Below are 86,384 nucleotides of genomic sequence, written 5' to 3' on the forward strand. Positions count from 1 at the left end.
GCAGCAGGCGAAGGTGGCTTCGTCGATGCTCAGCACATCGTCGTCTTCCTTGCTGCGCTCCAGGGCCAGCACGCAGGTGTCGTAGATGTCGGCGTCGTGCTTTTTCAGCTCTTCGAGGAAGCGGCTGGCACGGAACAGGAACATGCCGCTGTTCCAGAAGTAGCCGCCGGCGGCGACGAATTCGGCGGCGCGCTTCTCGTCAGGCTTCTCGACGAACTGGGCGACCCGCGCCACGCCTTCGGGCAGCAGCGCGTCCTGGCTGGAACGGATGTAGCCGTAGCCGGTTTCCGGCTTGCTGGCCGGTACGCCGAACAGCACCATCTCACCGCGCTCGGCGGCCACGGTGGCCAGGGCCAGGGCGCGTTGCAGGGCTTTCTGGTCATCGATCACGTGGTCGGCGGGCAGCACCAGCATCAGCTCGTCGCGGCCTTCGTTGACCAGTTTCATGGCGGTCATGGCCACGGCCGGCGCGGTATTTCGGCCAAACGGTTCCATCAGGATGGCCTGGGTTTCGAGCTGCAGCGCGGCGAGCTGCTCCTGGACGATGAACTTGTGGTCTTTGTTGCACACCACGATGGGTGCATCCATGCCTTCGAACACCAGGCGCTCCAGGGTTTGCTGGAACAGCGTGTGCTCACCGGTCAGGGCCAGGAACTGCTTGGGGAACTGCTTGCGCGACAGAGGCCACAGACGGGAACCGCTACCACCAGAAAGAATTACCGGGATCATCATGTTTCTCCAATAAGGTCGTTAAAAGGGCAGGGGATCAGTTAGTGGACACTGGGCGAGTGACCCAGACCGGCGACAGATTGCTGCCGGAGCCAGTGACGTACAGCACGGCAGCTTCGCCGCGCTCCAGGGCGACCGGTTTCAGGTCGCCGACTTTCTTGTCGCCTTCGAACAGGGCCAGGTTGACCTTGACCGGATTGATCTCGCGCTCGCCACGGCCCTTGGCGGCCACCGACTGGACCACTTCGGTCTTGCCGTCGGCGGTTTTCAGGGTCAGGGCCTGGTCAGTCAGGTTCTGCACGCGCACCAGGGCTTTCTGCTTGTTCTTGAACGGTGGTTCTTCGATCAGTTGCGGATTGGCGCCGTTGTTGTTGACCAGGGTGTAGTACTTGTCTGCCGCCAGCTTGACCGGGACGCTCTTGCCGCCGACCTGGGCGGTGTAGTCACCCCCTGGCAGGAAGCTGAAGTCGCTGCTGGCCTGGGCGCCGACCTGCTTGATCTGGGTGTTGCCGACGCTGGCGGCGGCGGGGGCGCTGGCAGCGTTGTACAGGCGCACGAAGGTCGAGCCTTTCGGTGCGGTCGGGCCGTACAGCGCGGCGTCGGCACCGGCGAAGGCCTGCAGGGAGGCGAGAGACAGGCCGGCCGCGAGGGTGAGGGCTTTGGCAATGGAAGTCTTGGTAGTCATGTGCGTGTTCCTCTCTATCTATCAGTGGTCCGTCCGGGTGGACGACAAGGCCAGGTTTTCTTCGGATTTACGGGAGTTCTTCAGCTGCGCGATCCACTGCGGATCGAAGCTGCTGAGGTCGTTCTTCATTGGCAGATAACGCTCGGGGAATTCCCACACCACCACTTGTGGCGCGGCGTTCTTGAAGGCATCGCTTTGCAGGTACTTGAGCATCGGCAGCAGCGGCCCGTGGCCGTCTTCGGCGTAGTTGGCGACGTCGCTGTGCAGGGCCTGCTGCAGCGCGCCGAGGAAGTTCCAGTGCGGGTTGGCGCTGTAGCTGGTGCCCACCAGGGCGACCGGGATCTGTCTGTCGGCGAACAGGGCGTCGCCGGCATCAGCCTGAGCCTCGGCGGGTCGGGTCGTGCGTTGCTGCAGGTTGTCCGGGCTCGGCAACAGGTTGCTGAACAGCGGGTCGAGCGGCAGGAAGTTGGTCAGGTCGCCTTTGTACGGCGCGGTGTCGCCGGCTTCGGTGATGAAGGTCTGCGGATCGCCGTTGAGCAGGCTCTGGCGGCTGACCGCCTCGGCCAGGGCCTGGGCGGCGACTTCGGCACCCATCGGTGTCCAGTGGGTGTCGGTGCGCAGGAACACCTGGCCGCGGGCCTTGGCCTGCTCCATCGCTGCCTGCAGGTCCGGGGCGAACACGTTGGCCTGGCGGACCTGGGCATGGAACTGGTTGTACAGGTCGTCATGCAGGCTGGCTGGCTGCTCCTTGCCCAGGTATTCCGAGTAGATACGCGCCTTGGCCGGCACGATCGCCAGCACCAGCTGGCTGCCGTGCTGCTGCAGGGTGTCGCGCACGCCCCGGATCAGCGCCAGGTTTTCCTGCATCAGTTGTTCGGCACCGGCCGTGGGCTTGAACTCTTCATCGCTGAACAGCCACTGGTCGCGGCCCAGCACCACGCCGGGGCGGCCTTCGTTGAACAGCTTGAAGTCCAGCGCGGCCCAGAGGTTGGTGCCCAGGCGCTTGATCGGGAACTGCTCGTCGTAGTGGGTCTCGGCGGCCTTGGCCAGCTTGCCGTTGAGCAGGGTCATCTGCTCGGTGCGCTGGAAGCTTTGCAGGCCACCGGTGGACCACACGCCCATGCCCACCAGCAGGCCGAGGAACGACAGGGAGTAAGTGATGCGTAATGTCCGGGTCATGGTCATCAACCTCAGAACTGGAAGTAGAGGAACGGCGAGTAGCTCTGCGCCGAAAGCTTGAGGATCGAGGCTGCGAACAGCATCAGGATCAGGGCGCGCGACATGACGCGCGTCCAGTCCAGGCCGAGCGAGCCGTCGGCATTGACTTGCACCGGGGTGGCCTTGGCCGTCGGCTTGGCGTTGCGGTAGAAGTCACGCAGGCCGAAGAACGCCAGGGTGAGGTAGGCGATGACCAGCGTCGCCACCTGCAGCCCGGTGAGCTGGGCGCGGTTGAGCTCCGACAGCTGCCATTCGCCGAAGCTGAACATAGCGCCATACATGCGGCCGGCCACGGCCAGGTTTTCGGCGCGGAAGATCACCCAGCCGACCACCACCAGCAGGAAGGTGAACGCCCACTTGACCGGGTTGAAACGCTGCGGGTTGGTGTCGAGGCCCAGCGTCCGCTCGATCGCCAGCCACATGCCGTGCCAGGCGCCCCAGATGATGTAGGTGAAGTTGGCACCGTGCCACAGGCCGCCCAGCAGCATGGTCAGGAACAGGTTGCGGTAGGTGTTGAAGGTGCCTTTGCGGTTGCCGCCCAGGGTGATGTACAGGTAGTCGCGCAGCCAGGTCGACAGGCTGATGTGCCAGCGGCGCCAGAACTCGGTGATCGACTGGCTGATGTACGGCTGCTTGAAGTTCTCCATGAAGCGGAAGCCCATCATCAGGCCCAGGCCGATGGCCATGTCGCTGTAGCCGGAGAAGTCGAAGTACAGCTGCGCGGTGTAGGCCAGGGCGCCCAGCCAGGCATCGCCCGTGGTCGGGTTCTGCAGGGCGAAGCAATGGTCGGCCACCACCGCCAGGGTGTCGGCGATGAACACTTTCTTGATGAAGCCCTGCATGAAGCGGGTGCAGCCTTCGGAGAACTTGTCCAGGGTGTGGGTGCGGTTGTTGAACTGGTCGACCAGGTCCTTGAAACGCAGCACAGGGCCGGCGATCAGGTGCGGGAAGATCGCCACGAATGCGGCGAAGTCGATCAGGTTACGGGTGGCCGGGGTGTCGCCGCGGTACACGTCGATGATGTAGCTGATCGACTCGAAGATGTAGAACGAGATACCGATTGGCAACAGCACGTGGGTCAGGATGAACGGCTCCAGGCCAAACGAGCTGACGATCGCGTTGAGGCTGTCGACGCCGAAGTTGGCGTACTTGAAGTAGCCGAGGATCGCCAGGTCGACGCCCACGCCGATCAGCAGCCAGCGCTGGGCCGGCTTGGTGCGCACGCCGGCGGCGCCGACTTTCAGGCCGATCCAGTAGTTCCACAGGGTCACCCCGGCGAACAGGGCGAGGAAGTCCACCCGCCACCAGGCGTAGAAGATGTAGCTGGCGACCAGCAGCAGCAGGTTCCGATAGCGTTGCCCGCTCAGGTAGTACAAGCCGAGGAAGATCGGCAAGAACAGGAACAGGAACACGTTGGACGAGAAGACCATCCCGGTTCTCCTTATTGTTCACAGCATCCGGGGCAAAGCGCCCCCCAAACCCCCCAGCGCAAAAACCGGAGAGCACCTCGTGTTCCTGTAGGAGCTGGCTTGCCGGCGATGCAAGGCGACAGCCTTGCTCATCGGTAGTCGGGGCCGCTTTGCGGCCCATCGCCGGCAAGCCGGCTCCCACAGGGTTTTGCGTTACTTCTTGGTTTCCGCGCTCGGGTCGTAGACCCGGGTCAGGTTGCCACCCAGCCTGAAGCTGTCGAACGGCTGCATGCCGCGCTTGCGCTGCAGGGTGTCGGCATTGCATGAATAGAGCGTGCAGTACGGCTCCATCCAGGCGTACTTGCTGTCGATCTTCAGGTCCTTCATGTCCTGCTTCTCGCCATTGCGAGTCTTGAACGCGCTCGGGTCCCTGGACCCGGCCAGCACGCGCTGAGCCAGGCGCTGCAGCGCGTTGTCGTTCTCGCCGCGCACATCCACGCCGTTGGCCTGGGCGAAGCTGGCGATCATCGCCAGCGGCGGCAGGGCGTAGTTGTGGTAGGCCAATGCGCGCTGCTTGCGCTTGAGCTCGTTGGGCAAAAAGCCCTGGTCGTCGACCTGGTTGGCGCCGACCTTGTATTCCTTCACCGACCAGTCGAACAGGTCGCGCCGGTCAGTGGCCACGGCGGTGGCCATCACCGACCAGGCCGCCCAGTAGCTGTGGTTGTTGATCTTCTCCAGCGGCAGGTTGCTCCAGTCGCGCACGGTCTGCTCGGCGAGGCGGGCGAACCACTTCTCGATCAGCTCGGCTTCGGCCTGGTGCGCGGCCAGCGGCTGCGAGTTCGAGAACTTCAGGCGCAACCACGAGCCGCTCATGCTGCCCAGCGCCCATTTGCGCATCGACTTGCCGGTGTGGTTGTAGTCGCTGGACATCAGCGCATCGGCACGCGCCCAGGTACCCAGCCAGGTCAGGGTGCAGTCGAGCTGCGCCGGGCGGCCGTCGCGCATGTACTGGTTGACCATCTTGGCCACGCCGCGCTCCAGGGTGGTGATGTCCTTGGTGGAGTCGCGGAAGGCTGCTTCGGAGTCCAGGTTCAGGGTGGCCCGCGCCTTGTCCGAGCCTTCGTACTTGCTGCGAAACTGCAGCGCGCCGGTGTAGGGCTTGGGCGCCGCTTCGCAGCGGAAGTTGCCGTCGCGGGTCTTGAGCTTCTCGATGCCCTCGTAGTAACCCTGGGGCGGCACCAGCGCGGCATGCGCGGCACCACCGAACATCGCCAGGGCGAGCAGGGCTGGGCTGAAGGTTCGCTTGAATGCAGTCATGGTCGCCTCACTGGCCGGCCTGCGCGGTTTGCGCGGGCACGGCGAAGTTGTTGCGTTTGCAGAGCTTGGCCTCGACCTTCTGGGTGCCTTTTTCCGGACCTTGGATCTCGAAGGCCAGCAGGTTCTGGCTGGCCCAGTCCTCGTCCTCGCGCATCTGGAAGACGAAGCGGCCGTCGGTGTCGGAGGTTTCCGGTTTTTCCAGCTTGATGTCCTCGTGGCGGCCGTTGAGGTACCAGAGGGTTGCCTGCAGCACCTTCACCGAAGGGTCTTCGAACTTGACGTCCATCTGCAGGTTGCGGTTGATCAGGTCCTTGATCACGCCGCCCTTGCCGTTGACCATCAGCTCGTTCTTGCCGGGTTTGAGCGTGGCGCTGGCGCTCATCAGCGCCGGGCGTGCATCGCAGCCGTCATCGAGCAGGCCGAGGATCTGCCGCCAGATGGTTTCCTGGTCCAGGCGATACAGCGGCGAGAACTCCCAGACGAGGATCTTCGGCGGGTTGTTCTGGAACTCCTCGCTGCCCAGGTACTGGATCATCGAGCCTTCCAGGCCACCGCCGGGGAAGGCGACGTTGAGCACGTCGGCGCCGATGTACTGTTCGAGGAAGCCCGAGAAGTTGTAGTTCTTGCCGCTGTGGCTGGTGCCGACCAGGGTGATCTGGGCGTTGCCGCCGTCACCGAACAGGTCGTCGCCGCCGCCGCTCGAACCTTTCGGTTCGGTGGCGAACTGGTCCATGTACTGCACCGCGTAGCTGGTGCCGCAGAGCTGGCCGGCGACGTTGTGCAGGGTGCCGGTCTTGCCCATGCGGCCAGATTTGTGGGTTTCGAATTCCTTGCGCGGGATGCCTTCGAAGGCCGGCATCTTGTGCACGGTATCGGCCACGATCTTCGCCGCGCGTTCGGCGCCATAAGGCGTCCAGTGCTGGTCGCCACGGAAGTAGAAGTCCTTGCCCTGGTCGGCGGCGGCCAGTTGCTCGTTGGTCAGCGGCGACAGGTCGGGCACGTTGTAGCCCATGCTGGCGAAGCGCTTGAGCATGGCCTTGTAGTTGCCCAGGGCCTTCTGGTAGTCGAAGGCGGCTTTCTCGGCGGGCTCAAGCATGTTGCGGTTCACCAGGCCACGGGTCGGCTGGTAGACCACGACCAGTTCCACGCCGCGCTTCTTGAACGCGTCATGCACCTGCTGCAGGCGCTTGTAGCCGGCCGCGGTGGTGTTGAACTCGGTGCGCAGGTCTTCGCGGGTACGGAACAGCCAGTCGCCCTTGGCCTGCACCAGCGTGGTGAAGTTCTGCTGGTAGCGGGTGGTGTAGCGGCTGGCGTCATGCGCCTCGGGGCACAGCTGGCAGCAAGGCTCGGCAGTAAAGGTCGGTGCCTTCACTTCGTCGGCGCGCACGCCCTGGCTGATGGCCAGGAGGGCGGCGGACAGGCCCAGCAGTTTCATCAAGTGTGGGGTCATGGTCTGGGCTTCCTTAATCGATCATTTCGGTCTGGCGTTCGACCGGGTCGATCAGCACGGCCTTCTGCTGGCGCACCAGCAGGTCGAGGATTTCGTCCTGGCGCTCGCCGAGGATGCCGTTGAGGCTGATGCCGTTGGACTTGCGCGGGGCGAGCATGGAGACCTTGTACAACTCCACCGAAAGCGGCGAGTCGATCGACAGGGGGCCGGAACCGTTGGCCGCCAGTTCGCCGCCGACCACGATCAGCGACACCTTGGTGTCGAACGGGTCGAGGTCGATGTCGCGGTCGGTGTCGGACAGGTCCTTGATGTGCCCGTACACCCCGACCAGGCCGTTGGCCATGGCGACGTTTTCGTACAGGCGGATGTTCACGCTGTTGCGCACGCGGATGCCGTGGCGACGGTTGTTGATCAGCTTGTTGCCCCAGATCAGGTTGTCGCCGCTTTCGTACAGGGTGATGCCGTCGGTGTGGTTGCGGTAGATCTCGTTGTAGGCGATCAGGTTGTTGACGCTGTTACGGTCGATCACCACGCCCGAGAGCTTGTTGTCATAGCTCTTGTTGTTGATGATCCAGCTGTCGTTGACCTCACGCGAGACGATGATCCCGTGCTTCTTCTTGGTGCCGTAAACGGTGTTGCCGGCGATGATCAGACGGTGCGAACGGTCGTGCGGGTCGATGCCATAGACGATGTTGTCGCGGTAGGTGTTGTCCTTGACCACGAAGTCCTGAGTCTCGTAGCAATAGAAGCCGTACCACATGTCGCTGAATTCCGAGCCGATGATCCAGCCGGTGGGCTCCGCGCGGCCCATGCGCTTGGACATGTTCGGCGTGTATTGCGAGATGCTCACGCCATACGACTTGGACTTGGCGTAGCCGAAGCTGGCCATCTTGGTATTGACGATGTAGGTCTCGGTGCCGCCCCACGACAGCAGGAACGGACGGAACTCGGTGGGCGAGCGGAACGTGGCGGGGCCGTTGTCCTTCTCGCGCCAGCCCGTCACCTGGGTGTCGCTGACGAACAGCTTGCCGTCGTTGACCAGGAATGCGCCGCGGTCCTGGGAAAGGCGCAGCTGCTTGACCTTGCCGTCGATTTCCAGGATGCCCTTCTGCCCGACCACGATCGGCAGGCGTGCCAGGTAAACGCCCGGCTCGACCTCGCTGAGGTACTGCTTGGGCACCTGTTTGCTCAGTTGCACCAGGTCGACATGGCCATCATCGACGAAGATCGCCTGGGGGATGCCGTGCTGGCGCTGCACCCACTCGGCCGCCTTGTTGTCACCGCCGATGAATTCCTTGAGCGACTCTTCCTGCAGCATGCGCCGCACGCTGACCTTGCCCTTGTGGCGACGGTCGATCTTTTTCTGCACGGCCTCGGCTGTATAGCCGCTGAGGTCGGGCAGTTTCGGCGGGTCCATGTGCAGCGGCTCGGTCGGCGCGCTGGACACGGTGTAGGTCTTGGCCTGCTGCAGCTCCTTGGCGATCACCGCAGGTTCTGCGGCGACGGCCAGGCTGCTTGCCAGCAACAGGGCGCTGGCCAGGAGGCTGTGACGTAAGTGCGGGTGAAGGTTCATTGCAGGTCCTCTCCCGGCCTCAGAAGTGCCAGATCACGTCGACGAAGGCGCGGTGCATGTACGAGTCCGTTTCCTTGCCATAGGCATCGCCCGGCTTGAACACACCGGCGCGCAGGCGCACCAGTGCGGACGGCTCGTCGATGGCCTGGCTCATGGAGGCCGGCAGCAGGCCTTGCTTGAAGTACTTGGTCACGACCACGTCCATTTCCTGGCCGAGGTCTTTCTCGCCGTCGACCAGCGGGCGGCTGACGCCGTTGTCGTTGACGGCCGCGTTGATGCCGCTGGAGCCGATGTTCTGCGAGCCATCGACACGCCAGAACTTGTGGTAGATGAAGCTGGCGTCGTAGTCGTCGCGCAGCTGCCAGGAGGCGAACAGGGTGGCCGCCTGCAGGTTGCCCAGCTCGCCACGGAAGGCTTCGCCGAAGCGGTGTACGCGCGAGCGGGTACCGGTGAAGTTGGAGCGGTTGCTCTCAAGGCCGGTCTGCTCGAAGTTGTTCGAGCCGTCGTCGCCACCGCCGCCGCTGCCGCGGGCGTAGGCCGCGCCGACCTGCCATTGCGGGTCCAGGCGCAGGCGGATGCCGAGGTCGGTGGCCCAGGCGTTGACGTCGCCGCTCTGCTTGCCGGTGGCCACTTGCTGGTCGCCTACCTGCTGGCTGCTGAGGGTGTCGCGATCGCCGGTCAGCCAGGTGACGCTGCCCCAGTAGTTGACGGTGTGGTCGTTGCGCCAGTTGTAGGCGTCGCTGTTGGCCTCAAGGCCCAGCCAGGTGAGGTCGCCGGTGCGGGTCTTGTCCAGCGCGTCGATGGTCTCGCCAGGGTTCTTCAGGCTGCCGCTGTCATGGGTGTGGTGGGCACGCACGCCGACCCAGTGACCGGGTGTCCACTGCGTGGCGACGTTGCCGTACACATGCGTGCGGTCCTTGTCTTCCGGGGCCAGCTCGGTGAGGTCGGTGCGGTATTCGCTGAAGCGCTGGGCGACGCCCAGGTCGGCCTTGAGCAGGGTGGTGTCGAAGGTCCAGTTCAGTGCTTCGATGTTGGTGTCGCGCCACATGCCGTCGTCGCTGCGCAGGCGCTGGCGGCCCAGGCGCAGTTGCTCGCCGGGGTAGGCGGTGAGGCCGCTGTAGCCGACCCAGAATTCACGCATGGCCAGGTAGCTCTTGTCGGGCTTGCGGCTGTCGTCGCCGGTGTCGGTGGTGCTGCCGTCGTCGTTCTGGCGCAGGGTGTCGGTTTCGATGGTGTCGGTGGCGGCGACGGCCTGGCCCATGGCATAGGCGCTCCAGTTGCCGCGCTCGCCGTACACCCACGGGCGCAGGTCCAGGCCCAGGCCGTTGACGTCGCCACCGGGGCGGGTGCCCAGGTCACGGTCGTCTTCCGACTGGCCGGTGATTTTCACGTCCAGGCCGAAGTTCTTCTGGGCCGTCATGTCGGCCAGGGTCGGGCAGGACCACAGCAGGGCGAAGCTCAGGCCGATGCCAGCTTTCACAAAGGGATTGAGCGTCATAGCGAGTCCTCACCGTCTACTTCTTTTTCGTCGTCTTGCAGGGCTTCGAGGGCCAGGGTGCTGTTGCCACCCTGGACCGTGCTGCCGCGTGCCTGCTTCTCTTGCTCCAGCAGGCGTTGGGCCTGGCTGCGCTGGTCAGGCGTGAGCTGCTGGTCGAGCTGCTGCAGCAGTTCGGTGGATTGCGGCGTCGGGTTGACCTGGGACAGCTGGGCGAACACCCAGGCATTGCCCGGTTGCGGGCGGATGCCATGGCCTTCGCTGAACAGCTGCGCCAGGGCGTAGTCGGCGCTGTTCTGGCCGCCGCGGGCGGCGCTGAGCAGGTGGTCGACGGCCTTCTGCGGTTCGACTTCGCCCAGGTAGCCTCGGCGGTACAGCTGGCCGAGGTAGTAGTGGGCGCTGACTTCACCGGCATCGGCGGCGGCCTGCAGGTGTTGCTCGGCTTTTTCGGCATCGGCCGGCAGCGTCTTGCCTTCGTAGTACAGGCGGCCCAGCAGCAGCTCGGCGCGCGGTTGTTCGGCCGCGCGGCCCTTGTCGATGTAGGCCATCAGCTGGTCGGTGTCGCCCAGCTCGGGGAAGTCGTAGACCAGTTGCGCCAGGCTGACCCAGGAGGCCGGGTTGGCCGGGGCGACCTGTTCGAGCAGGTCCTTGGCGGATTTTTCGTCGGTCTGGCCGAGGCTGCGGTCGGCCAGCACGCGGGCGACGCTGTCGACCCGGGTGGCCGGCACCGCGCCACGGGCATAGGCGGCCTTGAGCTGGCCGAGCAGGGCAGCTTGCTGGTCGGCTTGTGCGCGCTTCTGGTACACGGTGGCCAACTCGACGTAGCAGATGTCGGTGGTGGCGAGCGCGGCCTTGCAGATCTGCTCGACTTCACCCAGGTGCTGGTCGTAGGTGCCCTGGGTGCGGTACAGCAGCACCTGGGCCAGGCCCGCTTCCGGGTTGCCGGCGGCGCGCCACTGGTCGATCTGCTGCTGGGCGTTGATGTTGGGGAAGCTCTGCGGGTAGGTCAGGTAGAGCATCGCCAGCGGGATCAGGGTGTTGCCTTCGCCCTGGCGGGCAGCGGCCTTGAGCAGCTTTTCGGCTTCTTCGCGTTCGGCCTGGCTGCTGTCGGGCTTGGCCACCAGCAGGCGGCCAAGGCGTGCCTGGGCCCGCGGCGAAGTTGCCGCCGCAGCGCGGTAGGTGGCTTCGGCTTCCTTGAGCTGCGACGGGTCGCGGGTGGCCACCTTGATGTCGGCCAGGCCCACTTGCGCTTCGCTGTAACCGAGGTCGGCCAGGGCCTTGTAGTTGCGCTCGGCCAGCGCGGTGTCGCCGCGCTTGAGGGCTTCGTTGGCCAGGCGCTGGTCGGGCAGGCCGGCACAGCCGGCCAGGGCGATTGCCATGGCCAGGCTACAGATGCCAAGGCTTACGCCGGCAATGTGGGAGCCGGCTTGCCGGCGATTGGCCGTCGCAGCCGACACATCTGCCGGGCGAGTGCTGCGCACTCGATCGCTGGCAAGCCAGCTCCTACAGGTACCGAGTTGTCTGCTAGTCATCGACTTGTCCTCTTACAGCCCACGGGCCACGGCTTTATCGATCAGCCAGTTGAGGGAGGGGCCACGGTCGCTGTTGACCGAAGCCGGGCGCCCGGCAAGTTCAGCGGGCAAGCCGCTGTCTGGCTTGATCTGAACGCGAATGTCGGACGCCAGGTTTTCGCTGTTGAGGCTGGTGCTGCTGACGATCTGGCCGGTACGCACTTCGTCTTCGCCGGCGACCTGGAAGTTGACCCGGGTACCTGGCTTGACCTCGTCGAACTGGCGGTAGCTGAAGCGCGCTTCGACCATCGGTGTGGTGGTGCGTGGCACCAGCTGGAAGATCGGCTGGCCCTTGGCGGCGTACTGGCCGTCGTCCACCAGCTGGCGGGCAACCACACAGTCGCAGGGGCTGGTGAGGGTGCCGGAAAGCTGCTTGCCGAACAGTTCCTCGACCTTGGTCGGCTCCAGCTGCGAGTCGTCCAGGTGGCCTTTGAGCATGTCCAGCATGCTGGTGCTGAAGCTGGCCAGCGGCGCGCCCTTGACCACCTGGCCACCGCTCTCGACCAGGCTGCTCACGGTGCCGTCGCGCGGCATGGTGATGGTGGTGGTCGGCACGGCGACCACACCGGCTTCGGCGTGGCTGACGAAGTACATGCCGTACAGCGACTTGGCGACGAAGCCGAAGGCGGCGACACCGACCACGAACACGCCGAGGGTCACGGTCACGGCCTTGAGCCGGCCGAAGGCGGACAGCCCGGAGCCGCCGTCCTTCTGCTTGCGCGCCTTGGTGAAGTTGTCGCGCTGCAGGGTGCTGAGCACATCGCCGATGCTGATCAGTTCACCCGACAGGTGGCTGGTGATGATATGGCGCAGGGTGGCGATGTCGCGCGGTTCGAGGTTCTGGAACTGCGCACCGGTACGACCGCTGTCGCTGATGTAGGAGCGCACCTGGAACTCGATATCCATCGACAGCCCGAGGTTGTCGACCACGAACTGCAGGCGCCCGCGCAGTACGTCGCCCACCGACAGCACCTTCTTGGTGTGGAAGCTCAGGCCACCGGCGGACAGGTCGTCGACCTTCACATCGTGGGCTTGGCGTTCATTGTCCAAAAAGCGCAGCTTGGCCGGGATGCGCACTCGGGCGTGTTGGCGCTGGGCTTCGGACTCATGCACGACATTGACGTTCACGGCGGTATTCATGGTGGTTTGTTCCTGTTAGATCCGATCCGGGTTGGGCTCACACGACCATGAACAGCACAGCAACGAAGATGCTGGCAGCCGAGAAGGTCATGGTCCGCGAGGACCAGGTGTTGAACCATTGTTGAAAGCTGGCGAGGTCGCGCTTGAGGGCAGTCGGCTGGCGGGTCCAGGACTGCTTGTCGAGACGGAAGAACACGTAGATCTTCATCAGCGCGCCGACGATCTGGTTGTAATAGAGAATCAGCGGGTAGGCGGGGCCGACGTTGTGGCCCGAGCACAGCAGCATGATGGTCAGGATCAGGCGGGTGATGCCGATCCACAGCAGGTACACCAGCAGGTACGCCATGCCGAACTTGAGGCTGGCGATCACCGCCACGGTCAGGCCCAGCAGGCTGGTCCACATCGACACGCGCTGGTCGAACAGCACGATGCTGGTGAACGCCCCCAGGCGGCCTACACCCAGGCCCAGCGCGCGGGAGTTCTGCCGCAGGTTGTTGCCGTACCAGCGGTACATCAGCTTGCGGCTGGCCTTGAGGAAGCTTTTTTCCGGCGGGTGCTCGACCGTGTTGATGGCCGCGTCCGGCACGTAGAAGGTGTCGTAGCCAAGACGCATCAGGCTGAACCAGCTGGACTTGTCGTCACCGGTGAGGAACTTGAAGCGGCCCAGGCGCCAGTGCATCAGCGAGTCGCTTTCGACGTCGGCGATGAACTCGGGGTTGGTTACTACGCTGGCGCGGAACATCGACATGCGACCGGTCATGGTCAGCACGCGCTTGCTCAGTGCCATCGAGCACATGTTGATGTGGCGCTGGGCGAAGCGCAGCTTGTGCCACTCGCTCATGATGTAGCCACCGCGCACTTCGCAGAATTCGTTGGTGGTCAGGCCGCCGACGTTGGGGAACAGCTTGAACCACGGCACGGTCTTGCGTACCACGCCTTCGCCGAGCACGGTGTCACCGTCGATCACCGCTACAACGGCGTTTTCGTCCGGGAGCATCCGCGAGATGGCGCGGAAACCGTAAGCCAGACCGTCGCGCTTGCCGGTGCCGGCGATGCGCACGATGTCCAGTTTGACGTGGGCGGGCGGGTTGTACTTGGCCCACAGGCTTTTCACCAGCAGTTCATCGGACATCTCCACCAGCGAGCAGACCACGGTGGTGGGGTAGCCGCAGTCGATCGCCTCGCGAATCACCGAGCTGTATACCTGGGCGGTGGTCAGGGCTTCGATACGGAAGCTGGTGACCATCAGGTAGACGTGCGAGGGCGCTGCGGCGTCGCCCATTTTCTGCACCTTGCGGCGCAGGTAGGGGTAGACGCCGTAGAGGAAGATCATGCCGCGAATGAAATGGGTGGCGCCCATGGAATAGCGCCAGATGCCGACTGCGCCGACCAGGAAGATGAAGTGCTTCGACTGCGAGTCGAAGATATCGGCCGGCAGGGCCAGGGCGATCAACATGAGCAGGCTCATGTAGAGCAGCCAACCGGCGCACTGCAACAGCACTGTCTGGAGCCTTTGCATGTTCAGCATCCGTGGAGAATTCTTGTGAAGAAAAGGGCGACGCAGTGGGGAGGCTGCGTCGCCCGGCCGAGGGCTTACCAGCAGATGCCTTCGGTACGGCTGGTCGGACAGGTCGGTTTGCCCATGAAGCCAACCAGGTCGATCACTTGCTTGCCGGCCGGCGCTTGCTCTGCAAGGGCGCGGAACTGCTCGTCACGGTTGCCCAGGACGATGATGTCGGCGTTGTCGATGACCTTCTGGAAGTTGGCGTTGAGCAGCGAGGACACGTGAGGGATCTTCGACTCGATGTACTCTTTGTTCGCCCCGTGAACGCGGGCGTACTCGACGTTCTCGTCGTAGATGTCCAGTTGGTAGCCCTTGCCGATCAGGCGCTCGGCCAGTTCCACCAGCGGGCTTTCACGCAGGTCGTCGGTGCCGGCCTTGAAGCTCAGGCCGAGCAGGGCGACCTTGCGCTTGTCGTGGGCTTCGATCAGCTCGAAGGCGTTCTGCACCTGGGACTCGTTGCTGAGCATCAGCGAGTCGAGCAGCGGGGCCCGCACGTCGAGGCTGGCAGCGCGGTAGGTGAGGGCGCGTACGTCCTTGGGCAGGCACGAGCCACCGAAGGCGAAGCCTGGGCGCATGTAGTACTGCGACAGGTTCAGCACTTTGTCCTGGCAGACCACGTCCATCACGTCGCGACCATCGACACCGACGGCCTTGGCGATGTTGCCGATTTCGTTGGCGAAGGTGACCTTGGTGGCGTGCCAGACGTTGCAGGTGTACTTGATCATCTCGGCCACTTCGATCGGCTTGCGGATGACCGGCGCGTCGAGTTCTTCGTACAGGCTCTGCAGCACGTCGCCGCTGGCGCTGTCCAGTTCGCCGATAACGGTCATCGGTGGGTGGTCGTAGTCCTTGATCGCGGTGCTTTCACGCAGGAACTCAGGGTTGACCGCGACGCCGAAGTCGACACCGGCCTTTTTGCCCGAGCAGTCTTCGAGAATCGGGATGACCACGTTCTTGACGGTGCCAGGCAGCACGGTGCTGCGCACCACGATGGTGTGGCGGCGGGTGGTGTCACGCAGCACGTAGCCGATTTCGCGGCACACTGCCTCGATGTATTCCAGGCCCAGGTCGCCGTTCTTCTTGCTCGGGGTACCCACGCAGATCATCGACACGTCGCTGGCGCGGATGGCCTCGGCGAAGTCGGTGGTGCCACGCAGGCGGCCGTTGGCGATGCCTTGTTGCAGCAGTGCTTCCAGGCCAGGTTCGACGATGGGCGACTTGCCCTGATTGATCAGGTCGATCTTGGTGCTGGACACGTCCACACCGATCACGTCATGGCCTCGCGCCGTCAGGCAGCCTGCACAGACTGCACCCACATAACCCAAACCAAAGATGCTGATACGCATCGCTATCACCTCATGTGTTTATCACGCCAGCTCCTGTTGAAAGAGCCGGACTGGGTTGATTAACAGCAGTTTTAAGGCGCACGGATCCATGGCGAATGCACACTTCGCCGAGCGCAGGCATGAATAAGTCCGGAGCGCACAAAGTTGTGCACTCAAAGTTGGCAGTAAAAGGCCAGTAATTAAAAGGCGTGCCCTGTAATGCAGCCGTCTTTATTGCAATGCGCTACTTGGCGCGTTGCTGTGCTTGTTTTTTCAAGTGGATAAATCCTTTGAAATCAACCACTAGGACGATTTTGTAAGGGGCGCGTCTCTCCTCCATGGACAGGGCTTTCCGGGTAATCCCTTGCGCCTGTCGAAGTGCTCGGGGTGGGCAGTGAATTACTGCCGGTAGTCATCTGTAAGTCATCTCTCACACCCAGGGGCATGAAATTCGTTACGGCACTATGAGCGATAGGCCGCAGGAGAAGTTCCAGGCGGCGTTGTGCCTGCATGAAAGATTTCTAAATATTTTTTCAGTGGCAAATACTTTCACTTTGATAGCACAGGCGGGGTTCACCCCTGTATATAAAGGGCGAGATTGAAGGGGGATGTTTTTATGCCAGCATGGAAAAAATATTTTCAAAATTCGTCAAAAAATTACGAACGGTCTTATGGCGTTTGGCGATAAAGGGAGGGTGGTGGTTTTTTGGCGTCATGAACATGACGTGGCGTCGGTTTGGTTTTCGCCCTATTGCAGGGCGAGGAGGTGCTCGTGACCGCTCCTACAGATGATCGCGCAGGAACACCAGGTGATCAGGCTTGGACTGCTCGGCACTGTAGAAGTAGCCCTGCACATCGAACTGCTTGAGCTGCTCCGGATCGCCGATGCGCTCCTGAATGACGAAACGGCTCATCATCCCGCGAGCTTTCTTGGCGTAGAAACTGATGATCTTGTACTGTCCGTTCTTCAAGTCCTTGAAGTCGACGTTGATCACCCGACCCTTGAGGGCGCTGCGTTTCACCGCGCTGAAGTATTCATTGCTGGCCAGGTTCAACAGCAGGTCATCGCCCTGGTCGGCCAGTGCCTGGTTCAACCATTCGCTGATGCGCGTGCCCCAGAAGGCGTAAAGGTCCTTGCCACGGGCGTTGGCCAGCTTGGTGCCCATCTCGAGGCGATAGGGCTGCATCAGGTCGAGCGGACGCAGCAGGCCGTACAGGCCCGAGAGCATGCGCAGATGCGCCTGGGCGTAGCTGAAGTCGGCGTCGCTGAGGGTCTCGGCATCAAGCCCGGTATACACGTCGCCCTTGAACGCCAGCAGCGCCTGCTTGGCATTGGCCGGGGTGAAATCCGGTGTCCAGCTGCCGAAGCGCGCAGCGTTCAGGCCGGCGAGCTTGTCGGACAGGTGCATCAGTTCGCTGATCTGTGCCGGCGACAGTTCGCGCAGCTGCTGGATCAGTACCTGCGAGTCATCCAGGTATTGCGGCAAGGTGAAGCGGTCGGTGACCGGCTTGGTGTCGTAGTCGAGGGTCTTGGCGGGGGAAATCACCGTCAGCATCGGGTCGGCTCCTGGAATCGTTGCCGGGGATTCTACGGACTGGGACCGGCCACGCCAAACTATGGCGACAATAGACACAGACCATCGGCAAAGCAGGCGCTATAGTGCGCGTTTTCGCTGTCACGGAGAGACCGATCGTGCGCATTGCCGGTGCCTTGCTGGCCTCGCTGTTGAGCCTGGCCGCCCAGGCCGCCCCCATTCCCCCGGCCAGCCTGGACCGCAGCCTGTGGCCCGAGCAACTGGACAGCCCGGCGCTGTTCGACGTTGCCTCGCGTGCCGAGATCCTGTCCTTCGCCCGGGTGCTGCATGAAAGCGAACTGCTCGACGACGGCACACTGGCCGCACGCCTGGGGCTGCGGCAGATCAACCTGCAGAAGATTCGTGCGGTGCGCGCGCGGATGTGGCAGCGCTTGTGGCAAAGTTATCAACAGGCCCAGCGCAGTTGCACGGAGGATGCCTCGTTCTGCTATCCCGTGCAGTCCATGGCGGAGTTGCGCACTCAAGCGGCCACGTTCGCTACAGATGTAGGCACGTTCTATACCGGATGGATCGAGCCGAGCCACCAGTTCCATGTGCGTTACCTGGATGAACAGCTGCGCAAGGCAGCCCTGTTGCCGCAGACGAGCAGCGAGGTGGAGCGCCTGTCCAGCCGTGAGCGAAGTGGCGATGAACTGAACGACCGCATGTTCCTGCTGACCTTCGTCGGCGGGCCTGGCCCCGAAGGGGGTAGCACGGATGGGCTGGCTGACTACCTGCGCAAACAGAAAATGCAGGGCACCTTCTTTATATTGGGCAACCGCTTGCAGCAGCGTCGTGATACCGGTGCGGCTGGCTCCCTTGGCCAGCTCTACCAGGGACAATGCGTGGGCATTCAGGGCTGGGAGTATCGTTCCCATGCGCAGTGGAACGGCTGGCAAGACTCGATCAAGCGCGCCCAGGCACGCGTCCAGGCCGACCTGGCGGATCAGTATGTGCCGCTGTTCCGCCCGCCCTACGGCCAGCGTCGTGCCGATGGCGAAGCCTTCATGGCCAGCCAGCAGTTGCGCGTTTCGTTATGGGACATCGATGCCCAGGACGACACGGCGCTCACCGCCGAGGCCTCGGCCCAGCGGGTGGTGACCTTGATGTTGCTGTGGCGCAAGGGCGTGATCCAGTTCCATGACACCCTGCCCAAGGCGCAAAGTGCAGTGGACTGGCTGCTGCACAATACGGCGCAGAGCGGCATTGGCTGGGAAGATTGCCGAGAATACGGCGATCAGAAGTAGTGGGTCTGAACTCTGACTGTAGTCCTGTCTGCCGCCACCGCCAAGGCCTGTTCGTCATTCGGAAAAATAAACTTCACCGGTACGTAAAAAAGCTTTTTTCGGTCATCGTTTTTGCGGTATGAAGAAAGCAGACAGCCGATTCCTGCAGCACAGGTGGCGTCATCCAGGCCCACCTTGCCAGGTTCACTTCCCGCCCGTAGCAACGCGGATACGGGAGGACCGGCAGTCACTCTGCGGCGTAACAGAAAGCGCCGTGTGGCTTCGACATAAGGTGACCGAGTATGGATGACCAAGGACGCAACCCTTCCTCCAGCAAGCCAATCCTCTATGTGCTCGATACCAACGTCCTGATTCACGACCCCAACGCATTGCTCAACTTCGAGGAGCACCACGTCGCCATACCGATGACGGTGCTGGAGGAACTCGACAAGCTCAAGACCGGGAAACAGACCATCGCCGCCGAATGTCGCCAGGCCATTCGCCTGATCGACCAGACCCTCGGTGACGCTTCGCCCAGCGATGTCGAGCAGGGCGTGCCGATCCAGCGTGGCAAGAGCGGGCCCAAGGGTTACCTGTCGATCCTGATGAGCCCGCGCAACGAACCCAGCAAGCTGCTGCCGGAAAACCTCAACGACAACATCATCATCAACACCCTGCTCGAAGTACGTAGCCGGCGCGCCGACCTGGACGTGGTGCTGGTTACCAAAGACATCAACATGCGCCTGAAGGCCCGCGCCTGCGGGATCGCGGCCGAGGACTACAGCACCGACCAGCTGGTCGATGACGTTTCCTTGCTGTCCAAGGGTTACCACTCGGTCACCGGCTCGTTCTGGGACCGGGTCAGCAAGGTCGATACCCGCCAGGAGCGCGGCCGCACCTGGCATCGGGTGCAAATGATCGACAACCTGCCGGCCGTGCACGTCAACGAGTTCATCATCGACGAGCAGGGTTTCGTCGGCTGGATCAAGGGCATCCGCAACGACGAACTGCTATTGCTCGACCTGCACCAGGAGCCGCTGCTGCACCAGGAAGCCTGGGGCCTCAAGCCACGGGACATCCATCAAAGCCTGGCGCTGTTCGCGCTGCTCGACCCGGATATCCACCTGGTCAACCTGACCGGCCCCGCCGGTTCCGGCAAGACCATCCTAGCACTGGCCGCGGCCATCGAGCAGACCATGGTCAGCAAGCGCTACCGGCGCATCATCGCCACCCGCAGCGTGCAGGGGCTGGACCAGGAGATCGGCTTCCTGCCGGGTACCGAGGCGGAGAAGATGGAGCCTTGGCTGGGCGCCATCACCGACAACCTCGAAGCCTTGCACATGGATGACGAAAGCACCCACGGCAGCGTCGAGTACATCCTCGAAAGGGTGCCGCTGCAGTTCAAGTCGCTGAACTACATTCGCGGTCGCAGCTTCCAGCAGAGCCTGATCCTGATCGACGAGTGCCAGAACCTGACCCCACACCAGATCAAAACCATCATCACCCGTGCCGGTTCTGGTTCCAAGGTGGTCTGCCTGGGCAACCTGGCGCAGATCGATACCCCTTACCTGTCCGCGACCAGCTCGGGCCTGACCTACCTGACCGAGCGCTTCAAGGACTTCCCCCATGGCGTGCACCTCACCCTGCAAGGGGTGCCACGCTCGGTCCTGGCCGAGTACGCCGAGTCGCATCTGTAACCCCATCCGCCGGGCGGTGCGCCGCCCGGCCCTATCGCCGCGGTTCGTCGCCACGACAAGCCAGCTCCCACAGGTACCCCACAGTTCTCAAGAATTGTGGGGTACCTGTGGGAGCTGGCTTGCCAGCGATAAGGCCAGTCCTGCCGACACATTCCGCTGCTCAAACCTGACCCACAGGTTTAAACTCTGAGTTCCCTTCACAGGAGCAGAGCAGTGCTGACACATCTTGATTCCCAGGGGCGCGCCAACATGGTCGACGTCACTGAAAAGGCCGTGACCGCGCGCGAGGCGATTGCCGAGGCGCGCGTGCGGATGTTGCCGCAGACCTTGCAGATGATCGTCGAGGGCGAGCATCCCAAGGGCGATGTGTTCGCCGTGGCGCGCATCGCCGGCATCCAGGCGGCGAAGAAGACCAGCGACCTGATTCCGCTGTGCCACCCGCTGATGCTGACCAGCGTCAAGGTCGAGCTGAGCGCCGAAGGCGAGGACGTGGTGCACATCGTCGCGCGCTGCAAGCTGGCCGGGCAGACGGGCGTTGAGATGGAAGCCCTGACCGCCGCCAGCGTCGCCGCGCTGACGATCTACGACATGTGCAAGGCCGTGGACAAGGGCATGGTCATCGAGCAAGTGCGCCTTTTGGAGAAGCTCGGCGGCAAGAGCGGCCACTACAAGGTGGAGGCGTGATGAAGGTCAAGGTGATGTATTTCGCCCGTTATCGGGAGCTGCTGGGCCTTGATGCCGAGCGTCTGGAAGGGGACTTCAAGGTGCTCGACGATGTGCGTCAGGCGCTGGTGGCCAAGGGCGGGCAGTACGCGGTGCTGGCCGAGCAGAACCTGATGTGTGCGCGCAACGAAGAGCTGTGCAGGCTTGATGAAGCGTTGGAAGAGTGCGATGAAGTGGCGTTCTTTCCACCGGTGACGGGAGGCTGAACATGTCGGTACGTGTGCAGGAAGGGGCGTTCGACCCCGGTGCCGAGGTCAACGCCATGCACGATGCCAATGTCGGCGTCGGCGCGGTGGTCGGCTTCGTTGGTTACGTGCGTGATTTCAATGATGGCCGGGACGTGGCGGGGATGTTCCTCGAACATTACCCAGGCATGACCGAGAAGGCCCTGGCCAAGATCGTGGTCGAGGCCGAGCAGCGCTGGCCGTTGCTCAAAGTCGAGGTGTTGCACCGTATCGGTGCGCTGGAGCCGGGCGAGCCGATCGTCTTCGTCGGCGTTGCCAGTGCCCATCGGCAGGCGGCGTTTGATGCCTGCAACTTTGTCATGGATTACCTGAAGACCCGGGCGCCGTTCTGGAAGAAGGAGAATACCCAGGAAGGGCCGCGCTGGGTGGAAGGGAAGCAGAGTGACCAGGATGCGGCGCAGCGCTGGTAGGTCAGATGGGGATGGCCGGGGCTTTGCCCCGGATCGCCGGCAAGCCGGCTCCCACAGGTACTGCACCGTTCTCCAAGCCAGTGGCGATCCTGTGGGAGCCGGCTTGCCGGCGATTGGGCTGCAAAGCAGCCCCAATTTCAATGATGCTTGCGCGGCACCGGTTTCAATAGCTCATCCGGCGGCATCTCACACTTGATCTTGCGCCCCAGCAGCTCCTCGATTGCCGGCAACTGGTAGGAATCATCCTCACCGGCAAAGCTGATCGACACACCACTGCTGCCCGCACGGCCCGTACGGCCAATGCGGTGCACGTAGTCATCCGGGTCTTCCGGCAGGGTGAAGTTGATCACATGGCTGATGCCATCGATGTGAATCCCGCGCCCCGCCACGTCAGTGGCCACCAGCACGGTGATACGGCCTTCGCGGAAGCTCTCCAGGGTACGGATGCGCTTGTGCTGCGGCACGTCGCCAGACAATTGCGCGGCATTGATGCCATCGCGTACCAGCTTCTCTTCGATGCGCCGCACTTCGTCCTTGCGGTTGGCGAATACCATCACCCGCTCCCACTTGTTCTGGGTCACCAGGTTGTACAGCAGCTTGTACTTGTCGCTGCCGGCCACCGCGTAGACGTGCTGTTCGACGGTTTCGCTGGCGACGTTTTCCGGTTCGATCTCGACGATCGCCGGGTTGGTGGTCCACTGCTTGGCTAGGTTCATCACGTCTTCGGTGAACGTAGCGGAGAACAGCAGGGTCTGGCGTTCGCTCTTCGGCGGGGTCTGGCGGATGATCTGCCGTACCTGGGGGATGAAGCCCATGTCGAGCATACGATCGGCTTCGTCCAGCACCATCACCTCGACCATGTCCAAGTGCACTTCACCGCGCTGGTTGAAGTCCAGCAGACGGCCCGGAGTAGCCACCAGGATGTCGCAATGGCGGGCTTCCAGGGCCTTGAGCTGCTTGTCGAAGTCCATGCCGCCGACGAAGCTCATGACGTTCAGGCCGGTGTATTTGGTCAGGGCGACGGCGTCCTTGGCGATCTGCACCACCAGCTCGCGGGTCGGGGCGATGATCAGCGCGCGCGGTTCGCCCATGAAGCGTTCCTTGGGCGGCGGCGTCTGCTGCAACTGCGAGATGATCGAAATGAGGAACGCGGCAGTCTTGCCGGTGCCGGTCTGGGCGCGGCCGATGGCGTCCTGGCCACGCAGGGTATAACCCAGCACCTGGGCCTGGATCGGCGTGCAGTACGGGAAACCGAGGTCGTGGATGGCGTGCATCAGCTCGTTGGAGAGCTTGAAGTCATGGAAGCGGGTCTTGCCTTCCTGCGGCTCGACCACGAAGTCTTCCGGCTTCCACAAGCTGGCTTGAGGTTTGGGCTTGCGTTCGCGGCGCGGTTTGTCCTTGGCCGGTTTCTCGGCGGCCGGTGCGGTAGCGGGCGTTTCGGCCGGGACGCTGCTGGGCGTGCCGTGGGGAGCCTTGTGCTGCGGCTCGGGCTGAGTCTCGGGTGCCGCGACGGGGGCCGGCGGCGTGACGCTGGCAGCAGGAGCGACGGCCTGGGGCGCGGCGTCTCCCTTGCCGAATATTTTCTTGAGTGCCTTGAGCACGATCGTCTCGTCAACTGGTTAAGGAATGTACGCCCGGCAGTGTAAAGCAAGAACCGGGCGCGGCGTAGCGGAATACTCCCACAACTACAGGCGAGCCTTGCTTATTGCAACTGCTTGCTCAACCAGTCGTGGATATCGCTCAGTTCCTCGACGGCCACTTCATGTTCCATCGGGTACTCGTGCCAGCGGGCGGCGACGCCCCAGGTGTTCAGGTATTCGAAGGCGGTACGGCCCATGGCCGGGATCACCACAGAGTCGTGCACACCATGCAGGCACAGGGCCGGGGTGCGCTGCTGGCAGGCGCTCAGCTGGTGGCTGTCGGTGAAGGTCGGGGCGTAGGTGGACAGGGCGATCACCCCGCCCAGCGCTTCCTGCCACCTTATATAGGCGGTGTGCAGCACCACGGCGCCGCCCTGGGAGAACCCCGCCAGGAAGATCCGCGACAAACTGATGCCCTTGGCCTGTTCCGCCTTGATCAGGTCGATCACCTGGTCGGCCGAGGCTTCGAGCTGCACTTCGTCGATGGCACGGGCCGGGGTCATGGCCTTGATGTCGTACCAGCTGGGCATGGCGTAGCCGCCGTTGATGGTCACCGGGCGGGTCGGTGCCTGGGGCATGACGAAACGTGTGCTGAGCAGGCGCTCCTGCATGAATTCGGCAACGGGTAGGAAGTCGTAACGGTCGGCACCCAGGCCGTGCAACCAGATCACACAGGCGTCTGCGGTTTTCTGCGGTTCGAGAATGAGCGGGTGGGTCATGACTGCTCCGAAAGTGTGCGTGCTTTGTTGTTAAGTGCGTAAAAAAGAGGCGCAGGAATTAATTGTCGGAAAAAGAATGTCGCAACGATACAAGTTTCACTACTTGACGATTGCTTAATCGCTCCAGCCTTCGAGTGTGGTACGCGCTTTGCTACGAAACCATTTGATACGAAGGGGCAAACCCAGACGGTAACACCCTTTGTACGCGAAGGCTGTCATAGAACGGCCCATTGCGCCAATTGACCCAATAACAAGCCAACTCGGGTCGGATGCGCCTCAAAAGGGTGCGGTGCAATTCCGGCTCGGTACAACAAGAGCGATTTGGAGGTTGTGAATGAAGATGCTGAAAACCACCCTGGCAGTCCTGACCGCTGCCGCCGCGCTGGGCGCCGTGAGCACTGCCCAGGCCGGCGCCACGCTCGATGCGGTAAAGAAGAAGGGCTTCGTCCAGTGTGGCGTGAGCGACGGTCTTCCAGGCTTCTCGGTACCTGATGCGCAGGGCAAGATCGTCGGTATCGACGCCGACGTCTGCCGCGCCGTGGCCGCCGCCGTGTTCGGCGACGCCAGCAAGGTCAAGTTCAGCCAGCTCAATGCCAAGGAGCGCTTCACCGCCTTGCAGTCCGGCGAAGTCGACGTGCTGTCGCGCAACACCACCTGGACCAGCTCGCGCGATGCCGGCATGGGCCTGGTGTTCGCCGGCGTCACCTACTATGACGGCGTTGGCTTCCTGGTCAACAAGAAGCTCGGCGTGTCCAGCGCCAAAGAACTGGATGGCGCGACCATCTGCATCCAGGCAGGTACCACCACCGAACTGAACGTGTCGGACTTCTTCCGCGCCAATGGCCTGAAATACACCCCGATCACCTTCGACACCTCCGACGAAAGCGCCAAGTCGCTGGAATCTGGCCGTTGCGACGTGCTGACCTCGGACAAGTCGCAACTGTTCGCCCAGCGCTCCAAGCTGGCCGCGCCGACCGACTACGTGGTGCTGCCGGAAACCATCTCCAAGGAACCGCTGGGCCCGGTGGTGCGCAAGGGCGACGAGGAGTGGTTCAGCATCGTCAAGTGGACCCTGTTCGCCATGCTCAACGCCGAAGAGGCGGGCATCACCACGAAGAACGTCGAGGCTGAGGCCAAGTCCACCAAGAACCCTGACGTGGCCCGCTTGCTCGGCGCGGATGGCGAGTACGGCAAGGACCTCAAGCTGCCCAAAGACTGGGTAGTGCAGATCGTCAAGCAAGTCGGCAACTATGGCGAAGTGTTCGAGAAGAACCTGGGCCAGAGCACTGACCTGAAGATCGACCGTGGCATGAACGCCCTGTGGAACAACGGCGGCATCCAGTACGCGCCACCTGTGCGCTGATGGCTGCACCCTGCGGCGGCATCCCGCCGCCGCAGGCTGTTCGAATCCCTACTGTCCGGGGCACTTCATGCAAAATCGAATCGGCGCACAAAAGGGGCTTACCCTGAGCGATCCACGTGTGCGCGCGTGGCTGTTCCAGATTCTCACGATCATCTTCGTGGTGGGTCTGGGCTGGTACCTGTTCCACAACACCCAAACCAACCTGCAACACCGGGGCATCACCTCCGGTTTCGACTTCCTCGAGCGCAGTGCCGGCTTTGGTATTGCCCAGCATCTGATCCCCTATGTGGAGTCCGACAGCTATGCGCGGGTGTTCGTCATCGGCCTGCTCAATACCCTGCTGGTCACCTTCATCGGCGTCATCCTGGCGACCGTTCTGGGCTTCATCATCGGTGTGGCGCGGTTGTCACCAAACTGGATGATCAACAAGCTGGCGACGGTCTATGTAGAGACATTCCGTAACATTCCGCCGCTGCTGCAGATCCTGTTCTGGTATTTCGCCGTGTTCCTGACCCTGCCAGGGCCACGGGGCAGCATCAATATCGACGACACCTTCTTTATCAGCAACCGTGGCCTGAACATGCCGGGCGCCTCCATGGCCGAAGGCTTCTGGCCGTTCGTGGTGGCACTGGCGCTGGCACTGGTGGCCATAGCGGCGATGCTGCGCTTTGCCAACAAGCGCTTCAACGAAACGGGCGAACCCTTCCACAAGTTCTGGGTGGGCCTGGCGCTGTTGCTGGTCATTCCAGGTGCCTGCGTGCTGGTGTTCGGCAGCCCGCTGTACTGGGAAGTACCGCAACTGAAGGGCTTCAACTTCGTCGGCGGTTGGGTGCTGATTCCCGAGTTGCTGGCGCTGACCTTGGCGCTGACCATCTACACCGCAGCGTTCATCGCTGAAATCGTGCGTTCCGGTATCCGTTCGGTCAGCCATGGCCAGACCGAAGCCGCCCGTTCGCTTGGCCTGCGCGAGGGCCCGACGCTGCGCAAGGTGATCATCCCCCAAGCCCTGCGGGTGATCATTCCGCCACTGACCAGCCAATACCTGAACCTGGCGAAGAACTCATCGCTGGCCGCCGGTATCGGCTACCCGGAGATGGTCTCGCTGTTCGCCGGTACCGTGCTCAACCAGACCGGCCAGGCCATCGAGGTGATCGCCATCACCATGAGTGTCTATCTCGCCATCAGCATCAGCATTTCGCTGCTGATGAACTGGTACAACAAGCGCATTGCGCTGATCGAGCGGTGAGGATACGCCCGTGAATGCTCATGTTTTCAAACCTGACATGCCGCCACCGGTGAAAACCGTGGGCGCGCTCGCATGGATGCGGGCCAACCTGTTCTCCAGCTGGCTCAACACCCTGCTGACGCTGTTCGCTTTGTACCTGGTGTGGCTGATCGTGCCGCCACTGGTGCAATGGGCGTTCATCGACGCCAACTGGGTGGGGACTTCCCGCGCCGATTGCACCAAGGAAGGCGCCTGCTGGGTGTTCGTCCAGCAGCGCTTCGGCCAGTTCATGTACGGCTACTACCCGACCGAGTTGCGCTGGCGCGTGGACCTGACCGTGTGGCTGGCGGTGCTGGGTGCCGCGCCGCTGTTCATCAAGCGTTTCCCGCGTAAGGTCGCGTATGGCCTGGGCTTCCTGGTGCTGTACCCGATCCTGGCCTACACCTTGCTGCACGGGGGCTACCTGGGGCTGGACACAGTCCCTACCAGCCAGTGGGGCGGGCTGATGCTGACCCTGGTGATCGCCACCGTGGGCATCGTCGGCGCCTTGCCGCTGGGTATCCTGCTGGCCCTGGGACGGCGCTCGCGCATGCCGGCGGTGAAGGTGGTCTGCGTGACCTTCATCGAGTTCTGGCGCGGTGTGCCGCTGATCACCGTGCTGTTCATGTCGTCGGTGATGCTGCCGTTGTTCCTGCCCGAAGGCATGAGCTTCGACAAACTGCTGCGGGCGATGATCGGCGTGATCCTGTTCCAGTCGGCCTATATAGCCGAGGTGGTACGCGGCGGCCTGCAGGCCATTCCCAAGGGCCAGTACGAAGCGGCCGCGGCCATGGGCCTGGGCTACTGGCGCTCGATGGGCCTGGTGATTCTGCCGCAGGCGCTCAAGCTGGTGATCCCCGGCATCGTCAACACCTTCATCGCCCTGTTCAAGGACACCAGCCTTGTGATCATCATCGGCCTGTTCGACCTGCTCAACAGCGTCAAGCAAGCCGCTGCCGACCCCGCCTGGCTGGGCATGGCCACCGAGGGCTACGTGTTCGCCGCCCTGGTGTTCTGGATTTTCTGTTTCGGTATGTCCCGCTACTCCATGCACCTGGAGCGCAAGCTGGACACTGGCCACAAGCGTTAGGAGTTTCGAAATGAGTGAAGCGATCAAGCAGCCTGCCGGCCCCGAAGGGATCATCCAGATGCAGGGTGTGAACAAATGGTACGGCCAGTTCCATGTGCTCAAGGACATCAACCTGAACGTGCGTCAGGGCGAGCGTATCGTGTTGTGCGGGCCGTCCGGCTCGGGCAAGTCCACCACCATCCGTTGCCTCAACCGTCTGGAGGAGCACCAGCAGGGGCGCATCGTGGTCGACGGCGTGGAGCTGACCAACGACCTCAAGCAGATCGAGGCGATCCGCCGCGAGGTCGGCATGGTATTCCAGCATTTCAACCTGTTCCCGCACCTGACTATCCTCGAAAACTGCACCTTGGCGCCCATGTGGGTGCGCAAGATGCCCCGGCGCAAGGCCGAGGAAATCGCCATGCATTACCTGGAGCGGGTTCGCATTCCGGAGCAGGCGCTCAAGTATCCGGGGCAGTTGTCCGGTGGTCAGCAGCAGCGCGTGGCCATTGCGCGGGCGCTGTGCATGAAGCCGAAGATCATGCTGTTCGATGAGCCGACCTCGGCGCTCGACCCGGAAATGGTCAAGGAAGTGCTGGACACCATGGTCGGCCTGGCCGAGGACGGCATGACCATGCTCTGCGTGACCCACGAGATGGGCTTTGCCCGTACGGTGGCGAACCGGGTGATCTTCATGGACAAGGGGGAGATCGTGGAGCAGGCGGCGCCGGATGATTTCTTCGACCGGCCGCGTAGTGATCGGACCAAGTTGTTCCTTAGTCAGATCCTGCATTGATGCTGTTGGGGCCGCTTTGCGGCCTTTTCGCGACACAAGGCCGCTCCTACAGAGGAACGCAATTCCTGTAGGAGCGGCCTTGTGTCGCGAAAGGGCTGCAAAGCAGCCCCAGATTTCAATCCTTACTTCTCTTCCTGAGTCGTAGCAGGAGCAGGCGGCGGCCGCAGCCCCACCTCGGCCACCAGCTTCAACTGCTGCCCATTGCGCATCACCTCGATGGTGATCTTCTCGTTAGGCTTGATCCGCGCCACCTGGTTCATCGACTTGCGCCCATCCCCGGCGGGCTCGCCGTTGATGCTCAGGATCACGTCACCCAGCTGCAACCCCGCTTTCTGCGCCGGCCCGTCGCGGAAAATCCCCGCCACCACGATGCCCGGGCGCCCTTGCATGCCGAACGACTCGGCCAGCTCCTGGCTCAGCGGCTGCACCTCGATGCCCAACCAGCCTCGGATCACCTGGCCGTGCTCGACGATCGACTTCATTACCTCCAGCGCCAGCTTCACCGGAATGGCGAAACCAATACCCTGGGAGCCACCGGACTTGGAGAAGATCGCGGTGTTGATGCCCACCAGGTTGCCGTTGGCATCCACCAGCGCACCGCCGGAGTTACCCGGGTTGATCGCAGCGTCGGTCTGGATGAAGTCTTCGTAGTTGTTCAGGCCCAGCTGGTTGCGGCCCGTGGCGCTGATGATGCCCATGGTCACGGTCTGGCCAACACCGAAGGGGTTGCCGATGGCCAAGGTCACGTCGCCGATATGAATGCTGTCGGAGCGGCCAATGGTGATGGCGGGCAGGTTCTTCAGGTCGATCTTCAGCACCGCGAGGTCGGTCTCGGGGTCGCTGCCGATCACCCGGGCCAGGGTTTCGCGGCCATCCTTGAGCGCCACCACGATCTGGTCGGCACCGCTGGTGACGTGGTTGTTGGTCAGCAGGTAGCCCTCGGGGCTCATGATCACCGCCGAGCCCAGGCTCGACTCCCAGCGCCGCTGCTTGGGCAGGTTGTCACCGAAGAAACGGCGGAACTGCGGGTCTTCGAACAGCGGGTGGGCGCTCTTGTTGACCACCTTGGTGGTGTACAGGTTGACCACCGCCGGCGCGGCCAGGGTCACGGCGTCGGCATAGGACACCGGTCCTTGCATGATCTTCGTGGTCTGCGGCGCCTGTTGCAGGTTGACGTCCTGGCTGGGCAGACCGACCCACTGCGGGAAACGCTGGATGATCAGCATGGCGATCAATATGCCGGTAAGCAGGGGCCAGCCAAAATAACGCAAAGCCTTGAACATGAACGAAATCCTGGAAAGAGCGGGGCGAGTGGTCGCGCGATGGGGCACGAACGCGCGCGATCATACACCGGTTCCCCCGATGCCGGCGACGGCCCATAATGGCGGGCATTATACGGGCGTTGTGTCCGAGAAAAGCGCAGATTTCGAGGAGATTTTCATGGCTGTCGCTCTGAACACCCTGGTCGAGGAAGCCGAGCGCTACCTGGGCAGTGCGAAGATCCACGATTATTGCCCCAATGGCCTGCAAGTCGAAGGCCGTCCGCAGGTCAGCCGTATCGTCAGCGGCGTCACCGCCAGCCAGGCGTTGCTGGATGCCGCGGTCGAGGCCGAGGCGGACCTGGTGCTGGTGCACCATGGGTACTTCTGGAAGGGCGAGAACCCGTGCATCACCGGGATCAGGCAGCGCCGCCTGAAGACTCTGCTGAAGAACGATATCAGCCTGCTGGCCTTCCACCTGCCGTTGGATGTGCACCCGGAGGTGGGCAACAACGTGCAACTGGCGCGGCAGCTGGACATCACCGTCGAAGGGCCGCTGGACCCGGAAAACCCCAAGGTGGTGGGGCTGGTCGGCTCGCTGGCCGAGCCGATGACCGCGCGTGACTTCGCCCGTCGCGTGCAGGAGGTGATGGGGCGCGAGCCGTTGCTGGTCGAAGGCGACCAGGTGATCCGTCGGGTCGGCTGGTGCACCGGGGGCGGGCAGGGGTACATCGACACGGCGATCGCGGCTGGGGTAGACCTGTACCTCACGGGTGAAGCGTCCGAGCAGACTTATCACAGTGCTCGCGAGAACGGCGTCAGCTTCATTGCGGCCGGGCACCATGCTACCGAGCGCTATGGCGTGCAGGCGCTGGGCGACTACCTGGCGCGGCGGTTTGCCCTGGAGCATCTGTTCATCGATTGCCCTAATCCGATCTGACCGTAAGGGCCTCATCGCCGGCAAGCCGGCTCCCACAGAGTCCCCACAAGCCTTGAAACCAGTGGTGTCCCTGTGGGAGCCGGCTTGCCGGCGATGAGGCCGCAACGCCAAACCCCCAGTCATATCGTTAGACTTTTTCGATCTAGTCCGCCTCCTAAATAGAATCAGCTGCTGTGATAAAGTGGCTCGCTCGAACACGGCCCGCAGGCCGTCCATAAGATCGTTTTTCGTGAGTAGCCATGGTCGACAAACTGACGCACTTGAAACAGCTGGAGGCGGAGAGCATCCACATCATCCGCGAGGTGGCCGCCGAGTTCGACAACCCGGTGATGCTGTACTCGATCGGCAAGGACTCCGCCGTGATGCTGCACCTGGCGCGCAAGGCCTTCTTCCCGGGCAAGCTGCCGTTCCCGGTGATGCACGTCGACACCCAGTGGAAATTCCAGGAGATGTACAGCTTCCGCGACAAGATGGTCGAGGAAATGGGCCTGGAGTTGATCACCCACGTCAACCCCGAGGGTGTGGCGCAGGGCATCAACCCGTTCACCCATGGCAGCTCCAAACACACCGACATCATGAAGACCCAGGGCCTCAAGCAGGCGCTGGACAAGCATGGTTTCGACGCCGCCTTCGGTGGTGCGCGCCGCGACGAAGAGAAGTCGCGGGCCAAGGAGCGGGTCTACTCGTTCCGTGACAGCAAGCACCGCTGGGACCCGAAGAACCAGCGTCCCGAGCTGTGGAACGTGTACAACGGCAAGGTCAACAAGGGCGAGTCGATCCGCGTGTTCCCGCTGTCCAACTGGACCGAGCTGGACATCTGGCAGTACATCTACCTCGAAGGCATTCCGATCGTGCCGCTGTACTTCGCCGCCGAGCGTGAAGTGATCGAGAAGAACGGCACCCTGATCATGATCGACGACGAGCGCATCCTCGAGCACCTCTCCGAGGAAGAAAAGGCGCGCATCGTCAAGAAAAAGGTGCGTTTCCGTACCCTCGGCTGCTACCCGCTGACGGGCGCTGTCGAGTCGGAAGCCGAAACGCTGACCGACATCATTCAGGAAATGCTCCTGACGCGCACTTCCGAGCGCCAGGGCCGAGTCATCGACCACGATGGCGCCGGTTCCATGGAAGACAAGAAACGTCAGGGCTACTTCTAATTTTCAGGGTTACTCCATGTCGCACCAATCCGATTTGATCAGCGAAGACATCCTCGCTTATCTGGCTCAGCACGAGCGTAAAGAACTGCTGCGTTTCCTCACCTGCGGCAACGTGGATGACGGCAAGAGCACCCTGATCGGGCGCCTGCTGCACGATTCGAAGATGATCTACGAGGACCACCTCGAGGCCATCACCCGCGACTCGAAGAAGTCCGGCACCACCGGCGAGGAAGTCGACCTGGCGCTGCTGGTCGACGGCCTGCAGGCCGAGCGTGAGCAGGGCATCACCATCGATGTGGCCTACCGCTACTTCTCGACCGCCAAGCGCAAGTTCATCATCGCCGACACCCCGGGCCACGAGCAGTACACCCGCAACATGGCTACCGGCGCCTCGACCTGCGACCTGGCGATCATCCTGGTCGATGCCCGCTACGGCGTGCAGACCCAGACCCGCCGGCACAGCTACATCGCCTCCTTGCTGGGCATCAAGCACATCGTCGTTGCGGTCAACAAGATGGACCTCAAGGGCTTCGACGAGCAGGTCTTCGAGTCGATCAAGGCTGACTACCTGAAGTTCGCCGAGGCCATCGACCTCAAGCCGTCGAGCCTGCACTTCGTGCCGATGTCGGCGCTCAAGGGCGACAACGTGGTCAACCGCAGCGAGCGTTCGCCGTGGTACACCGGCCCTGCACTGATGGAAATCCTGGAAACCGTCGAAGTGTCGGCCGACCGCAACGTCACCGACCTGCGTTTCCCGGTGCAGTACGTCAACCGCCCGAACCTGAACTTCCGCGGCTTCGCCGGCACCATCGCCAGCGGCGTAGTGCACAAGGGTGACGATATCGTGGTGCTGCCGTCGGGCAAGAGCAGCCGGGTCAAGTCCATCGTCACCTACGAAGGTGAGCTGGAAAACGCCGGCCCAGGCCAGGCCGTGACCCTGACCATGGAAGACGAGATCGACATCTCCCGTGGCGACCTGCTGGTGCATGCCGACAACGTCCCACCGGTGACCGACCAGTTCGACGCCATGCTGGTGTGGATGGCCGAAGAGCCGATGCTGCCGGGCAAGAAATACGACATCAAGCGCGCCACCAGCTACGTGCCGGGCTCGATTGCCAGCATCACCCACAAGGTCGATGTGAACACCCTGGAGCAGGGCGCTGCCAGCGCACTGCAGCTGAACGAGATCGGCCGCGTCAAGGTTGCCCTGGACGCCTCGATCGCCCTGGACGGCTATGACAGCAACCGCACCACCGGTGCGTTCATCGTCATTGACCGCCTGACCAACGGCACCGTCGGTGCCGGCATGATCATCGCCCCGCCCGTATTGCCGCATGGCAGCACCGGCCAGCATGGCAAACTGGCCCACGTGGCCACCGAAGAACGCGCCCTGCGCTTCGGCCAGCAGCCGGCCACCGTGCTGTTCAGCGGCCTGTCTGGCGCCGGCAAGAGCACCCTGGCCTACGCCGTGGAACGCAAGCTGTTCGACATGGGCCGTGCGGTCTATGTGCTCGATGGCCAGAACCTGCGTCATGACCTGAACAAGGGCCTGCCGCAGGACCGCGCTGGCCGCACCGAGAACTGGCGCCGCGCCGCCCATGTGGCGCGCCAGTTCAACGAAGCCGGCCTGCTGACCCTGGCTGCCTTCGTGGCCCCGGATGCCGAAGGCCGCGAGCAGGCCAAGGCACTGATCGGCAAGGAGCGTCTGGTGACTGTTTATGTCCAGGCTTCCCCGCTGGCCTGCCGTGAGCGTGACCCACAGGGCCTGTACGCCGCCGCTGGCGACAACATCCCGGGCGAAAGCTTCCCGTTCGATGTGCCGCTGGATGCTGATCTGGTGATCGATACTCAGAACACCAGTGTCGAGGAAGGCGTGAAGCAGGTGCTGGATGTGCTGCGTCAGCGTGGCGCGATCTAAGCGCTGGTGCTGCATGAAAAACCCCGCTTCGGCGGGGTTTTTTGTGGGTGCTCGTCGCGATGTTTTTGCGTTCATGAGATCGAGCGCCGCCACAAATCCCAATACAGCCACCAAGCGCTAAGTTGACGAATAGACAGATTGACAAGTTGACATGATTTTTGGCTCGGTCTAGCCTGTCCACAGAGGGGCGATTCAGGCCCTGAGGAGTAACCATGACGACCGTTGCACGCAACGCTATCCACCCGCCTATCGCCCGACTCGAGGCCGCCAAAGCTGCACTTCGCGAGCGCTTTGAGGAGCATCTTGCCCGTGCATCCGAAGCGGTCGTGCTCAAGGCGGTGGAGCTTGCGGACGAAAAGGCGTTCGCTGCACTTGCCAAGGTAGACGTCGACTCAAAGCGCAGTGTCGCAACGCGCAACCAGGAAGCCATGGCCAGGATGAAGGCGCGCGCATTCGAGCGTGTCGCCAGCCGTTGCGAGTTGCTGGACGCTAAAGCGGCATACGAAATACTGGGGATAACGAAACAGGCACTGAGCCAGAAAACCAAGGCTGGAAAACTGCTGGCTTACACCAATAACGGTACTCGCCGAAAATTCTACCCAGCGTTTCAATTTGCAGACAACAAGCCAAAGGCGGTTGTGGCAAGCCTGATCCAGGCACTCGATGTGGACCCAGCCGATACCGAGGCCATGAATTTTCTCGTGCAGCATCTGGTCGGCAAGATGGACTATGCCGACCCTGGTGAGCCCAGCAATGAAAAGCCGCGTTTCGAGTTGCTGGACGACAGCGAAGCCCTTGAAATCATCAAGCGTGATTATGTGAATGCCTTGGAAGCAGGGCAGTAACAAACGGGCCTCACGGTAGGCCCGGTTGTGTGTACTTATTCCAGCTATTCCAGCGGTACGCCTAGGCTATCCAGAAACTCCACAGCCGTTTCCCCATTCGGCAGTACAACCTCCATTATCAGCCGATGGCGTACAGCTTTGACTTGGGTTGGGCGGCCTTCGAACAAAACCAGATTGCAGCCATTCATGGAGCCGGTCACGGTATAGACCGCTGACTGATAAAGTAGCCCGTCAATTTCACCCCGATGCATGCACGCCTGACTGAATTCCTGGGTAAGTGCATATCCCTGCCTGCCTTGCCCCTTCGCCTGCACGATATCTCGTACTTTGTGATGGGTGGCCCGGTTCGCCAGCGCGGCCACGTCCACCACATACAACTTACGAACAGCACTGAGTTGATGCAGCGAGGATTGTTCAAGCTGCGAGAGACGCACGGGTTGATCATCGACACCTTGGCCGGGTTGGAAAGTCTCGGCCACGGCTACTTCCTCGGTAAAGCCGAGATAGTAGACGCCGACCTGTTTGGCAGGATCGGCGTAACGGGTATCGGAATCAGCTCGGTAGTTGACCGGGTTGTCATCGTACCGAGACGGTTGAACGCGGTACAGATCCGTGCCAGCGGAGATCTGCCGCACCAGATCAGGGTATTTTTCCAGCGTTTTCAGCACTGAGCCGGTTACATCGTTATCGTGCTGCGTGACTTTGCTGCTCATGAAGTCTCTCCAGCCGTTCGCGCTGATGCGTGGAGAAGCTGCCAAGAGGAGGTGTGAGCGACCTAGCTCTTCTTGGGTTCGAGGGATTTGAAGTGCTGGTCGTAGTCACTTTGTCTTTCGCACCCTTGTTTGTAAGGGTCCATGTCACAGCCGAATTTCAGGTCTTGTTGGTTAGGCAAAAGAAAGAATTTGCCATCGGCGCAGCCGGATAGAAGCAGTACTAACACCAGTAGAGTTTTTTTCATCACACATCCTTGAACAGGGGCATTCCCTTCGACTTTCGCCAGGCCATGATACGTGCGGTCACCTGCTCCGCGCAGCCTTCCTGCGGATTCCGTGGGTAATAGATCAGGTCCGATCTATCAGGATGCTCAACCATTTCAATGAAGTGCTCCAGCAAGCGATCTTGCCAGGCCGAGGTGCCAGCGGCTCTTAACAATTCTTCCACGGCGGCGTTGAATTCGGCGTAGGTGTAGTCAGCCAGGCTGCGCTTTTTGCTGATCACCAGGTCACCTCCGATGACAGTGCGTAATGCAGGGCGCTCATCATCCGCAGGTTGTCCGATTCGTACATCGCGCCACCGAATTCAGGCGAGTCGAGGTGGCAGATCTGGTAAGAGCGCAGGCCTCTCGCGGTTTCTGCGAATGGCGCGCGCAGTGGCCAGCCTTTCTTGATGCGGTTGAGTTGGGAACCTATGAATTGCTGCGAGTAGACAGGGTCTTCGGCGATTGTCATCCAGAAGGCTTGGGAAAAATCATCGAAATTGTCGAAGGTCTGCTTGGCCGTTTTCTTTGCAATGTGGTCTGGGAGGTAGACAGCCATGTCAGCGTACTCTCTTGAGGGGGTACTGAGATCATCACTTTGGTTGATTGGAATTAAAATATCCGCCGTGCCGATTTGGAGGTGAGGCTTTTTTTACCAGCTTGTAGGAATATTCCTCGACAATGTTGATTTCGTTTACACCTGCTCAGGCTGCCGAGCCGAGCCGAGCCGAGCCGAGCCGAGCCGAGCCGAGCTGTAACGCCCAGTCCGCTTTGAGTTTTTCGCTCTCCGATTTCAGGTCGTTGGTTTCGTCGTTGGGTGATAAATGGGGATTGTCTTGCTGTTTAGATATGCGTTTCTGTTACTGGGATTATTCGTTTTTCCTTAACTGCCTTGTAGGAAAAACTTGAGTAGATTTCCTTAACTCCCGGTAACCGCTGCAGCACCTCACGGGTAAACTCCCCGAACGATTCAAGATCTCTTGCCAGAATTTCCAATAAGAAGTCATAACGTCCTGAAATATTGTGGCAGGCCACGATCTCGGGGATTTCCATCAGTCGCCGCTCAAACGCCAATGCCATGTCCTTGGTATGCGAATCCATCATGATGCTGACAAACGCAGTCACTCCAAACCCCAGCGATTTGGGCGAAAGAATCGCCTGATAACCGGTGATGTAGCCATTGTCTTCAAGCAACTTGACCCGTCGCCAGCAAGGCGAGGTCGTCAGCGCAACCTGGTCGGCGAGTTCTGAAACAGTCAGGCGGGCGTTGTCCTGCAGGGCGGCGAGCAGGGCACGGTCGGTGCGGTCGAGACTGGTAGGCATGGTTTGCCCTCCTGGTGGGCTTTTTATTGTTTTTGTTCCAATACACCCTCGAATGCGTGGGCAAATTTGGAAAAAATCAGGCAGCACGGAGGCATAAGCTTAGAACAAACCATCAGAGGCTGTTGCCATGCGCGACTCCCATAACAACACCGGTTTTTCCACCCGAGCCATCCACTATGGCTACGACCCGCTGTCCCACGGTGGTGCGCTGGTTCCGCCGGTTTACCAGACCGCAACCTATGCTTTTCCGACGGTTGAATATGGCGCAGCGTGCTTTGCCGGGGAGGAGGGTGGGCATTTCTACAGCCGTATCTCCAACCCGACCCTGGCGCTGCTGGAGCAGCGCATGGCGTCCCTTGAAGGCGGTGAGGCCGGGTTGGCCCTGGCGTCGGGCATGGGCGCCATCACCTCGACCTTGTGGACCTTGCTACGGCCCGGTGATGAGTTGATCGTCGGCACCACACTGTATGGCTGCACCTTCGCCTTCCTGCACCATGGTATCGGCGAATTCGGCGTGAAAATCCGCCATGTCGACCTGAACGACAGCAAAGCGCTCAAGGCGGCAATCACCCGCAAGACCCGGATGATCTACTTCGAAACCCCGGCAAACCCCAACATGCAGCTGGTCGACATCGCAGCGGTAGCCGAAGCGGCGCGTGGGCATGACATTCACATCGTGGTGGATAACACCTACTGCACACCCTACCTGCAACGGCCGCTGGAGCAGGGCGCCGATCTGGTGGTGCATTCGGCCACCAAGTACCTCAGCGGCCACGGTGATATCACTGCGGGGTTGGTGATCGGGCGACGGGCGCTAATTGACCGTATCCGACTGGAAGGCCTCAAGGACCTGACCGGCGCCGTGTTGTCGCCGCACGATGCCTCGCTGTTGATGCGGGGTATCAAGACCCTGGCTCTGCGCATGGATCGCCATTGTGCCAATGCCCAGCAAGTAGCGGAGTACCTGGCGCGCCAGCCGCAGGTCGAGTTGATTCACTATCCGGGGCTGCCGACGTTCGGCCAGTATGCGTTGGCCCAACGGCAGATGCGTTTGCCGGGCGGGATGATCGCGTTTGAACTCAAAGGCGGCATCGAGGCCGGTCGGCGATTCATGAATGCGCTGCAGCTCTTCGCCCGGGCGGTGAGCCTGGGGGATGCCGAATCGCTGGCGCAGCATCCGGCGAGCATGACCCATTCGAGCTATACCCCTGAAGAGCGCGCGCACCATGGGATATCGGAGGGGTTGGTGCGGTTGTCGGTAGGCTTGGAGGACGTGGAGGATCTGCTGGCGGATGTCGAGCAGGCGTTGAAGGCTTGTAGCTGATTTGTCTGCGCAGGCCCTATCGCCGGCAAGCCGGCTCCCACAGTGTCCGCGTCGCTGCAAAAACCTGTGGGAGCCGGCTTGCCGGCGATGAGGGCGGTGAAATCCACACAAGAAAAAGGCCTCTTTCGAGGCCTTGTTCATTTCAGCGAATCAACGCTTGAGCCCGTAGCTCTCATCGAGCATGCCCGGCGAGTTCGGTGTTTTCGGCGCATAGTCGCGCGGCACTTCGGCGGTGTCGCGTGGCGGCGTCAGGCGGTCACGTGGGCCCTGGGCCGATTCGGAGTGCAGGGCCGCCAGCAGGCGCTGACGGGTCACTTCATCCAGGGCCAGGCTGTTGGCGCCTTCGGCCAGGTGATCCTGCACATCCTGATAGCTCTGGGTCAGTTTCTTGACCAGCACGGCGGTGCTGTTGAAATGGGTGACCACTTCGTTCTGGTAGCTATCGAAGCGCTTCTGAATGTCATCCAGTTGACGCTGGGTGCTGCTGGGCGCGGCGTTGGGCAGCAGGCGCGCCACGACGAAGCCGATGGCGACGCCAATGACCAGGGCCAGGGTTGGCAACAACCAAACAAGGAGCGAGAGTTCCACGAGTCCTTCCTCTATAAACGGCTTTGCTTTACGTTAACGGCTCAGACCTGCGCTGTATACCGCGAGCGATCGCAAATCAGAACAGAATTCCACACCTAGACGAATCGACCCCCTTCGAGGTCACGGAGTAGTGCCTTGCTTGTCCGCGAAACCCCCTTGTTCATCGATGGCCCCCAAGGCCAGCTGGAAGCCTTGTACCTGGACGTGGCCGACGCCCGCGGTGCGGTGCTGATCTGCCACCCGAACCCGGTCCAGGGCGGCACCATGCTCAACAAGGTGGTCTCGACCCTGCAGCGCACCGCGCGTGATGCCGGTTATGTGACCTTGCGTTTCAACTACCGCGGTGTCGGCCAGAGTGCCGGCAGCCATGACATGGGCGCTGGCGAAGTGGCCGATGCCGAAGCCGCTGCCGCCTGGCTGCGCGAGCAACACCCGCAGTTGCCGCTGGTGCTGATGGGGTTCTCGTTCGGTGGTTTCGTCGCCACCAGCCTGGCCGGGCGTTTGGAAGGTGCCGGTGCGTCGCTGCAGCATCTGTTCATGATCGCCCCGGCGGTGATGCGCCTGACCGCCGAATTCCCGCTGCCGCAGCACTGCCCGATCACCGTGGTCCAGCCTGACGCCGACGAAGTCGTGGCGCCGCAGCTGGTTTACGAATGGTCCGACACCCTGTCGCGTCCCCATGAGCTGCTGAAAGTGGCAGAATGCGGACACTTCTTCCATGGCAAGCTGACCGATCTGAAAGATCTGCTGCTGCCGCGCCTTTCGAATTGAGCCAAGCCTGAATAAGCGAACACCCATGACCACGCGCATTCTCACTGGTATCACCACCACCGGCACGCCACACCTGGGCAACTACGCGGGCGCCATCCGCCCGGCGATCGTCGCCAGCCAGCAACCCGGTGTCGACTCGTTCTACTTCCTGGCCGACTACCACGCCCTGATCAAGTGCGATGACCCGCTGCGCATCCAGCGCTCGCGCCTGGAAATCGCGGCCACCTGGCTGGCCGGTGGCCTGGACCCTGCGAAGGTGACCTTCTACCGCCAGTCCGATATCCCCGAGATCCCCGAGCTGACCTGGCTGCTGACCTGCGTGGCCGCCAAGGGCCTGCTCAACCGCGCCCACGCCTACAAGGCCTCGGTGGACAAGAACGTCGAGAACGGCGAAGACCCGGATGCCGGCGTGACCATGGGCCTGTTCAGCTACCCGGTGCTGATGGCTGCAGACATCCTGATGTTCAACGCCAACAAGGTGCCGGTTGGCCGTGACCAGATTCAGCACGTGGAAATGGCGCGCGACATCGGTCAGCGCTTCAACCACCTGTTCGGCCAGGGCAAGGACTTCTTCGCCCTGCCGGAAGCGGTGATCGAGGAGAGCGTGGCGACCTTGCCGGGCCTGGACGGTCGCAAGATGTCCAAGAGCTACGACAACACCATCCCGCTGTTCACCAGCGCCAAGGACATGAAGGACGCCATTTCGCGCATCGTTACCGACTCGCGCGCCCCCGGCGAAGCCAAGGACCCGGACAACGCACACCTGTTCACCCTGTTCCAGGCGTTTTCCACGCCAGCCCAGTGCGCCGAGTTCCGTGACGAACTGCTGCAAGGTCTGGGTTGGGGTGAAGCCAAGCAGCGCCTGTTCCAGTTGCTCGATGGCCAGCTGGCCGAGAAGCGCGAGCACTATCACCAGCTGATTTCGCGCCCGGCAGACCTGGAAGACATTCTGCTGGTCGGCGCCGCCAAGGCCCGCAAGATCGCTACGCCGTTCCTCGAGCAGCTGCGCGAGGCCGTTGGCCTGCGTTCGTTCCGCAGCAACGTGCAGGCCGGCACCGAAGTGAAGAAGAAAGCCGCCAAGAGCGCGCGCTTCGTCAGCTTCCGTGACGAGGACGGCAGCTTCCGCTTCCGCCTGCTGGCCGCCGACGGCGAGCAACTGCTGCTGTCGCGCAGCTTCGCCGACGGCAAGAGCGCCGGCGCCGTGAGCAAGCAGCTGCAGCAAGGTGGTGACGCCGATGTGCGCGTCGAAGGCTTGGGCTTCAGCCTGTGGCTGGACGGCGAGCAGGTTGCCGAAGGGCCGCAGTTCGAGGGCGCCGACGCCCGTGATGCAGCGATCGCGAGCCTGCGTGAGGCGCTTCAACCGCAACAAGACTGAGTGTGGGAGCGGGCTTGCCCCGCGAACACCCTTGAGGCCGATGCCATGCAGCGGATTACTGCCTTCAATGAGGCATATTGACGCAAGTCGCATTGCCATTAAGCGGGCCTGTCGCTACAGTGACGGCCCGTTTTTTGTTGCCTCGCTAACGAAATCATGACGCCCCTAGAACGATACCAAGCAGATCTGAAACGTCCCGACTTCTTCCATGATGCGGCGCAGGAAACTGCAGTGCGTCACCTGCAGCGTCTGTACGACGACCTGGTCGCTGCGCAGAACAACAAGCCGGGCGTGTTCGGCAAGCTGTTCGGCAAGAAGGAGCTGACGCCGGTCAAGGGCCTGTACTTCTGGGGTGGGGTGGGCCGCGGCAAGACCTACCTGGTCGATACGTTCTTCGAGGCGCTGCCGTTCAAGCAGAAGATGCGCACGCACTTCCACCGCTTCATGAAGCGCGTCCATGAGGAGATGAAGACCCTCAAGGGCGAGAAGAACCCGCTGACCATCATCGCCAAGCGCTTCAGCGAAGAGGCCAAGGTCATCTGCTTCGACGAGTTCTTCGTTTCCGACATCACCGATGCCATGATCCTCGGCACCCTGATGGAAGAGCTGTTCAAGAACGGCGTTTCGCTGGTGGCGACCTCCAACATCGTCCCGGACGGCCTGTACAAGGACGGCCTGCAGCGTGCGCGCTTCCTGCCGGCCATCGCCATGATCAAGCAGTTCACCGACGTGGTGAACGTCGACAGCGGCGTCGACTACCGTCTGCGCCACCTGGAACAGGCCGAGCTGTTCCACTTCCCGCTCAATGAAGCGGCCGAGCAGAGCATGCGCGCGAGCTTCAAGGCGCTGACTCCGGAGTGCACGCAGGCGGTCGACAACGACGTGCTGATGATCGAGAACCGCCCGATCCACGCCCTGCGTACCTGTGACGACGTTGCCTGGTTCGACTTCCGCGCCCTGTGCGACGGGCCGCGCAGCCAGAACGACTACATCGAGCTGGGCAAGATCTTCCACGCCGTGCTGCTGAGCAACGTCGAGCAGATGAGCGTCACTACCGACGACATCGCCCGCCGCTTCATCAACATGGTGGACGAGTTCTACGACCGCAACGTCAAGCTGATCATTTCGGCTGAGGTAGAGCTGAAGGACTTGTACACCGGCGGGCGGCTGGCCTTCGAATTCCAGCGCACCCTGAGCCGGTTGCTGGAAATGCAGTCCCACGAGTTCCTGTCGCGCGCGCACAAGCCGTAAGCCATTGGGGCCGCTTTGCGGCCCATCGCCGGCAAGCCGGCTCCCACAGGATCGGCGGCGTGCCATCTTCTAAAAGCTGACGCGGTTCATGTGGGAGCCGGCTTGCCGGCGATGGGCTGCAAAGCAGCCCCAAGCCCTTCAGGCCTCTTGCATGAACTGCTGCCGATACTGATTCGGCGACAACTCCGTATGTTGGCGGAACAACCGCGCAAAGAAGCTGGCATCGTCATAGCCCACTTCATAGCTGATGGTCTTGATGCTCTTGCGCGTGCTCGACAGCAGCCCCTTGGCCGTCTCGATACGCAACCGCTGCAGGTAATGCAATGGCTTGTCACCCGTGGCCCCCTGGAAGCGGCGCATGAAGTTGCGGATGCTCATGCCATGGTTGCGGGCCACGTCCTCGAAGCGGAACTTGTCGGCGAAGTGTTCTTCCAGCCAGTGCTGAATCTGCAGGATGATCAGGTCCTGGTGCAGCTTCTGCCCGCCAAAGCCCATGCGCCCCGGAGTGTAGTTGCGCTGAACCTCGTAGAGGATGTCACGGGACACGGCGCGGGCCACGTTGGCCCCACAGAAACGCTCGATCAGGTAGATGTACAGGTCGCAGGCCGAAGTGGTGCCGCCGGCGCAATACAGGTTGTCGGCATCGGTGAGGTGCTTGTCCTGGTTCAGCCGGATCTTCGGGAAGCGCTCGGCGAAGCTGGCGAAGAAACGCCAGTAGGTGGTCGCCTCCTTGCCGTCGAGCAGTCCCGCTTCGGCCAGCCAGAATACCCCGCTGGCCTCGGCGCACAGCACCGCGCCTTGCGCATGTTGCTTGCGCAGCCATGGCAGTACCTGGGGGTAGCGTTGCAACAGGGTGTCGAAGTCTTCCCAGAAGGCCGGGAGAATGATCACGTCGGCATCGTCGAGGCCGCCGTCGACCGGTAACTGCACGTTGCTGAAGCTATCCACCGGCAGGCCGTCCGGGCTCACCAGGCTGATGTCGAACATGGGCTGCAGGCCCAGGCCCAGCTGTTTGCTGTAGCGCAGGCTGGCGAGGTGGAAGAAATCCTTGGCCTGCATAAGGGTTGAAGCAAACACCTTGTCAATGGCCAGGATGCTGACGCGCCGCAGCGACGCCGGGGGTTGGGTAAACATCATTGTCATTGTTCTTATAGGGTAGAGTGGTCAATCACCGGCTGGATCGTCTTATTTTTTGGCGATTGTGTCTACCCCGCAACATTCGGCGCGAGCCTTGAACGTTGCGGCGTACCTGTGGGAGCCGGCTTGCCGGCGATGAGGCCGGGGCAGGCAAGCGCCGGAGAGCCTGTTCGGGCCCCATCGCCGGCAAGCCGGCTCCCACAGGGATAGCGCAAGCTCCTAGCGTGTGGGAGCGGCCTTGCCCCGCGAAGAGTTCACTTCAGGGCGCCGGGTTCGGCTGTTCCTGATGAGCCGCCTCGATCGCCGCCAGCAGCTCGTCGCTCAGGTTCAGCTCCAGGCTCTTGAGGTTGCTCTGCAGTTGCACCAGGTCGGTCGCGCCAATGATGTTGCTGGTCACGAACGGCTGCCGCGTCACGAACGCCAGGGCCATTTGCGCCGGGTCCAGTCCATGGTCGCGAGCGAGCTGCACGTAGCGGCTGCAGGCCGCCACGGTCTGCGGGTTGGAATAACGGGCAAAGCGGGTGAACAGGGTCAGGCGTGCGGTCGCCGGGCGGGCGCCGTTTTCGTACTTGCCCGACAGCATGCCGAACGCCAGTGGCGAATAGGCCAGCAGGCCGCACTGCTCGCGAATCGCCACTTCCGCCAGACCCACCTCGAAGCTGCGGTTGAGCAGGTTGTACGGGTTCTGGATCGATACCGCCCGCGGCCAGCCGCGGCTTTCTGCCAGCTGCAGGAACTTCATGGTGCCCCAAGGCGTTTCGTTGGACAGGCCGATGTGGCGGATCTTGCCCGCACGCACCTGCTCGTCGAGCACTTCGAGGGTCTCTTCCAGGGGCGTGAACAGGTCGTTGGCCAGGTGCTGGTAGCCCAGCTTGCCGAAGAAGTTGGTGCTGCGCTCCGGCCAGTGCAACTGGTACAGGTCGATGCGGTCGGTGTGCAGGCGCTTGAGGCTCTCGTCCAGTGCGGCGACGATGTGCGCGCGGTTGTGCTTGAGCTGGCCGTCGCGGATATGGCTGATGCCGTTGCCAGGACCTGCGACCTTGCTGGCGAGGATCCAGTCGTCGCGGTCGCCCTGCTGGCGGAACCAGTTGCCAATGATGCGCTCGGTGGCGGCATAGGTCTCCGGGCGGGGCGGTACCGGGTACATTTCGGCGGTGTCGATGAAGTTGATGCCGCTGGCCTTGGCCATTGCGATCTGGGCAAAGGCCTCGGCCTGGTCGTTCTGCTCGCCCCAGGTCATGGTGCCCAGGCACAGGGCGCTGACATCCAGGTCGGTACGGCCGAGCTTGCGGTATTCCATCGGGAAGGCACTCCTTGGGCAAAGAAGCCCATAAAAGCAGGTTGAAATTTTTCGTGCAATCTGGATAATTCGGCCCCTCTCCGTGTGGAGGAAGTGATGCACCACCACGCAGGAAGAACCCCGTCGAACATTGGCGTGCCCGACCCGAGCCCCCAATAGCGTCTGTGTTCGGCTGCGCGCTTGCCCTTGGCAAGGTGTGCACTATCCAGTAAGATTCGCCGTCTATTTTTCGCTGGGCGGCCTCTGAGGCTTTAGAGAATGAAAACTTTTACTGCTAAACCGGAAACAGTAAAGCGCGAGTGGTTCGTAGTCGACGCCGCTGGTCAGACCCTGGGTCGTCTGGCTACCGAAATCGCTAGCCGTCTGCGTGGCAAACACAAACCAGAATACACCCCTCACGTTGACACCGGCGACTACATCGTCGTCATCAACGCCGAGCAGATCCGTGTGACTGGCGCCAAGTCTTCCGACAAGATGTACTACTCCCACTCCGGCTTCCCAGGTGGCATCAAGGAAATCAACTTCGAGAAGTTGATCGCCAAAGCCCCTGAGCGTGTTATCGAAACCGCGGTCAAAGGCATGCTGCCGAAGAACCCGCTGGGTCGCGACATGTACCGTAAGCTGAAAGTGTACGCGGGTGCTGCTCACCCACACACTGCTCAGCAGCCTCAAGAACTGAAGATCTAACGGGATAGTTCATTATGTCGGCGACTCAAAATTACGGCACTGGCCGTCGCAAGACCGCAACCGCTCGCGTTTTCCTGCGTCCGGGTACTGGTAACATCTCCATCAACAACCGTTCTCTGGACGTGTTCTTCGGTCGCGAAACCGCTCGCATGGTTGTTCGTCAGCCGCTGGAGCTGACCGAGACCGTTGAGAAGTTCGACATCTACGTCACCGTTTCCGGTGGTGGTGTCAGCGGTCAAGCCGGTGCGATCCGTCACGGTATCACCCGCGCTCTGATGGAATACGACGAAACCCTGCGTGGCGCTCTGCGTCGTGCTGGCTACGTCACCCGCGACGCTCGTGAAGTTGAGCGTAAGAAAGTGGGTCTGCGTAAAGCGCGTAAGCGTCCTCAGTACTCCAAGCGTTAATACCGCTTCGGCAGTCGAAAAAAGCCCGGTTCTTTGGAACCGGGCTTTTTTTATGTCTTGAACTAACCTGTCAGCATGTCCGTGGCGACTTGGCGCATAGACGCAGATCAAGCAAAGCGAGGGTTACAGCCTGCAGTGGGGGTAATCACCTTGTCAGTGTGTGGTTTTGTTTCTTACCATGGCGACCAAATTTTAGTGCCACAGACATTACCTAAGTACAGGCCTGATCCAACAGGCCAAAGCAAGCTGATGGGAGAGGACTGAATGAGCAATGACGGCGTCAACGCAGGCCGGCGCCGCTTCCTCGTAGCCGCGACATCCGTGGTCGGGGCAGCGGGGGCAGTGGGGGCTGCGGTACCGTTCGTGGGGTCATGGTTTCCCAGTGCCAAGGCGAAAGCGGCCGGGGCACCGGTGAAGGTCAATATTGCCAAGGTCGAACCTGGACAGCAGATGGTCGCCGAGTGGCGCGGTCAGCCGGTGTTCATCGTACGGCGAACGGAAGAGATCCTCGGAAACCTCAAGAAAATCACCGGGGAATTGTCCGACCCGGAGTCGAAGGCTTCGGTACAGCCGGCGTATGTCGATCCCCAGGTGCGATCGATCAAGCCGGAAATCCTGATTCTCGTTGGCCTGTGTACCCACCTCGGTTGCTCGCCGACATTCCGTCCGGAGGTCGCGCCCGCGGACCTTGGTCCCAAATGGGTGGGCGGCTATTTCTGCCCGTGCCATGGCTCCCATTACGACCTGGCTGGCCGGGTCTACAAGTCGCAGCCAGCACCTCTCAACCTGCCAGTGCCGCCGCACTCTTACGAGTCGGATGACCTCGTCGTCATCGGCGTCGACCAGGAGAAAGCATGATGAGCAAGTTCATGGACTGGATTGACGCTCGCTTCCCCGCCACCAAGATGTGGGAAGACCACCTGAGCAAGTATTACGCGCCCAAGAACTTCAACTTCCTGTATTTCTTCGGCTCCCTGGCCTTGCTGGTGCTGGTCAACCAGATCGTCACCGGCGTGTGGCTGACCATGAGCTTCACGCCCTCGGCGGAAGAGGCCTTCGCCTCGGTCGAGTACATCATGCGTGACGTGGAGTACGGCTGGATCCTGCGTTACCTGCACTCCACAGGTGCCTCGGCGTTCTTCATCGTGGTCTACCTGCACATGTTCCGCGGGCTGCTCTACGGCTCCTACCAGAAGCCTCGCGAGCTGGTCTGGCTGTTCGGCATGCTGATCTACCTGGCGTTGATGGCCGAGGCGTTCATGGGCTATCTGCTGCCGTGGGGCCAGATGTCGTACTGGGGTGCCCAGGTGATCATCTCGCTGTTCGGTGCCATTCCGGTGATCGGCGGTGACCTGACCCAGTGGATCCGCGGTGACTACCTGATCTCGGGCATTACCCTGAACCGCTTCTTCGCCCTGCATGTGGTGGCCCTGCCGATCGTGATTCTCGGCCTGGTGGTCCTGCACATCCTCGCGCTGCACGAAGTGGGTTCGAACAACCCCGATGGCGTCGACATCAAGAAGAAAAAGGACGAGAACGGCATTCCGCTGGACGGCATTCCGTTCCACCCGTACTACACTGTGAAAGACATCGTCGGCGTGGTGGTGTTCCTCTTCGTGTTCTGCGCCGTGGTGTTCTTCTTCCCGGAAATGGGCGGTTACTTCCTGGAAAAACCCAACTTCGAGCAGGCGAACGCGTTCAAGACGCCTGAGCATATTGCGCCGGTCTGGTACTTCACCCCGTTCTACGCGATCTTGCGCGCGGTACCCGACAAGTTGTTCGGTGTCATCGCCATGGGTGCCGCAATCGCCGTGCTGTTCGTCCTGCCCTGGCTCGACCGTAGCCCCGTGCGCTCGATGCGCTACAAGGGCTGGATCAGCAAGGTCTTCCTGCTGGTGTTCTGTGTGGCCTTCGTGATCCTGGGCGTGCTCGGCGTGCTGGCACCGACACCAGGGCGTACCTTGCTGTCGCAGGTGTGCACGGTGCTGTACTTCGCCTACTTCCTGCTGATGCCGTTCTACACAAGGCTCGAGAAGACCAAACCGGTTCCGGAAAGGGTGACTGGCTGATGAAAAAGTTGATTGCAGTATTTTTGCTGGCAGTGATGCCTGCCTTTTCCTTCGCTGCCGAACATGGCCTGGAGCTGGACAAGGTCGATATCGACCTGACTGACAAGGCGGCCATGCAGGATGGCGCGCGGACCTTCGCCAACTATTGCATGGGCTGCCACAGCGCCAAGTTCCAGCGTTACGAGCGTGTGGCCGACGACCTGGGTATCCCCCATGAGTTGATGCTGGAAAAGCTGGTGTTCACCGGTGCCAAGATCGGTGACCACATGAACATCGGCATGAAGCCGAACGATGCCAAGACCTGGTTCGGTGCCGCGCCGCCTGACCTGACCCTGGTGGCTCGCGTACGGGGTACCGACTGGCTGTACACCTACCTGCGCAGCTTCTACGAGGACAAGTCGCGGCCGTACGGGGTGAACAACAAGGTGTTCCCGAACGTCGGCATGCCCAACGTGCTGGTCGGCCTGCAAGGCAACCAGGTGATTGGTTGCAAGCAAGTGCAGACGGAGGTCGATGGCAAGAAGCAATTCGACCCATTGACGGGCAGTCCGCTTACCCACGAAGCCTGTGACCAGCTGACCATCACGCCGAAATCCGGTACCCTGACCACCGAGCAGTTCGACGAGAAGGTCAAGAACCTGGTGACCTTCCTGGCCTATTCGGCCAACCCGGTCAAACTGGAAAGTCAGCGCATTGGTACTTATGTGTTGCTGTACCTGGCTTTCTTCTTCGTGTTCGCCTACTTGCTCAAGCGCGAATACTGGAAGGACGTGCATTGATCACGCAGTAGTTTCTGGTTGTTGAACGCGCCCGGGGCGGCCTGGCAATTCTGCTAGGTCGCCCCGGGCGCGTTTTCATTTACAGTTTCACGAGTATCCCTTGCGAGGAGGCGCTACATGGGCGCAACCAACCGGTTAGCCTGCTACTCCGGCCCTGCCGATCATTATTCTCATCGAGTCCGCCTGGTGCTCGCCGAGAAGGGCGTCAGCGTGCAGGTCATCGACGTCGATCTCGCCCGTCTTCCGCCGAAGCTGGTGGAGGTCAACCCTTACGGCAGTGTGCCGACGCTGGTCGATCGTGACCTGGCGTTGTATGAATCGACCGTGGTGATGGAATACCTCGAGGAGCGTTACCCGCATCCGCCTCTGTTGCCGGTGTACCCCGTTGCACGGGGCAACAGCCGCTTGCTGATGCATCGCATCCAACGCGACTGGTGTGCTTTGGCTGATACCCTACTCGACGCCCGCAGCAGCGATGCTGCCCGTGTCGAAGCGCGCAAGGCGCTGCGCGAAAGTCTGACCGGGGTTTCACCCTTGTTCGGCGAATTCGCCTGCTTCATGAGCGATGAGCAAAGCCTGGTCGATTGTTGTCTACTGCCCATACTCTGGCGTTTGCCGGTCATGGGTATCGAATTGCCGCGGCAAGCCAAGCCGCTGCTGGAATACATGGAGCGACAGTTCGCCCGCGAGCCATTCCAGGCGAGCTTGTCCTCCGTAGAACGTGAAATGCGCAAGCTTTAAGGAGCCGTTGATGAACTCCAGTCGCCCCTACCTGGTTCGAGCGCTGTACGAGTGGATCGTCGACAACGATTGCACCCCCCATATGCTGGTCAATGCCGAATACCCGGCTGTCCAGGTGCCGCAAGGCTTCGCCAGTGACGGCCAGATCGTCCTGAACATTTCCCCCAGTGCCGTGCGCAACCTGCACATGGACAACGAGGCCGTGAGCTTCGAGGGGCGCTTCAGTGGCGTGGCCCATTCGTTGTTCGTGCCGGTCGAGGCCATTCTCGGGATTTACGCCCGTGAAAATGGCCAAGGCATGGTCTTCGAGTTGGAGCCGCCGCTAATGGATGGCGACGAACTGGAAGATGAAGGTGTCGAGCCTGATGACGATGGTCCGCCAGAAGGGGGTGGGCAGCCACCGCGACCGACTGGTCGGCCAAGCCTGAAGGTGGTCAAGTAACAAAAAAGGCGATCCATGTGGATCGCCTTTTTCATGCGCGCCTGGAATTACAGGTCGCTGATGGTGCGCACCTGGTCTTTGTTGATGCGGGTGCGTTTGCCGTCGAGCTGTTGGAACTCGTAGAAGCCTGTGGACTTCTGAAATTTCGGCGCGTCGGTAGACTGGAACTCACGCCCGTCGTTGAGGGTGATCAGGCTAGGGGTGGAGCAGCCAGTCAGCGTGGCGAAGGCGCCAATCAGCAGGGTAGGCAGCAGAAGCTTTTTCATGCGGTGTTTCCTGGATTTCTGAAAGGTGAGGCTTTGTGCTTGTTCATGCTGGCCTCATCGCCGGCAAGCCGGCTCCCACAGGTTGTCCACAGTCGTTGAAATTGTGGGACTGCTGTGGGAGCCGGCTTGCCGGCGATGAGGCCGGAGCAGGCAACGGAATCAGTCGATGTACTCGAACAGCTTGACGATCTTCTGCACCCCGGACACGCCCTGTACCACGGCAGTCGCCGAGTTGGCCTCCTGCTGGGTCACCAGGCCGAGCAGGTAGACGATACCGTTCTCGGTAATGACCTTGATGCGCGAGCTGGGCACGCTATTGTCGCCCAGCATCTGCGTCTTGATCTTGGTGGTCAGCCAGGCGTCGTTGTTGCGTGCCAGGATGGAGGAGGGGGGCATCACTTGCAGTTCGTTGTGGACTTTCTTGACCCGTTGTACCTGGCTGGCGGTCTGCTCGGCCAGGCTCTTGAGGTCAGCGCGCGGGGTTTGCCCGGCGAGCAGCACGATACCGTTGTAGCTGCTGACGACGATGTGCGAACCCCTGTCCAGGTCAGGGCTGGCTTTGGCAATGTTGACCTCCGCCTTGGTTTCGATCATCGAATCGTCGATCTTGCTACCGATGGTGCGTGTGCCGCGATCGTCCTCGATCGGCGAATTGCGGGCCGAGTTCAGTACCGAGCTGCAGCCGGTAACGCTCAGGCACAGGGTCAGGGCCATCAGGCCGAGGCGCTTGGGGATCATTCTTCACTCCCGAACAGTTGGCTGTCGATCAGATCGCACAGGCAATGGATCGCCAGCAGGTGGACTTCTTGAATACGCGCAGTGACTGTCGAAGGTACGCGGATCTCCACGTCCTCGGGCAGCAGCAGCGAGGCCATGCCGCCACCGTCTCGCCCAGTCAATGCTACGACAATCATTTCTCGATCATGTGCCGCCTGGATCGCTTGAATCACGTTGGCGGAGTTGCCGCTGGTCGAAATGGCCAGCAGTACGTCGCCGGGCTGGCCCAGGGCGCGGATCTGCTTGGAAAAGATTTCGTTGTAGCTGTAGTCGTTGGCGATGGAGGTGAGCGTCGAGCTGTCGGTGGTCAAGGCAATGGCCGGCAGGCTCGGGCGCTCGCGCTCGAAGCGGTTGAGCAACTCCGAAGAGAAGTGTTGGGCATCGCCAGCCGAGCCGCCGTTGCCGCAGGCGAGCATCTTGCCCTCGTTGAGCAGCGCATTGACCATGACCAGGCTGGCCTGCTCGATGTGCGGTGCCAGGATGTCCATTGCCTGTTGCTTGGTGTCGATGCTGGCCTGGAACAGCCGGCGAATTCGGGATTGCATGTCCATCTGGTGACCTTAAGTGGGGCGGTGGCCTTTGCTACGCGCAACAGGGACCAGCCCGCGAAACATAGAGCAAGAAAATTGGAGTGGGTTCAGCATTCGAAGGCGTTTTTCAGCCATTGAAACGGTAGGCCTGCATGATGGCTTCCCTGCAGGGCGACAACGTCAAAACGGCAAGGGTGATTGGCCCAGCGGGACTCCTTCTGCAGGAACGCGCTGGCGGCAAGCACCAGTCGTTTCTGCTTGCGCCCGTCGATACTGCCGAGGGCGCCGCCAAAGCCCGCATGCAACCGGTAGCGGACTTCGACGAATACTACTGTATCGGCGTCGAGCATGACCAGATCAAGCTCGCCACCTTTGCATCGCCAATTGCGCGTCAGCAGTTGCAGGCCTTGCCCTTGAAGGTGTTCAAGGGCTTGCTGTTCGGCGGCCTGGCCGGCGCTGGTCGATGAGGCGTCTGGCATCAGCGGGCGGTGTCCGGCAGGCGCTTGACCTGGCCACCCGAGAACTCGGCCCATGGCAGCTGGCGTTCGATGCGCTGGTTGGCATTCATGCTCAGGTTGCCGGAGAGGCCTTGTACGCGGTTGTCCGGCAATGCCTTCAGTTGGCCCAGGCGTGGTGCCAGGCTGTAGGCATCGACACCCATGGCGTACAGACGCCCCAGGCTGCCGGCGGCTTGCGGCCATTGCTGAACCACTTGCTGGCGCAGGCTGTTGCTGGTGTCGAGCAGCCAGGGGGTTTCGCAGAAGCGGATGCCGTTCATGTCGTTGTACTGGTTCACGTCACCGCTGGCGCTGTACAGGTTCGAGGTGGCGTAGACCGGCACATCGCCGGCGTACTGGAAATTCAGGGTTGGCTTGATCTGCTGTGCCTGTTGCGGGGTCGAGGCCAGGAAGATGAAGTCGATATCCTGGCGACGCGACGGCTGTGCGGCGATGCTGCCGCCAACGGTGCTCTGCAGGCTCTGCGCGCGGCTTTCGCTCTGGCGCAGCTGGAACAGGTTGGCGATCTGCTGGGCCAGGGCTACCGGCTGCGCAATGCGCTCGGCGGCAATGATGGTGCCGCCGTGGCCTTCCCAGTCCTGGCGGAAGGCGGCCAGTACACGGTCACCCCATTCGCCGCTGGGTACCAGTGCCACTGCGCGAACCATGCCATCGGCGCGGGCGCGACGGGACACTTCGCGGGCTTCGTCCTCGGCAGCGAGGCCGAACTGGAACAGCTGAGGCGGGGCCTTCTGGCCGGCGTCGGCATAGTTCAGGGCGAGGGTGGTGATAGGCAGTTGCGCATTGGCGGCGAGTTTTTTCACCAGCGGCTTTTCCAGTGGCCCGACCACCAGTTGCACGCCGTCGGCCTGGGCCTGACGGTAGAAGTCGTCGATCGAGCCGATGCGCGAGCTGTCGTAGACCTGCACGGCCGGTGCCTGTTGGCCAGCCTGCTGGGCCTGGAAGTGCGCAGCCATGAAGCCGTCACGCAGGGCACGGGCAACCCCGGCCAGCGGGCCTTCCTGGGGCAGCAGCAGGCCGATTTTGGTCAGTGGCTGGCTCGCCAGCTCCTTGAGTTTGGTCAGGGCCAATGGCAGCTGCATGGCGGCCGGGTGCTCCGGGTGCTGCTTGCGCCAGGTGTCGATGGCGGCCTGTTGCTGCTCCAGTGTACCGGCGCTTTTCACGGCCAGGGCCAGGCTGGTCCAACCTGCGAGAGTTTCGTTGCCGGTAGGCTGCTGCAGTTGTTCCGCAGGCAGCGAGGCGACCAGCGCCCAGATCGCATCATTGTTGGCGCTGGCGGCCTGGCCGCTGAGCAGCGGGGTCAGCAGCACGCGCTGCTGGGCGGCGGCCAGTGTCTGGCCATTGGCTTCCAGCGCAGCGGCTTGCACGCTGTAGGTGCGCACTTGCTGTGCTTCCGGCAGTTCGGTGATGTGCTGCAGGCTAGGGTGCGACAGTGCAGTCAGGGCTGCCTTGGGCTGGTTGCGGCTCATCGCCAGCTCGGCGCCGAGGGTGGCGGCGAAGATTTGCTGGGCGGGCTTGAGCGTGTCCATCGGCACTTGCTCGAGAATGCGTGCGGCGCGCGGGTAGTCCTTCTGCTTGTAGGCCAGGTCGGCAGCGCTCAGGCGCAGCAGGGCGGCGTCTTCCGCAGACTTGCTGGTGGCCGCTTTTTCGAGCAGTTGCTCGATGCTGGCATCCGGCGTGCGTGGCAGTTCGCCCAGGCTGGATGAGGGCGAGCTGGCGCAGGCTGCCAGCAGGGCGGCGAGGCAGAGGGCTGTGAACAGCCGCAGGCAAGCGATCATGTAAAGGTCCTGTTACTCGATCAAGTTGGCCGGCAATTGTACCCAAGCGCTGGCCCGGGCGCGATGTTGCTGTATGCCGAACCTTCACTATAGGTGCCTCGGGGCAGGTCGTCGGCGAAGTTCTTTGCGCCCTGTTGCCGGCGCTCGGGCTACAATGGCGCCTTTGATCCGAAAGGCAGGTGTACGCAGTGACTGATGTGGCAGGGGCTTCGAAATCCACCGTGGGGACGCTGTATGTGGTCGCTACCCCCATCGGCAACCTTGACGACATGAGCGCCAGGGCATTGAAAGTGCTGGCCGATGTCGCCTTGATCGCCGCCGAGGACACCCGGCACTCGATCCGCCTGCTGCAGCATTTCGGTATCGAGACGCCCTTGGCGGCCTGCCACGAGCATAACGAGCGCGACGAGGGCGGGCGCTTCATCGGCAAGTTGCTTGCGGGTGAAGATGTGGCGCTGGTCTCCGACGCCGGCACGCCGCTGATCTCCGACCCAGGCTATCACCTGGTGCGCCAGGCCCGTGCAGCCGGCGTCAAGGTGGTGCCGGTGCCAGGTGCCTGCGCGCTGATCGCCGCGCTGTCCGCTGCGGGCATGCCTTCGGACCGCTTCATCTTCGAGGGCTTCCTGCCGGCCAAGGCCGCCGGCCGTCGTGCGCGCCTGGAGCAGGTAAAGGAGGAGCCGCGCACCTTGATCTTCTACGAGGCGCCTCATCGTATCCTCGAGTGCCTCGAAGACATGGAGCAGGTGTTCGGTGCTGAGCGTCCGGCACTGCTTGCCCGTGAACTGACCAAGACCTTCGAGACCCTCAAGGGGCTGCCGCTGGGTGAGCTGCGTGCATTCGTCGCAGGCGACAGCAACCAGCAGCGTGGTGAGTGCGTGGTACTGGTCGGTGGCTGGAGTGCGCCGGAGGGCGAAGAGGGGATCAGCACTGAAGCGCAACGTGTGCTGGACTTGCTGCTGGCGGAGTTGCCGCTCAAGCGCGCGGCTGCGCTGGCAGCTGAAATTACCGGGGTGCGCAAGAACCTGTTGTATCAATTGGCCTTGGAAAAGCAGAAAGCCCAGTAGTGGCTATTTGATATAATTTACGCTATAGCTTGTTCTTGTGCCCGCCTGCCGTTAATCTTGGCGGCGGAGAGTCGATCGGACAGTCGCTGCCTTCTTTTGTTCCGCAAAGGAAGGGGGAGGAAAGTCCGGGCTCCATAGGGCAGAGTGCCAGGTAACGCCTGGGAGGCGCGAGCCTACGGAAAGTGCCACAGAAAATAACCGCCTAAGCACTTCGGTGCCGGTAAGGGTGAAAAGGTGCGGTAAGAGCGCACCGCACGACTGGCAACAGTTCGTGGCTAGGTAAACCCCACTCGGAGCAAGACCAAATAGGGTTCCATTAGGCGTGGCCCGCGTCGGAACCGGGTAGGTTGCTAGAGGCGTCCAGTGATGGCCGTCGTAGAGGAATGACTGTCCTCGACAAAACCCGGCTTACAGATCGACTCTCCACCTTTCCCTCCTGCTCAATCGGTAGCAGATCTCTCTTGGTAAGACCAAAAAAATCTTACTCTTGATAAATCACTTTAACTTCGAACGGTATTCGTTTGAGTGGGTTTGATTTTTCACGTTTTTTTCTTCCCCTGATACTCCTTCCCTCTTGCTCAATTGCGCTAAATCTCGGTCCTGTAAGGGTTTTCCTTATGAACGTGCCTTGACGGTGCCGCGGGCGGATTCCTATAGTGTGCGCAAGTGGCAGAAAGTGGGATGAAGTGGGTTTTCTGGCACAAAAAAGCTAACATTGTGGGGAATCGCAGCCGTGTTCCGCGGAGCCAACGCCGTCAGCCTCGATGCAAAGGGCCGTCTCGCAATGCCGAGTCGGTACCGCGACGAGCTCGATTCGCGTTGCAATGGTCAGCTGATCGTGACCATTGACGCCGTTGATCCCTGCTTGTGTGTCTATCCCCTCGATGAGTGGGAACAGATTGAAGCCAAGTTGCGTGCCTTGCCGTCGTTGCGTGAGGAAAACCGCCGCCTGCAGCGTTTGCTGATCGGTAATGCGGTTGACCTGGAGCTCGATGGCAGTGGTCGTTTCCTGGTACCGCCCCGTCTGCGTGAGCACGCCAAGCTGGACAAGAAGGCGATGCTGGTGGGGCAGCTGAACAAATTCCAGCTGTGGGATGAGGATGCCTGGAACCTGGTTTCGGCAGCCGACCTTGCAGCTATCCAACAACCGGGCGCCGTGCCCGACGATTTGCGTGACCTGATCCTGTGACTATAGATAGCGGCTTCAACCACATTACCGTCCTGCTCGACGAAGCTGTCGAGGCATTGGCCCTGCGCGCCGACGGTTGCTATCTGGACGGCACCTTCGGGCGTGGCGGACATAGCCGCCTGATCCTCAGCAAGCTCGGGCCGCAAGGTCGGCTGCTGGGCTTCGACAAGGATCCTCAAGCGATTGCCACCGGGCAAGCGCTGGCGGCCGAAGACGGCCGCTTTGTCATTGTGCAGCGCAGCTTTGCCGAGCTGGGCGCCGAAGTGGCCGAGCGCGGCCTGGAGGGCAAGGTCAGCGGTATCCTGCTCGACCTGGGGGTTTCCTCGCCACAGCTGGACGACCCCGAGCGCGGTTTCAGCTTCCTCAATGACGGTCCGCTGGACATGCGCATGAACCCTGATCAGGGCATCAGCGCCGCCGAATTCATTGCCACCGCGCCTGTGGAAGAAATCGCCCGCGTATTCAAGGAATACGGTGAAGAGCGTTTTGCCGGGCGCATGGCGCGTGCCGTGGTCGAGCGTCGCGAAAAGCAGCCGTTCACCCGTACCGCCGACCTGGCCGAAGTGCTCAAGGTTGCCAACCCGGCCTGGGAAAAGGGCAAGAACCCCGCTACCCGCGCCTTCCAGGGGCTGCGCATCCACGTCAACAACGAACTGGGTGACCTCGAAACCGGCCTTGAGGCGGCGCTCGATGCCCTGGAAGTCGGCGGCCGCCTCGCGGTCATCAGCTTCCACTCGCTTGAAGACCGCATCGTCAAGCTGTTCATGCGCAAGCTGGTCAAGGGCGAGGCCGATAACCTGCCGCGCAACCTGCCCGTGCAGCACAAGGTCTTCGAGCCGAAGATCCGTCTGATCGGCAAGGCGCAGTTCGCCTCCGAGGCAGAGCTCAAAGCCAACCCGCGGTCGCGCAGCGCCGTCATGCGGGTGGCGGAGAAGCTTCGGTGAGCCGGCTATTTGCCAAACCTTTGCCAGGCGGAAGCTTCCTGATGCTTCTGCTGTTTGTTGCTGTGCTCGTTTCGGCCATCGCTGTGTCCTACAGCGCGCATTGGAATCGCCAGCTGCTCAATACCCTTTACGGTGAGTTGAGCGAGCGTGACAAGGCCCAGGCCGAGTGGGGTCGCCTGATTCTCGAACAAAGCACCTGGACCGCCGCCAGCCGTATCGAGAGCCTGGCCTCCGAGCAGCTGCAGATGCGCGTACCGGCAGCGGACGAAGTGCGGATGGTGGCGCCATGATGAAGCTCGAAGGCGCACTCTACCCGTGGCGCTTCCGTGTCGTGATCGGCTTGCTGGCCCTGATGGTCGGTGCCATCGCCTGGCGCATCATCGACTTGCAGGTGGTCGACCGCGATTTCCTCAAGGGTCAGGGTGATGCTCGCAGCCTGCGCCACATTCCGATACCGGCGCACCGTGGCCTGGTCACCGATCGCAACGGTGAGCCCCTGGCCGTCAGTACCCCGGTCACTACCCTGTGGGCCAACCCCAAGGAGATGCAGGCGTCCAAGGAGCGCTGGCCGCAGCTGGCCGCCGCCCTCGGGCAGAACGCCCAGCAACTGACCGAGCGCCTGACGCAGCAGGCCAGCAAGGAGTTCATCTACCTGGTCCGCGGCCTGACCCCGGAGCAGGGCCAGCATGTGCTCGACCTGAAAGTGCCTGGCGTATACGGCCTGGAAGAATTCCGCCGCTTCTACCCGGCCGGTGATGTCACCGCACACATGGTCGGGTTCACCGACCTCGACGACCACGGTCGTGAAGGGGTGGAGCTCGCCTACGACGAATGGCTGGCCGGGGTGCCCGGCAAGCGGCAAGTGATCAAGGACCGGCGTGGCCGGCTGATCAAGGACATCCAGGTAACCAAGAACGCCAAGGCCGGTAAGACCTTGGCGTTGTCCATCGACCTGCGCCTGCAATACCTGGCCACCCGCGAGCTGCGCAACGCCATCGCCGAACAGGATGCCAAAGCCGGCAGCCTGGTGATCATGGACGTCAAGACCGGTGAAGTGCTGGCCATGGTCAACCAGCCGACCTACAACCCGAACAACCGTCGCAGCATGTTCCCGGCGGCCATGCGCAACCGGGCCATCATCGACGTGTTCGAGCCGGGCTCCACGGTCAAGCCGATCACCATGAGTGCCGCCCTGCAGAGCGGGCGCTGGAAACCCACCGACAAGGTCGAGGTGTACCCCGGCACCCTGCAGATCGGCCGCTACACCATCAGGGACGTGTCCAGGAGCGAAGGCCCGATCCTCGATCTGACCGGCATTCTGATCAACTCCAGTAACGTAGGCATGAGCAAGATCGCCTTCGATATCGGTGGCGAGGCCATCTACCGGGTCATGTCCCAGGTCGGTCTGGGTCAATACACAGGTCTGGGCTTCCCGGGCGAGCGCGTTGGTAACCTGCCCAACCACCGGGAATGGCGCAAGGCTGAAACCGCGACCCTGTCCTACGGCTACGGTGTATCGGTTACCGCCCTGCAGCTGGTGCACGCCTACGCGGCGCTGGCCAATGACGGCAAGATGGTGCCGCTGTCGATCCTCAAGGTCGACAAAGCACCAGAGGCTGTGCAGGCGATCCCCAAGGAAACTGCCGAAACCGTGCAGAGCATGCTGCAGCAGGTGATCGAAGCGCCGCGCGGTGTATTCCGCGCCCAGGTGCCGTTCTATCACGTGGCTGGCAAGTCCGGTACCGCGCGTAAAGCCACCGTCGGATCCAAGGGCTACACCGAAAACGCCTACCGCTCGCTGTTCGCCGGCTTCGGTCCGATGAGCGACCCGCGCTACGCCATCGTCGTGGTCATCGACGAGCCGAGCAAGGGCGGTTACTTCGGTGGCCTGGTCTCGGCGCCGGTGTTCAGCAAGGTCATGTCGGGCACCCTGCGCCTGATGAACGTGCCGCCAGACAACCTGCCGCCGGCAACCGGGCAGCAACAAGTGAATGCAGTACCCGCCAAGGGAGGGCGTGGATGATGACAATGCCATTGAGCAAGCTTTTCGCCCACGCCAGCCGTGATCCCTTGATCCGCGAACTGACTCTGGATAGCCGCGCCGTGCGGCCGGGTGACCTGTTCCTGGCCGTGCCGGGGGCCAAGGTCGATGGCCGTGACCATATCGTTGACGCCCTGGCCTGTGGTGCAGCAGCCGTTGCCTACGAAGAGCAGGGCGCCAGCGTGCTGCCCATCACGGATGCGCCGCTGATTCCGGTCAAGGGGCTGATCTCGCAACTTTCCAGAATTGCCGGCAGTTTTTATGGTGAGCCGAGCCGCCAGCTGAACCTGGTCGGCGTGACCGGCACCAACGGCAAGACCAGCGTCACCCAGCTGGTGGCGCAGGCGCTCGACGCGCTTGGCCAGCGTTGCGGCCTGATCGGCACCCTGGGAACGGGCTTCTATGGCGAGCTGCAGAGCGGCCGCTTGACCACGCCTGACCCCATTGCGGTGCAGTCGACCCTGTACGACCTGAAAAAGGGTGGCGCCAAGGCCGTCGCCATGGAGGTTTCGTCCCATGCCCTGGAGCAAGGGCGCGTCGCCGCGCTGGAATTCGATATCGCGGTGATGACCAACCTGTCCCGCGACCACCTCGACTACCACGGCAGCATGGAGGCCTATGCGGCCGCCAAGGCGAAGCTGTTTGCCTGGCCGAGCCTGCGCTGCCAGGTGGTCAATCTTGATGACGAATTCGGTCGCCGCCTGGCCGAAGACTTTGCTCGTCGTCCAAGTGCCGATCATGTCGAGACCCGGCTGCTCAGCTACAGCCTGGAAAACCCGGACGCTTCCTTGTATTGCCGTGAAGCCAGCTTCGATGACGATGGCGTGCGCGCCGTCCTCGTTACCGCCCAGGGTGAGCGCACCTTGCGCAGCCAGCTGCTAGGCCGCTTCAACCTGAGCAACATGCTCGCAGCCGTGGCAACGCTGCTGGCCCTGGATTATTCGCTGGATGAGATCCTCAAGGTCACGCCGCAGCTTCAGGGGCCGATAGGCCGCATGCAGCGCCTGGGCGGCGGTAAAAAACCGCTCGTGGTGGTCGATTACGCCCACACTCCCGACGCGCTGGAAAAGGTCCTCGAAGCCCTGCGCCCGCACGCTCATGGCCAGTTGTTGTGCCTGTTCGGTTGCGGCGGCGACCGCGATCGCGGCAAGCGTCCGCTGATGGCCCAGGTGGCCGAGCGTCTGGCTGATCGCGTGCTGGTCACCGACGACAACCCGCGTACCGAAGACCCCCAAGGCATCTTTGCTGATATCCGCCCTGGTTTCGCCAAGCCTGACGACGTCGATTTCGTCGCCGGCCGCGGCCAGGCCATTGCACACCTTATCGCTTCTGCCGCGGCCGATGATGTGATCGTCCTGGCCGGCAAGGGGCACGAGGATTACCAGGAGATCAATGGCGAACGCCATGATTTCTCCGATCTGGTCGAAGCCGAGAAGGCACTTGCAGCCTGGGAGGCTCCACATGCTTAAACCCATGACACTCAGCCAGCTGACAACGGCACTGAGTGCTCGTCAGGTCGGCGCCGACGTCAGCTTCACCGGCGTCAGTATCGACAGCCGCAGTGTTGCCGCCGGGCAGCTGTTCGTTGCCCTGGCTGGCCCACGGTTCGATGGCCACGACTACCTGGCCGATGTAAAAGACAAAGGCGCCGTAGCCGCGCTGGTCGAGCGCGAAGTTGCCGACGTCGATCTGCCGCAACTGGTGGTTGCCGATTGCCGCCTGGCCCTCGGCCAGCTCGGTGCCTTGAACCGCGCCGCCTTCGACAAGCCCGTCGTCGCCATCACCGGTTCCAGCGGCAAGACCACGGTCAAGGAAATGCTCGCCAGCATCCTGCGTACCCGCGGTCTGGTGCATGCCACCCGTGGCAACTTGAACAACGACCTTGGTGCGCCACTGACTCTCCTGGAAATCGCCCCGGAGCACAGCGCCGCGGTGATCGAGCTGGGCGCTTCGCGCATCGGCGAGATTCGCTACACCGTCGGCCTGACCCAGCCGCAGGTGGTCATCATCAATAACGCCGGTACCGCCCATGTTGGCGAGTTCGGTGGCCCGGAGAAGATCGTCGAGGCCAAGGGCGAAATCCTCGAAGGGTTGGGTGAGGGCGGCATGGCCATCCTCAATCTGGACGACAAGGCCTTTGCAATCTGGAAGGCCCGTGCCGGTACGCACAAGGTCATCAGTTTCGCCCGCAATGACGTGCGCGCCGATTTCTACGCCACCCATATTGGTCGCGATGCGCGGGGTTGCCCGTCGTTCACGCTGCATGGCGCCGGAGAGTCGGTGGATGTCCAGCTCAACGTGCTGGGTGAGCACAACGTCAGCAACGCATTGGCCGCCGCTGCCGCTGCCCATGCCGTTGGTCTGAGCCTGAGCGGCATAGCTGCCGGCCTGAACGCCGTGCAACCGGTCAAGGGCCGCACCGTGGCGCAGATTGCAGCCAATGGCGTGCGAGTAATCGACGACAGCTACAACGCAAATCCCACCTCGATGTGCGCGGCCATTGATATACTCGCCGGCTTTTCCGGGCGCACCGTTCTGGTGCTGGGTGATATCGGCGAGCTGGGCCAGTGGGCGGAAGAAGGCCACCGTCAAGTGGGTGATTACGCACGCGGCAAGGTCGACGCCCTGTACGCAGTGGGCAGCAACATGACACACGCGGTCAAAGCGTTCGGTACCAATGGCCGCCATTTCGCGACACAAGCTGAGTTGATCGAAGCCGTTCAGGCCGAGACTGCCAGCAACACCACTATCTTGATCAAGGGCTCGCGCAGCGCTGCGATGGAAAACGTCGTGGCGGCATTGTGCGGTGCCAGCGGGGAGAAACATTAATGCTGCTGCTGTTGGCTGAGTATCTGCAACAGTTCCATAAAGGCTTCGCGGTCTTCCAGTACCTGTCCCTGCGCGGGATTCTCGGTGTACTGACCGCGTTGTCACTGGCGCTGTGGCTGGGCCCGTGGATGATCCGTACCCTGCAGATCCGCCAGATCGGTCAGGCCGTCCGTAATGACGGCCCGCAATCGCACCTGTCCAAATCCGGTACCCCCACCATGGGCGGTGCCTTGATCCTGTCCGCCATCGGTGTCAGTACCCTGCTGTGGGCCGACCTGACCAACCGCTACGTCTGGGTCGTACTGATCGTCACCCTGTTGTTCGGTGCCATTGGCTGGGTCGATGACTACCGCAAGGTGATCGAAAAGAACTCGCGTGGCCTGCCCAGCCGCTGGAAGTATTTCTGGCAGTCGGTCTTCGGCCTGGGCGCTGCCGTGTTTCTCTACATGACCGCGCCGACCAGCGTCGAGACCACCCTGATCGTGCCGTTCCTCAAGGACGTCACCATCCCGCTGGGTGTCGGCTTCGTCGTTCTCACCTATTTCGTGATCGTCGGTTCGAGCAACGCGGTCAACCTGACCGATGGCCTCGATGGCCTGGCGATCATGCCGACGGTGATGGTTGGCGGCGCCCTGGGCATCTTCTGCTACCTCTCGGGCAACGTGAAATTCGCCGAATACCTGCTGATTCCGTACGTGCCGGGTTCGGGCGAGCTGATCGTGTTCTGTGGCGCGCTGATCGGCGCGGGCCTGGGCTTCCTGTGGTTCAACACTTATCCGGCCCAGGTGTTCATGGGTGACGTCGGTGCGCTGGCGCTGGGCGCCGCGCTGGGCACCATCGCAGTGATCGTGCGTCAGGAAATCGTCCTGTTCATCATGGGCGGCATCTTCGTTGTGGAAACCCTGTCGGTGGTGATTCAGGTCGCCTCCTTCAAGTTGACCGGCAAGCGCGTGTTCCGCATGGCGCCGATCCATCACCACTTTGAACTCAAGGGTTGGCCCGAGCCACGCGTGATCGTCCGTTTCTGGATCATCACCGTGATCCTGGTGCTGATCGGCCTTGCAACCCTGAAACTGAGGTAGACGAGCGTGTCACTGATCGCTTCCGACCAATTCCGCATCGTTGTCGGCCTCGGCAAGAGCGGCATGTCCCTGGTTCGCTTCCTGGCGAACCGGGGCATTGCCTTTGCGGTCGCCGACACCCGCGAGCAACCGCCGGAACTGGAAACCCTGCGCCGTGATTACCCGCAGGTGGAAGTGCGTTGTGGGGAACTTGACGTGGACTTCCTGTGCCGCGCCAACGAGCTGTACGTAAGCCCCGGCCTGGCCCTGGCCACGCCGGCCCTGCAGCAGGCTGCGGCACGCGGCGTGAAGCTGTCCGGCGACATCGAGCTGTTCGCCCGCCATGCCAAGGCCCCGATCATTGCCATCAGCGGCTCCAACGCCAAGAGCACGGTGACCACCCTGGTCGGCGAGATGGCAGCCAAGGCTGGCAAGCGTGTGGCCGTCGGCGGCAACCTGGGCACGCCAGCCCTGGACTTGCTCGCGGATGATGTCGAGCTGTATGTCATGGAGCTTTCCAGCTTCCAGCTGGAAACCACCGATCAGCTCAACGCTGAAGTGGCCACCGTGCTGAACATCAGCGAAGACCACATGGACCGCTACAGCGGCCTGCCCGCTTATCACCTGGCCAAGCACCGGATCTTCCGGGGTGCGCGTCAGGTAGTGGTCAACCGCCAGGACGCGCTGAGCCGGCCGCTACCAGTTGAAGGTCGCCCGTGCTGGACCTTCGGTCTCAATGCACCCGACTTCAAGGCCTTTGGCCTGCGCGAAGTCGATGGCGAGAAACACCTGGCTTTCGAGTTCCAGACCCTGATGCCGGCCCGTGAGCTGAAGATCCGCGGCGCGCACAACCAGGGCAACGCCCTGGCCGCCCTGGCCCTGGGCCATGCTGCCGGCCTGCCGTTCGCGCCGATGCTCGAAGCCCTGCGCGAGTTCGCTGGCCTGGCCCATCGTTGCCAGTGGGTACGTGAGCGCAACGGCGTGAACTGGTACGACGATTCCAAGGCCACCAATGTGGGCGCCGCGCTGGCGGCCATCGAAGGCTTGGGCGCAGATATCGAAGGCAAGCTGGTGCTGATCGCCGGTGGCGACGGCAAGGGCGCCGATTTCGCGGCCCTGCGCGAGCCGGTGGCACGCTTCTGCCGCGCCGTGGTACTGCTTGGCCGTGATGCCGAACGCCTGGCCGAAGCGCTGGGCGATGGCGTGCCGCAGGTTCGCGTCAAGACCCTGGATGAGGCCGTCCAGCAATGCGCCGAGCTGGCCCAGCCAGGCGACGCCGTGCTGCTGTCGCCAGCCTGCGCCAGCCTCGACATGTTCAAGAACTTCGAAGAGCGTGGGCGCTTGTTCGCCCAGGCGGCGGGAGGGCTGGCATGATCTTCGGCATCCTCAAGCCCTACCCGTCGCCGCTGATCAGCGGCCGTGGCATCGACCTCGACTTCGCCTTCCTGGCTGGCTGCCTGGCACTGCTCGGCCTGGGGCTGGTGATGATTACCTCGGCGTCCTCGGAAGTGGCCGCGGTACAGTCCGGCAACCCGCTGTACCACATGTTCCGCCACCTGGTTTACGTGTTCATCGGGCTGGTCGCCTGCGGCGCCACCATGCTGGTGCCGATCGCCACCTGGCAGCGCATGGGCTTCATGATGCTGGTCGGCGCCTTCGGCCTGCTGGTGCTGGTGCTGGTACCCGGCATCGGCCGTGAAGTGAACGGCTCGATGCGCTGGATCGGTTTCAGTTTCTTCAACGTTCAGCCTTCGGAAATCGCCAAGGTCTTCGTGGTCATCTACCTGGCGGGCTACCTGGTTCGCCGGCAGACCGAGGTGCGCGAAAGCTGGATGGGCTTCTTCAAGCCGTTCATCGTGCTGCTGCCGATGGCGGGCCTGCTGCTGATGGAACCCGACTTCGGTGCCACCGTAGTCATGATGGGCGCTGCGGCGGCCATGCTGTTCCTCGGCGGGGTGGGGTTGTTCCGCTTCAGCCTGATGGTGGTGCTGGCGGTGGTCGCCGTGTTCGTCCTGGTCCAGGCGCAGCCCTACCGAATGGCGCGCCTGATCACCTTCACCGACCCCTGGTCCGATCAGTTCGGCTCCGGCTATCAGTTGACCCAGGCGCTGATTGCCTTCGGTCGCGGCGAGTGGCTGGGCGTGGGCCTGGGCAACAGCGTACAGAAGCAGTTCTACCTGCCAGAAGCGCACACCGACTTCGTGTTCTCGGTGTTGGCCGAAGAGCTGGGCGTGGTCGGCTCGCTGGTGACCGTCGGGCTGTTCGTCTTCGTCACCGTGCGCGCCCTGTATATCGGCTTGTGGGCCGAGAAGGCCAAGCAGTTCTTTGCCGCCTACATGGCGTTTGGTCTGGCGTTCCTGTGGATCGGCCAGTTCCTGATCAACATCGGCGTGAACGTCGGCCTGCTGCCGACCAAGGGCCTGACCTTGCCATTCCTTAGCTACGGCGGTAGTTCGCTGGTGATCTGCTGCGCTTGCGTGGGCTTGTTGCTGCGCATCGAATGGGAAAGCCGCACGCACCTGGGCAGCGAGGAACACGAATTCAAGGAAAGTGATTTTGCCGAGGAGACCAGTCATGGCCGCTGACGGCAAGAATGTACTGATCATGGCCGGCGGCACCGGGGGGCACGTGTTCCCAGCCCTGGCCTGCGCCCGTGAATTCCAGGCCCGCGGTTACAGCGTGCACTGGCTGGGCACGCCACGAGGCATCGAGAACGAACTGGTGCCCCAGGCAGGTCTGCCACTGCACCTTATCCAGGTCAGCGGCCTGCGTGGCAAGGGCAAGTTGTCGCTGCTCAAGGCGCCGTTCACCCTGGTCAAGGCCGTACTGCAGGCGCGGCGGATCATTCGCCAGCTCAAGCCGGCCTGCGTAGTAGGCTTCGGCGGCTACGTCACCGGCCCCGGCGGCGTGGCCGCACGCTTGTGTGGCGTGCCGCTGGTGATTCACGAACAGAATGCCCGCGCAGGTACCGCCAATCGGCTGTTGGTGCCGTTGTCGGCGCGAGTCTGCGAAGCTTTCCCCGGTACTTTCCAGGCCAGCGACAAGCTGCGTACCACTGGCAATCCAGTGCGCCCGGAGCTGTTCATGGACGCGCAGCGCGCGCCCTTGGCCGAGCGCCGTGCTCGCCTGCTGGTCATGGGCGGCAGCCTCGGTGCGGAACCATTGAACAAATTGTTGCCTAAGGCCCTGTCCGAGGTGCCTGCAGGCCTGCGTCCCGAGGTGTTCCACCAGGCCGGGAAGAACCACGCGCCGATCACCGCCGAGCGTTATCACGAAGCGGGCGTCGAGGCTCAGGTAGAGCCGTTCATCAAGGACATGGCCCACGCCTATGGCTGGGCCGACATGGTGGTGTGCCGTGCCGGTGCCCTGACCGTCAGCGAACTCGCGGCGGCTGGCCTGCCTTCGATGCTGGTGCCTTTGCCCCATGCGATCGACGACCACCAGACCCACAACGCCCAATATCTGGCTCGGGAAGGCGCCGCCTTCCTCATGCCACAAGCGACAACTGGCGCAGCGCAACTCGCTGAACGCCTGAACGAGGTGCTGATGCAACCCGAGAAACTCAACACCATGGCCGGCACCGCAAGGCGCCTGGCCAAACCTGCCGCAACCAGCACCGTGGTCGATATCTGCCTGGAGGTGGCCCATGGTTGAAAGTCAGAAAGCCATGCCCCAGCCGAAGATGGGCCGCATCCGTCGCATCCACTTCGTCGGTATCGGCGGTGTGGGCATGTGCGGCATCGCCGAAGTGTTGCTGAACCTGGGCTATGAAGTGTCCGGTTCCGACCTCAAGGTATCGCCGGTCACCGAGCGCCTGGAGTCGTTTGGCGCCGAGATCTTCGTCGGCCACCGTGCCGAGAACGCTGCCAACGCCGACGTGCTGGTGGTCTCCAGCGCCATCAACCCGGCCAACCCGGAAGTCGCCACCGCCCTCGAGCGGCGTATTCCGGTGGTGCCGCGCGCCGAGATGCTCGCCGAGCTGATGCGCTATCGCCATGGCGTGGCGGTGGCCGGCACCCACGGCAAGACCACTACCACCAGCCTGCTTGCCTCGGTGTTCGCTGCGGGCGGCCTGGACCCGACGTTCGTCATCGGTGGCCGCCTGACCGCTGCCGGCACCAATGCGCAGCTGGGTACCAGCCGCTACCTGATCGCCGAAGCCGACGAGAGCGACGCCAGTTTCCTGCACCTGCAGCCAATGGTTGCCGTGGTCACCAACATCGACGCCGACCACATGGCCACCTACGAAGGTGACTTCAACAAGCTGAAGAAAACCTTCGTCGAGTTCCTGCACAACCTGCCGTTCTACGGCCTGGCCGTGATGTGCCTGGACGATCCGGTGGTGCGCGAGATCCTGCCACAGGTCAAGCGCCCGACCGTCACCTACGGTTTCAGCGATGAGGCCGACATCCGCGCCATCAATGTGCGTCAGCAGGGCATGCAGACCCACTTCACCGTGCTGCGCCGTGACCGCGAGCCGCTGGACGTTTCGGTGAACATGCCCGGCAACCACAACGTGCTCAATGCCTTGGCTACCATCGCCATCGCCACCGACGAAGGCATCAGCGACGAAGCCATCGTCCAGGGCCTGTCCGGCTTCCAGGGCGTCGGCCGACGCTTCCAGGTCTACGGCGAGCTGCCGGTCGAAGGCGGCAGCGTGATGCTGGTCGATGACTACGGCCACCACCCGACCGAAGTGGCGGCAGTGATCAAGGCCGTGCGTGGCGGGTGGCCGAGCCGCCGCCTGGTCATCGTCTACCAGCCGCACCGCTACAGCCGCACCCGCGACCTGTACGACGATTTCGTGCAGGTGCTGGGCGATGCCAACGTGCTGCTGCTGATGGAGGTGTACCCGGCCGGCGAAGAGCCGATCCCGGGCGCCGACAGCCGCCAGCTGTGCCACAGCATCCGCCAGCGCGGCAAGCTCGACCCGATCTACATCGAACGTGGCGCGGAGCTCGCGCCGCTGGTCCAGCCGCTGCTGCGCGCCGGCGACATCCTGCTGTGCCAGGGTGCCGGTGACGTCGGTGGCCTCGCCCCGCAACTGATGAAAAGCCCGCTGTTCGCAGGCGCCAAGCAGGAGAAGTCGAAATGACCAGCGCCTACGACAAGCTGCATTCCACCCTCGATGCCAAAGCCTTCGGCCGCGTTGCCGTGCTTTACGGTGGCAAGAGTGCCGAGCGTGAGGTGTCGCTGAAATCCGGCGCCGCCGTGATCGACGCACTGACCACTGCCGGTGTCGACGTTGTCGCCATCGATGTGGGCGACGACCTGTTGGCCCGCCTGCAAAGCGAGAAGATCGACCGCGCCTTCATCATCCTCCACGGCCGTGGCGGTGAGGACGGCAGCATGCAAGGCCTGCTCGAGTGCCTGGGCATCCCCTACACCGGCAGCGGCATCCTCGCGTCCGCCCTGGCCATGGATAAGCTGCGCACCAAGCAGGTGTGGCAGAGCCTGGGCATTCCGACCCCGCGTCACGCGGTGCTGGCCAGCGAGCACGATTGTATTGCCGCTGGCGCGGAACTGGGCTTCCCGTTGATCGTCAAACCAGCCCATGAAGGTTCCAGCATCGGCATGGCCAAGGTGAACAGCGTGGAAGAGCTGGTCGCCGCCTGGAAGGATGCCGCCAAGTACGATTCGCAAGTTCTGGTCGAGCAATGGATTCACGGCCCGGAGTTCACCATCGCCGTTCTGCGAGGCCAGGTGCTGCCGCCGATCGCCCTGGGTACGCCGCACGTGTTCTACGACTACGACGCCAAGTACATCGCCAATGACACCCAGTACCGCATCCCGTGCGGCCTGGACAGTGCCAAAGAGCAGGAACTGATCGCCCTGACCGCCCGCGCCTGCGATGCCATCGGCATCGAAGGCTGGGGCCGGCTGGACGTGATGCAGGACGAGCAGGGCCGGTTCTGGCTGCTCGAAGTCAACACCGCACCCGGCATGACCGATCATAGCCTGGTGCCCATGGCGGCCCGCGCGGCCGGCCTGGACTTCCAGCAACTGGTGCTGGCGATCCTGGCCGACAGCGTAGCGACGCGAGGTTAACGAACCATGCAAGGCGCAATGATACGTCAGCAGCAACCCGTTACCGGCCGTAGCAAGCCGGTGCCGCGCGGTGCCAGCCGACTGGTGGCTGACGAGCCCGTATCGGCGCGCCTGCCGCGGCCAAGCCTGGGTGGCCTCAAGCGCCTGCTGTGGCCGGTGCTGCTGGTGGCGGCCGGCTTTGGTGCCTACGAGGGCGCTATCCGGCTGATGCCCTACGCCGACCGGCCCATCAACAAGATCGACGTGCAGGGCGACCTCAGCTACATCAGCCAGCAGTCGGTGCAGCAGCGGATCGCGCCCTATGTGGCGGCGAGCTTCTTCAGCGTCGACCTCACGGCGATGCGCGCAGAGCTCGAGCAGATGCCATGGATCGCCCACGCCGAAGTGCGCCGGGTGTGGCCGGACGAGGTGGTGATCCGCCTGGAAGAACAGTTGCCGGTAGCGCGCTGGGGTGACGAGGCCTTGCTCAACAACCAGGGCGAGGCCTTCACCCCGCGCGAGCTGGCCAACTACGAGCACCTGCCGCAGCTGGCCGGGCCGCGGCGCGCTCAGCAACAAGTCATGCAGCAGTATCAGGTATTGAGCCAGATGCTGCGCCCCTTGGGCTTTTCCATCGCTCGCCTGGAGTTGCGCGAGCGGGGCAGCTGGTTCCTGACCACCGGCGCAAGCAGTGCCGGGCCGGGTATCGAGCTGCTGTTGGGGCGCGACCATCTGGTGGAGAAGATGCGCCGTTTCATTGCCATTTACGACAAGACACTCAAAGAGCAGATCACCAACATCGCCCGCATTGATCTGCGTTATTCCAACGGACTTGCCGTTGGTTGGCGGGAACCGAACGCACCGACGACGGCCCAACCCGCCGTTGCGAAGAATTAGAGAGAGACAGGACCATGGCAAACGCGCATAGCGGCAAAATGATCGTCGGGCTGGACATCGGCACCTCCAAGGTGGTGGCGCTGGTGGGTGAAGTGGGCGAAGACGGCACCCTGGAGATCGTGGGGATCGGCACCCATCCGTCCCGTGGCCTGAAGAAGGGCGTGGTGGTGAACATCGAGTCGACCGTGCAGTCGATCCAGCGTGCGGTGGAAGAGGCCCAGCTGATGGCCGGCTGCCGCATCCACTCGGCGTTCGTGGGTGTTGCCGGTAACCACATTCGCAGCCTGAACTCCCACGGTATCGTCGCCATCCGCGACCGCGAGGTCAGCGTGGCGGATCTGGAGCGCGTACTCGACGCCGCCCAGGCCGTGGCCATTCCGGCCGACCAGCGCGTGCTGCACACCCTGCCGCAGGACTACGTGATCGACAACCAGGAAGGCGTGCGCGAGCCGCTGGGCATGTCCGGCGTGCGCCTGGAAGCCAAGGTCCACGTGGTGACCTGTGCCGTCAATGCTGCGCAGAACATCGAAAAATGCGTGCGCCGCTGCGGCCTGGAAATCGACGACATCATCCTCGAGCAGTTGGCCTCGGCCTATTCGGTGCTGACCGACGATGAGAAAGAACTGGGTGTGTGCCTGGTGGACATCGGTGGCGGTACCACCGACATCGCCATCTTCACCGAAGGCGCCATCCGCCATACCGCGGTGATCCCGATCGCCGGCGACCAGGTGACCAACGACATCGCCATGGCGCTGCGTACGCCAACCCAGTATGCCGAGGAAATCAAGATCCGTTACGCCTGCGCCCTGGCCAAGCTGGCCGGTGCCGGTGAAACCATCAAGGTGCCGAGCGTAGGCGACCGTCCGCCGCGCGAGCTGTCGCGCCAGGCCCTGGCCGAGGTGGTCGAGCCACGTTACGACGAGCTCTTCACCCTGATCCAGGCCGAGCTGCGCCGCAGCGGCTACGAGGACCTGGTGCCAGCCGGCATCGTCCTCACCGGCGGCACCGCGAAGATGGAAGGTGCCGTGGAACTGGCCGAGGAAATCTTCCACATGCCGGTACGCCTGGGCGTACCGCACAGCGTTCGGGGGCTGAGCGACGTGGTGCGCAACCCGATCTATTCCACCGGTGTGGGCCTGCTCACCTACGGCCTGCTGAAGCAGTCCGAGGATTTGGTACTGACCGGTAACAGCAACAGCAGCAACAACAGCTATGGCGATGAACCGAAGGCCCCAGTGCTTGAACGCTTCAAGCGGTGGGTCCAGGGCAACTTCTAAGTTTCAAAGCAGTAGTGGTAGGCGCGACAACTAGAGAACTGTAAGGAGAGGGAAAATGTTCGAGCTCGTAGACAACGTCCCGCAAAGCCCGGTCATCAAGGTGATCGGCGTCGGCGGTGGCGGCGGCAACGCCGTCAACCACATGGTGAAGAGCAGCATCGAAGGCGTCGAATTCATCTGCGCCAACACCGATGCCCAGGCGCTGAAAAGCATCGGCGCACGCACCATCCTGCAACTGGGTACCGGCGTGACCAAAGGTCTGGGTGCCGGTGCCAATCCGGAAGTCGGCCGTCAGGCCGCGCTGGAAGACCGTGAGCGCATCGCCGAGGTGCTGCAGGGCACCAACATGGTGTTCATCACCACCGGCATGGGCGGCGGTACCGGTACCGGTGCGGCGCCGATCATCGCCGAAGTGGCCAAGGAGATGGGCATCCTCACCGTTGCGGTGGTGACCCGTCCGTTCCCGTTCGAGGGTCGCAAACGTATGCAGATCGCCGATGAAGGCATCCGCATGCTGGCCGAGAGCGTCGACTCGCTCATCACCATCCCCAACGAGAAGTTGCTGACCATCCTGGGCAAGGATGCCAGCCTGCTGTCCGCCTTCGCCAAGGCTGACGATGTGCTGGCCGGTGCCGTTCGCGGTATCTCCGACATCATCAAGCGCCCGGGCATGATCAACGTCGACTTTGCCGACGTGCGCACCGTGATGGGCGAGATGGGCATGGCGATGATGGGTACCGGTTGCGCCAGCGGCCCGAACCGTGCTCGCGAAGCCACGGAAGCTGCGATCCGCAATCCGCTGCTCGAAGACGTCAACCTGCAGGGCGCCCGCGGCATCCTGGTGAACATCACCGCAGGCCCTGATCTGTCGCTGGGTGAGTACTCCGATGTGGGTAGCATCATCGAAGCCTTCGCCTCCGACCACGCGATGGTCAAGGTCGGCACCGTGATCGACCCGGACATGCGCGACGAACTGCACGTGACCGTGGTAGCCACCGGTCTGGGCGCGCGCATCGAGAAGCCTGTCAAGGTAGTCGACAACACCCTGCAGACCGCTCAGCAGGCTTACGAGGCCTCTAACCCGGCCCCGTCCCGCCAGGAGCAGCCAGCCGTCAACTACCGTGACCTGGAGCGCCCGACCGTCATGCGCAACCAGGCGCATGCAGGTGCAGCTGCGGCAGCTAAACTCAACCCTCAGGATGACTTGGACTACCTGGATATCCCGGCCTTCCTGCGTCGTCAGGCCGATTAATGGAATTTATCAGGGGTATAAGGGTGATTGGTATTCAGCAAAGGCCGGGTCTGTTATTATCCCTAGCCTTTGTTGATACCTGTTCGCAATTAGCGCTGAAGCGGCCAATGCCATGATTAGACAACGCACCCTGAAGAATACCATCCGTGCCACAGGCGTCGGCCTGCACTCCGGGGAGAAGGTCTACCTGACCCTCAAGCCTGCGCCTGTCGATGCCGGCATTGTTTTCCGTCGCGCCGACCTCGACCCTGTGGTCGAAATCCCGGCGCGCGCCGCCAATGTCGGTGAGACCACCATGTCCACCACGCTGGTCAACGGTGACGTCAAGGTCGATACGGTCGAGCACCTGCTTTCCGCCATGGCGGGCCTGGGCATCGATAACGCCTACGTCGAGCTCTCCGCCTCGGAAGTGCCGATCATGGATGGCAGCGCCGGTCCCTTTGTATTCCTGATTCAGTCTGCTGGCCTGGAAGAACAGGACGCAGCCAAGAAGTTCATCCGCATCCTGCGCGAAGTGACGGTGGAGGACGGCGACAAGCGCGCTACCTTCCTGCCTTTCGAAGGATTCAAGGTGAGCTTCGAGATCGACTTCGATCACCCGGTCGTCAGCGGCCGTACCCAGAGTGCCAGCGTCGACTTCTCCAGCACCTCGTTCGTGAAGGAAGTCAGCCGCGCTCGCACCTTCGGTTTCATGCGTGACATCGAGTACCTGCGCAAGCACAACCTTGCACTGGGCGGCAGTGTCGAAAACGCCATCGTGGTCGATGAAGACGGCGTGTTGAACGAAGACGGCCTTCGCTATGAAGACGAATTCGTCAAGCACAAGATCCTCGACGCCATTGGCGACCTTTACCTGCTGGGCAACAGCTTGATCGGCGAGTTCAAGGGCTACAAGTCCGGGCACGCGCTGAACAATCAGCTGCTGCGCAAGCTCATTGCTGAAACCGATGCCTGGGAAGTGGTCACTTTCGAAGATGCCAGCACGGCACCGATCTCGTACATGCGCCCTGTTGCGGCCGTGTAAGTTCGAACACTCTCTAGTTCATTGAGGCCACCTTCGGGTGGCCTTTTTTATTGGCTGCCCTTGGCGTGGGCGGCCAGGCGTTCAAGGGCTTCGCGCAACTTGGGGTCGGCAATGCCCTCGGCGGAATCGCGAATGCTTTCGGCGGCATTGACCGACAACGCCGTGGTGTTGCCGCCACGCTTGGCCGGCACCAGCGGCGGCTGCACCTTGTACAGGATGCGCTGCAGGTTGCCGAACGCTTCCAGGGCCTGGAGTTGGCGCATCAGGCGTTTCTGCTGGTAGCGCAGGCGAGTGGCCCAGTGCCCGTCGGTGACCACCAGCAACAAGGTGCCATCACGCCAGGAGGCCACATGGCAATGCTCGCGGGCAGCCGGTTGCAGCTGGCTTTCCAGCAGGCGCTGCAGGTGGGCCAGGCGTTCGGCCTGGTTGAGCAGCAGGCGCAATGGGCGAACCTGGCGCAACAGGGCGGAGGGCGGCTGGGCAGGGGAGGGTTTGAAGGCCATGGAGGTACGCATGAGGTTACAAGATTGGCAGTTTAACATCTCTGGTGACGGTACCGGCCCTATCGCCGGCAAGCCGGCTCCCACAGGTGCTGCGCAGGGCTGAAGCCGGTGGATATTCCTGTGGGAGCCGGCTTGCCGGCGATAGGGCCGGTACAGGCAATAAAGAATGCGAGCCATTCTCGATACGTTTCATCACGCTCTGGGTTGAACTCAGGGAAAATGCCCTTATCTTAGAAACGCCCCCCCTAAACGCTGTGCCAGCATCGTGGAAATCCACCACTTTCCTCACCATCGTTTCCGGGTAGAATGCTCGTTCGCATGCGGCCTCAGGGCTGCACGGGCGACTCATGGGGCCGCCCTCCATCCCTACGTGTGGAAGATCCTGCCGATATGTTTGCGCCTTTGTTAAAGAAACTTTTTGGAAGCAAGAACGAGCGTGAAGTCAAACGCATGCTCAAGACGGTGAACATCGTCAATGCCTTCGAAGAGAAAATGGTCGCCCTCTCCGATGAGCAACTGCGCGCCAAGACCGCAGAGTTCAAGGAGCGCCTGGCCAAAGGCGAGACACTGGACCAACTGTTGCCCGAAGCCTTTGCCGTGGCCCGCGAAGCCGGCAAGCGCGTGATGGGCATGCGCCACTTCGACGTGCAGCTGATCGGCGGCATGACCCTGCACGAGGGCATGATCGCAGAAATGCGTACCGGTGAAGGCAAGACCTTGGTCGGTACCCTGGCTGTTTACTTGAACGCGCTGTCCGGCAAAGGCGTGCACGTGGTCACGGTCAACGACTACCTGGCCCGCCGTGACGCCAACTGGATGCGTCCCCTGTACGAATTCCTCGGTCTGTCCGTGGGCATCGTCTCGGCCTTCCAGCCGCCGGAAGAAAAACGCGCCGCTTATGCAGCCGACATTACCTACGGCACCAACAACGAATTCGGCTTCGACTACCTGCGCGACAACATGGCATTCAGCCAGGAAGAGAAGTTCCAGCGTGAACTGAACTTCGCCGTAATCGACGAAGTCGACTCGATCCTCATCGACGAAGCCCGTACGCCGCTGATCATCTCCGGTCAGGCCGAAGACAGCTCCAAGCTGTACATCGAGATCAACCGCCTGATCCCGCGCCTGACCCAGCACATCGAAGAGGTCGAAGGCCAGGTCACCCAGGAAGGCCACTTCACCATCGACGAGAAGAGCCGCCAGGTCGAGCTCAACGAGCTGGGCCACCAGTTCATCGAAGAGATGCTGACCCAGGCCGGCCTGCTGGCCGAAGGCGAGAGCCTCTACTCGGCGCACAACCTGGGCCTGCTGACCCACGTCTACGCCGGCCTGCGCGCGCACAAGCTGTTCCACCGCAACGTCGAGTACATCGTCCAGGACGGTCAGGTCCTGCTGATCGACGAACACACCGGCCGGACCATGCCGGGTCGCCGCCTGTCCGAAGGCCTGCACCAGGCCATCGAGGCAAAAGAGAACCTGAACATCCAGGCCGAAAGCCAGACCCTGGCGTCGACCACCTTCCAGAACTACTTCCGCCTCTACACCAAGCTGTCCGGCATGACCGGTACTGCCGACACCGAAGCGTTCGAGTTCCAGTCGATCTACGGCCTCAACGTGATGGTCATCCCACCGAACAAGCCGTTGGCGCGTAAGGACTTCAACGACCTGGTGTACCTGACCGCCGACGAGAAATACGCCGCGATCATTGCCGACATCAAGGAAAGCATGACCCTGGGCCGTCCGGTGCTGGTGGGTACGGCGACCATCGAAACCTCCGAGCATATGTCGAACCTGCTGAAGAAGGAAGGTATCGACCACAAGGTACTGAACGCCAAGTACCACGAGAAGGAAGCCGAGATCATCGCCCAGGCCGGTGCCCCGGGCGCACTGACCATCGCCACCAACATGGCCGGCCGTGGTACCGACATCCTCCTGGGCGGTAACTGGGAAGCTGAAGTGGCGGCCCTGGAAAACCCGAGCGCCGAGCAGATCGCCCAGATCAAGGCCGATTGGCAGAAGCGTCACCAGCAGGTGATCGAGACGGGTGGCCTGCACGTGATCGCTTCCGAGCGCCACGAGTCGCGCCGTATCGACAACCAGCTGCGTGGCCGTTCCGGCCGTCAGGGTGATCCAGGCTCCAGCCGTTTCTACCTGTCGCTGGAAGACAGCCTGATGCGTATCTTCGCCTCCGACCGGGTGAAGAACTTCATGAAGGCCCTTGGCATGCAGTCCGGCGAGGCCATCGAGCATCGCATGGTCACCAACGCCATCGAGAAGGCGCAGCGCAAGGTCGAAGGTCGCAACTTCGACATTCGTAAGCAGCTGCTCGAATACGACGACGTGGCCAACGAACAGCGCAAGGTGATCTACCACATGCGCAACAGCCTGCTGGCCGCCGAGAACATCGGCGACACCATCGAGGAATTCCGCAAGGAAGTGCTCGATGCCACCATCAGCCAGCACATCCCGCCGCAGTCGCTGCCTGAGCAGTGGGACGTGGCCGGCCTGGAAGCAGCACTGTCCAGCGACTTCGCCATGAAGTTGCCGATCCAGCAGTGGCTCGACGAGGACGACCACCTCTACGAGGAGACCCTGCGCGAGAGGCTGCTGAAGGAAATCACCGACGCCTACACCGAGAAGGAAGACCAGGCCGGCATCGACGCCCTGCGTACCTTCGAGAAGCAGATCCTGCTGCGCGTGCTGGACGACCTGTGGAAAGACCACCTGTCGACCATGGACCACCTGCGCCACGGCATCCACCTGCGCGGTTATGCGCAGAAGAACCCGAAGCAGGAGTACAAGCGCGAGTCGTTCAGCCTGTTCCAGGAACTGCTCGAGTCGATCAAGCGCGACACCATCCGCGTGCTCTCGCACGTTCAGGTACGTCGCGAAGATCCGGCCGAAGAGGAAGCCCGCCTGCGCCGCGAAGCCGAAGAGCTGGCCAGCCGCATGCAGTTCCAGCATGCCGCCGCGCCAGGCCTTGAAAGCGAGCAGCTGAGCGAGGAGGGCGCCGAAGTGGCCGTGGCCGCTGCCCCGGTGCGCAACGAGCAGAAGCTGGGCCGCAACGAGCCGTGCTGGTGTGGTTCGGGCAAAAAATTCAAGCATTGCCATGGTCAAATCGAGTGATCTGACCTGATTGTTGTATCGTGACAAACCTGGGGGCCGCATTGCGGCCCCCTTTTTCCATATTCACGGTTTTCTAGGAGCGCTCTAATGGCTGTTGGTCTTGGTCCTTTGCCCACCCTGCACCCGGTTCCGGGTTTTGAACTCGGCATCGCCTCTGCGGGCATCAAGCGCCCAGGGCGCAAGGACGTAGTGGTGATGCGCTGTGCCGAAGGCTCCAGCGTTGCTGGCGTGTTCACCCTCAACGCGTTCTGCGCCGCGCCCGTGATCCTCTCCAAGCAGCGCGTGCAGGGCACCGTGCGCTACCTGCTGACCAACACCGGCAACGCCAACGCCGGTACCGGCGCGCCGGGCCTGGCCGCCGCCGAGCGTACCTGCGCCAAGCTCGCGGAACTGACCGGTGTACCTGCCGAGGCAGTGCTGCCGTTCTCCACCGGCGTGATCGGTGAGCCGTTGCCCGTCGAGAAGATCGAAGGCGCCCTGCAGGCCGCGCTCGACAACCTTTCGGAAAATAACTGGGCCGAAGCCGCCACCGGCATCATGACCACCGACACCCTGCCCAAGGGTGCCAGCCGCCAGTTCCAGCACGACGGCGTGACCGTCACCGTGACCGGCATCAGCAAAGGCGCCGGCATGATTCGCCCGAACATGGCGACCATGCTCGGCTACATCGCCACCGACGCCAAAGTCGCCCCGGCTGTGCTCAAGGACCTGATGCTCGACGGTGCCAACAAGTCGTTCAACCGCATCACCATCGATGGCGACACCTCGACCAACGATTGCTGCATGCTGATCGCCACCGGCAAGGCCAACCTGCCGGAAGTCACCGAAGCCAGCGGCGCGCTGTTCGAAGCGCTGAAAAAGGCGGTGTTCGAAGTGTGCATGGAAGTGGCCCAGGCCATCGTTCGTGACGGCGAAGGCGCCACCAAGTTCGTGACCGTGCAGGTCAACGGCGGCGGCAACCACCAGGAGTGCCTGGATGTCGGTTACGCCGTGGCCCACTCGCCGCTGATCAAGACCGCGCTGTTCGCCTCTGACCCGAACTGGGGTCGTATCCTGGCGGCCGTGGGCCGTGCCGGCGTACCGGAGCTGGATGTCAGCCTGATCGACGTGTACCTGGACAACGTCTGCATCGCCAGCAAAGGCGGTCGCAGCCCGAGCTACACCGAAGCCCAAGGTTCGGCGGTGATGGCCCAGGAAGAGATCACCATCCGTATCGAACTGGGCCGTGGCCAGTGCAGCGAAACCATCTGGACCACTGACCTGTCCCACGAATACGTGAAAATCAACGCCGAATACCGTACCTGATTCAAGGGCCTCATCGCCGGCAAGCCGGCTCCCACAGGTTTTGCATCGCTCTTCTTGTGGGAGCCGGCTTGCCGGCGATGGGCTGCAAAGCAGCCCCAAAACCCCAAACATATGGAGCCGACCCATGAGCTATCACCTGATCATCGGCGACAAGCTGTATTCCTCCTGGTCGCTACGCGGCGCCCTGGCCCTCGAGCTGGCTGGCGTGCCTTATGAAGAAACCCTGATCAAGCTCAACCAGCCCGACACCCGCCAGCGCCTTCTCGCTTTCTCCGCCTCCGGCAAGGTGCCGCTGCTCAAGACCGAGCACGGCGTGATCGCCGATTCCCTGGCCATCGCCGAATACCTCAACGAACAGCACCCCGAAGCGCAATTGTGGCCTGCCGACGTGGCAGCACGTGCCCAGGCCCGCTCGGCCTGTGCGCAGATGCACAGTGGTTTCTTCGCCTTGCGCGGGGCCATGCCGTTCGACCTGTCCCGTGACCAGGCGCTGGAAAACGTGCCGCTGGATGTGCAGGTGGACATCGACCGTATCGTTGCGCTGTGGTCCGAATGCCGTCTGGTGGCCAAGGACAGCGGGCCGTTCCTGTTCGGCAGGCCAACCTTGGCCGATGCCTTCTTCGCCCCCGTGGCCGTGCGCTTGCGCACCTACCGCGTGGAGGTGCCCGCTGCGGCGGCGACCTATATCGAGACCATTTACCAGTGGCCGGCCTTCAAGGCCTGGCAGCAAGCAGGCCTGGCGGAGCGTGAAGGGTGAAACGGATTCATGTAGTAGCGGCCGTCATTCGCGGCACCGACGGCCGTATCCTGATTGCCCGGCGCGCGGATACCCAGCACCAGGGCGGCCTGTGGGAGTTTCCCGGCGGCAAGGTGGAGGAGGGCGAGGGCGTCGAAGCAGCCTTGACCCGTGAGCTGCGCGAAGAGCTTGGTATCGAAGTGACCCGCTCAAGGGCGCTGATCAAGGTCAGTCACGATTACCCGGACAAGCAGGTCCTGCTGGACGTTCGCGAGGTCGAGGCATTCACGGGCGAGCCCCATGGTGCCGAAGGCCAGCCACTGGCCTGGGTGGCACCCCGGGAGTTGGCGCAATACGAGTTTCCTGAGGCCAACAAGCCGATCGTCGCCGCAGCGCGCCTGCCGGACCAGTACCTGATTACCCCGGACGGCCTGGAAGTGCCTGCGCTGCTCAAGGGTATCCAGAAGGCGGTGGCATCGGGCATTCGCCTGATCCAGCTGCGTGCACCGGACATGTACGACCCTAAATACCGCGACGTCGCGGTGGATGCGGTGGGCCTGTGTGGGGGCAAGGCGCAGCTGATGCTCAAGGGGCCGCTGGAGTGGCTGGGCGACTTCCCGTCGGCCGGTTGGCACCTGACTGCCGCGCAACTGCGCAAATATGCCGCCAACGGGCGGCCGTTCCCGAAAGATCGGTGGCTGGCGGCGTCCTGTCACAGCGCCGAGGAACTGGCGTTGGCCGAGCAGATGGGGGTGGATTTCGTCACCCTGTCGCCGGTGCAGGCGACCCAGACCCATCCTGAGGCGCAGCCGCTGGGGTGGGATGAGGCGCAGCGGTTGATTGCCGGGTTCACTCACCCGGTGTTCTTGCTGGGTGGCGTTGGGCCGTGTGACCGGGAGCAGGCCTGGGAAGCCGGGGCTCAGGGGGTGGCCGGGATTCGGGCGTTCTGGCCGGAGATCTGAGTAGTTGGGGCCGCTGTGCGGCCCAATCGCCGGCAAGCCGGCTCCCACAGGTACCCTGCAAGCCTCGAGGCCTGCGTGGAACCTGTGGGAGCCGGCTTGCCGGCGATTGGGCTGCAAAGCAGCCCCTGCGATTTCAGCCGTGAGGTTTTTCTGCAGGTTGCCACAGAACCTCTGCAACCCCCTGCCGCCGCCCGATGATCCGCGCCGCCACGAACAGCAGGTCGGATAGCCGATTGATATACGCCAACCCCACCCCCTCCAGCGGCTCCTCGGCATTCAACTGCTGACACCGCCGCTCGGCACTGCGCGCCAGGCTCCGGCACACATGCGCCTGGGCGATCAATGCCGAACCACTGGGCAGGATGAAGTTCTTCAGCGGCCCCAGCTCTTCATTCCAAACGTCAATGGCGCCCTCCAGGCGCTCTACCTCGGCCTGGTTCAAGGCCTGATAGCTGGGCATCGCCAACTCACCGCCAAGGTCGAACAAGCGGTGCTGGCACGGCGCAAGTACCGCGCTCACTTCTTCCAGCCCTTGCTCGGCCAGGCCCGCCAACAGCAATCCAAGCTGGCTGTTGAGGCTATCCACCTCGCCAATCGCTTCGATCCGTGGATGGTCCTTGGGCACTCGGCGCCCATCGCCCAGGCCGGTTTCGCCCTTGTCGCCGGTGCGGGTGTAGATCTTCGACAGGCGATAGCCCATGTCATGCCTCCGTGGGGTTCGGCGCGGCCGTTGTCGGCTGGCCGAGGGGCAGGCGCAGGGTGAAGCAGGTGCCCTGGCCGGGCGTGGACTGCACTTCCATCTGCCCCTTGTGGTTGTTGGTGATGATGAAGTACGACACCGACAGGCCAAGCCCGGTGCCCTGGCCGATTTCCTTGGTGGTGAAGAATGGCTCGAAGGTGCGCTTGCGCACCGCTTCGGGCATGCCGACGCCATTGTCCTCGACCTGAATTTCGGCCCAGGGTGGGTTGAGCCGGGTGCGCAGGATAATGCGCCCGGGTTCGCTGGGCTGTGGCCGCTGGTGGATGGCCTGGGCGGCGTTTTTCAGCAGGTTGAGCAGCACCTGCTCCAGTTCGTTGGCCGTGCAGGGCACAGGCCCGAGGTTGGGGTCGAACTGACGGATGATGGCCTGGCCCTTGAAGTCGAAGCCGATGGCCAGGTCGAAGTCGTTACTGGCGATCTCCACTGCCTGGTCGATCAGCGACGGTAGGTCGCAAGGCGCCAGTTGGCGGTTGCTGCGGCGGCTGAAGCTGAGCATGTGGGTGACGATCTTGGCCGCTCGGGCGCCGGCCTGCTGGATGCCGTCGAGCAGCTGCGGCACTTCCCGGCTTTCCAGGTAGCGGTTGACGCTGGGCAGGTCGATGCCCAGCTCGCTGGCCTGCTCCTGGTTGCGCGGCAGCTCCGGCGACAGGCGTCGGCGGATGTTCTGCACGTTATGCAGGATCGCCCCCAGCGGGTTGTTGATTTCGTGCGCCATGCCGGCTGCCAGGCCGCCGACCGAGAGCATTTTCTCGGACTGCACCATCATTTCTTCCAGTGACAGGCGCTGGGTGATGTCGTCGATGCGGATGACCACGCCTCGGCCGCCGCCGCCCATCAGCGGGTAGAAGGTCAGGGCGTAATGGCGCAGGTCGTCGTCCTTGGGCCAGGTGACCCGCTCGATCTTCGCCACCCGATGTTTCTCCACGGTTTCCTTGAGTTGCGGCAGAAATGGCTTGAGCGGTTCGAAGGCAATGAATATCGGCTGGTTCAGCGCCTCGTCCAACGGTGTCCCGGAGAGCACCGTGGCCTCGTGGTTCCATTGGGTGACGTAAAGCTGCTCGTCGAGGGCGATCAGCGCCGATGGCATGGAGTCGATGATGCTGTTGAGGTAGTTCTGGAAGCCCGTCAGCTTCTTCTCGATCTTGCTGCGCACCTGGACTTCCAGCTCCAGCTTGCGGTTGGTATGGCGGGTTTCCTCGGCCAGGCCCTGGGCCTGGTCAAAGGCCATCTGGAACTCGTCACGGGTGCGCTTGAGCTGTTGCTCGCGGGCCTCGATGCGCGACAGCATGGTATTGAATGCCTGGGCCAGACTGCCGATCTCGTCGTCGTTGCCGCGGGTGGCGCGCAGGGCATAGCTCTCTTCACGGGTGACCTGGCGGCTGAGCTCTTCGAGCTGGTTGATCGGCTGGGTGATCAGGCGTTTTATCTGCCGGGCAATGACCAGCCACAGCAGCACGCTGAACACCAGGATCGCCAGGCTGGCGCTGAGCGTGCCGGTGTAGAAGGCGGTCGGCAGTTCGCTGCTGGCCACCAGCAGCAGGTGCGCGGGTGGGCTGGCGTCGCGGGGGATGCGGATCAGCTGGGTGCTGCGAAACTCCATCAGGCGCCAGCCATCGATGTTGCGGTAACGCTTGGGAAGGGCCAGCGGTTCGCCGTGCTGCAACTGCGCCAGCATGCGCCCGTCGCCGCCATACAGGGCAGCTGCGCGCAGGGGCGTGTAGCTGTCCAGTTCCTTGAGCAGGGCCGTGGCGTTTTCTGCATTGTCACCCGCGCGGGCCGACAGCTGTGGGTTGGCTACCAGGCGGCCGATGGTCTGCAGTGCCTGCGGCGCCATGCTCTCCTGGGTGATCCAGTAGGCGGCGCTGATGAAGGTCAGGTTGGCCACCAGCAGGATGGTCACCAATAGCACCAGCAAGGCGGCCAGCAGCTTCTGCCCGACCGGGAGGTTTTCCAGGCGTTGGCGCAAGGTCATGGGCAAGGCAATGTCCGTATCCGGTTGTAGGGGCCGCGTCAGGCGCTGGGCAAGTCGCGCGCTCGCAGGTTATCGACCAGCCGCTGGTGCAGGTGTTCCAGCTGTGGCAGCGCCACGCCGTGCCGCGCCGCCGTTCGGCAGGCGTGGCCGAGCAGGTAATGCACCTCTGTACGCCGGCCGGCGCGCACGTCCTGGTACATGGAAGAGTAGTTGGCTGCCGTGGCGAGGATTACCCGTTGCACTTCCTCACCCAGGTCGTCGGCGGCTTTGGGCTGGCCGCAGTGCTGCAGCAACTGGCCCAGTTCCGAGCACAAGCCGTCGATTTCATCCAAATGTCCGAGCAGGCCGCCGTTCTGGCAGTCGTGCAGCACGGTCAATGGGTTGATCGCGCAATTGAGCGCCAGTTTGCGCCACAGGCGGGTGAGGATGTCCACCGTCCATTCGGCGGGGATGCCGGCATCCTGCAGGTCGTCGAACCATTCGGGTACGGCGGGATTGGCTGCATCGCCCAGCCAGTTGAAACCTTGCCCGGCAAAGCGCACCCGCCAGTCGTCCTCGCGGAACGCGCCTTCGGTGCTGGAGGCGAAGATGCAACGGGCGTGGGGCACCTGGTCGGCGACTTCGTCCTGACTGCCCAGGCCATTTTGCAGCAGCACGATTTCCGCGCCCTCGGCCAGGCGTGGGGCCAGGCGCGCGACAGCAGGCGCGGCGTCATAAGCCTTGCAGGCCAGCAGCAGGCGGTGAATCGGCCCGCTGGCGTCGGCCGTTTCGGCAGGGATCGCGAAGCGGGTGGTCTGGTCCTGTTCGGCCAGGGTCAGGCCGCCAGCTTGTTGATAGGCCTGCAGCCGCTGCCCATCGCGCAGGATCAGACGTGTTGCCTTGCCCGCCCGTGCCAGGCGGCAGGCCCAGAGGCTGCCGAGGCTGCCGGCGCCGAGAATATGCCAGGTGCTGCTCATCTGCGTTTCGCAACCCGTTATAATGAGTCCGCATTTTAACCGTCAAACCCCGCGCGCTCCATCATCACGCCGAGCGCGCTTTTATTTTGGGAGATCAACCATGCCTTCGTTCGACGTGGTATCGGAACTGGACAAGCACGAAGTGCAGAACGCCGTCGAAAACGCCATCAAGGAGCTCGATCGCCGTTATGACCTCAAGGGCAAGGGTAGCTTCGAGTTCAAGGACAAGGAGCAGACCGTGCTGTTGACCGCCGAAGCCGAGTTCCAGCTCGAGGCGATGATCGAAATCCTGCGTCTGGCGCTGGTCAAGCGCAAGATCGATGTCAAATGCCTGGAAACCAAGGACGCCTACGCCTCCGGCAAGGAAATGAAGCAGGAAGCCAAGTTCCGCGAAGGCATCGACAAGGAGCTGGCGAAGAAGATCGTCGCCCACATCAAGGACGCCAAGCTCAAGGTACAGGCCGCCATCCAGGGTGAGCAGGTGCGAGTTACTGGCAAGAAACGTGACGACCTGCAGGAAGCCATTGCCGCCTTGCGTGCCAAGGAATTCGACATGCCGCTGCAGTTCAACAACTTCCGCGACTGATCGAAGCGCTGTCCGGAACCCCGATGGCGCAATGATGTCCATGGGGACCATGGCCGCGCAAATGTGCGCGGCCCGATTTACCGTGTACTTGCCGTTCGGCATCAGGAGATAAATATGGATTTGAACGCTGAGGTCGATCAGCTGGTCCGCCAGTCGCAGACCTGGATCCCGTTGATCATGGAATACGGCAGCCGCCTGTTGCTGGCGTTGCTGACACTGGCGATCGGCTGGTGGTTGATCAACAAGCTCAGCGCGCGCCTGGGCAAGGTGGTTGGCTTGCGCGCCGACGTGGCGTTGCAGAGCTTCATCAGCACCCTGGCCAACATCATCCTCAAGGTGCTGTTGCTGGTCAGCGTGGCGTCGATGATCGGCATCGAGACCACCTCGTTCGTCGCGGCCATCGGTGCCGCCGGCCTGGCCATCGGTCTGGCGCTGCAGGGTAGCCTGGCGAACTTCGCCGGTGGTGTACTGATCCTGATGTTCCGCCCGTTTCGTATCGGCGACTGGATCGAAGCCCAGGGGGTAGCGGGGACCGTCGACAGTATCCAGATCTTCCACACCGTGCTGCGCACCGGCGACAACAAGACGGTGATCATGCCCAACGGCAGCCTGTCCAACGGCATCATCACCAACACTAACCGCCAGCCGACGCGCAAGGTCGTGTTCGACGTAGGCGTGGATTACGAGGCCGACCTGCAGAAGGCGCGCAATGTGCTGCTGGAGCTGGCGAAGGACCCACGTGTGTTGCCCGACCCGGCGCCGCAGGCGGTGGTCGCTACCCTGGGCGACAGTTCGATCACTGTTTCGCTGCGGCTGTGGACCAAGACCAGTGACTACTGGGATGTGATGTTCATGCTCAACGAACATGCGCGTGATCGGTTGAAGGCCGAAGGCATTGATATTCCGTTTCCGCAGCGGGTGATTCGCGTGGTGCAGGAAACCGCTGCGCAGTAAGCCTGCGTTTGCAACAAGGGGCCGCTTTGCGGCCCAATCGCCGGCAAGCCGGCTCCCACATGTGTATGCAGTACTGTGGGAGCCGGCTTGCCGGCGATTGGGGCGCGAAGCGGCCCCTTGTTTTTACACTTGTTCACAGCCAAACCCCGCCATTTCTGGCATATAGCCTGACCCCACCTGCCGCTGCCTGAAACTCATCATGAAGCCACTGCTGTACATCACGCCCTTCAGGGCCCTGTTATTTGGCCTGACCCTTGCCCTGTTCGAACTGCTGACGTACCTGGCCAGCGATGCTGTCATGCCGGCCATGCCCGTGGTGGTCGAGCACCTGAACGCCAGCCCGGAGTACATCCCCCACGCGCTCAACCTGTATTTGCTGGGTGGCGTGGTCTTGCAGTGGCTGATCGGCCCGCTGGCCGACCGCTATGGCCGTCGGCCGCTGCTGCTGGCCGGTTGTGCCTTCTTCGGCGTGGCTTGCCTGGCGACCTTCTGGGTGCAGGACATTGGCGTGTTCAACCTGCTGCGCCTGCTGCAGGGCATCGGCCTGGGGTTCGTGGTGACGGTCAGCTACCCGGCGCTGAACGAAGCGTTCAGTGAAGCCGACGCAGTGCGGATGATGGCGTTGCTGGCCAACATCGCCTTGCTGTCGCCGTTGCTGGGCCCACTGGTAGGCACCTTGATGCTGCAGTGGCTGGACTGGCGCTGGCTGTTCGTGGCATTCGCCGTGGGTGCCGTGCTGTGCTGGGTGCTGCTGCATCGCCTGATGCCGGAAACCCTGGGTGTGGAACGCCGGGACGGTTCGAGCCTGCCATTCACGCCGATTCACCTGCTGCCGCTGCTCGCCGGTTACGGTCAGCTGCTGACCAACCGCAAGTTCGTCGCCGGTAGTGCGGCACTCGGCCTGGTTGGCCTGCCGCTGATCGGCTGGATTGGCCTGTCGCCGGTGTTGCTGATTCACGATGAAGGCCTGAGCACGATGGCGTATGCGCTGTGGCAGTTGCCGGTGTTCGGCGGGCTGATCCTCGGCAATCTCATCATCAACCGCATTGCCGATCGCTACCCGCTGGCGACGCTGGTGCGTGGGGCCCTTTGGCCTTACCTCGCCGGTTTGTGTCTCTTGGTAGTGGCGACCTGGTACTGGCCGTCGGTGACCAGTGTGGTGGCGGGCATGTCGCTGTATGCGTTGGGCCTGGGTGTGGCCAATGCGGTGCTGTACCGCATGACGCTGTTCTCCAGCGAGCAGAGCAAAGGGCTGGTGTCGGCCATGTTGGGGATGATCACCATTGCCTTGCTGGGGCTTGGCGGAGCGGTGATGGCGATGATCGGGGCGGGGGCCAGCCTGTTGCACTTTGCCGTGGCGGCGAGTGTGGCCGGGGCGCTTGCCCTGTGGCCGCTGTGGTTCGTGGTGGGTGGGCGTTCTGGGGAAGGGGCTGTGGCTCAGTAGTGGCAGTGCTGGCCCCATCGCCGGGGGGGCCGGGGCCCCCCCCCCCCCCCCCCCCCCCAAAAAAAAAAAAAAAACAATCGGTCACCCGGAGAGGCGCAAAGGCCCACACAATCAA

At 62.5% G+C, this 86,384-nt stretch carries 80 protein-coding genes and 1 other RNA gene (1 of these 81 running past the window's edge); 49 read left to right on the forward strand and 32 right to left on the reverse strand.

What is annotated here, in order from left to right; translation table 11 throughout:
- From ACIPZB_RS12940 to yaaA, 13 genes are all read right to left on the reverse strand, one after another.
- On the reverse strand, positions 1-729 hold the 5' portion of the coding sequence (locus ACIPZB_RS12940; protein ID WP_400640509.1) for a mannose-1-phosphate guanylyltransferase/mannose-6-phosphate isomerase. It extends 726 nt beyond the left edge of the window; 729 of the gene's 1,455 nt are visible here — the first part of the coding sequence; the start codon lies at positions 727-729; the stop codon falls past the left edge of the window.
- Positions 730-766: 37 nt separating this feature from the next.
- The gene (locus tag ACIPZB_RS12945) at positions 767-1,414 is read right to left on the reverse strand and encodes an alginate O-acetyltransferase AlgF (RefSeq protein WP_400640510.1); all 648 of its coding nucleotides are present in this window, start codon (positions 1,412-1,414) and stop codon (positions 767-769) included.
- 21 nt (positions 1,415-1,435) lie between these two features.
- Entirely contained in the window at positions 1,436-2,593 is a 1,158-nt protein-coding gene (locus tag ACIPZB_RS12950) for an alginate O-acetyltransferase (RefSeq protein ID WP_400640511.1), read from the reverse strand.
- Between the two features lie 11 nt (positions 2,594-2,604).
- Entirely contained in the window at positions 2,605-4,062 is a 1,458-nt protein-coding gene (locus ACIPZB_RS12955) for an MBOAT family O-acyltransferase (protein ID WP_400640512.1), read from the reverse strand.
- A gap of 192 nt (positions 4,063-4,254) precedes the next feature.
- Positions 4,255-5,358: a mannuronate-specific alginate lyase gene (locus tag ACIPZB_RS12960; protein WP_400640513.1), complete on the reverse strand. Its 1,104-nt coding sequence runs from the start codon at positions 5,356-5,358 to the stop codon at positions 4,255-4,257.
- A 7-nt stretch (positions 5,359-5,365) separates the two neighbouring features.
- Positions 5,366-6,808: an alginate O-acetyltransferase gene (locus tag ACIPZB_RS12965; RefSeq protein ID WP_400640514.1), complete on the reverse strand. Its 1,443-nt coding sequence runs from the start codon at positions 6,806-6,808 to the stop codon at positions 5,366-5,368.
- A gap of 13 nt (positions 6,809-6,821) precedes the next feature.
- Complete coding sequence (algG, locus tag ACIPZB_RS12970) at positions 6,822-8,381, reverse strand: mannuronan 5-epimerase AlgG (protein WP_400640515.1); 1,560 nt, start codon at positions 8,379-8,381, stop codon at positions 6,822-6,824.
- A 19-nt stretch (positions 8,382-8,400) separates the two neighbouring features.
- A complete protein-coding gene (locus tag ACIPZB_RS12975; protein WP_400640516.1) occupies positions 8,401-9,879 on the reverse strand; it encodes an alginate export family protein in 1,479 nt (492 codons plus the stop codon).
- The gene (gene algK, locus ACIPZB_RS12980; RefSeq protein WP_400640932.1) at positions 9,876-11,255 is read right to left on the reverse strand and encodes an alginate biosynthesis TPR repeat lipoprotein AlgK; all 1,380 of its coding nucleotides are present in this window, start codon (positions 11,253-11,255) and stop codon (positions 9,876-9,878) included. The genes ACIPZB_RS12975 and algK overlap by 4 nt, the downstream gene beginning before the upstream one ends.
- A gap of 165 nt (positions 11,256-11,420) precedes the next feature.
- Positions 11,421-12,587 carry a PilZ domain-containing protein gene (locus ACIPZB_RS12985; RefSeq protein ID WP_400640517.1) on the reverse strand — a complete coding sequence of 389 codons (1,167 nt, stop codon included), beginning with the start codon at positions 12,585-12,587 and terminating at the stop codon, positions 11,421-11,423.
- A 37-nt stretch (positions 12,588-12,624) separates the two neighbouring features.
- Positions 12,625-14,106, reverse strand: coding sequence for a glycosyltransferase family 2 protein (locus ACIPZB_RS12990; protein WP_008100021.1), 1,482 nt, complete (start codon positions 14,104-14,106; stop codon positions 12,625-12,627).
- Positions 14,107-14,180: 74 nt separating this feature from the next.
- Positions 14,181-15,497 (reverse strand): nucleotide sugar dehydrogenase, encoded by a 1,317-nt coding sequence (locus ACIPZB_RS12995; RefSeq protein WP_400640518.1) that lies wholly within the window; start codon positions 15,495-15,497, stop codon positions 14,181-14,183.
- A 761-nt stretch (positions 15,498-16,258) separates the two neighbouring features.
- A complete protein-coding gene (gene yaaA, locus ACIPZB_RS13000) occupies positions 16,259-17,032 on the reverse strand; it encodes a peroxide stress protein YaaA (RefSeq protein ID WP_400640519.1) in 774 nt (257 codons plus the stop codon).
- 137 nt (positions 17,033-17,169) lie between these two features.
- Here yaaA and ACIPZB_RS13005 point away from each other — a divergent pair, with 137 nt between their 5' ends.
- The 5 genes from ACIPZB_RS13005 (at position 17,170) to moaE (ending at position 21,351) form a co-directional block, all read left to right on the forward strand.
- Positions 17,170-18,297, forward strand: a complete 1,128-nt coding sequence (locus ACIPZB_RS13005) for a polysaccharide deacetylase family protein (RefSeq protein WP_400640520.1) — start codon at positions 17,170-17,172, stop codon at positions 18,295-18,297.
- Between the two features lie 281 nt (positions 18,298-18,578).
- Positions 18,579-19,973 carry a PhoH family protein gene (locus ACIPZB_RS13010; protein WP_008100014.1) on the forward strand — a complete coding sequence of 465 codons (1,395 nt, stop codon included), beginning with the start codon at positions 18,579-18,581 and terminating at the stop codon, positions 19,971-19,973.
- 213 nt (positions 19,974-20,186) lie between these two features.
- Entirely contained in the window at positions 20,187-20,657 is a 471-nt protein-coding gene (moaC, locus tag ACIPZB_RS13015) for a cyclic pyranopterin monophosphate synthase MoaC (protein WP_008100012.1), read from the forward strand.
- Positions 20,657-20,902 (forward strand): MoaD/ThiS family protein, encoded by a 246-nt coding sequence (locus ACIPZB_RS13020; protein ID WP_400640521.1) that lies wholly within the window; start codon positions 20,657-20,659, stop codon positions 20,900-20,902. The genes moaC and ACIPZB_RS13020 overlap by 1 nt, the downstream gene beginning before the upstream one ends.
- A gap of 2 nt (positions 20,903-20,904) precedes the next feature.
- Positions 20,905-21,351 carry a molybdopterin synthase catalytic subunit MoaE gene (gene moaE / locus ACIPZB_RS13025; RefSeq protein WP_400640522.1) on the forward strand — a complete coding sequence of 149 codons (447 nt, stop codon included), beginning with the start codon at positions 20,905-20,907 and terminating at the stop codon, positions 21,349-21,351.
- Between the two features lie 137 nt (positions 21,352-21,488).
- On the opposite strand, the gene rhlB is transcribed toward moaE, so the two are convergent.
- Entirely contained in the window at positions 21,489-22,952 is a 1,464-nt protein-coding gene (rhlB, locus tag ACIPZB_RS13030; RefSeq protein WP_400640523.1) for an ATP-dependent RNA helicase RhlB, read from the reverse strand.
- Between the two features lie 101 nt (positions 22,953-23,053).
- Positions 23,054-23,710, reverse strand: a complete 657-nt coding sequence (locus ACIPZB_RS13035; RefSeq protein ID WP_008100004.1) for an alpha/beta hydrolase — start codon at positions 23,708-23,710, stop codon at positions 23,054-23,056.
- A gap of 334 nt (positions 23,711-24,044) precedes the next feature.
- Between ACIPZB_RS13035 and ACIPZB_RS13040 the strand changes: the two genes are divergently transcribed.
- From ACIPZB_RS13040 to ACIPZB_RS13055, 4 genes are all read left to right on the forward strand, one after another.
- The gene (locus tag ACIPZB_RS13040; RefSeq protein WP_400640524.1) at positions 24,045-25,073 is read left to right on the forward strand and encodes an amino acid ABC transporter substrate-binding protein; all 1,029 of its coding nucleotides are present in this window, start codon (positions 24,045-24,047) and stop codon (positions 25,071-25,073) included.
- A 67-nt stretch (positions 25,074-25,140) separates the two neighbouring features.
- Positions 25,141-26,319: an amino acid ABC transporter permease gene (locus ACIPZB_RS13045; protein WP_400640525.1), complete on the forward strand. Its 1,179-nt coding sequence runs from the start codon at positions 25,141-25,143 to the stop codon at positions 26,317-26,319.
- Between the two features lie 10 nt (positions 26,320-26,329).
- A complete protein-coding gene (locus ACIPZB_RS13050; RefSeq protein WP_400640526.1) occupies positions 26,330-27,427 on the forward strand; it encodes an amino acid ABC transporter permease in 1,098 nt (365 codons plus the stop codon).
- A 10-nt stretch (positions 27,428-27,437) separates the two neighbouring features.
- Positions 27,438-28,202, forward strand: coding sequence for an amino acid ABC transporter ATP-binding protein (locus tag ACIPZB_RS13055; protein WP_008098600.1), 765 nt, complete (start codon positions 27,438-27,440; stop codon positions 28,200-28,202).
- A gap of 122 nt (positions 28,203-28,324) precedes the next feature.
- Here ACIPZB_RS13055 and algW read toward each other — a convergent pair whose 3' ends face one another.
- Positions 28,325-29,485: a Do family serine endopeptidase AlgW gene (gene algW / locus ACIPZB_RS13060; protein WP_400640527.1), complete on the reverse strand. Its 1,161-nt coding sequence runs from the start codon at positions 29,483-29,485 to the stop codon at positions 28,325-28,327.
- Between the two features lie 157 nt (positions 29,486-29,642).
- On the opposite strand from algW, the gene ACIPZB_RS13065 reads away from it, so the two are divergent.
- From ACIPZB_RS13065 to ACIPZB_RS13080, 4 genes are all read left to right on the forward strand, one after another.
- A complete protein-coding gene (locus ACIPZB_RS13065) occupies positions 29,643-30,401 on the forward strand; it encodes a Nif3-like dinuclear metal center hexameric protein (RefSeq protein ID WP_400640528.1) in 759 nt (252 codons plus the stop codon).
- Positions 30,402-30,640: 239 nt separating this feature from the next.
- Positions 30,641-31,558: a sulfate adenylyltransferase subunit CysD gene (gene cysD, locus ACIPZB_RS13070; RefSeq protein ID WP_003251799.1), complete on the forward strand. Its 918-nt coding sequence runs from the start codon at positions 30,641-30,643 to the stop codon at positions 31,556-31,558.
- A gap of 16 nt (positions 31,559-31,574) precedes the next feature.
- Positions 31,575-33,476 carry a sulfate adenylyltransferase subunit CysN gene (gene cysN, locus ACIPZB_RS13075; RefSeq protein WP_400640530.1) on the forward strand — a complete coding sequence of 634 codons (1,902 nt, stop codon included), beginning with the start codon at positions 31,575-31,577 and terminating at the stop codon, positions 33,474-33,476.
- 212 nt (positions 33,477-33,688) lie between these two features.
- Entirely contained in the window at positions 33,689-34,321 is a 633-nt protein-coding gene (locus tag ACIPZB_RS13080) for a hypothetical protein (RefSeq protein ID WP_400640531.1), read from the forward strand.
- 44 nt (positions 34,322-34,365) lie between these two features.
- Here the strand turns inward: ACIPZB_RS13080 and ACIPZB_RS13085 are convergent, their stop codons facing one another.
- The 4 genes from ACIPZB_RS13085 to ACIPZB_RS13100 form a co-directional block, all read right to left on the reverse strand.
- Positions 34,366-35,034 carry an RES family NAD+ phosphorylase gene (locus ACIPZB_RS13085; protein ID WP_400640533.1) on the reverse strand — a complete coding sequence of 223 codons (669 nt, stop codon included), beginning with the start codon at positions 35,032-35,034 and terminating at the stop codon, positions 34,366-34,368.
- A 244-nt stretch (positions 35,035-35,278) separates the two neighbouring features.
- The gene (locus ACIPZB_RS13090) at positions 35,279-35,539 is read right to left on the reverse strand and encodes a bacteriocin immunity protein (RefSeq protein ID WP_400640534.1); all 261 of its coding nucleotides are present in this window, start codon (positions 35,537-35,539) and stop codon (positions 35,279-35,281) included.
- Positions 35,536-35,856: an S-type pyocin gene (locus tag ACIPZB_RS13095; protein WP_400640535.1), complete on the reverse strand. Its 321-nt coding sequence runs from the start codon at positions 35,854-35,856 to the stop codon at positions 35,536-35,538. The genes ACIPZB_RS13090 and ACIPZB_RS13095 overlap by 4 nt, the downstream gene beginning before the upstream one ends.
- 284 nt (positions 35,857-36,140) lie before the next feature.
- Positions 36,141-36,620 carry an Lrp/AsnC family transcriptional regulator gene (locus ACIPZB_RS13100; RefSeq protein ID WP_400640537.1) on the reverse strand — a complete coding sequence of 160 codons (480 nt, stop codon included), beginning with the start codon at positions 36,618-36,620 and terminating at the stop codon, positions 36,141-36,143.
- Positions 36,621-36,747: 127 nt separating this feature from the next.
- Here ACIPZB_RS13100 and ACIPZB_RS13105 point away from each other — a divergent pair, with 127 nt between their 5' ends.
- Entirely contained in the window at positions 36,748-37,944 is a 1,197-nt protein-coding gene (locus ACIPZB_RS13105) for a methionine gamma-lyase (protein ID WP_400640539.1), read from the forward strand.
- Positions 37,945-38,094: 150 nt separating this feature from the next.
- Here the strand turns inward: ACIPZB_RS13105 and ACIPZB_RS13110 are convergent, their stop codons facing one another.
- Positions 38,095-38,532, reverse strand: a complete 438-nt coding sequence (locus tag ACIPZB_RS13110) for a YhcB family protein (RefSeq protein WP_008093630.1) — start codon at positions 38,530-38,532, stop codon at positions 38,095-38,097.
- 135 nt (positions 38,533-38,667) lie between these two features.
- Here ACIPZB_RS13110 and ACIPZB_RS13115 point away from each other — a divergent pair, with 135 nt between their 5' ends.
- The 3 genes from ACIPZB_RS13115 (at position 38,668) to zapE (ending at position 41,929) form a co-directional block, all read left to right on the forward strand.
- Entirely contained in the window at positions 38,668-39,303 is a 636-nt protein-coding gene (locus tag ACIPZB_RS13115; RefSeq protein WP_400640541.1) for an alpha/beta hydrolase, read from the forward strand.
- A gap of 25 nt (positions 39,304-39,328) precedes the next feature.
- Positions 39,329-40,678, forward strand: a complete 1,350-nt coding sequence (locus ACIPZB_RS13120; RefSeq protein WP_400640543.1) for a tryptophan--tRNA ligase — start codon at positions 39,329-39,331, stop codon at positions 40,676-40,678.
- 156 nt (positions 40,679-40,834) lie between these two features.
- Positions 40,835-41,929 carry a cell division protein ZapE gene (zapE, locus tag ACIPZB_RS13125; protein WP_043273393.1) on the forward strand — a complete coding sequence of 365 codons (1,095 nt, stop codon included), beginning with the start codon at positions 40,835-40,837 and terminating at the stop codon, positions 41,927-41,929.
- Positions 41,930-42,067: 138 nt separating this feature from the next.
- Here zapE and ACIPZB_RS13130 read toward each other — a convergent pair whose 3' ends face one another.
- Together ACIPZB_RS13130 and ACIPZB_RS13135 are read right to left on the reverse strand one after the other, a co-directional pair.
- A complete protein-coding gene (locus tag ACIPZB_RS13130) occupies positions 42,068-42,988 on the reverse strand; it encodes a GlxA family transcriptional regulator (protein WP_400640934.1) in 921 nt (306 codons plus the stop codon).
- 337 nt (positions 42,989-43,325) lie between these two features.
- Positions 43,326-44,366, reverse strand: coding sequence for an NADP(H)-dependent aldo-keto reductase (locus ACIPZB_RS13135; protein ID WP_400640546.1), 1,041 nt, complete (start codon positions 44,364-44,366; stop codon positions 43,326-43,328).
- Between the two features lie 258 nt (positions 44,367-44,624).
- Here ACIPZB_RS13135 and rplM point away from each other — a divergent pair, with 258 nt between their 5' ends.
- From rplM to ACIPZB_RS13170, 7 genes are all read left to right on the forward strand, one after another.
- On the forward strand, positions 44,625-45,053 hold the full coding sequence (rplM, locus tag ACIPZB_RS13140; protein ID WP_008097538.1) for a 50S ribosomal protein L13: 429 nt from the start codon (positions 44,625-44,627) through the stop codon (positions 45,051-45,053).
- Between the two features lie 14 nt (positions 45,054-45,067).
- Positions 45,068-45,460 (forward strand): 30S ribosomal protein S9, encoded by a 393-nt coding sequence (gene rpsI, locus ACIPZB_RS13145; RefSeq protein ID WP_003260797.1) that lies wholly within the window; start codon positions 45,068-45,070, stop codon positions 45,458-45,460.
- Between the two features lie 264 nt (positions 45,461-45,724).
- Positions 45,725-46,318 carry a ubiquinol-cytochrome c reductase iron-sulfur subunit gene (petA, locus tag ACIPZB_RS13150; RefSeq protein WP_008097542.1) on the forward strand — a complete coding sequence of 198 codons (594 nt, stop codon included), beginning with the start codon at positions 45,725-45,727 and terminating at the stop codon, positions 46,316-46,318.
- Complete coding sequence (locus ACIPZB_RS13155; RefSeq protein ID WP_043273975.1) at positions 46,318-47,529, forward strand: cytochrome bc complex cytochrome b subunit; 1,212 nt, start codon at positions 46,318-46,320, stop codon at positions 47,527-47,529. The genes petA and ACIPZB_RS13155 overlap by 1 nt, the downstream gene beginning before the upstream one ends.
- Positions 47,529-48,308: a cytochrome c1 gene (locus ACIPZB_RS13160; RefSeq protein WP_008097547.1), complete on the forward strand. Its 780-nt coding sequence runs from the start codon at positions 47,529-47,531 to the stop codon at positions 48,306-48,308. The genes ACIPZB_RS13155 and ACIPZB_RS13160 overlap by 1 nt, the downstream gene beginning before the upstream one ends.
- A 117-nt stretch (positions 48,309-48,425) precedes the next feature.
- The gene (locus tag ACIPZB_RS13165) at positions 48,426-49,049 is read left to right on the forward strand and encodes a glutathione S-transferase N-terminal domain-containing protein (RefSeq protein ID WP_400640548.1); all 624 of its coding nucleotides are present in this window, start codon (positions 48,426-48,428) and stop codon (positions 49,047-49,049) included.
- A 10-nt stretch (positions 49,050-49,059) separates the two neighbouring features.
- On the forward strand, positions 49,060-49,491 hold the full coding sequence (locus ACIPZB_RS13170; protein ID WP_008097550.1) for a ClpXP protease specificity-enhancing factor: 432 nt from the start codon (positions 49,060-49,062) through the stop codon (positions 49,489-49,491).
- 47 nt (positions 49,492-49,538) lie between these two features.
- Here ACIPZB_RS13170 and ACIPZB_RS13175 read toward each other — a convergent pair whose 3' ends face one another.
- From ACIPZB_RS13175 to ACIPZB_RS13195, 5 genes are all read right to left on the reverse strand, one after another.
- Positions 49,539-49,757, reverse strand: coding sequence for a YgdI/YgdR family lipoprotein (locus ACIPZB_RS13175; protein ID WP_400640550.1), 219 nt, complete (start codon positions 49,755-49,757; stop codon positions 49,539-49,541).
- A 159-nt stretch (positions 49,758-49,916) separates the two neighbouring features.
- Complete coding sequence (locus ACIPZB_RS13180) at positions 49,917-50,495, reverse strand: BON domain-containing protein (RefSeq protein WP_400640552.1); 579 nt, start codon at positions 50,493-50,495, stop codon at positions 49,917-49,919.
- Entirely contained in the window at positions 50,492-51,085 is a 594-nt protein-coding gene (locus ACIPZB_RS13185) for a phosphoheptose isomerase (protein ID WP_008097558.1), read from the reverse strand. Before ACIPZB_RS13185 ends, ACIPZB_RS13180 begins: the two co-directional genes overlap by 4 nt.
- A gap of 86 nt (positions 51,086-51,171) precedes the next feature.
- Positions 51,172-51,543, reverse strand: a complete 372-nt coding sequence (locus ACIPZB_RS13190) for a YraN family protein (protein ID WP_081502559.1) — start codon at positions 51,541-51,543, stop codon at positions 51,172-51,174.
- A complete protein-coding gene (locus ACIPZB_RS13195) occupies positions 51,543-53,360 on the reverse strand; it encodes a penicillin-binding protein activator (protein WP_400640554.1) in 1,818 nt (605 codons plus the stop codon). Before ACIPZB_RS13195 ends, ACIPZB_RS13190 begins: the two co-directional genes overlap by 1 nt.
- A 188-nt stretch (positions 53,361-53,548) precedes the next feature.
- Between ACIPZB_RS13195 and rsmI the strand changes: the two genes are divergently transcribed.
- The 18 genes from rsmI (at position 53,549) to lpxC (ending at position 72,965) form a co-directional block, all read left to right on the forward strand.
- On the forward strand, positions 53,549-54,424 hold the full coding sequence (gene rsmI / locus ACIPZB_RS13200; RefSeq protein ID WP_400640556.1) for a 16S rRNA (cytidine(1402)-2'-O)-methyltransferase: 876 nt from the start codon (positions 53,549-53,551) through the stop codon (positions 54,422-54,424).
- Between the two features lie 67 nt (positions 54,425-54,491).
- An RNA gene (gene rnpB, locus ACIPZB_RS13205) (RNase P RNA component class A) lies at positions 54,492-54,851 on the forward strand.
- Positions 54,852-55,157: 306 nt separating this feature from the next.
- Positions 55,158-55,613, forward strand: coding sequence for a division/cell wall cluster transcriptional repressor MraZ (gene mraZ / locus ACIPZB_RS13210; protein WP_008097568.1), 456 nt, complete (start codon positions 55,158-55,160; stop codon positions 55,611-55,613).
- Positions 55,610-56,557, forward strand: coding sequence for a 16S rRNA (cytosine(1402)-N(4))-methyltransferase RsmH (gene rsmH, locus ACIPZB_RS13215; RefSeq protein ID WP_400640558.1), 948 nt, complete (start codon positions 55,610-55,612; stop codon positions 56,555-56,557). Before mraZ ends, rsmH begins: the two co-directional genes overlap by 4 nt.
- On the forward strand, positions 56,554-56,847 hold the full coding sequence (ftsL, locus tag ACIPZB_RS13220; protein ID WP_016395509.1) for a cell division protein FtsL: 294 nt from the start codon (positions 56,554-56,556) through the stop codon (positions 56,845-56,847). The genes rsmH and ftsL overlap by 4 nt, the downstream gene beginning before the upstream one ends.
- Positions 56,847-58,580, forward strand: a complete 1,734-nt coding sequence (locus ACIPZB_RS13225; protein WP_400640936.1) for a peptidoglycan D,D-transpeptidase FtsI family protein — start codon at positions 56,847-56,849, stop codon at positions 58,578-58,580. Before ftsL ends, ACIPZB_RS13225 begins: the two co-directional genes overlap by 1 nt.
- On the forward strand, positions 58,577-60,067 hold the full coding sequence (locus ACIPZB_RS13230) for a UDP-N-acetylmuramoyl-L-alanyl-D-glutamate--2,6-diaminopimelate ligase (protein WP_400640560.1): 1,491 nt from the start codon (positions 58,577-58,579) through the stop codon (positions 60,065-60,067). Before ACIPZB_RS13225 ends, ACIPZB_RS13230 begins: the two co-directional genes overlap by 4 nt.
- Positions 60,060-61,427 carry a UDP-N-acetylmuramoyl-tripeptide--D-alanyl-D-alanine ligase gene (murF, locus tag ACIPZB_RS13235; protein WP_400640562.1) on the forward strand — a complete coding sequence of 456 codons (1,368 nt, stop codon included), beginning with the start codon at positions 60,060-60,062 and terminating at the stop codon, positions 61,425-61,427. The genes ACIPZB_RS13230 and murF overlap by 8 nt, the downstream gene beginning before the upstream one ends.
- Positions 61,427-62,509 carry a phospho-N-acetylmuramoyl-pentapeptide-transferase gene (gene mraY, locus ACIPZB_RS13240; protein ID WP_008097581.1) on the forward strand — a complete coding sequence of 361 codons (1,083 nt, stop codon included), beginning with the start codon at positions 61,427-61,429 and terminating at the stop codon, positions 62,507-62,509. Before murF ends, mraY begins: the two co-directional genes overlap by 1 nt.
- 6 nt (positions 62,510-62,515) lie before the next feature.
- A complete protein-coding gene (gene murD / locus ACIPZB_RS13245) occupies positions 62,516-63,862 on the forward strand; it encodes a UDP-N-acetylmuramoyl-L-alanine--D-glutamate ligase (protein WP_400640564.1) in 1,347 nt (448 codons plus the stop codon).
- Entirely contained in the window at positions 63,859-65,073 is a 1,215-nt protein-coding gene (ftsW, locus tag ACIPZB_RS13250; RefSeq protein ID WP_008097584.1) for a putative lipid II flippase FtsW, read from the forward strand. Before murD ends, ftsW begins: the two co-directional genes overlap by 4 nt.
- Complete coding sequence (gene murG / locus ACIPZB_RS13255; protein ID WP_008097586.1) at positions 65,063-66,142, forward strand: undecaprenyldiphospho-muramoylpentapeptide beta-N-acetylglucosaminyltransferase; 1,080 nt, start codon at positions 65,063-65,065, stop codon at positions 66,140-66,142. The genes ftsW and murG overlap by 11 nt, the downstream gene beginning before the upstream one ends.
- Positions 66,135-67,583, forward strand: a complete 1,449-nt coding sequence (gene murC / locus ACIPZB_RS13260) for a UDP-N-acetylmuramate--L-alanine ligase (RefSeq protein WP_008097588.1) — start codon at positions 66,135-66,137, stop codon at positions 67,581-67,583. The genes murG and murC overlap by 8 nt, the downstream gene beginning before the upstream one ends.
- Positions 67,580-68,536, forward strand: coding sequence for a D-alanine--D-alanine ligase (locus ACIPZB_RS13265; protein WP_400640567.1), 957 nt, complete (start codon positions 67,580-67,582; stop codon positions 68,534-68,536). The genes murC and ACIPZB_RS13265 overlap by 4 nt, the downstream gene beginning before the upstream one ends.
- Before the next feature lie 6 nt (positions 68,537-68,542).
- Complete coding sequence (locus ACIPZB_RS13270) at positions 68,543-69,412, forward strand: cell division protein FtsQ/DivIB (protein WP_400640569.1); 870 nt, start codon at positions 68,543-68,545, stop codon at positions 69,410-69,412.
- A 14-nt stretch (positions 69,413-69,426) separates the two neighbouring features.
- On the forward strand, positions 69,427-70,689 hold the full coding sequence (gene ftsA / locus ACIPZB_RS13275; protein ID WP_261744857.1) for a cell division protein FtsA: 1,263 nt from the start codon (positions 69,427-69,429) through the stop codon (positions 70,687-70,689).
- Between the two features lie 55 nt (positions 70,690-70,744).
- Positions 70,745-71,941, forward strand: a complete 1,197-nt coding sequence (gene ftsZ, locus ACIPZB_RS13280; protein ID WP_008097598.1) for a cell division protein FtsZ — start codon at positions 70,745-70,747, stop codon at positions 71,939-71,941.
- Between the two features lie 112 nt (positions 71,942-72,053).
- Positions 72,054-72,965: a UDP-3-O-acyl-N-acetylglucosamine deacetylase gene (lpxC, locus tag ACIPZB_RS13285; protein ID WP_008097600.1), complete on the forward strand. Its 912-nt coding sequence runs from the start codon at positions 72,054-72,056 to the stop codon at positions 72,963-72,965.
- Between the two features lie 47 nt (positions 72,966-73,012).
- Here the strand turns inward: lpxC and ACIPZB_RS13290 are convergent, their stop codons facing one another.
- The gene (locus tag ACIPZB_RS13290; RefSeq protein ID WP_400640572.1) at positions 73,013-73,468 is read right to left on the reverse strand and encodes a DUF721 domain-containing protein; all 456 of its coding nucleotides are present in this window, start codon (positions 73,466-73,468) and stop codon (positions 73,013-73,015) included.
- Between the two features lie 390 nt (positions 73,469-73,858).
- Here ACIPZB_RS13290 and secA point away from each other — a divergent pair, with 390 nt between their 5' ends.
- The 4 genes from secA to ACIPZB_RS13310 all read left to right on the forward strand — a co-directional run bounded on the left by secA (position 73,859) and on the right by ACIPZB_RS13310 (position 79,597).
- Entirely contained in the window at positions 73,859-76,594 is a 2,736-nt protein-coding gene (secA, locus tag ACIPZB_RS13295) for a preprotein translocase subunit SecA (protein ID WP_008097656.1), read from the forward strand.
- An 87-nt stretch (positions 76,595-76,681) separates the two neighbouring features.
- On the forward strand, positions 76,682-77,899 hold the full coding sequence (argJ, locus tag ACIPZB_RS13300; protein WP_400640575.1) for a bifunctional glutamate N-acetyltransferase/amino-acid acetyltransferase ArgJ: 1,218 nt from the start codon (positions 76,682-76,684) through the stop codon (positions 77,897-77,899).
- A 124-nt stretch (positions 77,900-78,023) separates the two neighbouring features.
- Complete coding sequence (locus tag ACIPZB_RS13305; RefSeq protein ID WP_400640576.1) at positions 78,024-78,656, forward strand: glutathione S-transferase family protein; 633 nt, start codon at positions 78,024-78,026, stop codon at positions 78,654-78,656.
- Positions 78,653-79,597 (forward strand): Nudix family hydrolase, encoded by a 945-nt coding sequence (locus tag ACIPZB_RS13310; protein WP_400640578.1) that lies wholly within the window; start codon positions 78,653-78,655, stop codon positions 79,595-79,597. The genes ACIPZB_RS13305 and ACIPZB_RS13310 overlap by 4 nt, the downstream gene beginning before the upstream one ends.
- A gap of 133 nt (positions 79,598-79,730) precedes the next feature.
- Here ACIPZB_RS13310 and ACIPZB_RS13315 read toward each other — a convergent pair whose 3' ends face one another.
- Genes ACIPZB_RS13315 through ACIPZB_RS13325 form a run of 3 tightly spaced genes read right to left on the reverse strand, consistent with a single transcriptional unit; the run spans position 79,731 to position 83,285 of the window.
- Positions 79,731-80,297 carry a cob(I)yrinic acid a,c-diamide adenosyltransferase gene (locus ACIPZB_RS13315; protein ID WP_400640580.1) on the reverse strand — a complete coding sequence of 189 codons (567 nt, stop codon included), beginning with the start codon at positions 80,295-80,297 and terminating at the stop codon, positions 79,731-79,733.
- A 1-nt stretch (position 80,298) separates the two neighbouring features.
- Positions 80,299-82,329, reverse strand: a complete 2,031-nt coding sequence (locus ACIPZB_RS13320) for an ATP-binding protein (protein WP_400640582.1) — start codon at positions 82,327-82,329, stop codon at positions 80,299-80,301.
- 38 nt (positions 82,330-82,367) lie between these two features.
- Positions 82,368-83,285: a putative 2-dehydropantoate 2-reductase gene (locus ACIPZB_RS13325; protein ID WP_400640584.1), complete on the reverse strand. Its 918-nt coding sequence runs from the start codon at positions 83,283-83,285 to the stop codon at positions 82,368-82,370.
- Between the two features lie 100 nt (positions 83,286-83,385).
- Between ACIPZB_RS13325 and ACIPZB_RS13330 the strand changes: the two genes are divergently transcribed.
- The 3 genes from ACIPZB_RS13330 to ACIPZB_RS13340 all read left to right on the forward strand — a co-directional run bounded on the left by ACIPZB_RS13330 (position 83,386) and on the right by ACIPZB_RS13340 (position 86,269).
- The gene (locus ACIPZB_RS13330) at positions 83,386-83,871 is read left to right on the forward strand and encodes a YajQ family cyclic di-GMP-binding protein (RefSeq protein ID WP_400640586.1); all 486 of its coding nucleotides are present in this window, start codon (positions 83,386-83,388) and stop codon (positions 83,869-83,871) included.
- A 114-nt stretch (positions 83,872-83,985) separates the two neighbouring features.
- Positions 83,986-84,825 carry a mechanosensitive ion channel family protein gene (locus tag ACIPZB_RS13335; protein ID WP_008097639.1) on the forward strand — a complete coding sequence of 280 codons (840 nt, stop codon included), beginning with the start codon at positions 83,986-83,988 and terminating at the stop codon, positions 84,823-84,825.
- Positions 84,826-85,024: 199 nt separating this feature from the next.
- The gene (locus ACIPZB_RS13340; RefSeq protein ID WP_400640588.1) at positions 85,025-86,269 is read left to right on the forward strand and encodes an MFS transporter; all 1,245 of its coding nucleotides are present in this window, start codon (positions 85,025-85,027) and stop codon (positions 86,267-86,269) included.
- Positions 86,270-86,384: the final 115 nt, after the last annotated feature.

Source organism: Pseudomonas sp. NPDC089396, from assembly GCF_044749545.1.
Lineage (GTDB): Bacteria > Pseudomonadota > Gammaproteobacteria > Pseudomonadales > Pseudomonadaceae > Aquipseudomonas.

What these genes read in the sequence shown, in the direction of transcription:
- ACIPZB_RS12995 (WP_400640518.1), bottom strand. Translation starts at nt 15,497, where the DNA reads ATGCGTATCAGCATCTTTGGTTTGGGTTATGTGGGTGCAGTCTGTGCA.
- ACIPZB_RS12975 (WP_400640516.1), bottom strand. Translation starts at nt 9,879, where the DNA reads ATGACGCTCAATCCCTTTGTGAAAGCTGGCATCGGCCTGAGCTTCGCC.
- ACIPZB_RS13055 (WP_008098600.1), top strand. Translation starts at nt 27,438, where the DNA reads ATGAGTGAAGCGATCAAGCAGCCTGCCGGCCCCGAAGGGATCATCCAG.
- ACIPZB_RS13100 (WP_400640537.1), bottom strand. Translation starts at nt 36,620, where the DNA reads ATGCCTACCAGTCTCGACCGCACCGACCGTGCCCTGCTCGCCGCCCTG.
- secA (WP_008097656.1), top strand. Translation starts at nt 73,859, where the DNA reads ATGTTTGCGCCTTTGTTAAAGAAACTTTTTGGAAGCAAGAACGAGCGT.
- algW (WP_400640527.1), bottom strand. Translation starts at nt 29,485, where the DNA reads ATGTTCAAGGCTTTGCGTTATTTTGGCTGGCCCCTGCTTACCGGCATA.
- ACIPZB_RS13035 (WP_008100004.1), bottom strand. Translation starts at nt 23,710, where the DNA reads ATGACCCACCCGCTCATTCTCGAACCGCAGAAAACCGCAGACGCCTGT.
- ACIPZB_RS13130 (WP_400640934.1), bottom strand. Translation starts at nt 42,988, where the DNA reads ATGCAGGCCAAGGATTTCTTCCACCTCGCCAGCCTGCGCTACAGCAAA.
- ACIPZB_RS13105 (WP_400640539.1), top strand. Translation starts at nt 36,748, where the DNA reads ATGCGCGACTCCCATAACAACACCGGTTTTTCCACCCGAGCCATCCAC.
- ACIPZB_RS13190 (WP_081502559.1), bottom strand. Translation starts at nt 51,543, where the DNA reads ATGCCAGACGCCTCATCGACCAGCGCCGGCCAGGCCGCCGAACAGCAA.
- ACIPZB_RS13040 (WP_400640524.1), top strand. Translation starts at nt 24,045, where the DNA reads ATGAAGATGCTGAAAACCACCCTGGCAGTCCTGACCGCTGCCGCCGCG.
- ACIPZB_RS13160 (WP_008097547.1), top strand. Translation starts at nt 47,529, where the DNA reads ATGAAAAAGTTGATTGCAGTATTTTTGCTGGCAGTGATGCCTGCCTTT.
- ACIPZB_RS13120 (WP_400640543.1), top strand. Translation starts at nt 39,329, where the DNA reads ATGACCACGCGCATTCTCACTGGTATCACCACCACCGGCACGCCACAC.
- ACIPZB_RS12950 (WP_400640511.1), bottom strand. Translation starts at nt 2,593, where the DNA reads ATGACCCGGACATTACGCATCACTTACTCCCTGTCGTTCCTCGGCCTG.
- ACIPZB_RS13155 (WP_043273975.1), top strand. Translation starts at nt 46,318, where the DNA reads ATGAGCAAGTTCATGGACTGGATTGACGCTCGCTTCCCCGCCACCAAG.
- ACIPZB_RS13330 (WP_400640586.1), top strand. Translation starts at nt 83,386, where the DNA reads ATGCCTTCGTTCGACGTGGTATCGGAACTGGACAAGCACGAAGTGCAG.
- zapE (WP_043273393.1), top strand. Translation starts at nt 40,835, where the DNA reads ATGACGCCCCTAGAACGATACCAAGCAGATCTGAAACGTCCCGACTTC.
- ACIPZB_RS13340 (WP_400640588.1), top strand. Translation starts at nt 85,025, where the DNA reads ATGAAGCCACTGCTGTACATCACGCCCTTCAGGGCCCTGTTATTTGGC.
- argJ (WP_400640575.1), top strand. Translation starts at nt 76,682, where the DNA reads ATGGCTGTTGGTCTTGGTCCTTTGCCCACCCTGCACCCGGTTCCGGGT.
- ftsA (WP_261744857.1), top strand. Translation starts at nt 69,427, where the DNA reads ATGGCAAACGCGCATAGCGGCAAAATGATCGTCGGGCTGGACATCGGC.
- algG (WP_400640515.1), bottom strand. Translation starts at nt 8,381, where the DNA reads ATGAACCTTCACCCGCACTTACGTCACAGCCTCCTGGCCAGCGCCCTG.
- murF (WP_400640562.1), top strand. Translation starts at nt 60,060, where the DNA reads ATGCTTAAACCCATGACACTCAGCCAGCTGACAACGGCACTGAGTGCT.
- ACIPZB_RS13180 (WP_400640552.1), bottom strand. Translation starts at nt 50,495, where the DNA reads ATGATCCCCAAGCGCCTCGGCCTGATGGCCCTGACCCTGTGCCTGAGC.
- ftsZ (WP_008097598.1), top strand. Translation starts at nt 70,745, where the DNA reads ATGTTCGAGCTCGTAGACAACGTCCCGCAAAGCCCGGTCATCAAGGTG.
- ACIPZB_RS12965 (WP_400640514.1), bottom strand. Translation starts at nt 6,808, where the DNA reads ATGACCCCACACTTGATGAAACTGCTGGGCCTGTCCGCCGCCCTCCTG.
- ACIPZB_RS13065 (WP_400640528.1), top strand. Translation starts at nt 29,643, where the DNA reads ATGGCTGTCGCTCTGAACACCCTGGTCGAGGAAGCCGAGCGCTACCTG.
- moaE (WP_400640522.1), top strand. Translation starts at nt 20,905, where the DNA reads ATGTCGGTACGTGTGCAGGAAGGGGCGTTCGACCCCGGTGCCGAGGTC.
- ACIPZB_RS13230 (WP_400640560.1), top strand. Translation starts at nt 58,577, where the DNA reads ATGATGACAATGCCATTGAGCAAGCTTTTCGCCCACGCCAGCCGTGAT.
- ACIPZB_RS13085 (WP_400640533.1), bottom strand. Translation starts at nt 35,034, where the DNA reads ATGAGCAGCAAAGTCACGCAGCACGATAACGATGTAACCGGCTCAGTG.
- ACIPZB_RS13135 (WP_400640546.1), bottom strand. Translation starts at nt 44,366, where the DNA reads ATGGAATACCGCAAGCTCGGCCGTACCGACCTGGATGTCAGCGCCCTG.
- cysD (WP_003251799.1), top strand. Translation starts at nt 30,641, where the DNA reads ATGGTCGACAAACTGACGCACTTGAAACAGCTGGAGGCGGAGAGCATC.
- ACIPZB_RS13195 (WP_400640554.1), bottom strand. Translation starts at nt 53,360, where the DNA reads ATGATCGCTTGCCTGCGGCTGTTCACAGCCCTCTGCCTCGCCGCCCTG.
- ACIPZB_RS13045 (WP_400640525.1), top strand. Translation starts at nt 25,141, where the DNA reads ATGCAAAATCGAATCGGCGCACAAAAGGGGCTTACCCTGAGCGATCCA.
- ACIPZB_RS13320 (WP_400640582.1), bottom strand. Translation starts at nt 82,329, where the DNA reads ATGACCTTGCGCCAACGCCTGGAAAACCTCCCGGTCGGGCAGAAGCTG.
- cysN (WP_400640530.1), top strand. Translation starts at nt 31,575, where the DNA reads ATGTCGCACCAATCCGATTTGATCAGCGAAGACATCCTCGCTTATCTG.
- murG (WP_008097586.1), top strand. Translation starts at nt 65,063, where the DNA reads ATGGCCGCTGACGGCAAGAATGTACTGATCATGGCCGGCGGCACCGGG.
- ftsW (WP_008097584.1), top strand. Translation starts at nt 63,859, where the DNA reads ATGATCTTCGGCATCCTCAAGCCCTACCCGTCGCCGCTGATCAGCGGC.
- ACIPZB_RS13010 (WP_008100014.1), top strand. Translation starts at nt 18,579, where the DNA reads ATGGATGACCAAGGACGCAACCCTTCCTCCAGCAAGCCAATCCTCTAT.
- ACIPZB_RS13170 (WP_008097550.1), top strand. Translation starts at nt 49,060, where the DNA reads ATGAACTCCAGTCGCCCCTACCTGGTTCGAGCGCTGTACGAGTGGATC.
- mraY (WP_008097581.1), top strand. Translation starts at nt 61,427, where the DNA reads ATGCTGCTGCTGTTGGCTGAGTATCTGCAACAGTTCCATAAAGGCTTC.
- ACIPZB_RS12985 (WP_400640517.1), bottom strand. Translation starts at nt 12,587, where the DNA reads ATGAATACCGCCGTGAACGTCAATGTCGTGCATGAGTCCGAAGCCCAG.
- ACIPZB_RS13080 (WP_400640531.1), top strand. Translation starts at nt 33,689, where the DNA reads ATGACGACCGTTGCACGCAACGCTATCCACCCGCCTATCGCCCGACTC.
- ACIPZB_RS12945 (WP_400640510.1), bottom strand. Translation starts at nt 1,414, where the DNA reads ATGACTACCAAGACTTCCATTGCCAAAGCCCTCACCCTCGCGGCCGGC.
- ACIPZB_RS13335 (WP_008097639.1), top strand. Translation starts at nt 83,986, where the DNA reads ATGGATTTGAACGCTGAGGTCGATCAGCTGGTCCGCCAGTCGCAGACC.
- ACIPZB_RS12955 (WP_400640512.1), bottom strand. Translation starts at nt 4,062, where the DNA reads ATGGTCTTCTCGTCCAACGTGTTCCTGTTCCTGTTCTTGCCGATCTTC.
- ACIPZB_RS13270 (WP_400640569.1), top strand. Translation starts at nt 68,543, where the DNA reads ATGCAAGGCGCAATGATACGTCAGCAGCAACCCGTTACCGGCCGTAGC.
- yaaA (WP_400640519.1), bottom strand. Translation starts at nt 17,032, where the DNA reads ATGCTGACGGTGATTTCCCCCGCCAAGACCCTCGACTACGACACCAAG.
- lpxC (WP_008097600.1), top strand. Translation starts at nt 72,054, where the DNA reads ATGATTAGACAACGCACCCTGAAGAATACCATCCGTGCCACAGGCGTC.
- ACIPZB_RS13020 (WP_400640521.1), top strand. Translation starts at nt 20,657, where the DNA reads ATGAAGGTCAAGGTGATGTATTTCGCCCGTTATCGGGAGCTGCTGGGC.
- ACIPZB_RS12960 (WP_400640513.1), bottom strand. Translation starts at nt 5,358, where the DNA reads ATGACTGCATTCAAGCGAACCTTCAGCCCAGCCCTGCTCGCCCTGGCG.
- ACIPZB_RS13095 (WP_400640535.1), bottom strand. Translation starts at nt 35,856, where the DNA reads ATGGCTGTCTACCTCCCAGACCACATTGCAAAGAAAACGGCCAAGCAG.
- algK (WP_400640932.1), bottom strand. Translation starts at nt 11,255, where the DNA reads ATGGCAATCGCCCTGGCCGGCTGTGCCGGCCTGCCCGACCAGCGCCTG.
- ACIPZB_RS13290 (WP_400640572.1), bottom strand. Translation starts at nt 73,468, where the DNA reads ATGGCCTTCAAACCCTCCCCTGCCCAGCCGCCCTCCGCCCTGTTGCGC.
- ACIPZB_RS13225 (WP_400640936.1), top strand. Translation starts at nt 56,847, where the DNA reads ATGAAGCTCGAAGGCGCACTCTACCCGTGGCGCTTCCGTGTCGTGATC.
- ACIPZB_RS13185 (WP_008097558.1), bottom strand. Translation starts at nt 51,085, where the DNA reads ATGGACATGCAATCCCGAATTCGCCGGCTGTTCCAGGCCAGCATCGAC.
- ACIPZB_RS13265 (WP_400640567.1), top strand. Translation starts at nt 67,580, where the DNA reads ATGACCAGCGCCTACGACAAGCTGCATTCCACCCTCGATGCCAAAGCC.
- rplM (WP_008097538.1), top strand. Translation starts at nt 44,625, where the DNA reads ATGAAAACTTTTACTGCTAAACCGGAAACAGTAAAGCGCGAGTGGTTC.
- murC (WP_008097588.1), top strand. Translation starts at nt 66,135, where the DNA reads ATGGTTGAAAGTCAGAAAGCCATGCCCCAGCCGAAGATGGGCCGCATC.
- ACIPZB_RS13175 (WP_400640550.1), bottom strand. Translation starts at nt 49,757, where the DNA reads ATGAAAAAGCTTCTGCTGCCTACCCTGCTGATTGGCGCCTTCGCCACG.
- ACIPZB_RS12990 (WP_008100021.1), bottom strand. Translation starts at nt 14,106, where the DNA reads ATGCAAAGGCTCCAGACAGTGCTGTTGCAGTGCGCCGGTTGGCTGCTC.
- ACIPZB_RS13315 (WP_400640580.1), bottom strand. Translation starts at nt 80,297, where the DNA reads ATGGGCTATCGCCTGTCGAAGATCTACACCCGCACCGGCGACAAGGGC.
- rpsI (WP_003260797.1), top strand. Translation starts at nt 45,068, where the DNA reads ATGTCGGCGACTCAAAATTACGGCACTGGCCGTCGCAAGACCGCAACC.
- ACIPZB_RS13165 (WP_400640548.1), top strand. Translation starts at nt 48,426, where the DNA reads ATGGGCGCAACCAACCGGTTAGCCTGCTACTCCGGCCCTGCCGATCAT.
- petA (WP_008097542.1), top strand. Translation starts at nt 45,725, where the DNA reads ATGAGCAATGACGGCGTCAACGCAGGCCGGCGCCGCTTCCTCGTAGCC.
- ACIPZB_RS13305 (WP_400640576.1), top strand. Translation starts at nt 78,024, where the DNA reads ATGAGCTATCACCTGATCATCGGCGACAAGCTGTATTCCTCCTGGTCG.
- ACIPZB_RS13325 (WP_400640584.1), bottom strand. Translation starts at nt 83,285, where the DNA reads ATGAGCAGCACCTGGCATATTCTCGGCGCCGGCAGCCTCGGCAGCCTC.